Origin of the sequence: Klenkia terrae (assembly GCF_900491935.1) — a bacterium.
Lineage (GTDB): Bacteria > Actinomycetota > Actinomycetes > Mycobacteriales > Geodermatophilaceae > Klenkia > Klenkia terrae.
In genome coordinates this window covers 4,255,929-4,368,258 of the sequence record NZ_UEXK01000004.1, presented here as the reverse complement: position 1 = coordinate 4,368,258, position 112,330 = coordinate 4,255,929, and the positions used below count along the sequence as shown (strand labels likewise).

The window sequence follows — 112,330 nt, the reverse complement described above, 5'->3', positions numbered from 1 at the left end:
CCCGGGTCACCGTTGCGCGGTGAGGCCCTCCCGCAGCTCGGCCAGGGCCGCGTCGAGGCCGACCTGCGGCGTCCATCCCCAGCGTCGGGCCCGGTCGGTGCGCAGCTGCCCGGTCCACACCGGCTCGTCGGTCCACTCCGGCTCGATGCCGGTCGCCTGGCCCACCGCCCCGAGGTACTCGCCCCAGGTGGCCGGCTCACCGGCGACCAGCACCGGGGTGGTGCCGCCGGCGACGGGGCCCTGCTCGGGGTCCTCGCTGGTCGCGACCGCGCCCACGGCGAGATCGGCGAGGAACGCCGCCAGGTCGTCCACGTGCACCCAGGCCCAGCTCTTCGCCGGGTTCACGCTGCGGTCGCCGTCGCGGAAGCTCTGCGGGCGCAGCGTGTTCCAGGTCGACGTCTCGCCGGCCCCCGCGATCGCCGGCGGGCGGACCAGCACCGTCGTCAGGCCACCCACCTGCGCCAGCGCGGTGTCGGCGGCGTTCTTCGTGTCGGGGTAGTCGCCGCTGCCGTCGGGCAGCAGCGCGGCGTCCTCCGCCAGGTCGCCCAGGCCCGCGGAGCGGTCGTAGACCCCCGCGGTCGAGACGTGCACGAGCCGGGCGACGCTGGCGGCGGCCGCCGCCCGGGCCAGGGCCGCGGTGCCCTCGACGCCCACCTCGTGCTGCACCTCCCGGGAGGAGCCCATGGGGTGGACGGTGGTCACGACGGCGTCGGCACCCTCGAGCACGTCCGCGGCGTCCCCGACGTGCTCGGTGACGCCGTCGAGCGACGGCGCCGTGCCGGGACGGCGGACGACGGCGCGCACCGAGGCCGACCGCGCCGCGAGCGCCCGGCACACCGCCGCGCCGACGAGGCCGTTCGCACCGGTGACCACCACGACGGGAGAGGGAGAACTCATGCCCACCACCCTGCGCCGTGCCCGGCCGGTCCGCAGAAGAGGCCGACCGCGCGGCGGCCTGGTTGGCTCACGGCATGACGTCGTCCGCGCGCTGGGACGTCGTCGTCGCGGGGGCCGGGCCGGCCGGGCTCGCCGTCGCGGCCGCCTGCGCGGGCCGGGGACTGTCGGTGGTCGTGGTCGCCCCGGCGCTGCGGCCGTGGACGCAGACCTACGGGCTGTGGGCCGACGAGCTGGCCGAGGCGGAGACCGCGCTCCTCGGCGGCACCCCGGCCGGCACGCGCTACCCGACCACCCTGGTCCGCACCGGCGCCGGCGACCACGACGTCGGCCGGGCCTATGCGCGGCTGGACAACGCCCGGGTGCACGCGACGCTGCTGGACCGGGTGGGCGAGGTCCGCACCGGGACCGTCGAGGAGGTCCGGGCGGGGCGCACCGCCGTCCTCGCCGACGGCACCGAGCTGACCGGCGGGGTCGTCGTGGACGCCCGCGGGAGCGGACCGGGCACCGCCCAGCAGCGCGCCTGGGGGGTGCAGGTCGAGGGACCGGTGCCCGACGTCGTCCCCGGCGACGGCGCGCTGCTCATGGACTGGGCGGCGCTGCGCGACCCGGCCCGCCGACAGGCGCCGGCGTTCCTCTACGGCATGGGCCTGGACGACGGCACCGTGCTGCTGGAAGCCACCTCCCTGGCCGCCCGCCCGCCGGTGCCGCTCCCCCAGCTGCGTGACCGGCTGCACGCCTACCTGGCGCAGCGCGGTCTGCGGACCGTCGGCGACCCCGAGAAGGTGGCCATCGTGCTGGACGCCCCGGCCACCCGCTCCGGCGCGGCACCGGTCGGCGCCGCGGCCGGGCTGGTCCACCCGGCCACCGGCTACAGCGTCGCGACGTCGCTGCGGCTGGGCCCGGTGGTCGCCGACGCCGTCGTCCGCGGTGCGGGTCCGGCCGAGGTGCAGGCCCTGGTGCGCTCCCGTCGCCGCCGGGCCACCCTCGCGCTGCTCGGCCTGGGCCGCGAGGTGCTGCTCGGCCTCGACGAGGCGCAGACCGACGCCTTCTTCGCCGCGTTCTTCACCCTGCCGCAGCGGGCCTGGGCGGCCTACCTGGACGTCGGCAGCTCCCCCACCGCCGTGGCGGCCGCGATGCTCCGGGTCGCCGCCGCGCTGCCGCCGTCGGGCAGGCGCACGCTGCTGGCCGGGGTGGCCCGCTCGCTCCGCCGTCAGACGCCGGGCCGGTAGGGCGGCGCGACGCCCCAGCCCCAGCGGGGCACCGGGGCGTGCTCGACCACGGCGGCGTCCACGGCCGAGTTCTGCACCGCCAGCCGGGTGCCCCACTCGGCGTAGCCCATCAGCGCGGCCCGCAGCTCCGGGTCGTCGGGCAGCTCGGCGTCGGCGGCGCGGGAGAGCAGCGTGACGAACCGCAGCCGCTGCTCCGGGGAGATCTGCAGGCCGCGGTGGTGGGCGAGCATCCGCTCGTACCCGCCCAGGGCGGCGGTGTAGTCGCCCGGTCCGCCCATCACCTCGCACCACCAGGTGGTGACGTCGCGGCGGTGCTGCGCGGAGACCCGCCCGCCGAAGACCGGCGCCAGCAGGTCGTCGTCCTCGACCAGGTCGTAGAAGCGACCGAGCCAGCGCTCGAGGGCGGGACGGCCGCCCGCCCAGTCGTGGATCGTCGGCGGGTCCGTCGCCATGTGCGCACCTCCGGTCGGCGGGGCCGATCGTGGCCCTGCCGACCCCGCCGGTGCAACGGGGTTCAGCGCAGCGCCTGGGCCGCCCCGGTCGCGGTGACCCACAGGTCCGTCGCCACGGCGAGGCAGTCGATGCCGCGGGCGGCGAACCGGGCCGCGGTCGCCGGGTCCCCGCCGTACGCGCCGACGGGGACGCCGGCCGCCCGGCCGGCGGCGGTGATCCGGTCCAGCGCGGAGTCCGCCGTCCGGTCGTCCAGCAGGCCGTCGACCGTGCTGCCCAGGGTCAGCGCGAGGTCGTTGGGGCCGATGAACAGCAGCCCCACGCCCTCGACCGCGGCGATCTCCTCGACCCGGTCCAGGGCGGCGGCGGACTCGATCATCACCGCGCACACGACCTGGTCGTTCGTCGTCCCGAGGTCGGTGGCCGGCTCGCCCCAGGTCGGGGTCAACTGGCCCGCGCTGCGCCGGCCCAGCGGCGGGTAGCTCGCCGCCTCGACGGCCGCGCGGGCCTGCTCGGGGGAGTCGACCTGCGGCACGACGACGGCCGCCGCCCCGGCGTCCAGCGCCAGGCCGATCCCGGTGAACTCCGCCGAGGGCACCCGGACGACGAGGTCGGCCGGCGTCCCGTGCCACAGCCGAGCCACCTCGAGCAGCTCGGCGCGGCCGTAGGTGCCGTGCTGCATGTCCAAGCAGACCCAGTCGAAGCCGGCCTGGCCCAGCCGGCGGACGGTGCCGGGTGAGGCGTCGGAGCACCACACCCCGCGGCCGCCGGGTCCGAAGCCTGCCGGGGTGCTCGTCATGGTCGAACGCTAACGGTCGGAGGTGGGGTCCGGGGTGGCCTGGTTCACTCGCGGTCATGGACGACACCGTGCCCGGACCGCTGCTGGACCCCACCGAGCCCGTCCCCGACGACCCGGGCGAGCTGCTGCCCGACGCCCCGGAGCCGCTGCCCCCGGCGCCGGTCGAGCCGAGCCCCGAGGGCCCGGGCGGGGACCCCGACGGGGTCCCCGAACCCGCCTGACCCGGCGCGTGAGCGCACGCTGACGACCACCTTGCCCTTGGCCCGGCCGGTGGCCAGGTGCGCGTAGGCCTGGTCGGTCTCGGCGAACGGGTAGACCCGGTCGACCACCGGCCGCAGGACGCCGTCGTCCACGAGCGCGGCGATCTGCTCGAGCTGCGCGCCCGAGGAGTGCATGAAGAGAAACGAGTAGCGCACCCCGGCCTTCCTCGCGCGCCGGTTGGTGCGCAGCGAGAGCACGCCCATCACCGTCTGCAGGACCGGGCTGAGGCCGAGGGACTTGGCGAACGCCCGGTCGGGCGGGCCCTTGACGCCGACGACCTGCCCGCCGCGGCGCAGCACGCCGAACGACTTGTCCAGCACCTCCCCGCCCAGGCCGTCCAGGACCAGGTCCTGGTCGTGCACCAGCTCGGCGAAGTCCTGCGTGCGGTGGTCGACGACCTGGTCGGCGCCCAGCGCGCGGACCCACTCGACGTTCGACGTCCCGGTCGTGGTGGCGACGGTCGCGCCCAGGTGCTTGGCGATCTGGACGGCGACGCTGCCCAGCCCCCCGGAACCGGCGTGCACCAGCACCCGCTGGCCCGGCCGGACGTGCGCGCGCTCGACCAGCACCTGCCAGGCGGTGAGCGAGACCAGCGGCAGCGAGGCGGCCTCGACCATCGACAGGCCGGCCGGCGTGCGCGCCAGGTCGGACTCGGCGACGGCGACCCGCTCGGTCATCGTGCCGCCGGGCCGGGCGACGTCCAGGCAGCCGAACACCTCGTCGCCCACGGCGAACCGGGTGACGGCGGGGCCGACGGCGGTCACCACACCGGCCAGGTCCTGGCCGTAGGTCAGCGGCACGGGGGCCGGGAGGAAGGCCTTGAACTCGCCCCGGCCGACCATGAGGTCGGCGACGTTCAGGGCCGCGGCGTGCACCTCGACCAGCACGTCGTGCGGTTCGAGGACGGGCTCGGGGACGTCGGCCAGGTGCAGCGGGCCCCTGTACGCATCGATCTGCCAAGCCTTCACGGGAGTCCTCTCGGTGGCGGCGCCTTGCTCGTTCGCTGAGCGTACTCAACAATGAGTTCACTCAGTAACCGCAATCCTGGAGTGCCCGCATGAGCTCGACCCCGGACGTCGTCACCAGCTACGCCCTCGCCCCGCAGCGCACCGTCACCGCGGACGGCGTGACGTTCGCGTACCGCGAGCTGGGCCCGCGCGGCGGCGTCCCGGTCGTGTTCTTCGTGCACCTGGCCGCCACGCTGGACAACTGGGACCCGCGGATCGTCAATCCCGTCGCCGCCGGCCGGCACGTGATCACCTTCGACAACCGCGGCGTCGGCGGGTCCACCGGCAAGGTGCCCGGCACGGTCGAGGAGATGGCCGCCGACGCGCACACCTTCCTCCGCGCCCTGGGCCACGAGCAGGTCGACGTGTTCGCCTTCTCCCTGGGCGGCATGGTCGCCCAGGACCTCGTCGTCGCCCACCCCGAGCTGGTCCGCCGCCTGGTGCTGACCGGCACCGGCCCACGCGGGGGGAAGGACATGGACAAGGTCGCCCGGACGACGTTCTACGACATCGCCCGGGCCACGCTGACCCGCTCGGACCCCAAGGAGTTCCTCTTCTTCGAGCGCGACGCCGCCGGCAAGGCCGCCGCCAAGGCGTTCGTGCGCCGACTGCAGGAGCGCACCGTCGGCCGGGACGCCAACATCAAGCCACTGGCGTTCCTGACCCAGCTGCAGGCCATCAAGCGCTACGGCCGTTCGGCGCCCTCGAACCTCGCCGCATTCACGCAGCCGACGCTGATCGCCAACGGCGACCACGACCGGATGGTGCCCTCGGTGCTGTCGCAGGACCTGCACCGGCGCATCCCGGGCAGCGAGCTGGTCGTCTACCCCGGCTCCGGCCACGGCGGGATCTTCCAGTTCCACGAGCAGTTCGCGCCCGTCGCCGTCGAGTTCCTGGGCCGGGGCTGAGCCGCACCGGGGGGTGTGCAGACGCGGCACCCCGGGGGGCCACCATGGCCACGGGCGCCGGACCGCACGCGGCGTCCCGAGCAGAGAGGTGCGCGACCCGCCGATGACGACGCCGACAGGCCGCCGCGAGCGCAACAAGCAGGACAAGCTGGCCCGGATCACCGCCGCGGCCCGCGAGCTGTTCGAGGAGCACGGCGCCGACGAGGTCACCACGCAGCAGATCGCCGACCGCGCCGACGTCGCGATCGGCACGCTGTTCTTCCACGCGCGGACCAAGGCCGAGCTGCTGCTGCTGGTGCAGAACTCCCGCTACGTCGAGGCGCTGGAGCGCGGCCGGGCCGCCGCCGAGGCGGCCGCCACCCCGTTGGACGCCGTCATGGCGTTGGTCGGCGAGACGGTCGCCTGCAACCGGAAGCAGGTCGACAACGGCCGCACCTACCTGCGCGAGCTGGTGTTCGGCGACCCGGCGGAGCCACACCACCGGGCCGCGCTGGAGCTTGCCGGGCAGGCCGAGGTCGCGGTGGCCGAGGTGCTCACCCGGGCCGGCGAGGACCCGGACTCCGCTGCGGTCCGGGCCTCGGTCGTCACCGCTGTCCTGTTCCTCGGCATGGCGACGGCCGGCCCGGAGGACAGCACCGCCGACGTCCTCACCGGGATCCGGACCCGGCTGCAGCTGCTGGTCGGCTGACCGCCGCGGCCGGGCCCGACCCGGTCAGCGGGCCGCGCCCTGGGTGGCCGAGACCACCAGGTTCGACCCGGCCAGCGGGGCACCGGACCCCACGGCCTGCACCCAGCCGTCGGTGTCGGTGACCGCGGCCCAGTTCGAGTGCAGCAGCGCCATCAGCGTGGTGTGCAGCGTCCGCGCGTCGACCGAGCCGGCCTCGTTGCTCAGCGCGATCGCGCCGGTGGCGTCGGAGAGCACCTCGACGGCCAGCCCGTGCGTCTCGGCCTCGGCGGCCGAGACGAGCACGCAGTTGTTGGTCATGAAGCCGACCAGCGCGATCGTGTCGACGTCGCGCTCCCGCAGCCAGTCGCGCAGCCCGGTGCCGGCGAAGACGGTGCCGAACTGCTTCTCGGAGCGGAACGCCCCGGCCGGCACCCGCTGCTCGACCTCGGGGTGCAGCTGCCACTCCGGGGTGGTCGGGTCGAACACCGGGGCGCCCTCCCCCGAGGTGTGCTGCAGGACGGCGACCGGGACCCCGGCCGCCGTCGCGGCGTCGATCGCCGCGGCGATGCGCGGCAGCGACTCGGCGTGCGGCGGGTGCTGCACCTCCAGCGGGCCGCCGAAGTACTGCTGCTGGACGTCGATGACGACGAGGGCGCGACGGGGTGCGGGCACGGGGTACCTCCTGGGATCGGGNGATCGTAGGTCTGATGTAGGAATGTGGAGTCGGTGTGTATCGTGTGTGCTGTTTTTTTTGTGATGCGCGCGCCGCCCGGCCAGTACTACGCAAGGATTGTCGGGGGCCGCCTCAGATGTGAAAAGGAGGCGGGGGTGCCCCCGGGCCGGGCGGGGCCACCCAGGAGCGCCGGTCGGCGGTCTCCTGGTAGGCCACGCCGTGCTCGGGAGCATCCGCGCCGGGGACGGCGAAGGCGTGCAGCGCGTCGCTGTAGCTGACCACCTGCCAGTCCGGGGCACCGGCGCCGCGCACCTCGTCCTGGAACTCCGCGACCGCGGAGACCGGCACCATCGGGTCGTCGGCCCCGGTGAGCACCAGCACGGACGCGGTCACGCTCCCCGCCTCGGCGGGCGCGCCGGTGCCCAGGCCGCCGTGGAAGGACACCACCCCGCGGACGTCGGCACCGGCCCGGGCGGCCTCCAATGCACCGCTGCCGCCGAAGCAGTAGCCCATGACGGCGATCCGCGCGGTGTCCACCCGCGGGTCGGCGCGCAGGGCGTCCAGGTTGGCCAGCACCCGGGCGCGGAAGAGCTCGACGTCGCCGTAGTACCGGCCGGCCAGGGCGGCCGACTCCTCGGGCGACGCGGGCTGCTCGTCGACGCCGAAGACGTCCCCGGCCAGCGCGACGTAGCCCAGCCGGGCCAGCATCTGCGCCCGCACCCGGACGTGGTCGGTCATCCCGGCCCAGTCGTGCAGCACCAGGACCGCCGGGCGCGGCCCCGCGGCGTCGGCCGGCGCGGCGAGGTAGCCCTCGAGCTCGGCGTCACCGCAGGAGTACCGGAGGGCGTCGGTCGCGACCGGGACAGCCGGGACCGAGTCCAGGATCCGCTCGAGCTCCGGCGTCAGGGTGGGTGCAGAGGTCATGCCCGGAAAGTACGCGCGAACCCGTCCTGCCCGTCCTCCTCGCCGGGCACACCGGCCGTCACCGTCCTCCGGACCCCGCCGTGGGCCGGCACACCAGCACCGGGCACGGCGCCGAGTGCTGGACGCGTGCGGCCGTCGTCCCCAGCAGGATCGTGGCGGTGAGGCCCCGGCTGCCCGAGGCCAGCGAGATCAGGCCGGCGTCGGTGTCCACGGCCGCGCGGATGATCTCGGCTGCCGGGGAGCCGCTGCGCACCTGCGTGTGGATCGTCGGGCCCCAGCCGTCGAAGACCGCGGCGACGTGGTCGACGGCCGCCGCGGCGTCGTCCTGGAAGCTGAAGTCGGTGGGTTCGGCGTTGCGCCGCTCGGTGAGCTCGTTGGCGAACGGCACGGCCGCGTAGGGGCTGACGACGGCCACCACGGTGACGTGGGTGATCTCCCTGGAGTCGGCTATCCACTGGAACTGCCGGGCCGCGGCCAGGGACGCCTGCGACCCGTCGGTGGCGACGATGACGTGCACGGTCAGTGCTCCTTCGGGGTGGACGGGGTGGTCGAGGACCGCTTCCTCGACGCGCGCTGGGCCAGGAGGAGGACCACGCCGAGCGCGAGCAGCCCGGCCACCCACAGCAGGGCACCCGGGTCGTCGTAGAGCGTGTAGACGAGCACGAGGAGGTTGCCGACGACGCCCAGCACGAGCAGGGGCGTGCTCGCCCGGTAGGTGTCCGCGGTCTCGTCGCTGCCACGCAGCTTGAGGCACGCGACGATGACCAGCGCGTAGATGAAGAGCAGGAAGACCACGGTGATCGTGGCCAACCGGTCGACGACGTCGAGGTCGGAGCCGCTGAGCTGCAGCACGGCGCCGATGACCAGCAGCGCGCCGACCACCGCGGCGCCGAACAGCAGCGCGACGTAGGGGCTGCGGCGGGTGGGGTGCACCTTCTCGAACACCGCCGGGACGACGTCCTCCCGGGCCATCCCGTACAGGATCCGGGACTGGGCCACGACGGTGACCAGTGCGGTGTTGCTGATCGCGACCATGGCGATCAGCCCGAACACCACCAGCATGACGCTCGCCGGGATCGGCAGCAGGTCCGCCCGGATCACCTCCAGCAGCGTGTTGCCGGCCAGCACGTCGACCGGCACCGCGAGGGCCGCGGCGATCGACACCAGGACGTAGACACCACCGGCGGTCACCATGCCGCCGATGAGCGCCCGCGGGAAGGACCGGGACGGGTCGATGGTCTCCTCGGCGACGTTGGCGGCGTTCTCGAACCCGGTCATGGCGAAGAAGGCGAGCGAGACCCCGGCGACCACCGCGATGGCCTTGCTGCCCTCGCCGCTGAACTCCACGAGCACCGCGGGGTCCCCGATGCCCTGGAACACCGCGATCACCCCGATGACCACGATGATCAGCAGCCCGCTGAGCTCGATGAACGTCATGACCACGTTGGCCACCACCGACTCGGTGATGCCGATCAGGTTCACCAGCGTGATCACGGCGACGAAGGCCAGCGCGATGAGCAGCGCCGGCACGACGGTGTCCTCGCTCATCCCGACCACCCCGGCGAAGTACCGGACGAAGCCCGCGGCCAGCGAGCCCACCGCGGCCATGTTGGCCGAGAGCATGCAGATCGTGATGAAGAAGGTCAGGACGGGCTTGCCGAAGGCCTTGTTCACGTAGAGCGATGCGCCCGCGGCCTGCGGGTACTTGGTGACCAGCTCGGCGTAGGCGAGGCCGGTCACGGTGGCCACCGTGACGCCGGCCAGGAACGCCATCCAGAACGCCCCGCCGACAGCCGCCGCGACCAGACCGATGAGCACGTAGATGCCCGAGCCGAGGACGTCGCCGACCACGTAGAAGTACAGCTGCTTGGCGGTGATCGAGCGCTTGAGCTCGCTGCGACCCGGGCTCTCCGCGACGTCGGGTGTGGTCATGGGGCGAAGCTAGGCGCGCACAGGTACCGCACAGGTGTCGGTCAGGTCACGATCCGGATCGGGCCGGTGCGTCCAGCGCGTGCAGCGCCTGGTCCAGCGCGGCCTCCAGCGGCCAGGGGTCGTGCAGCGGCTGGCTGAGCACCAGCCCACCCTGGATGGCCGACAGGATCGAGGCCGCGATCCGCCGGGGGTCGGCGTCGGCAGGGACCGAGCCGCCCTCCTGCATCCGCCGCACCCCCGCGGCCAGCAGGTCCGCCCAGGCGCCGAACGCGCCGGCCACGGTGGCCGCCAGCTCGGGGTCCCGCGCCGCGGCCTCGGTGGCCAGCGAGCCGATCGGGCAGGCCCACCGGCCCTGGCCGATGTAGTAGTCGACCAGCGCCGACCGCCAGGCCTCCCAGGAGGCGCGGGTGGACAGGTCGTGCACGTGCGGCTCCTGGGCGGCCAGCAGCTCGGCGCCCTCCCACTCGGCGACCGCCCGCACCAGCTCGGACTTGCCGCCGGGGAAGTAGTGGAACAGCTGGGACTTGCTGGTCAGCGTGGCGGCGCGGACGTCGTCCAGGCTGGTGCCGCCGATGCCCGCGGCCAGGATCTGCCGGCCGGTCTCCTCGACGATGCGCTGCCGGGTGCGCCGGCCCCGCTCGGTCAACTCCGCCATGCGCCCACCGTACCCCGCTGGACCGTTCGGTCCACTCCCTGCTACAACTGGACCATGCGGTCCAATCATGACGTCCTGTCCACCCTCCCCCGCGACGACCGGCTGGCCGGGCGCACCGCCTGGGTCACCGGCTCCACCAGCGGCATCGGCGAGGCCGTCGCCCACGTCCTCGCCGCCTCCGGCGCCACCGTGCTGGTCAGCGGGCGCGACGCCGCCCGCGCCGACGCCGTCACCGCCGCGATCGCCGCCGCCGGCGGCACCGCCCACACCCTCGTGGCCGACCTGGCCGCCCCGCCCGCGCAGCTGCGGGCCACCGCGGCCCGGGCGGTCGAGCTGGCCGGTGGCCGGCTCGACGTGCTGGTGAACAACGCCGGGGTCTACCCGGTCTCGGCCACCGAGGACCTCGCCGACGACGACCTCGAGTCGATGCTGGCGGTCAACGTCCGTGCCCCGCACGTGCTGGTCGGCGCGCTCGCCCCGGCCATGGCCGACCGCGGGGACGGCGTCGTGGTCGACATCGGCTCCTGGATGGCCCGGGTCGGCAGCCCGTTCGGCGCGATGTACACCGCCACCAAGGCGGCGCTGGAGCAGCTGACCCGGTCGTGGGCGGCCGAGTACGGCCCGCGCGGGGTCCGGGTGAACACCGTCGCCCCCGGCGTCACGGCCACCCCCGGCAACGCCGAGGCCGCCGCCGTGCTCGACCAGATGACCGCGTCCACCGTCGCCGGCCGCCCCGTGCGCCCGGTCGACGTCGCGCTCGCCGTCCGGTGGCTGGTCTCCGACGAGGCCGCGTTCGTGCACGGCACCACCGTGGACGTCGACGGCGGCATCTCCACCACCCGGCTGGGCTGACCCGGTGCGCACCCCGCTCCGCACCCTGGGCCGCTCCGGGCTGCTGGTCAGCCCGTTCACCCTCGGCGCCATGACGATCGGCAACGACGCCTGGGGCTCCGACGAGGCCACCTCCGGTGCGGTCCTGGACCGCTACCTGGACGCCGGCGGCACCGCCGTGGACACCGCCGACGTCTACTCCGGCGGCCGCAGCGAGGAGATCCTGGGCAGGTTGATCGCCGCCCGCGGGATCCGCGACCGGGTCGTGCTGGCCACCAAGTACGGCTTCAACACCGGCGGCGGCCCGCTGACCGGCGGCGCCGGCCGGAAGAACGCCGTCCGGTCGCTCGAGGGGTCGCTGCGCCGGCTGGGGACCGACTCGGTCGACCTGTTCTGGCTGCACGTCTGGGACGACGTCACCCCCGCCGAGGAGGTGCTGTCCACCATGGTCGACCTGGTCCGGGCCGGGAAGGTCGCGCACTGGGGCCTGTCCGACGTCCCCTCCTGGTTCGCCACCCAGGTGGCCACCCTGGCCGCCGCGCACGGCGCGCCCGGACCGGTCGCGCTCCAGCTGGAGTACTCCCTGGTGGCCCGGACGATCGAGGTCGAGCACGTCCGCGCGGCCCGGGAGCTCGGCCTGGGCATCGTGCCGTGGAGCCCGCTGGCCGGCGGGCTCCTGTCGGGCAAGTACCGGTCGGGCGCGGCCGGCGGGCGGCTGTCGGGACCGAACCCGTTCGGCAGCAGCAAGGACACCCCCGCCAACCGCGCCGTCGTCGAGGTGGTCCGCGAGGTCGCCGCCGACCTCGGCGCCGCACCGGCCCAGGTCGCCCTGGCCTGGGTGCTGGGCCGGCCCGGCGTCGACTCGGTGCTGGTCGGCGCCCGGACGCCGGAGCAGGTCACCGCCAACCTGGCGGCCGCCGACCTCGACCTGCCCGCCGACGCCCGCGCCCGCCTGGACCGGGCCGGCGCCCCCGACCTGGGACCGGCCGCGCTGTTCGAGCCCGCGACGATGGCGGCGGTGATCACCGGCGGCACGCCCTACGGTCGACGGGAGCGCTGAACCGGTGCAGGCCCGCCGTCCGCACCCGGGCGGTGGGCCTGCACCATCGACAGCCGACGCCCCCGCCGCACGTCCCGAGAGGACACCGCTCGTGATCACCGAGGACCGGACCGACTCCGGCTGGACCCCAGCCGCCGACCGCTACGCCACGACCGACTATCGCCGGGCCGGCCGCAGCGGACTGCTGCTGCCGCCCGTCTCGCTGGGCCTGTGGCAGAACTTCGGCGCCGACCGGCCGCTGGCCACCCCGCGGGCGATCCTGCGCCGGGCATTCGACCTCGGGGTCACCCACATCGACCTGGCCAACAACTACGGCCCGCCCTACGGCGCCGCCGAGACCACCTTCGGCCAGGTCCTGGCCAGCGACCTGCGCCCGTACCGCGACGAGCTGCTGATCTCCAGCAAGGCCGGCTACGACATGTGGCCGGGCCCCTACGGCGACGGCGGCTCCCGCAAGTACCTGGTCGCCAGCCTCGACCAGTCGCTGCGCCGCACCGGCCTGGACTACGTCGACGTCTTCTACTCCCACCGCCGGGACGTCGACACCCCGCTCGAGGAGACGATGGGCGCGCTGGACGCGATCGTCCGCAGCGGCAAGGCGCTCTACGTCGGCATCTCGAACTACTCCCCCGAGGACACCGCCCGGTCCGCCGAGCTGCTGGCCGACCTGGGCACCCCGCTGACGCTGCACCAGCCCCGGTACTCGATCTTCGACCGCAGCCCGGAGGGCGGTGTGCTGGAGGCGGCCGCGACGGCCGGGGCCGGTGTCGCGGTGTTCTCCCCGCTGGCCCAGGGCCGGCTGACCGACCGGTACCTCAACGGCGTCCCGGAGGGCTCGCGGGCCACCCGCAGCGCCTACCTGTCCGCCGACGACGTCACCGACGACCTGACCGCGCGCGCCCGGGCACTGAACGAGGTGGCGGCCGGCCGCGGGCAGACCCTCGCCCAGCTCGCGCTGCGCTGGGTGCTGCGCGACGAGCGGGTCACCACCGCGATCATCGGCGCGAGCTCGGTGGCGCAGTTGGAGGCCAACCTGCAGGCGCTGGCCGGCCCGGACCTGACCGCCGACGAGATCGCCGCGATCGAGCCGCACGCCGCCGCCGCGGGCAGCAGCCTCTGAGCAGAGGGGGGTTGCCGGTCCCCCCATGAACCGACCCTGCCGCCGGGTCGGTCGGGCGGGTTCCGTGGCCGGTGGGCACGTGGTGTGCCCACCGGCCACGAACCACCGGAGGACCCGTGCGCAGCCCGACCGCAGGACCCGTACCCACCGCCGCCCGACCGGGGGTGGACGCCGACCCGGACCACCTGCCCGTCGCCGCGCTGCTGGTGCTGGCCCTCACCGGCTTCCTGCTCATCGCCACCGAGACGATGCCCGCCGGGCTGCTGCCCCAGATCGCCGCGGGCCTGGACGTCGGCGAGGGCGTCGCCGGCCAGTTCGTCAGCGCCTACGCCGTGGGCACCGTCGTCGCGGCCATCCCCGCGGTCACGCTGACCCGCGGACTGCGCCGCAAGCCGTTGCTCCTCGCCGCCGTCCTGGTGTTCGCCCTGGCCACCGCGGTCACCACCGTGTCCGGCGACGTCGTCGTCTCCCTGGTCGCCCGCTTCGTCGCCGGCGCGGTCTCCGGGCTGGTCTGGGGCATGACGGCCGGCTACGCCCGCCGGATCAGCGGGTCCCGGCGGTCCGGCCGGGCGCTGGCGATCGCCTCGGTCGGCACCCCGGTCGGCCTGGCCCTGGGCACGCCGCTGGGCTCGTGGGTGGGCAGCACGCTGGACTGGCGCTGGTCGTTCGGGGCGCTCACCGCGCTGGCGGTGCTCACCGCGCTGCTGGCCCTGGTGCTCGTCCCGGACGCACCGGGCCAGGCGCCGGAGTCCCGGCTGCCGCTGTCCCGGGTGGTGCGGCTGCCGGGCATCGCGCCGGTGCTGGCCGTGATCGTGACCTGGATGCTGGCGCACAACGTCGTCTACACCTACGTCTCGGCCTACCTCCGCGCCGCCGGCTCCGCGCTGTCGGTGGACGTCGTGCTGGTCGTCTTCGGCGTCGCGGCGATCGGCGGCCTGGTCGTCACCGGCGTCCTGCTGGACCGGTGGTTGCGCCCGCTGGTGCTCGCCGGCACCGGGCTGTTCATCCTCGCCGGGGCCGTGCTGCTGGTCGGCCGGGGTTCCACCGCGGTGGTCCTCGTGGCGGTGGTGGTGTGGGGCGTGGCCTTCGGCGGCGCGGCCGCCCAGCTGCAGACGGCCATCGGGATCGCCGGCGGCGCGAACGCCGACGTGGCCAACACCCTGCTCGGGGTGGCCTTCAACGTCGCCATCGCGGCGGCCGGCGTGCTCGGTGCCGTGGTGGTCGGCGCCGCCGGCGGGCTCGCCCTGCCGGTCGTGATGTCCGGGCTCGCCGCCGCGGCGGTCGCGCTCACCCTCGCGGGACGGCGGACCGCGTTCCCGCTGCGGCCGTGAGCCCCGGCGGCGCGGGCACCGGGCGGACCAGGACGACGGCCACCACGACCCCGACCACGACGAGGACGGCGTACCCGCAGGCGATCTGGAAGAGGCTGAACGTGGTGGTCAGCCGGCCGGCGACCAGGCTGGGGACCGCCGCGCAGCTGTAGTTGAGCAGGAAGACCGTGGACAGCAGGCCGGCCCGCTCCCCCGGCGCCGTCCGGGCCAGCAGGGTCTGCATGCCCCCGGTCTGCGCCACCCCCTGGGTCACCCCGGCGACCAGGCTCACGACCAGGAACGCCGCGGTCGCCCCGGCGTGCAGGGCCCAGAGGACGCCGGCCATGCAGACCGCGTAGGCCAGCATCCCGGCCTGCAGCGCCCGGTGCGCCGGCACCCGCGCGGTCAGCGGGCCGCCCAGGAAGGCGAGCACGGTGAAGGAGGCGAACACCGCGCCGGCCGTCAGCGCCGCCGTCGAGCCCAGCTCCACCTCGGCGATCGAGGGGCCGAACGCCTGGTAGAAGCCGCCCACCGACCAGGTCGCCAGGATCAGCCCGGCCATCGCCAGCAGCGGCCGCCGCGCACCGGCGGGCACCAGCACCCGGGGCCGCAGCGACGCCGCGGCACCCCGGGCCCGGCCCGCCCCCGGCGGCACGGTCTCCGGCCCCAGCGCCAGCAGGACGGCGACCACGGCGAGCAGCACCCCGACCACGACGAACGTGAGCTGCCGGGGAGCCGGGCCGTGGTCGACCAGCGCCCCGGACAGCAGCGCCCCCAGCGGGATGCCCAGCATCGGCGACGCCCCGGTCACCACCGCCGGCAGCCACGGCCGCCGCGGCGGCGCGGTGTCCACCACGTAGGCACCCAGGGCACTGGAGGCCAGCCCGGTGGCCAGCCCCTGGAACGCGCGCCCGGCGGCGAGCTCGCCCACCCCGTCGACGTCCAGCAGGAGCACCAGGCCCACGGCCGAGGACACCAGCGCGGCCAGGCCGACCGCCCGCCGGCCCAGGTGGTCGGACAACCGGCCCAGCACCAGCAGGGACACCGCGGCCATCGACAGGTAGACCGCGGTCACCACCGACAGGTCGGCGTCGGTGAGCCCGTCCTGCGCGCGGTAGGTGTTGTAGAGCGGGATCGGCGACCCGGCCGAGACGAACACCAGCACGAGCGCCGCCGACGCGACGGCGAACCCGGCCGCACGGGGCAGGCGCATCGGCATCGGGCGGGACCTCTCGCAGGGTGGGCAGCGCGGAAGGGGCCCGGCCCCGGGGATCATCCCCCCGGGACCGGGCCCCCGCCGTCCGTGCCGGTGGCTCAGGGCCGGATCAGCACCTTCAGGGCCTGGCGCTGGTCCATCAGCCGGTAGCCCTCGGCGATGTCGGCCAGCGGCAGCTCCCGGTCGAACACCCGGCCCGGGTCGATGGTGCCGTCCAGGACCTGCGGCAGCACCGCCTCCAGGTAGGCGCGCACCGTGGCCGGCCCGCCGGTGAGGGTGGCGTTCTTGCCGAACAGGCTGGCGAAGCCGACCGGGGCGTCCTCGTACTGCGGGACGCCGACCCGGCTGATCGTGCCGCCGGGCCGGACGACGCCGTAGGCCTGCTCGTAGGCCGGCAGGTGGCCCACGGCCTCCAGCACCACGTGCGATCCCTCGCCGCCCGTGATCTCGAGGACCTCGGCGATGCCCTCCTCGCCCCGGGCTGCCACGACGTGGGTGGCGCCGAACTCCCGGCCCAGGTCGGTCCGGTCGGTGTGCCGGCCCATCAGGATGATCGTCTCCGCGCCGAGCTGGGCCGAGGCGAGGACGGCGGACAGGCCCACGGCGCCGTCCCCGATGACGGTGACGGTCTTCCCCGGACCCACCCCGCCCTGGTGCGCGGCGTGGTGGCCGGTCAGGTAGACGTCGGACAGGGTCAGCAGCGAGGGCATGAGCGCCTCGTCGGTGCCGGCCGGGACGACGACCGCGGTGCCGTCGGCCTGCGGCACGAGCAGCTTCTCGGCCTGCGTCGCCGACGGCGCACCGTCGAAGAACCCGCCGTGCACGCAGGAGGTGGTGATCCCGTCGCGGCAGAAGGCACAGGTGCCGTCGGACCAGGCGAACGGCACGATGACCGTGTCGCCGACGGACAGGGTGGTCACGGCGGAGCCGACCTCCTCCACGACGCCGATGGCCTCGTGGCCCATCCGCCGCCCCCCGGGGGTGTCCGGCAGGTCGTGGTACGGGTGCAGGTCGGAGCCGCAGACGCAGGCGTGGGTGACCCGGATGACCGCGTCGGTGGGTGCGGTGAGGACCGGGTCGGGGACCTCCTCGACCCGGACGTCGCCGGCTGCGTACATGACGGTGGCGCGCATGGTGGTCCGCTCTCTCTCGGTGTGGGTGGGTTCCCGGCTCAGGCCGGGTAGCCGTACTCGTCGTCGGTGACCTGGTCGCCCCAGGCCGTCTCGTCGCCCTCCCACAGCGCCTGGTGCGCCATGGCGTGGTCGGGGGCCGCGCCGTGCCAGTGCTCCTCGCCCGGCGGGGTCCAGACCACGTCGCCGGGGCGGACGACGGTCACCTCGCCGCCGCGGGCCTGGACCAGGCCGACGCCGTCGGTGACCACCAGGACCTGGCCGCGGGGGTGGGAGTGCCAGGCGGTGCGGGCGCAGGGCATGAACCGGACGAGGTTCATCCGGACGGCCGACGGCTCGGGGTTGCGCACGACGACGTCCATGTAGACGTCGCCGGTGAACCACTCGGCCGGGCCCTTCGCGGTCGGCTGCGGGCGGGAGATCTCCACGGTGCTGCTCCTCGGGGGTCGCTGGACGGGGGCGGCACGGAGGTGCCGCCCCCGTCCAGCGACCCCNCGGTGACCTCGGTGTCCCGCTCGCCGGTGGCGCACTCGGCGGTGCCGGTGACGGCGGTGCCGGCGGGGGGGGGGGGGCGGGGCCCCCCCCCCCCCCGGGGCCCCCCCGGGGGGGGGGGGGGGGAGGCCCGCCGGTGCGGGACGCGGTCAGGCGGGCGTGCTGCGGTGCTCGGCCGCCGTCCCGTCCCGGGTGGCCGCCCAGCTGGCCAGCACGGCCAGCGAGTCGGCGGTCGGCGAGCCCGGCGGCGCGGTGTAGGCGGTGAGGTTGAGCCCCCACAGGTCGTCGGAGGGCAGGTCGACGGCGTCGAAGGACAGCTCGAGCTCGCCGACGACCGGGTGCACGAAGGTCTTGACCCCGGCGTGGTGCAGCCGGACGTCGTGCCCGGCCCAGCGGGCGCCGAACTCCTCGCTCCGGGTGGCCAGCTCGCCGACCAGGTCGGTGATCGCCCGGTTGCCCGGGTCGCGCCCGGCGGCCGTGCGCATGATCGCGACGGTGGTGTCGGCGGCGGCCGCCCAGTCGGCGTGGAAGTCCCGCGCCCGCGGGTCCAGGAACTGGAAGCGGGCGATGTTCGCCGGGCCGCCGCGGGCGAACTCGTACACCGGTGAGTACAGCGCCCGGCCCAGGGCGTTGACCGCGACCAGGTCCATGCTGCCGCTGCGGACGATGGCCGGCGCCCCGGTCATCGCGTCGAGCATCCACTGCACGCTGGGCCGGACCTGCCGGCTGGCGCGGCGGCGGGGCACGCGGGTGGGCCGGGCGGCGCGGGCGAGGTCGTCCAGGTGGGAGCGCTCGGCGTCGTCCAGGCGCAGCGCCCGGGCGACGGCGGCCAGCACGTCCTCGGACACCTCGGCGATGTGGCCGCGCTCCAGCCGGATGTACCAGTCGGTGCTGACCCCGGCGAGGACGGCGACCTCCTCCCGGCGCAGCCCGGGGACGCGGCGCCGGCCGGAGGTGGGCAGGCCGACCTCCGCCGGGCTCAACCGCGCGCGGCGGGTGGCCAGGAAGTCTCTGATCTCGGCCCGGTTGTCCACGTCCCAGACGCTAGATCGCCCCCGGGCCGGTCGGTAGCCGGGACGGGGGCTGAGCTGCTCCCCCCATCCGCGCCCCCTGCCTGCGGTCCCGGCGTCCGGGGGGTGGGCCCGGGCTGCCCCGGCTGGCAGGCTGGGCCGGTGACCACACCGACCGGCATCGACCCCTCCGTCCCGCCCAGCGGCCCCGGCTGCGTCGAGTGCGAGGCCAGCTCGTCCTGGTGGTTCCACCTGCGCCGCTGCGCGCAGTGCGGCCACGTGGGCTGCTGCGACGACTCGCTCAACAAGCACGCGACCAAGCACGCCGAGGCCACCGGGCACCCGGTCATCCAGAGCTTCGAGCCGGGCGAGGACTGGTTCTACGACTACCGGACCCAGCAGGGGTACGACGGCCCGGAGCTGGCGGCGCCGTCCAGCCACCCGGAGGAGCAGTCCGTGCCCGGGCCCGCCGACCGCCTCCCCGCCGACTGGGTGCGCCAGCTCGGCGGCTGAGCACCCGCGCGGGGAGCGGCCCGCGACGGTAGGTTCGGCCGCAGCGGTCGAGATCGGGACGTCGAGGACCACGGCGTCCCCGGGGACGGTGGGTGCCCCGGCCGCAGGGGCCCTGCCGGGCCCCGGGAGACGAGCCACCATGACGTCCCAGCACACCGACCCCGGTGCGGGGCCCGACCAGGGCCCCGGCTCGCCGGCCATGGACCCCATGCAGACCCTGCTGATGAGCAGGGAGTCGATGCGGTCGGTGCTGACCAAGGTCGCCGGGGCCGCCAAGACGATGCTCGGCGCCGACGTCGAGGCCTCGGTCACCCTCGTCGAGCGGGGCCGGCCCTCGGCGGCCTCGTGGACCGGGCTGCTCGCCTTCGAGCTCGACGAGGTCCAGTTCGGCCTGGACCACGGCCCGTGCCTGGAGTCCGCGGTGTCCGGCGGGATCATCCTGGTCCCCGAGATGCGCTTCCCGACCGCTTCGGCCCGCCCGCCGTCGAGGTGGCGGTCGGGCTGGCCGGTCGCGCAGCCGTGGCGATCAGCAACAAGCACAGCTACGACGGCCTGGCCCGCACCGTCGAGCAGCTGCAGGAGGCCACCGCCCACCGCGCGGTCATCGAGCAGGCAAAGGGGCTGCTCATGGGCCGGCACGGCATCGACGCCGACCAGGCCTTCGCGCTGCTGTCGGCGATGTCCCAGCGGGAGAACAAGAAACTCCGCCTGCTGGCCGCCGAGATCATGGCCAGCGCCCGGCGGACCGACGACGACGCGGGCCGGCCATGACCGGGGCCGGGTCCACCGCGTCGATCGAGGAACGGTTCGCCGCCGCGCTGACCGCGCAGGAGCCGGACGGCGACGGCGGCGCGCAGGACCTGCCGGTCCGGCTGGCCCGCACGGCCGCGGCGGTGCTGGGGACCGCCGCCGCCGGGATCAGCCTGCTCACCGACGAGCCCCTGCGCCGGCTCCCGGTGGGCGCGTCGAACGCCGAGGCCGCGATGGCGGAGCAGCTGCAGTTCACCGCCGGCGAGGGCCCCTGCCTGGCCGTGCACCGCATCGGGCACCCCACCTTCAGCGACGACGTGGACATGGCACGACGCTGGCCGGGGTTCCACGACCTGCTGCGTCGGCGCACCTCCTACACCGCGGTCGCCTCGCTGCCGCTGCGGGACCGGGGTCGAGGCTTCGGCGCCCTGGACCTCTACCTCGCCGACGACGACGGTCTCCGCGGCCTGGACACCTTCACCGCCGTGGTCACGGGCGACCTGGTCGCCCAGCACCTGACCCTCGGCGCGATGCTCCGGCCGGTCGGGTCCGGGCAGGCGGGGAGTCCCTGGTTCCGGGGCGCCGCGGCTCCCCGCCTGGTCACCTGGCAGGCCATCGGCATGCTCATGGCCCGCCACCCCCTGGACGCCGACGAGGCCCTGCAGGTCATCCGCCGGCGCGCGGTGGACCTGGACACCACCACCGACGCCGTCGGCGCTGCGGTGGTCGCCGGCGACGTGGACGCCGCCGACCTCTGAGCTCCGGGCCAGCCGCTACGGGGTCGGGCGGTCCTCGGGGTGCAGGCGGACCGCGAGGACGACGACGTCGTCGTCCCCACCCTGGTCGGCGGTGGCGACCACCTCGTCCAGCAGCTCGTCCAGCGGCAGGTGGTGCAGGCGGCCCAGCTGGGCGGCGAGCGCGGCGATCGCGGCGTCCAGGTCCTCCCGGCGCCGCTCGACCAGCCCGTCGGTGTACAGCACCAGGGTCGAGCCCGGCGGCAGGGCGACGACGTGGTCGTGCCGCGCCGGTTCGGTGCCCAGGCCGAGCAGGGGGTCCGCGGCCCGCCAGAGCACCTCGGTGCGGCCGTCGTCGTGCACCAGCACGGGCGGGGGGTGCCCGGCGCTGGACCAGCGCAGCCGGCGCAGCCCGGCCCGCTCGTCGGAGTCGGTCTGCTCGACCCGGGCCAGCAGCACCGTGGCCAGCGTGTCGATCCGCAGCGCGGTCATGGCCCGGTCCAGCCGGCGCAGGGTCTGCGAGGGCACCTCGTCGCGGTCCACGCCGTAGCCGCGCAGGATCGAGCGGAGCTGGCCCATCGTCGCCGCGGCCACGATGTCGTGCCCGGTCACGTCCCCGATCGCCAGCTCGGTGGCGCCGTCGGGGGTCAGGAACGCGTCGTACCAGTCACCGCCGACCTGGTCGGACCCGCTGGCCGGCACGTACCGGGCGGCGACGTGCAGGTGGTCGGGCTCGGGCAGGTCGGTCATCATCGCCCGCTGCAGGGTGCGGGCCACCGACACCCGGTCGGCCAGCAGCAGCGCCCGGTCCAGGGCCTGCGCGGTGTACCGGGCCAGCGCCAGCTTGGCCGCCTTGTCCTGCGCGGTCCAGCGCCGCACGCGGTCGAAGACCAGGCTCAGCACGCCGATCTGCCGGCCACCGACCGACAGCGGCAGGTGCGCGGTCGCCTCGTAGGCCACCGGCCCGTCCTCGGGCGACCAGGTGCCCGGGTGCCGGGCCAGCAGCGCGGCGGCGTCCTCGAAGAAGATCGGCTCGCCGTGCACGCCGACCCACCCGGCGGGGTCGGCGTCCCCGAGCGGCACCGACTGCCACGCCGGGTCCTCGTCGCCGTCCCGACCGGGGACCGGGACGAAGCGGACGACCGGGGCGCGGCCGTCGAGCAGCCCGACGTAGGACCAGGGCACGCCCAGCGTCTCGGCCGCGGCGACGGAGACCTCGCGGGCGACGTCGGCCACGGTGGCGGTGTCGGCCAGCGCCTCGGACAGCCGCAGCAGCAGCTGGGCGTGGCCGGTGGCGTTCTCGGCCCGCCGCTGGGACACCGCGGACTCCGCACCCCGCTGGCGGGCGGCCAGCTCGGACGAGGCGAGCACGGCGAGCTGGGTCAGGGCGCGCACGTCCGCCGCGGTCCACGACCGCGGGGCGGTCTCCACCGCGCAGAGGACGCCGACCACCTCACCGGCGGCCCCGGTGAGCGGGACGCCGCAGTAGGCGCGGGTGTGCAGGTCGACGAGGGCGTCGCTGGGCACCGCGGCGTCGTCGGCCAGCTCCCGGGTGTCGGGCACCAGCAGCGGGGCGCCGGTGGCCACCACCTGCTGGCAGAAGACTGTGGGCGCCGTCCACACCGCGTGCGCCGGCAGGTCCTGGTCGACCGGTGCCGAGTCCGGGGCGGAGGCCAGCCACTGCGGGGTGTCCGCGCGCACGATGCTCCCCAGCGCCGCGGCCGAGCCCAGCAGCTGGCGGGCCAGCGAGGTCAGCTCGTCCAGGGCCGGCGGGACGCCGTCGGGGGCGACCGCCGCTGGCCCGGGTGTCGGGGGCATCCCGGCCTCAGCCGGTCGGTGCGACCCGACGGGGCCGGGTGCGCGCGGGAGCCGGTGGTCGCATGACCGTCAACCTAGTGAGGCGCGGTGACGGGACCAAGGGGTCTGCAAGTCCCCGCGCGCCCCGCCCCGCCGTGCTCACGAGACCGGCAGCCCGGCGAGCCCGGCGGCCAGCCCCAGCCCGGCACAGATCCCCAGGGTCTTCAGCACGGGGAGCTTCAGCCGGAACAGCAGGACGGCCGCCACCACGGTCAGCACGACGGCGACCCAGCGCAGCGTGCCGACGTCGGGGACCTCCAGCGCGAACGAGCCCCAGGACGCCGCGCTGCTCTCCCGGAACAGGGTGTGCACGGCGAAGTAGACCCCCAGGTTGGCGATCACCCCGACCACGGCGGCGGTGATGCCGGTCAGCGCCGCCGAGAGGCTGCGGTTGCCGCGCAGCCGCTCCATGTACGGGGCGCCGAGCAGGACGAACAGGAAGCTCGGCACGAAGGTCACCCAGGTGACCAGCAGCGAGGCGAGCACCGCGGCCTCCCAGGGGTCCAGGTCGCCGGGCGCCCGGTACGCGCCCAGGAACGCCAGGAACTGCACGACAATGATCAAGGGCCCCGGAGTGGACTCGGCCAGCGCCAAGCCCCGGACCATCTCCCCGGGGCTGAGCCAGCCGTAGACGGCGACGGCTTGCTGCGCGACGTAGGCCAGCACGGCGTAGGCGCCGCCGAAGGTGACCACGGCGGCGCCGGAGAAGAACAGGCCCTGGTCGGTGAGCGTGCTGCCGGCCCACCGCGATCGGCACCCCCCAGGCCACCAGGCCGACCACCAGCACCCTCAGGGTGCGCCGCCACGAGGGCGCCTCGGTGTGCAGCACGTCGTCGGGGATCACCGGCGGGGGTCCGTCGTCGGCCTCGGCGGCCTTCGCCCGCTCGGCGAGCAGGCCCGGCCGGAACCGGCCCATCGCCCACCCGGCCGCCCCGGCCAGCTCCACCACCAGCGGGAACGGCACCTGCAGGAGCGTCAGCGCCAGGAAGGCACCGACCGCGATCGCGACCAGCGCGGGGCTGGTCAGCGCCCGCTTACCGACCCGGGTGACGGCCTGTGCGACGACGGGGAGCACCGCTGGCGCGAGCCCGGCGAAGACCGCGAGGACGGCGACCGTGGTGCCGAAGGCGACGTAGACCGCCGACAACCCCAGGAGGGCGAGCAGCCCCGGCAGCACGAAGAGCCCGCCGGCCACCAGTCCCCCGCGGGTGCCGTGCAGCAACCAGCCCACGTAGGTGGCCAGCTGCTGGGCCTCGGGGCCGGGCAGCAGCATGCAGTAGTTCATCGCGTGCAGGAATCGGCGCTGGCCGATCCACCGCTTCTCCTCGACCAGGCTGCGCTGCATCACCGCGATCTGGCCGGCGGGCCCGCCGAAGGTCTGCAGCGAGATGGCGAACCAGGCGCGCACGGCCGTGCCGAAGGGCACCGTCGACTGCCCGTCGAGGGAGCCGTCGGTCGGCGGCGTGCCCGCGGGGGCGGCGGGGTCCGGGTTCATCGGTCGTCGTCCTCGAGGTCTCGGGGGGGGGCAGGACGGTTGGCGGCCGCGGAGCAGCCGCTGGCGGTGGAACTCGTGCAGGGCGTCGAAGACCGCGTCGGGGACGGCGAGGGTCTACGGGTCGGTGCCGGTCATGGTCAGGCCGCGGACCACCGCGTCCACGCCGGGCGCCTCGGGTGCGTCGAACAGGTCGTCGTCGAGGTCGGCGGCGTGCACGACCTCCGCGATCCGCCACAGCACCGGGTCGGCCAGCTCGTGCAGCCGCAGCAGGGTCTCGAAGGTGCACAGTCCCGGCCGACGTGCCCGATCCCGGTGCCCGGCACGTCGAACAGGACCAGGTCGGCGGGCAGCGAGCCCGGGTCGGACCAGTCGTCGAGGAACACGAACTCCGCGGCCGGGTCGATGTGCCGGCGGATCAGCCAGGCGCACGCAGCCCGGTCGACGTGCACCCCGGCCCGGGTCGCCCACCTCACGACCGGTCGCCCGCCGGGGCGGTGACCTCGGCGGCCGAGGGCACGAGCTCGGCCAGGGCCCGCTCCGCCGCGTCGCGCTCGGGGCGCCCGGTGAAGTCGCGGCGCGCCACCGCGCGCAGCTCCCGGCGCAGGCGGCCCAGCTCCCGCCGCCGGCTGCCGGGATCCGGGCCCGCGGTGGCGGTCGCCGCCGCGGCGGCAACGGCGTCGTACTCGGCCGCACGCGCCGCCCCCATCTCGGCGAGCACCTGATGCTCGTGCTCGACGGTGAGCGCCCGGGCCGTCCAGACCCCGGCCCGCCCGCCGTGGGCGTGGACGTCGGCGGCCAGCCACTCGAACTCCTCGCGGGTACGGGCGTCCGCGGGCAGGCACACCACCCCGTCGCCCAGGGACCCCACGCCCAGCCGCTTCAACCGGCGCCACAACGTCGTCCGCGGACCGGACGGCTCCCGGGGCAGCCGGTAGCTCAGCACGACCCACTCCGCCCCGCTCGGCCCGACCACGGCGGCGAGGCAACCACAGTTGCATCTGCCGTGTCGAGCGAGCGTCCTCTATTGTCTGCATATGGATGCGGACAGCGGAGCACGCCGCGCGGTGCTGCCGGGCGAGCAGGTCGACCTGGCGGTCGAGGTGTTCCGGATGCTCTCCGACGCCACCCGCATCCAGCTGCTGTGGGCGCTGATCGACCGTGAGCTGTCGGTCAACGAGCTCGCCGACCACGTCGGGAAGACCCCGGCCTCGGTGTCCCAGCACCTGGCCAAGCTGCGGATGACCCGCCTGGTGCAGACCCGCCGGGAGGGCACGTCGGTCTACTACCGACTGGAGAACGACCACATCGCCCAGCTGGTCACCGACGCGGTCTACAACGCCGACCACGCCACCGCCGCCGTCCCGGACCACCACCGCCCGGACGCCGGCGTCAGCACCCTCCCGACCTCCCGGGGCGAGGTCTCGTCGTGACCGCGCCCCACGGGCACCACCACGGGGAGCACCCGCACGGGGAGCACGGCCACGACCACTCGACCGGGCTCAAGGGGTTCGTGCTGGGCGTCCTCCGCCCGCACAGCCACGACTCGGCCGACTCCATCGACACCGCCCTGGAGTCCAGCGCCGAGGGCATCCGCGCGCTCAAGATCAGCCTCGTCGTCCTGCTGGTGACGGCGATCGCCCAGTCCGTCGTCGTCTGGTTCACCGGGTCCATCGCCCTGCTCGCCGACACCGTGCACAACTTCTCCGACGCACTGACCGCCGTCCCGCTGTGGATCGCGTTCCGGCTCGGCCGCCGCGCCGCCTCCCGCCGCTACACCTACGGCTACGACCGCGCCGAGGACCTCGCCGGCGTCTTCATCGTCGCGATGATCGCCCTGTCGGCGGTGCTGGCCGGCTACGAATCCATCCACCGACTCCTCGATCCACAGCCCATCACGGACGTCGGGGTCGTCATCGCCGCCGGCCTCGTCGGCGCCGCCGGCAACGAACTCGTCGCCCTCTACCGAATCCGCGTCGGCCGCCGCATCGGCTCCGCAGCACTGGTCGCCGACGGCCTGCACGCCCGCACCGACGGCCTCACGTCCCTCGCCGTCGTCGTCGGCGCGCTCGGGGTGCTCGCCGGCTTCCCGCTCGCCGACCCCTTGGTCGGGCTGGCCATCACCGTGGCCATCCTGCTGGTGCTCAAGAGCGCAGCCCGCGACGTCTACCGGCGCCTCATGGACGCCGTCGAGCCCGAGGTGCTCGACACCGCCGAGGCCACCGTCCGATCCACCCCCGGCGTCCTGGACGTCGAGCGGCTCCGGGTGCGCTGGACCGGGCACCGCATCCGCGCCGAGGTGGCGGTCACGGTCGACCCGGCCCTGGGCGTCGTCGCCGGCCACGACATCGCCGTCGACGTCCACCACCGGCTGCTGCACGACGTCCCGAAGCTCGTCGACGCCACCGTGCACGTCAGCCCGGCCCGCACCGCCGAGGACCCGCACCACGCGCTGGCCCACCACGACCGCGCGCGCCGGGTGGACTCCGCGGCACCGGGCCGCTAGGGGTGGTCCGCGGGGCGGGGCAGCGTCCCCTGCTCGATGATCCGGTCGTAGCCCTGCTCCAGTGCCCCGCTCAGCTCGTCCAGCGCGGCCGGCCCGAGGTCGTCCAGGAACATCGCCCGCACCAGCTCGACGTGCCGCGGGGCGGCGGCCAGCAGCGTGGCCCGGCCCTGGTCGGTCAGCGACCCCTCGGTCACCCGCCGGTCGTCCGCGGCGGCGCCCAGGGACACCAGGCCCCGGGTCGCCATCCGCTTGGCGTGGTGGGAGGTCCGGCTGCGCTCGGTGCCGATCCGGGCGGCGAGGGCGGACATCGCCATCGTGCCGGCGGGGTCGCTGGTCAGCGCCACCAGCAGGTCGTAGTCGGCCAGCGAGATCCCGCTGTCGGCCTGCAGCTGCCGGTTCATCTCGTACCGCAGCCGCAGCTGCACCTTCATGAAGGCGAACCAGGCCCGGCGCTCCGCGGCGGTGAGCAGGGCGAACGGTGACTCGGGCGGCACCTCGACCTCGGCGGACACCGCCCCACGCTCCCACGCCCCCGGCCCGGCCATCGACCACCCATTGGGTGACATCTCATGTAACTTGCGGGAGCCCGTGCCGACCGAGTGGAGAGGGTCCCCCGTGACCGAGTCCGTACCGACCGCCGAGGAACTGCTGGGCCGGATGATCTCCGGCGTGTTCAACGAGCCGGACCCGCAGCGGCGGGGGTCGGTGATCGCCGAGGTGTTCACCGAGGACGTCGTCTTCAGCGACGCCGAGCGCACCGTCACCGGGCAGCGGGCGCTGGCCGACACCGTCTCCGGGCTGCTCGCGCAGGGCCCCGGCTTCGTCTTCGTGCCCGAGGGCCCGTACCGCGGCGTGGCCGACCTGGGCATGCGCGCCTGGCGGCTCGGCCCGCCCGGCGGCGACCCGGTCCTCGGCGGGCTGGACGTCGCGCAGGTGGTCGACGGCCGCATCGCGCACCTGTGGACCGTGCTCGACGGCTGACCGTCTGCCGGGCATCGGCTCCATCCACGGAGCTGATGACCTGCATCACCACTCCGGGCTTCCCTGATGCCCCGGCGGCGACGACAGTGCTCCTGGTCACCGTCGACGCAGGAGGTATCCCCGTGCTGGACCCGCAGGACCCCGAGGCCACGATCGCCGCCGCCGCGGCACGCGTCTCGAACTGGGGGCGGTGGGGCGAGGACGACGTCCTGGGCACCCTGAACCTGCTCACCCCCGAGAAGCGGGTGCAGGCCGCCGCCCTGGTGCGCAGCGGCGTCAGCTTCGACCTGACCCAGCACTTCAACACCGACGGCCCGCAGAAGGGCTGGCTGCGCCGGGTCAACCCCGTGCACGCCATGCTGGGCACCGGCCTGGACGCCGAGGCCGGCATCCCCGCCTTCCCGCACGGCATCGGCGGCGCCGACGACATGATCACCATGCCGCTGCAGGCCTCCACGCAGTGGGACGGCCTGGGCCACATCTTCGACCACGGCAAGGCCTACAACGGCCGCCGGGCCGGTGCGATCGTGACCAGCGAGGGCGACAACACCACCGGCATCGAGACCACCGCCGGCCGCTTCGTCGGCCGCGGCGTGCTGCTCGACGTCGCCCGCCACCTCGAGCCCGAGACCGCCGAGCTGCCCGACGGGTTCGCGATCACCCCCGAGCACCTGGACGCCACCGCGGCCGCCGCCGGCGTCGAGGTCACCAGCGGGGACCTGCTGCTGGTCCGCACCGGCCGGCTGTCCCGCGCCCGCCGCTCCATCGCCGCCGGCACCGGCTGGGGCGACTACGCCGGCGGGGAGTCCCCCGGCCTGTCCTTCACCTCCCTGGACTGGCTGCGCGCGCACGACGTCGCCGCCGTCGCCACCGACACCTGGGGGGTCGAGGTCCGGCCCAGCGAGGTCGCCGTCCCCACCTTCCAGCCCTTCCACCAGGTCGCCATCCCGCACCTGGGCCTGTTCCTCGGCGAGATGTGGGACCTGGAGGAGCTCGCCGCGGACTGCGCGTCCGACGGCGTCCACGAGTTCCTCCTCGCCGCCCCGCCGCTCCCCGTCACCGGAGCGGTCGGTGCCCCCGTGGCCCCGATCGCCGTCAAGTAGGAGATCCCCCCGTGAGCGCAGTGCAGGACGTCCTGGTCATCGGCGGAGGTCTGGCCGGTGCCGCCGTCGCGGTGCACCTGGCCCAGGCCGGGGTCGCGGTGGACCTGGTGGAGATCAAGCCCGACGCGGCCGCCCTCGGGTCCGGCATCACCCTGCAGGGCAACGCCCTGCGGGAGCTGGACCACCTGGGCGTCTGGGAGCAGGCCCGCGAGCGCGGCTACGCCTTCGACGTGACCGGCATCCGGGCGCCCGACCCGGCCGGCACGGTGCTCTTCGAGGTGCCCGACGCCAAGACCGGCGGCCCGGACTACCCGGCCGCGATGGGGATGACCCGCCCCGACCTGGCGGGCCTACTGCACGACCGGGCCCGCGAGGTCGGCGTCCAGCTGCGGTACGCGACCACCACCACCGAGCTGGTCCAGGACGACGACGGCGTCGACGTCACGTTCTCCGACGGCACCTCGCGCCGCTACGACCTGGTCATCGGCGCCGACGGCGTCCGGTCCTGGACCCGCCGGATGCTGGGCATCGGGCTGGAGACCCGGTCGATCGGCATGGGCATCTGGCGCGCGTTCGGCCCCCGGCCGGAGAGCGTCACCCGCACCGACCTCTTCTACGGCGGCCCGGCCTACATCGCCGGCTACTGCCCGACCGGCGAGGACTCGATCTACGCCTACATCGTCGAGGACGCCCAGGACCGCTCCACGCTGACCCCGCAGGAGCAGCTGGACACGATGCGCGGCCTGGCCGGGGCCTACCACGGGCCGTGGGACGAGATCCGCGAGACGCTGACCGACCCCGACCGGGTCAACTACACCTGGTTCGAGACCCACCTGCTGGCCGCGCCGTGGAACCGCGGCCGGGTCGTGGTGATCGGCGACGCCGCGCACACCTGCCCGCCCACCGTGGCCCAGGGCGGCGCGCAGGCCCTGGAGGACGCCGCCGTCCTCGGCGACCTCCTCACCACCCGCGAGGTCCTGGACCAGGACCTGTGGGACGCCTTCCACGACCGGCGGGTCGAGCGCGCCCGCACCGTCGTCGAGGCCTCCAACCAGCTCGCCCAGTGGCAGCTCGACCACGTCCAGGGCGACATCCCGGCGCTGATGCGCAGCGTCGCGATGCTCGTCAGCCAGCCCGCCTGAACCCCCCGCACCACGAGGAGCCACCCATGACCGCACCCGAGAAGACCCGCCTGATCACCCACCTGCGGCACATCGACCTGGCCGTGCCGGACCTGCGCACCCAGACCGACTTCTTCACCAACACCTGGGGCCTGAAGGAGGAGACGACCGACAGCGGCCTGTCCTTCCTGGCCGCCGAGGGCAGCCCGGAGCAGTACGTCGTCCGGCTCCGCGAGGCCGCCGACAAGCGGATCGACCTGATCTCCTTCGGTGCCGCGAACCGCGCCGACGTGGACACCCTGGCCGCCCGGATGGCCACCGCCGGCGTCCAGCTGGTGCACGAGCCGACCGAGCTGCAGACCCCCGGCGGCGGGTACGGCTTCCGGTTCTTCGACAACGAGGGCCGCACCGTCGAGGTCTCCGCCGACGTCGCCGTCCGCGAGCACCGCAAGATCGAGGAGGGCGAGTCGATCCCGGTGCGCCTGTCGCACGTGGTGATCAACTCCAGCGAGCCGGAGAAGACCGTCGCGTTCTACGAGCAGCACTTCGGCTTCGCGCTGTCGGACACCCTCATGCACCCGCGGATGGGCAACATGATGTATTTCCTCCGCACCAATGCCTGGCACCACAGCCTCGCCGTCGCCCGCGGGCCGCACCCCTCGCTGCACCACGCCTCCTTCGAGCTGCGCGGCATCGACGAGTACATGCGCGGCACCGGCCGGGCGCTGCGCGCGGGCGTGGAGAAGATCTGGGGCCCGGGCCGGCACATGGCCGGGAACAACACGTTCTCCTACTTCCTGGACCCGCACGGCAACACCGTGGAGTACACGACCGAGCTGGACCTGGTCGACGAGGACACCTGGCACCCCTCGCTGTACGACTTCTCCAACCCCGAGGTCAGCGACCAGTGGGGCACCGCGAACGCGATGAACGAGTTCGTGGCGCAGAAGTCGTTCAACGACCCGGACAAGGGCCTCTTCGTGGCCCCGCCCGTCTGATGCGGTTCGCCACCTACCTCCACGAGGGCGTGGTCAGCGCCGGCGTCGTCTCCGACGCCGGCGTGCACGCCCTGCCCGGCACCACCGTGCTGGACCTGGTCCGCTCCGGCCTGCCCACGGCGCTGGCCGCGGGCGAGCAGGCCCTCGAGGGCCCGGCGCTGCCGCTGGACGCCGTCCGGCTGCTGCCGCCGCTGCAGCCGCCGACGGTGCGCGACTTCGTCACCTTCGAGGAGCACGTCGAGGGCGTCCGCAAGAGCATCGACGGCGTCGGCGGGGTGCCCGAGCGCTGGTACGCCGCACCCACGTTCTACTTCACCCACCCCTTCGCCCTGGTCGGGGCGCACGACGACGTCGCCGTCCCGCCGGGGTCGCAGCGCTTCGACTTCGAGCTCGAGGTCGCCGCGGTGCTCGGCGCCGACCTCTCCTCCCCCACCCCGGAGCAGGCCCGCGAGGCGCTGTTCGGCTACACCGTGCTCAACGACTGGTCGGCCCGGGACCTGCAGGCCGCCGAGATGCAGGTCAGCCTCGGCCCGGCCAAGGGCAAGGACTCCGCCACGACGCTGGGCCCGTGGCTGGTCACCGCCGACGAGCTCGAGCAGTACCGCGACGCCGAGGGCTTCCTGGCCCTGGACATGCGGGTCACCGTCAACGGGCAGCTGATCGGGCAGGACCTGCTGTCCAACATGGGCTGGCCGTTCGAGGAGCTGGTCGTCTACGCCGGCCGCGGCACCCGGCTGCTGGCCGGGGACGTGCTCGGCTCGGGCACCTGCGGCAACGGCGGCTGCCTGGCCGAGCTGTGGGGCCGCGACGGGGACGCCGCACCGCCCCCGCTGCAGGTCGGCGATGTCGTCGAGATGACCGTCGAGGGCATCGGCACGATCCGCAACCAGGTGGTGGCCGGCCTCGACCTGCCGCCCACCCCGCGCGCGCGGCAGCGGTCCCGCGCCCGCACCCGCACCTGACCCCCACCCCGTCTGCGAGAGGCACCCCTGTGTTCGAGTACTTCCCCGGCAACTACGTGTGGAACCTGGGCGTCGTCGCGACGCTCAACTCCGGCGGCCTGATCGACGAGGTCGACCGGGCCTGCCGCCCCATCAAGGAGGCCGCGCAGCAGGGCGAGGACGCCGGCACGCAGGACTTCCTGCGCGCCTGGACGGCGCTGACCGACCAGCTGGTCGGCCAGGCCGAGGACGCGGAGAAGGCCGGCCACACCCGCACCGCGGGCCAGCTGTACTTCCGCGCCACCAACTACCTCTGCCAGGCCGAGCGGATGCTCTCCCACAAGAGCCCCGACCGGGTGCCCACCTACCGCCGGGTCACCGAGCTGGCCGAGAAGGCGTTCGCACTGCACAGCCCGCGGGTCAGCCGGGTCGAGATCCCCTACGAGGGGACGACCCTGCCGGCCTACTTCAGCGCCGCCCCAGCCACCGAGTCCGGCCCCGCCCCGGTGATCGTGCTGGTCAACGGGCTGGACTCCACCAAGGAGCACATGTACTCCTCGAACCATTGGCTGGAGCTCGCGGAGCGCGGCATCTCCTGCCTGATGCTCGACCAGCCCGGGACGGGTGAGTCCCTGCGCCTGCAGGGCATCACCGCCCGCATCGACACCGAGGTGTGGGCCGGTGCGGCGGTGGACTGGCTGGAGACCCGGGACGACGTCGACACCACGAAGATCGGCATCGTGGGCTGGTCGCTGGGCGGGTACTTCTCGCCCCGCGCCGCTGCCTTCGAGAAGCGCTTCGCGCTCTGCGTGGCCTGGGGCGCCAACCACAACTGGGGCGCCGTGCAGCGCCGCCGGGCCGAGCGCGAGGGCGAGCGCCCGGTGCCGCACTACTGGTCCCACGTGCTGTGGGTGTGGGGCATCGAGGGCGACGAGCACGACCTGGACGCCTTCCTCGACTTCGCCGACGACGTCCACCTGGACGGCGTCGTGGAAAAGATCACCGTGCCGTTCCTGATCGCGCACGGGGAGAAGGACCGGCAGATCCCGCTGGAGTACGCGCACCGCTCCTACGACCAGGCGGTCAACTCCCCCAAGCGCGAGCTGCGGGTCTTCACCCCCGAGGAAGGGGCCACCGAGCACATCGGCCTGGACCACCTCCCCCACGTCAGCGTCTTCGTCGCCGACTGGGTCTCCGACACCTTCGCCGAGCTCGCGGCGGCGCCGGCGTGACCGGTCCGGGCATCGGGATGCTCTTCGTCAACCTGCCGGTGCGGGACCTCGAGGTGTCCCGGGCGTTCTACACCGGCCTGGGCCTGCGGGTGCACGAGCAGTTCTCCGACGCCACGACGCTGGCCGTGGTGGTCAGCGACGAGGTCGCGCTGATGCTGCAGGTGGCCGGGCACTTCGCCGAGCAGTCGCCCGGTCCCGTCGGCGACCCGTCGACCGGGGTGACGTCGGTGCTGTGCCTGACCGTCGACAGCCGAGCCCGGGTCGACGAGCTGGTGGCCGCGGCGGTCTCCTCGGGCGGTCGCGCCGGTCTCGACGTCCGCAGCGACGAACTGCGCTACGTCGGGAGCTTCACCGACCCGGACGGCCACGCCTGGGAAGCCATGGTCATGGAGCAGACGCACGTCGTGAACTGAGCAGGTGCACGACCCGCCCGGGGTTCGGACCCCCCGGGCGGGGGCATCCCCGGGCGGAGCGTGTCGACGAGGCGCGGAACCCACCTGGAGGACCACCCGTGCCCGAGCGCCCCTGGCAGCAGGCTCCCCCACCCACCGGCGACCACTGCTGGTCCTGGGCGCCGGACGGTCTCGAGGACCTGCCCCGGGTGCGCCGGGAGTTCCAGGCGCACCTGACCGGGCCGGAGCTGGGCGAGCTGGACACCGACCGGGTGCGGGAGTGCGTGCTCGCGCTGGACGAGCTGATGTCCAACGGGCTGCGCCACGGGCGGGCACCGGTCGAGGTCGAGGTGTGCAGCGTGCGCGGCGGGCTGCTGCTGATGGTCAGCGACCGCGCCGCCGACGAGCCACCCCGCCCGACGTCCACCCGGGACCCCGGCCAGGGCGGCATGGGCCTGGGCATGATCGCGTCGGCCTCGGTGGCCTGCGGCTGGGAGCCGACGACCGACCTGAAGACCGTCTGGGCGGTCATGCCCACCGACGAGGTCAGTGCAGCGTGACCCCGATGCAGGCGATGTCGTCCAGGCGGTTGTCCACCAGGTCCATCGCCGTCCGGCACAGCGGCTCGGGGTGCGCCACCGGGCCGACCGCGGCCAGCGCGGCGAGCAGTGCCCCGGTGCCGGCGTCGAGGTCCGCGCCGCGGTGCTCGACCAGCCCGTCGGTGTAGGCCACGACCGTGCTGCCGGCGGGCAGGTCGTAGCTGACGGTGGCCCGGGGCCGGCCGGCGTCGACGCCGATCATCAGCCCGCGCGGCTCGTCGAGCTGCACGACGGTGCCGTCGGGTCGGTGCCAGACCAGCGGTGGGTGCCCGGCGGTGGCCACGTGCAGCCGCCAGGACCCCGGCTCCCCGACGACCGGGACCGCGCAGGCGTAGGTCACGGTGGCCAGCGTGCCCAGGCCGAGGCCGATGACCAGCCGGTCCAGGCGGTCCAGCACACTGCCCGGGTCGGCGCTGCCGCCCTCGTACGCGCAGGCGCGCAGCAGCCCGCGCAGCTGCCCCATCTGGGCCGCGGCGTCGATGTCGTGCCCGGCGACGTCGCCGATGGCGATGGCCACCGCGCCGTCGGGCAGCGCGATGAGGTCGTAGAAGTCGCCGCCGACCGCGGCCGCGGCGGAGGCCGACTCGTAGTGGGCCACCGCGGTCACCCCGGCGATCTCGGGCAGCGCCGGGAGCAGCGAGCGCTGCAGGGCCACCGCGACGCTGAGCTCCTGCTGGTAGAGCCGGGCGTTGTCCACCGCCATCGCCGCGCGGCGGCCCAGGTCGGTGGCCACCTCGACGTCCCCGTCGGCGAAGTCGTCCTCACTCCGGGCCAGGGTGAGCACGCCGAGCGTGCGGCCGCGGGCGGTCAACGGGATGGTCAGCATCGAGCGGATGCCCAGGTCGGTCACCAGCCGCAGCCCGTCCGCCGTCCGGAAGAACGGCGCGAGCCGCTCCGGGGTCAGGTCCCGGTGCAGGGTGGCGACCCCGTCGGCGACGGCCGTCGCGGCCGGTGAGCCGGCGTGCGGGGCCCGGCCGAGGACCAGCTCGGTCAGCAGGTCCAGCTCCGACCGGCTGCCCCCGGAGTGCGCGGCGGCGGCCTGCGCGACCTGGCCGTGGTCGTCCAGGCCGACGACGAAGGACCACTCGGCCAGCTCGGGCACGCAGATGTGCGCCAGGCTGCGCAGCAGCTCGGCGGCGTCCAGGGTGGCCGACAGCAGGCCGGTGCCCTCGGCCATGAGCAGCAGCCGGCGCTGGGCCTGCTCGGCAGCCTCGCGGGCGGTGGTCTCGGCGCGGAACGCCCGGTCCCGCTCCGCGTCGGCGACCACCCGCTGGGAGACGTCGGACTGCACGCCGACGAAGCTGACCAGCTCGCCGCGGCCGTCGAAGACCGGGCTCACCGACAGCTGGTTCCAGAAGGCCGTGCCGTCCTTGCGGTGGTTGAGCAGCACGACGGTCACCGGACGGCGCTGCGCCATGCCCTCCCGCAGCTCCTGCAGTGCAGCCTGGTCGGTGGCCGGGCCCTGCAGGAACCGGCAGTTGCGACCGACAACCTCGTCGAAGGCGTACCCGGTGACCCGGGTGAACGCGGGGTTGACCCACACCAGCGGGTCGTCGTCCTGCCGGGGGTCGCTGATGGTGAAGCAGATGTCGGTGGCCAGCACGGCGCCCTCGCGCAGCCGCTGCAGGACGGCGTCGGCCCCGTCCGAGCTGACGTCGGCCACCGGCAGGAAGACCACCAGGGACAGCCCGGCGTCGACCTGGCCCTCGGCCGCGGTCATCGGGAACCCGGTCACCCACAGCAGCCGGTCGTCGGCGCTGTCGTGGCCGGCCGCGCGGTCCGGGTCGTCGCTGCGCCGCGGGGCCAGCCGCACCGGCTCGCCGGCCAGCGGGTTGCCGTCGGCGACCCGGGACAGCGGGGCCTCGGTGCCGGCCAGCGGGTGGCCGTCCAGGTCGGTGAGGCCGGCGGCCGCACCCCAGGCGTCGGTGCCGACCGGGAGCGCGATCTTCCCGGCCAGGTCCAGGGCGGCACCGTTGGCGAAGGTGACCTCGCCGGTGCCGCGGTCGATCAGCAGCACGGCCACCGGGACGTCGCCGAGGATGGCCGGCAGCGCACTGCTGGGCACCTGCGAGCCGGGGTCGGCGGCGACGGTCGCCGCGGCGACCACCTCGGCCTGGGCGTTCGCGGACATCGCCGAGGGCTGGGACGGCCCACCGGCCCTGGGGTCGCTCACGTCGCGCGCCGCGGGGCTGCCGGCCACGGGGAGACGACGGGGTCGACTCCCCCGGGACCACGGACCACCGAGGAGCGCGGCCCGTCGTCTCGAGGTCGCACGGGAGCACCGTAACAGCGACTTACGCCGTACCGCGGCGGTGGTCGCCCGGCCGCCGGGTCAGCCCAGCTCGTCGTCCACCCAGCACCAGCGCCAGGCCTCGTCCGGCTCGGCGCTGACCACCACCGGGTGGGCGCTGGTGCCGAAGTGCACCCGGGCGTGCCGGCGGGGTGAGGAGTCGCAGCAGGCCACGTGGCCACAGGCCATGCAGGTGCGCAGGTGCACCCAGGTGCTTCCCTCGGCCAGGCAGTCGACGCAGGCCGACTCCGGGTGCGACACCCCGGGCGGGGCCGCCGCCAGGTGCGCGCAGGCCGCGGCCCGCGGCCGGGGGGCCAGCGCCTGGTCCCGGCTGCCGCCCTCGAGCTCCTCGTGCCGGTCCAGCAGCGACTCCTCGACGTCGATCGCCGAGAGCGCGGCCTCCAGCACCTCCCCCGGTGCGGTGCCCCCGTCCCGGGCCCGGACGACGACCTCGCGCTCGGCGTCCAGCATCTGCATCCGCAGCCGGGCGTAGACGCTGGACGGCGTGTCCTGGTCGGCCAGCGGGCGGCCCAGCCGCTCCCAGGCCGCGTGCGAGCGGGCGGTGGACCGGTCCCGGAGCCGGTGGACGACGCCCTCGGGCTCGTCGCCGGTGGTCAGCTCGGCCAGCCGCGCCAGCCCGGCGGCGTTCGCGGCGTCGCCCAGCTCGGCGGCCTGCAGGGCGTCCTCGGCGGGGTCCGGGGCGGGCATGCCCACCCGGCGGACCAGCCACGGCAACGTCGAGCCCTGCACCAGCAGGCTGCCCACCACCACGGTGAACGCCGCCAGCAGCAGCACCTCGCGGTCGGGGACGTCGGCGGGCAGCACCTGCGCGGCGGCCAGGGTCACCACGCCCCGCATGCCGGCCCACGACACCAGCCCGGCGACCGCGGGGCTCCAGGCCAGCCGCCGCATGCCCGGCGTCCCGACGGTCAGGAGGCCGGCCAGCCCGAACACGAAGACGAACCGGGCCACGACGGTGGCCACCAACACCCCGCCGCAGACCAGCGCGACCCGGCCCCAGCCCAGCCCGCTCTCCCCGGCGCCGGTGAGCAGACCGGGCAGCTGCAGCCCGATGAGCAGGAAGACGCCGTTCTCCAGCACGAAGGCGACGGTCCGCCAGGTGATCGCCTCGGTGACCCGGGCGGTGGCGGTCTGGATCCGCGGCGAGAGCTGGGCCAGCGCCAGGCCGGTGACGACGGTGGCCAGCACCCCGGAGGCGTGCACCTCCTCGGCGGCCAGGAACGCCAGGTAGGGCGCGACGAAGGAGACCAGGGCGTCCAGCACCGGGTCGCGCAGCCTGGCCCGCAGCAGCGCGAGCACCGCGGCGACCACCCCGCCGACCAGCACCGCGCCGACGACGGCCCAGACGAACTCCAGGGCGACCTCGGGCGCCGACGGCGAGGAGGTCAGCGCGGAGACCGCGACGCTCAGCGCGATCAGCGCCGCGGCGTCGTTGACCAGGCTCTCGTGCTCCAGCAGGGTGCCGACCCGGCGCGGCAGGCCCAGCCGGCGGCCGACCGCCGAGGCCGCGATGGCGTCCGGCGGGGCGACCACCGCGCCCAGCGCCAGCGCCGCCGCGACGGCCACGCCGGGCAGCAGGAACCAGGTGACCGCGCCGACGACCAGCGTGGAGAACACGACCAGCACCACCGACATCGCCACGATGCTGGCCTTGTTGTGCCGGAAGTCGAACAGCGACGTCCGGGCGGTGGTGGCGTACAGCAGCGGCGGCAGGACGGCGAACAGGACGACGTCGGGGTCCAGCTGCACCTCGGGCACGGCCGGCAGGAAGGACGCCGCCGCCCCGACGACGACCAGCACCAGCGGGGTGGGCAGGCCGAACCGGTCGCACAGCCCGGCGACCAGCCCGACCGCGATCACCAGGGCCACCAGCTCGGCGGTCAGCTCCACGTGGGCGTCTCCCGGTTGCGCACGGCACCGATCTTGTCAGGTCCGGGCGGGTGCGACGGTCCTCAGCTCGGTCGCAGGTCGAACAGGTCGGCCACCCCGGTGACCGCCATCGGGCGCAGCACGGCCCGCCCGCCGGCCCACAGCGGGACGACGCCTGCCCGGCCGTGCGCCACGCCGAACAGCAGCCCGAGACCGGCACAGCTGAGGAAGGTGACCCGGCGGGCGTCGACCGCCAGCACCTCCAGGTCGGCCGGGCGGGAGGTGGTCCAGTGCGCGCAGAGGTCGGCGTCGATCTCGCCGACCAGGCGCAGAGCACGCCGTCCTCGACGGTGATCGACCCCAGGGGCGACGCGGCGCCGTGCACCGGGTCGGGGCCCGGCGTCCTCAGCCCACCAGGTGCTTGGCCCGGTACATCCGCTGGTCGGCGGCGTGCAGCAGGCCGGCGAAGTCCACGCCGTCCACCGGGCCGGTCGCGCAGCCGATGCTGGCGCCCACGTGGACGGTCTCCCCGCACAGCTGCAGCGGGGCCCGCACCAGCTCGGCCAGCTGGGCCGCGACCGCGGCGGCCTCCTCCGGCGCCGAGCGCGGGTCCAGGCCGGGGAGCGCGACGAGGAACTCGTCCCCGCCGAGGCGGGCCAGCAGGTCGGTGCGCCGCAGGCCGCCGCGCAGCCGGCGGCTGACGGCGACCAGCAGCTGGTCGCCGGCCGCGTGGCCGAACCGGTCGTTGACCGCCTTGAACCCGTCCAGGTCGACGAACAGCAGCCCGGTGGCGGTCCCGGTCGTGGCCGCCTCGCCCAGGGCGAGCTCGACCTCCTCCTGCAGGCGCCGCCGGTTGGGCAGCTCGGTCAGCGGGTCGGTGTAGGCCAGCTGCTCGATCCGGGCCAGGTACTGCCGGGTGCGGTCCTGCTCGCGGGCCAGCCGCCGGCCGGCCTCGACCCGCACGGTGACGTCGTTCTGCACGCCGATGTACTGCACCACCCGCCCGGCGGGGTCGGTGACCGGGGCCAGGTGCAGCTCGTTCCACCACGGCGTCCGGTCGGGCCCGCGGTGGTTGAGCAGGGTCTCCCGGCACTCCAGGCCGGCGTCCACCGCCTCCCGGATCCGGGCGACCGCGGCCAGGTCGGAGTCCGGGCTCTGGAGGAACCGGCAGTTGCGGCCCAGCACCTCCTCCCGCGGGAACCCGGCCAGCTCCTCGAAGGCGTGGTTGACGTAGACCAGCGGCTGGTCCGGCGCGAGCAGATCGACGATGACCACCCCGCTGGCCGTGGCGGCCAGGGCGCGGTGCAGCAGGCCCTCCACGGCGGACCCGGGTGCGGCGCGGGCCGGCGTCCGCGGGGCCGTGGTCACCGGCCGCTGGGCGACCTCCGGCCGGGCGGGACTGTCGGCCCGGGGGGCGACCCGGGACACCAGCGCCCGCGCCGCGCGGACGACGGTCTCCCGGTCGTAGGTGACGGCGAACTCGAAGGTGCGCTCGAGGTCGGGGCCGTGGTCGCCGAGGTCCCGGGCCAGCAGCGCCGCGCTGAAGTGCGGGCTGAGCACCACGACGTCCCACTCGCCGCGGACGCCGTCGGTCGCGGCCAGGGTGGCGCCGCGGACGCCGGCCAGCGGCTCCGGAGGGAGCCCCGCGCCCAGCGCGCAGACGAACCCGGTGCGGTCGGCGAGCTCCCGGTAGCGCTCCACGGTGGCCGGGGTGAGGTGCCGGGCGTCCTGGAAGGTGGCCGCGACGACGGCGGTCTCCCCCAGCCGCATGGCCTGCCGCTCCAGCTGCTTGGACAGCTCGATCAGCAGCAGCTTGGGCGAGCGCCGGAGCACGGTCCCGACCGGCAGGCAGGCGAACGGCGACTCCTCCGCGCCGGGCGGCTCGACCGGGGCCGCGGGCAGCACCAGCTCGGCGGTCGGCAGGTGCTCGGCAGGCCCCGCCTGCGGCCGGCCGAACAGCCAGCCCTGCCCCAGGACGGCGCCCAGCGCCAGCGCCTGGACGACGTGCGCCTGCGTCTCGATGCCCTCGGCGAGCACCCGTGCGCCGGTGCGCTCGGCGTAGGCGTTGACCGCGTTCATGATCTCGGCGGCCTGCGGGCCCGGCCGGCCCTGCACCAGGCGCAGGTCGAGCTTGACCACGTCGGGCTGCAGCAGCGGCATGAACGCCAGCGACATCGCGTCCGCGCCGACGTCGTCCAGGGCCAGGCCCCAGCCGATCTCGCGGATGCGCTGCACGGTGCGCAGCAGCTCGGCGGGGCGGGCGGCGATCGCCCGCTCGGTGATCTCCACGACCACGCGCAGCTCGGCCGGGGCCTGCTCGGCGATGGCGAGCAGCTGGTCCAGCGGCGCGCTGTCGAGCACCTCGGGCTCGACGTTGACGAAGACCGTCAGCGGCGCCAGCAGGCCCTGGGTGACCGCGCCCCGGAACGCCGCGGCGCGGCAGGCCGCGTCGAGCTCGGCCAGCCGGCCGGCCGCGCGGGCCGCGGCGAACAGCGCGTCCGGGGTGTGCAGCGGTCCGACCGGGCCGCGGGCCAGCGCCTCGTAGGCGACGACCGCGCCGGTGTCGAGGTCGATGATGGGTTGGAACACGCTGTGCACCTGGTCGGCGCCCAGCACGTCGTCGATGCTGCGGTGGGTCGCTGCGGGCATGGTTCCCCGTCCGGCGTGCCACGTCGGGTCCCCAGCTCTTCGAGGATGCGGTGGCGGTCCCCGGAGGTCTCGGCAGATCGCGACGGGCCCTCCAGGCGGACAGGATCCTGCCACCCCTCCGGGGGGTGCCCGGCGTGTCGGCCGGGCCGGGGTTCAGCCGCCCGCGCGCCGGCGGTAGCGGTCTGCCCGCTTGGCCGCCGCGGCCCGCTTGCGCTCGCTCTCGCGCCGCTGGGCGGCCATCCCGGCCTGCTCGCGCAGGTGCACGGCCGTGCCGGGCCGGTAGCCGGCCTTGATCACCCGGTGCTCGGTGGTCTCGGCCATGTAGGCCAGGGAGAAGATCAGCCCCAGGAAGACGCCGCCGCCGACGACCGCCAGCCGCAGCGCCCACCCCGAGGGCACGAAGGCGAGCACCAGGGCGCTGGGGATGGCCATCTGCACCAGGCTGCGGGCCACGTGCCGCATGCCCCAGGTCCGGGTGGTGGTGTCGTGCAGCACCCAGCTGCGGTGCCGGGCGGGCAGGCCGCCGCCCAGGGCGTACCAGAGCCAGCGGTGCACCGGCGGCCGGACGCGGGACTCGGCGTCGACGTCCGCGTCGGTCGGGCTGGTCACCGGCCCAGCCTACGAGCCGGGGCGGTCGGCCGTGGTGGGATCCGCGGGTGGGCGCAGCGGCCCAGGAGGTCAACCGGGCGATGCTGCGGGCCGAGGACCTGATGGACCGGCACTTCGCCGAGCCCCTGGACGTCGCCGCGGTCGCCCGGGTGGCGCACGTGTCCACCGCGCACTTCGCCCGCACCTTCCGCCAGGTCTTCGGCGAGAGCCCGCACCGGTACCTGCAGCGCCGCCGGGTCGAGCGGGCGATGGTGCTGCTCCGGACGACCGACCGCAGCGTCACCGACATCTGCCTGGCGGTCGGATTCAGCAGCCTGGGCACCTTCAGCCGCACCATCTCCGCCGTCGTCGGCGAGTCGCCCACGCGGCACCGGGCGCGGGGTCCGCTCGGGGCCGTGCCGAGCTGCCCGCTCCCCCGTCCATGAGCGAGGCCACCGCCGAGACGGTCCGCGAGCTGGTCAGCAAGGGCTCGGCCGGCGGCCACCTGTTCTTCACCACCGACGACGCCGTCGCCGAGCACGCGCGGCTGAAGGCGGCCGGGGTGGACGTCGACCCGGAGCCCGTCGTCCAGCCCTACGGCACGGACTTCGGCCTGCGCGACCCGTTCGGCAACCACGTCCGGATCGCCCAGCCCGCCGGGGCCCCGGCGTGACGGTCTTCCGCACCGTGCTGGCGGCCACCGGCGGCAACAACGTGGGCATCGTGGTGCCGGAGGACGTCGTCCTGGCGTTCGGGCGGGGCAAGCGGGTGCCGGTGGTCGTCACCGTCGACGGCGGCTACACCTACCCGACCACGATCGGCGTGATGGGCGGCCGCTACCTGGTCTCGTTCAACGCCGAGACGCGGAAGCGGACCGGCCGCGGTGCCGGCGAGGAGGTCGAGGTGGAGCTGGTGGTCGACCCCGACCGCTGACGGGGCCTAGAGCACTGCCTTGACCGCGTCGCGGAGGGCCTGGTCCAGGATCGCCAGGCCCTCGTCGACCTCCTCTCCACTCGCGGTCAGCGGCGGGGCGATCCGGAAGACCCCGGCCATGCCCGGCAGCTGGACGACGTTCATGTGCAGCCCCAGCTCCAGGCAGCGCCGGGTCACCGCGGCGCCGAGGACGTCGGAGCCCTCCTTGGTCACCCGGTCGACGACCAGCTCGAGGCCGACCAGCAGCCCGCGGCCGCGGACGTCGCCGATCACCTCGTGCTGCTCCGCCAGCCGGTGCAGCCCGTCCCGCAGGCGACCGCCGAGCTCGGTCGCCCGGACGTCGAGGGCATCGCGCTCCAGCACGTCGAGCACCGTCGTCCCGACGGCGGCGACCAGCGGGTCGGAGGTGTGCGTGGTGAGGAACAGGAAGCCCCGGTCGTGCGCGGCGGCCTCGATCTCCGCGCTGGTGACCACCGCCGCCAGCGGCAGCCCGGCGCCGAGGGTCTTGGACAGCGTCAGGATGTCCGGCACGACGCCGTCGCGCTCGAAGGCGTACCAGGTGCCGGTGCGGCACAGCCCGGTCTGCGCCTCGTCCAGGACCAGCAGCATGCCGCGCTCCCGGCACTTGCGCTGCAGCGCGGCCAGGTAGCCCGGCGGGGGCTCGATGATCCCGCCGGAGCTGAGGATCGGCTCCACCAGGCAGGCGGCCAGGTTGCCGGTGGACTGCGCGTCCACCATCGCGAACGCCAGGTCCAGCTGCCGGGGCCAGTCCAGCTCGCCGTCGGCGGTGACCACGTCGGGGCGGTAGGCGTTCGGGGTCGGGATGGCGAAGTTGCCCGGCGCCACCGGGCCGTAGCCCTTGCGCCCGGCGCTGTAGGTGGCGCCCGCCGCGGCGCCGGTCATCCCGTGCCAGGAGCCGGCGAACGAGACCACCTCGTGCCCGCCGGTGACCAGCTTGGCCAGCCGCAGCGCGGCCTCGTTGGACTCCGCGCCGGTGGTCAGCAGCTGCACCTTCTCCAGCGGGTCGGGCAGCGAGGCGGCCAGCCGCTCCGCCAGCTCCAGGACCGGGCGGCTGAGCATGCCGCTGAACAGGTGGTCCAGCCGGCCGACCTGGTCGCGGACCGTGGCGACGACGTCGGGGTGGGAGTGGCCGAGGATGGCGCTCATCTGGCCGGAGGTGAAGTCCAGCACCCGCCGGCCGGACTCGGTGACCACGTAGCTGCCAGCGGCCGAGGCGATCAGCTCCGGGGTGAAGGCGCCCGTGCCGAGGTAGCGGATGAGGTTGCGCTCGATGTCCACCCGGCCAGCCTGGCGACGGGGACTGCGCAGGTCCAGCACCGATTCCCACCGCTGCTGTGCAGCTCTGCTTCACTGCCGGGGTGCTCAACCCGTGGCGGCTGCAGCTGCTGGTCGACCTGCAGGAGCACGGCACGGTCCGGGCGGTGGCCCAGCGGGCGGTCCTGAGCCCGTCGGCGGTGTCCCAGCAGCTCGCGGTTCTGGAGCGGGAGACCGGCACCGACCTGGTCGAGCGGTCCGGGCGGCGGGTGCGGCTGACCGCGGCCGGCGAGCTGCTGGCCGACCGGGCCCGCGACGTGCTGGCCCGGATGCACCAGGTGGAGGCCGAGCTGCGCGGGCTGGGCGACCGGCCCAGCGGCACCGTACGGCTGGCGGTGTTCCAGAGCGCGGTGCACGCCCTCGCCGTCCCCGCGGCGGAGGCGGTGGCCGCGAGGCACCCCGGGGTCGAGGTCGTCGTCCTGGAGCTGGAGCCGCACGAGAGCATGCCGGCGCTGCGCCGCGGCGAGGTCGAGGTCATCGTGACCACCACCGACCTGGCCGGCACCGAGCTGGGGCCGGCGGTCGACCTGCTGCCGCTGGGCACCGACGAGGTGGTGGCGGTGCTGCCGGTCGGGCACCCGGCCGCCGCGGCGCAGCGGCTGGACCTGGCGGCGTGCGCGCAGGAGCGCTGGACGCTGGACCTGCCCGGCTCCTACATGTCCGACCTGACCACCCGCCGGTGCCGGGACGCCGGGTTCGAGCCGCACGTGGTCTGCCGGCTGTCGAACTACCTGATCGCGCTGCAGCACGTGGAGGCCGGCCGGTCGGTGGCCCTGCTGCCCTCGCTGGCGGTGGACGCCCGGTTCGACGTCGTCACCCGGCCGCTGGACCCGCCGTCGGTGCGGCGCATCGTGGCGGCGGTGCGCCGGCCCGCGGCGACCCAGCCGGCGGTCCGGGCGGTGCTGGACGAGCTGCGGGCCGCCGCGCTGGGGTGATGGCGCGCTGGTGATGGCGCTGTGTCGGTGGGGTGTGCTGCGATGTCCCGCGAGACCCAGGAGGCAGGCATGGCACGCACCGCGGCACCCGAGGTGACGCTGGACGAGGTGGTGGCCGAGCTGGCCACCCTGGTCGACCCCCGGATGCGGGAGGTGAACCGCCGGCACGGCGACGACCACGGGGTGAACCTCACCGCGCTGCGGGCGCTGGCCAAGCGGCTGCGCACCCAGCCCGAGCTGGCCCGCGAGCTGTGGGCCACCGGCGACGCCGACGCGCGGCTGCTGGCGGTGCTGGTGTGCCGGCCGAAGCAGTTCGAGGTCGACGAGCTCGACGCGATGCTGCGAGCGGCCCGGCTGCCCAAGGTGCACGGCTGGCTGGTCGACCAGGTGGTGGCGAAGAGCGCGCACACCGAGGAGCTGCGGGTGCACTGGCTGGCCGATCCCGACCCGGTCGTGGCCAGCGCGGGCTGGTCGCTCACCACGACCCGGGTGGCCACGGCGCCCGAGGGCCTGGACCTGCCCGGCCTGCTGGACACGATCGAGGCGCAGATGGCGGCCGCGCCCGACCGGCTGCAGTGGGCGATGAACCACTGCCTGGCCCAGATCGGCATCGAGCACCCCGAGCTGCGCGCCCGGGCGCTCGACATCGGCGAGCGGCTGCAGGTGCTGGCGGACTACCCGACCTCGCCGGGCTGCACCTCGCCGTTCGCGCCGATCTGGATCGCCGAGATCGTCCGCCGCCGGGAGACGGCGTGACCGACCGCGTCCCGGTGACCTTCGACCGGTGCGACCACGTGCCCGGCCCGTTCCTGCACGGCACGAAGGCGGAGCTGGCGGTCGGCGACGAGCTGGTGGCCGGGCGGGAGTCCAACTTCCGGGCCGGCCGGGTGATGAACCACGTCTACCTGACCACCGAGGTGCCCACCGCGGCCTGGGGCGCCCAGCTCGCGGCGGCGCTGGCCGGCCTCGACGGGCCGGGGCACGTCTACGTCGTGGAGCCCACCGGCCCGTTCGAGGACGACCCGAACGTCACCGACAAGAAGTTCCCCGGCAACCCCACCGGCTCCTACCGGACCCGACACCCGCTCCGCGTGGTCGCCGAGCTCGCCGACTGGACGCCGCACCCGCCCGAGGCGGTGCAGGGCATGCTCGCCGGCCTGGCCCAGCTCCGCGAGCAGGGGCGGGACGTCATCGAGGACTGACCGGACCCGTCGGTAGCGTGCGGCCGGTGGGTGCGGACCGGCTCGAGGACCTGGTGGACGTCGAGACCGGAGCCGGTGTGTTCACCGCGCGCCGCGAGGGCGACCTGGTGCGCGCGACGGGCATCCGGTACGCCCGTGCCGAGCGCTTCCGCCTGCCGGTGGCCGAGCCGACCGCCAGCGAGCCGGTACCGGCGACCAGCCTGTCCCCCGCCTGCCCGCAGAACCCGACCCCGCTGCTGGACGACCTGCTCGTCGACGCGATGGGCGAGCTCACCGTCGACGAGGACTGCCTGCGGCTGTCGGTCACCGCGCCGGCCGACGCCGACGGGCTCCCGGTGATGGTGTTCCTGCACGGCGGCTCCTACCGCGCCGGCGCCGGGGACTCCCCCGTCTTCGACCCCGGCGCCCTGGTGCGCGAGCAACGCGTCGTCGTGGTGGCGGTGACCTATCGGCTGGGGCTGCTCGGCTACCTGGGCGGCACCGCCCGGACGGCGAACCTGGGCCTGCTGGACCAGATCGAGGCGCTGCGCTGGGTGCAGCGGGCGATCGCCGGCTTCGGCGGCGACCCGGGCTGCGTCACCGTGTTCGGCCACTCCGCCGGCGGCGACGCGGTCGCCCACCTGATGATCGCCGACGGCGCCCGCGGACTGTTCTCCAGAGCGATCGTGCAGAGCGCCCCGCTGGGCATCAGCCGCGGCCGGGCCCGGATGTCCGCGGCGATGGACGCCGCGGCCGGTGACCTGGACGCCCGGACGCCGCTGCCCGAGCTGCTCGCCGCCGAGGCCCGCGTCGAGGCCGCGGCCGCCCCGTTCGGTCTGGTCGCCGCGATGCCGTTCGGCACCCGGTACGGCGTCGCCCCGCTCCCGGCCGAGGACGACCTGGACGCCGCCTGGGCCGACGCCGCCCCGCACGTCGACCTGCTGATCGGCAGCACGCCGCGGGAGGTGGCGCTGTTCCTGCCCGGGCTGGCCGCCACCCCGGCCGCCCCGCTCGCCCGGGTGCTGGCGCTGCCCGTCGTCGGACCGCTGCTCAGCCGCGGCGCGGTGGCCGTCGCCAGCTGGAAGGTCTACGGCGGCGCCGTCCGGTCCTTCGCCCGCCGGCACGCCGCCGCCGGTGGCCGGGCCTCGACCTACCGGCTGGACTGGGGCGCGCCGGGCAGCCCGTACCGGGCCGCGCACTGCGTGGACCTCCCGCTGCTGTTCACCGACGAGGCCGCCTGGCGTGGTGCCCCGCTGATCGCCGGCGCCGACTGGTCCGACGTCGAGCGGCGGGGTCGGCAGCTCCGCCAGGTGTGGGCGGACTTCGCCAGGACGGGCGAGGTCACGCCGCGGGACGTCCCCGGCTTCCTCCGCACCCACCGCGTATCCGCTCGCCGCTGATCTCTGTGGGTGGCCGGCCATGGTGTCGGCTTTCCCCCGGTCTCGGTGCCGGCCGGCTCGCCACCGGTGCGCGCGGACAGGAGGACACCGCCCCGCNGCCCCCCTCCGCGCTGGGGAGGACGCCGTGGTCACTCCGGCCTGGAGACCACGGGTGCGGTGCGCGCACGACCCGAGAGGAACCAGCGATGAAGGCAGTGACCTGGCACGGCAAGGGCGACATCCGGTTCGCGACGGCGGCTGCGTGTTCACCGGCTGCCATGCCCCCGCCTGGTGGTGCGACGCCCACCACCTCGTCCACTGGATCGACGGCGGCGACACCTCGCTCGACAACACAGCCCTGCTCTGCGAACGCCACCACACCCAGGTCCACCACGGGTTCACCATCGGGTGGGATGCCGGCGAGGGCCGGTGGCGCACCTTCCGCCCGGACCAGACCGAGATCCTCACCGGCACGCTGACCGACACCCGTGGCGACCCGCTCCCCGACCTGCACACCGCCGACCCACCCCTGTTCCCGGCGAGCCCGAGCGGCTGAGCCGGCGCGCGGTGGTGGCCCTCAGGCAGCCAGCGCGTCGACCAGCAGGGAGACCAGGGCCTCCAGCTGGACGTCGCCGGTGGCGACGACCTCCTCGTCGGAGCCGTCCAGCGCCCGGGCCGCCAGGCCCGCCTTGCTGCCGATCAGCTCCGCGATCCGGGAGTCGATGGTCTGCGCGGCGATGATCCGCCACGCGGTGACCGGCTCGGTCTGCCCGATGCGGTGGCTGCGGTCGATGGCCTGGGTCTGCTCGGCGTCGGTCCACGACAGCTCGGCCAGCACCACGTTGGAGGCCACCTGCAGGTTCAGGCCCACCCCCGCCGCGGTCAGCGAGCAGACCGCGACCGACACCTCGGGGTCGTTGACGAACGCGTCGACCTGCTTCTGCCGGGCCGACGGCGTCTGGTCGCCCCGGATCGAGGAGAACCGCACCCCGGTCTTCTCGAACGAGGCCTCGGCGATGTCCATCACCGCGATGTGCTTGGCGAAGAAGACGACCTTGCCGGCGCTGCGGGCCAGCTGCGCGGCGTAGTCCGCGGCCAACTCGGCCTTGGCCTCGCCGATCCGCCGCATCATCGAGAAGACGTTCTCCCCGTTCTGCTTGGTCATCGCGTCCTTGAGCTCGGACTTGGCCACCCGGCGCACCAGATCCATGTCCAGCTCGTCGTCGGTGACGTCCCGGTAGGCCATCGCCTGCCGGTACTGCGCCACCATCCGCGCCGCCAGCTCGCGCTCGGCGGCCCGGATCGACCGGCCGGCCGCGCCGTCCAGCTCCACCGGCAGGTCGGCGATGCGCCGGGCCGGGATGTCGGCGGCGACGTCGACCTTGCGGCGGCGCACGATGCCCATGTCGATCACGCATCGCCGCGCGGAGTCGTAGAACTCCCGGTCGGCCGGCACCAGCCCGGTGCCCTCCAGGCACTCGGTCAGCTCCGCCAGCGGCTTGCTGTCGTCGACCCACCCCAGGAAGCGCCAGATGGCCCGGAAGTCGTCCACGTCGTTGATCAGCGGCGTCCCGGTCAGCGCCATGAGCAGCGGCTTCGCCGTCCGCAGCCGGAGGCCCTCGGACAGCCCGAGCACGTGCTGCGAGCGCTGGGACGACGTGTTCTTGATGAAGTGCGCCTCGTCGACGACCATCCCGCGGAACCCGAAGTCGCCGAGCCAGCCGCGGTGCCGGTCGAGCACCTCGTAGTTGACGATCACGATGTCGGCGAACCCGTCGACGTTGTCCCCGTCGCCCTGCACCACCGTCGCCGGGCGGTGCGGCGTCCACACCGCGGCCTCGCGGGCCCAGTTGGTCTTGACCACGTTGGGCACGACCACCAGCAGCGGGTAGGCCATCGCGGCCTCGGCGGCCAGCAGCGCCTGCGCGGTCTTGCCCAGGCCCGGCTCGTCGGCGAGCAGGAAGCTGCGGTGCCCCTCGGCGACCGAGGCGACCAGCTGGCCCTGGTGCGGCATGAGCTCCAGCCCCGCCGGGGTGAACCGCTGGGTCGGGAACGGCAGCGGCATGCACGCCGGCGCTCCCCCGCTGGCCCGCTCGAAGGAGGCCAGCAGCGGCCCCATCAGCTCCCAGCCCGCCAGCCGACCGGCCCGCGGGCCGCGCTGGGTGGCCGCGGCGTCGTAGTCCGGCGCCAGGAAGGGGTTGGCCAGCTGCCGGGACACCACCGACTGCGGCACGACCCGTCGCGGCGCCTCCACCGGTGCGGTGGCCACCGGCTCCGGCTCCTCCTCCGGCTCGGGCTCCACGCCCAGCGCGGCCTTGATCTCCCGGGCCGTCCGACGGGCGGCGTCGGACACCACGGCGTCCTCGCCCAGCAGCGCCAGCAGCCCGGAGTCGCGGACGGCGGTGGTCGCCAGGATCGTCGCGATGCCCTCCAGCCGCTTGAGCTGGTCGCCGCGCTGGCTGTCGCTCATCGCCGCCGCCCGGACGCGGGCCCGCTCCTCACGCAGCAGCAGCGCCACCGCCTGGAACGTCGCCCGCACGGACGGCGTGACCCGGCCGCGCTTGGCCGCTGCCTCGACGTCGCGCACCGCGCGGGCGAGCTCGCCGACGAGGTCGGTGGTGCGGGCACGCTGCCCGTGCCGCCCGGCGGTGCGCCGTGCACCGTCCCGGCGCTGGCCTGTTCGAGCCACGTGCTCCTCCTCCGACGTACGGGTCGCTGCCCGCGGTGCGCCGCGCTCGTGCGCGGTCCCGGCGGCCCGGCGTGCTGCGCACGTCGGCCGCCCGTGGTCCCCGGCGGGCGGCGTCGCACCGCTGACCCGCCGTCGCGGCGGGGAACGGTGGAGCGCCACCGGTGACCGGCAGTTCCGTCCACTGGGCGGACCGTCCACCGGGCGGACCACTGCCGCCGGTCCCGTCCGGGCCCAGGTGCACAAGACTACCGACCCGCGCACAGGTCGGCTCCGGGGCACGTCCGCGCGCGGGCCACGGCGCGAACGCAGGGCGTGCTGACCCTCGGACGACGCGCCCTGCTGCACCTCGCCGCCTGGGGCACACTCGGCGCGGTGACCGCCGGCTGCTCCTCGCCCCCGGGGGCACCACCCGCGTCCGCTACGGCGACGATCCCAGCCAGTGGGCCGACCTGCACCGGCCCGAGGGCACCCCGCGCGGGGTCGTCGTGGTGGTGCACGGCGGTTTCTGGCGGTCGCAGTACGACGCCACCCTGGGCACGCCGCTGGCGGACTCGCTGGCCGCCGAGGGCTGGGCCGCCTGGAACCTGGAGTACCGCCGGGTGGGCAACGGGGGCGGGGTGCCCGCCACCCTGGACGACGTCGCGGCCGGCATCGACGCCCTCGCCGGCACCGGCCTGGACCTGACCACCGTGCTCGGCCTGGGCCACTCGGCGGGCGGCCACCTGGCCGTCTGGGCGGCCGGCCGGCAGGGCGCCGGCGTCCCGCTGACCGGGGTGGTGTCCCAGGCCGGCGTGCTGGACCTGCGGACGGCGGCGGCCGACCGGCTCGGCGCCGGCGCGGTGCAGGACTTCGTGGGCGGCCCGCCGGACGCGTCGGTCGACCCGCTGCAGCAGATCCCGCTCGCCGTCCCGGTGCGGTGCGTGCACGGCCGGGACGACGGCAACGTGCCGCTGTCCCAGTCCGTGGCCTACGTCGACGCGGCCCAGGCAGCCGGTGCGGACGCCACCCTGACCGAGGTCGAGGGCGACCACTTCGTGCTCATCGACCCGTCGTCCCCGGTCTGGCAGACCCAGCTCGACATCCTGGCCGACCTCGCGACGCGCTAGCGGCGCAGCTCCAGACCGAGCCAGCCGGCGAGCGCGGCCAGCTCGGCGTCCACGGCGTCGGCGACGTCGGGGGTGAACGGCACGTCCTCGTGGACGGCGGCCACCGTGAACGTCCCGGCCTTGCGGTCGGCGGCCGCGTCGACCTTGCCGACCAACCGGTCCCCGTGCAGCACCGGCAGCGCGAAGTAGCCCCACCGTCGCTTCGCCGCGGGCTTGTACATCTCCAGCGTGTACTCGAAGCCGAACAGCTCCAGGGCCCGGCGGCGGTCGTGCACCAGCCGGTCGAACGGCGACAGCACCGCCGTCCGGCCGGTCCAGGGCCGGTCGAGATGCGCGGGGTCGACCCGCCACTCCCCCGGCACGCCGTCGACCACCGCCGGCTCCCCGGCCTCGCCCACGTCGTTGGCCTCGACCGAGGACTGGTCGGTCTTCGCCCGCGCGATGCCCAGCGCCCGCAGCCGTCGCCGGTCCCGCTCGCGCTCGGCCTCGTCGAACGGCAGCACCTCCACGTCCGCCGGGTACACCCGCTCGGCCAGGTCCCACAGCCGCTGCTTGCCGCGCCGGCCGCTGATCGCGACCTCGCCGCGACCGCACAGCACCTCGAGCATCTGGGTCACGTTGCGGTTCCCGGTCCACCCGGACGACGCCCAGGGCACCACGGCGGTGTCGGCGATCTCCTTGGACAGCAGCGGACCGTCGTCCCGCAGCCGGGCCAGCACGTCGGCGGCGAAGGACTGGTTGGCGGCCAGCCACTCCCGGGGCTGCCGGTAGGCCGGCGCCCGCTCCATCCGGGCACGGAACAGCCGCAGGTCGGCCATCGGCCGCACGGTGGCGTGCATCTCGAACAGGGTGCGGTCGACGTCCAGCGCCTGCCGCAGGTCCGCCGGGTCGTAGGCCGCGCCGAGCCGGGTCCACAGCACCAGGTCGGCGCTCGGTGCCACCGCGGCGGTCGGGTCGAGCTGCAGGAGGGCCAGCCGGTCGACGACGTCCAGCAGCCCGGGCGGGCGGTCGGCGTCCAGCAGCTGGGCTCGGACGGCGACCTGCCGGGCCTCCTCGACCGTCAACCGGTGCACGGACGGGACGCTAGCGCGCCGGGGACTGTCGGTGCACCCCGTCAGACTGCCGTCGTGCCCGCCTTCTTCCTGCCCCGCGCCGCCGACCCCGACCAGGCCGAGCGGCTCTACGAGGCGCTCGCCGAGTTCGCCGCGGTCGAGCCGGCCCCGCCCGGCCGACGGGTCGCCGCCGTGACCTTCGAGCTGGACGGCGCCCGCTGGGTGGCCGCGGTCGGCGAGGAGCTGACCGGCACCCGGACGACGAGCCGCATGCGCCGCGGCGAACTGCTCGAGCTCACCGAGGAGCTCACGTCGCCGACCCGGGTGCTGGCGATCTACCCGGGCCCGCCCTGCACCGTCGTCACCGACGCCGCACCGATCACCGGCGCGACCTCGGACTGGGCGAACCCGTTCACCGTGCCCCCGGACGAGGTCACGCCCTTCCCCGCCTAGACCGAGAGCAGCACGGACCGCAGGACGACGACGCCCAGGAAGACGACGGTGAAGGCCAGGTCGATGCCCACCCCGCCGATCCGCAGCGGCGGGAGCACCCGGCGGACCGGGGCGATCACCGGCTCGGTCACCCGGTGCACCAGCCGGCGGGCACCGCCGAGCCGGGCGCCGCTGGCGGGGGCGGGCACGCCCCCCCAGTCCACGACGACGCGGGCGATCAGCACGAGCTGGAACAGCAGCAGCACGAAGGCGAGCAGGGCGAGCATCAGGTCTCCTCGGGTCAGGGCACCACCGTCCCCGGCCTGGCCCAGCGTGGGCTGTGCGCGACCTGGGAGTTGCCCGCATGCGCACGGGACCGTTTCGGCCCCCCTCCGCGCTGGGGAGGACGCCGTGGTCACTCCGGCCTGGAGACCACGGGTGCGGTGCGCGCACGACCCGAGAGGAACCAGCGATGAAGGCAGTGACCTGGCACGGCAAGGGCGACATCCGGGTGGACGAGGTCCCCGACCCCACCATCCAGCAGCCCACGGACGCGGTCATCCGCGTGACGACGACGAACATCTGCGGCTCGGACCTGCACCTGGTCGAGCCCCTCGCCGCGTTCATGAACGTGGGCGACGTGATGGGGCACGAGACCATGGGCGAGGTGGTCGAGGTCGGCGGCGAGACCGGCGACCTGCGGGTCGGCGACCGGGTCTCCGTCCCGTTCCAGATCTCCTGCGGGCACTGCTGGATGTGCAACCAGGGGCTGTACACCCAGTGCGAGACCACCCAGGTGCGCGACCAGGGCTCGGGCGCCGCGCTGTTCGGCTACTCGTCGATGTACGGCTCCGTCCCCGGCGGGCAGGCCGAGTTCCTGCGGGTGCCGCAGGCGCAGTTCACCCACATCAAGCTGCCCGAGGGCCCGTCCGACGACCGGTTCGCCTACCTGTCGGACATCCTGCCCACCGCGTGGCAGGCCGTGGAGTACGCGAAGGTGCCCGACGGCGGCACCCTGGTCGTGCTGGGCCTGGGCCCGGTGGGCGACTTCGCGGCCCGGATCGGCAAGCACAAGGGCTACCGGGTGATCGGCGTCGACCTGGTGCCCGACCGGCTGGCCCGGGTGCGGGCCCGCGGCATCGAGGTGGTCGACCTGCGCGAGCACGAGGACGACCTGGGCGACGCCATCCGGGACATGACCGACGGCCGCGGCCCGGACTCCGTCGTGGACGCCGTCGGCATGGAGGCGCACGGCTCCCCGGCGACCACCTTCGTGCAGAAGGCGGTCGGGCTGCTGCCCTCCGCGCTGGCCGCCCCGATCCAGAGGGCCGCCGGCGTCGACCGGCTCGCCGCGCTGTACTCGGCGATCGACATCTGCCGCCGCGGCGGCACCATCTCGCTGTCGGGCGTCTACGGCGGTGCGGCCGACCCGATCCCGATGCTCACCCTCTTCGACAAGCAGCTCGGCCTGCACATGGGCCAGTGCAACGTGAAGCGGTGGGTGCCCGAGATCATGCCGCTGCTCACCGACGACGACCCGCTGGGCGTGGACACCTTCGCCTCCCACCGCCTGCCCATCAGCCAGGCGCCGGAGGCCTACGCCAAGTTCCGGGCCAAGGAGGAGGGCTGGCAGAAGGTGCAGCTGAAGCCGGGCCTCGTACCGTCGGAGGGGTGAGCAGCACGCAGACCACCGTCCAGCTCGGCCACCGGTTCGCCGACGCCCTCCCGGAGCTGTCCGTCCCCTGGCAGGCCGACGAGGCGCCGGACCCGCGGTTGCTGGCCCTCGACGAGGGCGTCGCCGCGGGCCTGGGGCTGGACCCGGCGTGGCTGCGGTCGCCGTCCGGCCTCGCGTTCCTCACCGGGACGCAGGTGCCGGACGGCGCCCGGCCGGTCGCGCAGGGGTACGCCGGCCACCAGTTCGGCAACTACAGCCCGCGGCTGGGCGACGGCCGGGCGCTGCTGCTCGGCGACCTCGCCGGGCTGGACCTGCACCTCAAGGGGTCCGGGCGCACCCCGTGGTCGCGGGGCGGTGACGGGCTCGCGGTGGTCGGCCCGATGCTGCGCGAGTTCGTGGTCAGCACCGCCATGCACGCGCTGGGCATCCCCACCACCCGCTCGCTGGCCGTGGTGGCCACCGGGCGGACGGTGCAGCGGGAGACGCCGCAGCCCGGCGCCGTGCTGGCCCGCACCGCCTCGAGCCACCTGCGGGTGGGGTCCTTCCAGCTGGTGCGGGCCACCGAGGACGTCGATCTGCTGCGCCGGCTGGCCGACCACGCGATCGCCGCGCACGTGCCGGCCGCCGCCGACGCCGACAACCCGGCGCTGGCGCTCTACGAGCACGTCGTCGCCGTCCAGGCCGACCTGCTCGCCCGGTGGATGCTGGTCGGGTTCGTGCACGGGGTGATGAACACCGACAACATGACGATCTCCGGCGAGACGATCGACTACGGCCCGTGCGCCTTCCTGGACGCCCACGACGCCGACACCGTGTTCAGCTCGATCGACTCCGGTGGCCGGTACCGCTACGGCAACCAGCCGCTGGCCGCGCAGTGGAACCTGGCCCGGCTGGCCGAGGCCCTGCTGCCGTTGATCCACGAGGACCCGGAGCAGGCCATCCCGACCGCGGTGGCGGTGCTGGAGACGTTCCTGCCCCGCTACGAGGTGGCGTGGGCCGCCGGGATGCGGGCCAAGCTCGGGCTCCGGGAGGACGCCGACCCGGCGCTGGTGACCGACCTGCAGGCGCTGCTGGACGCGAACCACCCCGACCACACCGGGTTCTTCCGGGCGCTGGGCGCGGCGGCCCGCGGGGACGCCGAGCCGGCCCGCCGGCTGGTGCTGGACCTGGCCGGGTTCGACGCGTGGGCGGCGCGGTGGCTGGCCGCCGGTCCCGACGCGGACGCCATGGACCGGGTCAACCCGGTGTACGTGCCGCGCAACCACCTGGTCGAGGAGGCGCTGGACGCCGCCACCGCCGGCGACCTCGGCCCGGTCGAGCGGCTGGTCGAGGTGCTCCGCCGTCCCTTCGACGAGCGCCCCGACCTCGCCCGCTACGCCGAGCCGGGCCCGGCGGGCACGTACGTCACCTACTGCGGGACGTGAGTCAGCGGTAGTTCACGTGCACGTGGTCCTCGTGGTTGGCGGTGACCCCGCCCCGGTCCTCCATCGCCACCCAGGACCCACCGGGTGAGGACAGGATCCGACGCTGGTAGATGAGGTACTCGACCCCGAGTTCCGACCAGTTGGCGATCTGGTAGTCGATGAGGGCGTTCCCCAGGTCCTCGTCGCCGAGCACCATGTAGTCCAGCGCGAGACCGGACGGGTGACCTCCCGGGTCGGTGGCGCTGGCCCGGGTACCGCCGATGGTGATGGCCCCGGCACCCGGGACGTTGCTCACCACGGCGTCGGCCGCGGCCTGGGTCACCGGGCGGACCGGGCCCGCGGAGTTCGTGATCTGCGCAACGCCGGCGACGGCGGCCGTCGACACCGATGCTTCGGCCGCCGACTCCGCTGCCTGGGCTGCGGCTGCGGCCGTGGCGGCCTCGGCGGCAGCGGCCTCCGCGGCGGCGGCCTCGGCCGCGGCGGCGGCCTGCTGGTCGAGCACGGCCTGGTCGGTGGCGGCCTGCGCGGCGGCGGCGGCGACCTGCTGGTCCTCACGCGTGCTGCGGCTGGCGGCCAGGTCGGCCAGCTGGCCGAGGTCCGGGGAGGTCTGGGCGGTCAGGCCCAGCTCCGCGGCGACGCTGGCCAGCTCGGCCACGGCGACGGGGGCCGCGGGGGCAGCACCGACCAGCACGTTGGCCAGGACGGCGCCGGCGGCGGTGACGCCGAGGTACATCGCCGGGCGGTGCCGACGGGAGGGGGCGCGGTGGTGCCGCGCACGGGGGGAGGCCATCCGGCGGAACTCCGATGTCTTCCAGTGGCCGCCTACCGAGTTAGCTGACGGGTTCGGGCGGGAAGTCGCCCTACCCCCTGCCGGTCACGTTCGACCAGCAGCGGGATGCACCCCAGAACTGCGATGGGTCCCCGGCTCGCCCTCGCGGGCGACTCGACGGCGTCACCCCTGCGGGGCGACGGCACCACGGTAACCACCTGCACAGCTCCGACCAAGGAATCACGGGCGATTCGTCACGTGATGTCGCCCGCGCGTGACAGCATCCCGCGCGTGAGCGAGCACCCCGCCGTCCGAGCGCTGCAGGACCTCGTCCGCCAGCCCACCGTCGCCGAGCGCGACCCGGCCCGCACCGACCCCGCGCCGTTCGTCGCGCTGCGGGCGGCGCTGGCCGAGCACTTCCCGCGGTTGCACGAGCTGGAGCGGGTCGAGATCGAGCCGCACGCGGTGCTGGTCCGCTGGCCCGGCCGGACCGACGCCGGCCCCGTCGTCCTGATGGCGCACCTGGACGTCGTCCCGGTCGAGGGCAGCTGGACGCACCCCGCCTTCGGCGCGGAGATCCACGACGGCATGGTGTGGGGCCGCGGCACGCTGGACGACAAGGGCGCCGTGGTGGGCATCTGCGCCGCTGTCGAGCAGCTCCTGGAGCGCGGCTTCGTCCCTGCCCGCGACGTGTGGCTGTCCTTCGGGTCGACCGAGGAGGTGTCGGGCAGCACCGCCACCGACGCGGTCGACGAGCTGCGCCGGCGCGGCGTCCGCCCGTGGTTGGTGCTCGACGAGGGCGGGGCGGTCGCCGCCGACGCCTTCCCCCTGGTGCGGGCGCCGCTGGCCGTCGTCGGGGTGACCGAGAAGGGCGTGACGTCGGTCGAGCTGGTCGCCGAGGGCGCCGGGGGCCACGCCTCCACCCCGGCCCGCGGCGGGCCGACCGCCCGGCTGGCCGCGGCGATCACCGCGCTGGAGCGGGCGCCGCTGCCGCTGCGCGCCCCCGCCCCGACGCTGGAGCTGCTCCGCCGGCTGGCCCCGCACCTGCCCGCGCCGCTGCGCCCGGTGCTCGGCCGGGCCGACCGGCTGGCCCCCGTGCTCACCCGGGTGCTGCGGGCCGCCGGCGCCGAGGCCGCCGCCATGGTCCGGACGACGGTCGCGGTCACCACGCTGTCCGGCTCCCCCGCCCTCAACGTGATCGCCTCCACCGCCCGCGCCGGGGTGAACATGCGGGTGATGGTCGGCGACACCGTGGACGGCGTGCTGGACCACGTGCGCCGCACCGTGGGGCCCGGCATCCGCGTCGAGGTCGTGGAGCGCAACGAGCCCAGCCCGGTCTCGCCCTGGGACGACGGCGCGTTCGCGCTGCTGGAGCGGATCACCGGCGAGCTCTTCCCGGACGCCGTCCCCACGCCCTACGTGATGATGGCCGCCACCGACGCCCGCTTCTTCACCGGCCTGTGCGACCGGGTCTACCGGTTCACACCGTTCCGGATGACGAAGGACCAGCGGGCGACCATCCACGCCGCCGACGAGCGGATCGGCGTCGCCGACCTGCTGGCCGGCGTCGACTGGTACCGCCGCCTGGTCGAGGAGCTGCCGGCATGAGCACCGTGGCCCGCCCGGGCGCGCAGACCCTGGTCGCGATCGTCGGCGCCCTGTCGGTGGTCGAGGTGGCCAGCGGCGTGCTGCAGGGCTTCTACACGCCGGTCTTCACCGACGTCGCCCGCGCGCTGGGCATCGGCGACGGCGACGTGAACTGGTTCGAGGCCGCCCAACTGGTGGCCTCGGCGCTGCTGGTCCCGGTGCTGGCTCGGCTGGCCGACCTGCACGGCCACCGGCGGGTGCTGCTGGTGTCCACCGCGGTCACCGCCCTCGGCACGTGGGTGATGGCGCTGGCCCCGACCACCGGCGCGGCCGGGTTCGGCGTGTTCGTCGTGGGCTCGGCGCTGCAGGGCGCCTACGTGGTCTGGCTGCCGCTGGAGGTGGCGGTCGTGCACCGCCGCGCGGCCGCCGACGACCGGCGCACCCGTCGGGCGGCGGGCACGCTGGTCGCCTTCCTGCAGGTGGGTGTGCTGGTCGGCGCGCTGAGCAGCGGGGCGCTGGTGACCGTGCTGCCGGTCCCGGTGCTGCTGGCCCTGCCGGCCGTCGTCGTCACCCTGTGCCTGGCCGTGGTGCGGTTCGGCATCGAACCGGACAGGGCCCGGGCACCGGGTCGCCTGGACCTACCCGGCCTGGCCCTGCTGACGACCGCGCTGCTGCTGGTGATGGCCGGGCTGGTCGCCGTCCGGCTGCTCGGGCCCGGCGCCGTGCTGCCCTGGCTCCTGGTCGCCGCGGGGCTGGCCACCCTGGTGCTGCTGGTCCGGGTGGAGGCCCTGCAGGCCGAGCCGCTGGTCGACGTGCCGGTGCTGGCCGCGCCGGGGCAGTGGCCGATCCAGCTCACCGCGTTCCTGTTCGGCATGTCCGTGCTGGGCGCCCAGGTGCCGCTGTCCACGTTCGCCCGGGCCGACCCCGCGGTGACCGGGTACGGCCTGGGTGCAGCCGCGTCGTTCGTCTCGGTGCTGATCGGGCTCTACGTGCTCACCCTGCTCGCCGGCGCGCTGCTGCTGCCGCTGGTCGCCCGCGCGCTGGGCACCCGGGGCGCGATGGCCGCGGGCTGCGCCACGGTCGCCGTCGGGTACGCCCTGTGGCTGCCGTTCCACGACACCGCGGCGCAGGCGCTGACCAACATGGGCGTGGCCGGCGTGGGCTCGGGCCTGCTGGTGGCCGCGCTGCCGACGGCCGCGGTGGCCGCCGCCCCGGCCGACCGGACCGGGTTCGCCGCCGGGATGACCAACACCACCAAGACCATCGGCGGCGCGATCGCCTCGGCGGTCTTCGCGGTCGCCCTGGCCGCCACCGGCGGCATCGACGACCCCACGGCCGGCGCGGCCCCGCTGTCGGGCTACCTCACCGTGTGGGCGGTCTGCGCGGCGACGGCCGCCGTCGCCGGGGTCGTCCTGGTCTCCGTACGCCAGCGGCCCGGGACCGAGTCGGTTCCGGGCCGCTGAGGTACGTCGCTCAGTCCAGGTAGTCCCGGAGGACCTGCGACCGGGACGGGTGGCGCAGCTTGGACATCGTCTTGGACTCGATCTGGCGGATCCGCTCGCGGGTCACGCCGTAGACCTGGCCGATCTCGTCCAGCGTCCGCGGGGTGCCGTCGGACAGGCCGAAGCGCAGCCGGACGACGCCGGCCTCGCGCTCGGACAGCGTCTGCAGCACCGAGGTCAGCTGCTCCTGCATGAAGCCGTAGGACACGGCCTCGACGGCCACGACGGCCTCGGAGTCCTCGATGAAGTCACCGAGCTGGCTGTCGCCCTCGTCGCCGATGGTCTGGTCCAGCGAGATGGGCTCCCGGGCGTACTGCTGGATCTCCAGCACCTTGTCCGGGGTGATGTCCATCTCCTTGGCCAGCTCCTCGGGGGTGGCCTCACGGCCCAGCTCCTGGAGCAGCTCACGCTGTATGCGGCCGAGCTTGTTGATGACCTCGACCATGTGCACCGGGATGCGGATGGTGCGCGCCTGGTCGGCCATCGCGCGGGTGATCGCCTGGCGGATCCACCACGTCGCGTAGGTCGAGAACTTGAAGCCCTTGGTGTAGTCGAACTTCTCGACCGCACGGATCAGGCCCAGGTTGCCCTCCTGGATCAGGTCCAGGAACGCCATGCCGCGGCCGGTGTAGCGCTTGGCCAGCGAGACCACCAGGCGGAGGTTGGCCTCCAGCAGGTGGGTCTTGGCGCGCTCGCCGTCGCGGACGACCCAGTTGAGGTCGCGGCGCATGGTGGGCGTGAACTTGGCGTCGCTCTCGGCGAGCTTGTGCGCGGCGTAGAGCCCGGCCTCGACGCGGCGGGCGAGGTCGACCTCCTGCTCGGCGGTCAGCAGCGCGACGCGGCCGATCAGCTTGAGGTAGGCGCGGACGGCGTCGGTCGAGGTGGCCAGCTCGGCGTCCTTGCGGGCCTTCTGCAGGGCGAGCGACTCCTCCTCGTCCCACTCGAAGGACGTCGAGGCGGCGGCCGGGACGGCCGGCTCGTCCGCGACGTCGGTGTCGTCGTCGAGCTCGGCGTCGGCGTCGGGCGCGGGGGCGATCTGCACCGACTCGCCGTCGGTGGACCGGGCCTTGCGGGCGCCCGCGGCGGCCTTCTTGCGGGGGGTCTTGGCGGTGGTGCTGTCGGCGACTGTCGTGCTCATCTCGCCTCTCCTGAGGATGTCGTGCGGCGTCGCGAGGACACATCGGTCCTGGCGGAGAGGCCGCCCACGGATGGGCGGCACAGGCCGCCCACGTGAGGGACGGGTGGTCGGAGGCCGGGCGGCTGAAGCATCGGCCTCCGACATTCTAGTCCGGATGGTGCACGAGGGGGGCGCCGGTGGGTACCCGGGTGGGGGAAAGACGACACCTCGGGTACCCACCGGACCTGCTCAGCGGTCGATGGAGGACATGTCGCCGTACCGGTCGCCGGCCACCGCGTCGCGGGGCACGGCCTCGGAGAGCCTGGTCAGCGCCGCGTCGTCGAGCCGGACGCCGGCCGCCGCCACGTTCTCCTCCAGGTAGCGGACCCGCTTGGTGCCCGGGATCGGGGCGACGTCCTGCCCCTGCGCGAGCACCCAGGCCAGGGCCAGCTGACCCGGGGTGCAGCCCACCTCGGCGGCCAGCTCGCGGACCCGGTCGACGAGCACCAGGTTGGCCGCCAGCGCCTCGCCCTCGAAGCGCGGGAAGTAGCCGCTGGCCCGGCTGTCGCCCTGGGCCGGGGTCTGGGTGACCGCGCCGGTGAGCAGCCCGCGGCCCAGGGGCGAGTAGGGCACCAGGCCGATCCCCAGCTCGCGGAGCACCGGCAGGACGTCGTCCTCCAGGTCGCGGGTGAACAGCGAGTACTCGGTCTGCACCGCGGTGACCGGGTGCACCGCGTGCGCCCGGCGGATGGTCTCCGCGGAGGCCTCCGAGAGCCCGAGGAAGCGCACCTTGCCCGCGGTGACCAGCTCGGCCATCGCGCCCACGGTGTCCTCGATCGGCACGCTGGGGTCGACCCGGTGCTGGTAGTAGAGGTCGATGGTGTCCACGCCCAGGCGCTGCAGCGAGGCGTCGCAGGCCGACCGGACGTACTGCGGGGAGCCGTCGATGCCCAGCCGGGAGCCGTCCTCGCCGCGCTTGTTGCCGAACTTGGTGGCCAGCTGCACCTCGTCGCGGCGACCGGCGATCGCCCGGCCGACCAGCCGCTCGTTGGTGAAGGGGCCGTACATGTCGGCGGTGTCCAGGAACGTGACGCCGAGGTCCAGGGCGCGGGCGATGGTGTCCAGCCCGGCCTGCTCGTCGGGGGCGCCGTAGAACTCGCTCATGCCCATGCAGCCCAGGCCGAGGGTGGAGACCGTGAGGGCGGCGGGGCCGGTGCCGAGGGTGCGGGAGCCGAGAGGGGTGGGGGTCGAGGTCATGGCTCCCAGCCAACTCCTTCGAGCGCGCTCGAAGTCAACTCGACAGCTGGGCCCGGTACCGGTCGACCTTCGCGTCGATGGCGTCCAGGTGCCGGGCGGTCTCGGCCAGCTGGGCCTGCACCCGGTCGCGGTGGTCCTGCAGCAGGGTCAGCCGCTCGGCCTCCGACCCGGCCCCGCCGCGGACGAGGGCGGCGTAGCGGCGGACGTCGCGGATCGGCATGCCGGTGGCCCTCAGCGCCGCGAGCATGGCCAGCCACTCCAGGTCCCGCTCGGTGTAGCGCCGGCGGCCCCCGGCGTCCCGGTCCACGGCGGCCAGCAGCAACCCGTCGCGCTCGTAGTAGCGCAGCGTGTGGGGGGTCAGGCCCGAGCGCTGCGCCGCCTCGGCGATGCCCAGGGCGGGGATGGTGGTCACGGCCCCCAGTGTGGCGCCGGGCAGGATCGGACGACGTGGCGTACTTCCAGCGGCTGAGCACCGCACCCGACGGCGGCGGCCGGTTCCGCGCGACCGAGCACACCGGCGGCGGCTGGAACCCCGCCGAGCAGCACATCGCCCCGACGATCGGGCTGGTCACGCACTGCCTGGTGACCGCCGGCGGCGGGGCGCCGGTGCAGCGGCTGGCCGTGGACATCCTCGGCGTGATCGGCATCGACGAGGTCGAGGTGACCGTGGCGACGGTGCGGCCGGGCCGGACGATCGAGCTGGTCGAGGCGACGGTCACCTGGGCCGGCCGGGACGTCGTCCGGGCGCGGGCCTGGCGGCTGGCCGGGGCGGGCACCGCCGAGGTGGCGTCGTCGGCCGAGCCGGCCCTGCCCGCCCGGGACGAGCTGCCGGCGTGGGACATGAGCGTGGGCTGGCCCGGGGGCTACATCGCCTCGCTGGAGCTGCGGCACCGCGACGTCGCGCCGGGTCGGGCCCAGGCGTGGCTGCGGTCGCGGCAGGACCTCGTCGAGGACGAGGAGGTCGGCGGGCTGGCCCGGTTCCTCACGCTGGCCGACACCGCCAACGGCCTGGTGCAGGGCCCGGAGCGGCGCGGGTGGTTCTACCCGAACGTCGACCTGACCGCGCACCTGTTCCGGGAGCCGACCGGTCCGTGGGTGGGCATGGACACCACGGTCAGCTGGGGGCCGGGCGGGCACGGGCTGACCGCGACCGTGCTGCACGACGACGCCGGTCCGGTCGGCCGGGTCGCCCAGTTGTGCACCCTGCGCCGCCCCGCCGGGTAGCTGCCAGCATGTGCCGGTGCCCGTCACCCCGCTGACCCGGATCGCCGACGCCCTCCTCGACCGGGCGGTGGTCCCCGGCTACAGCAAGCTCGGGCCGGCGCTGCGCCGCCGCTGGTGGCCGGCAGACCCGGCGCCGGGCTCGATGGCCGGGAAGCGGGTGCTGGTCACCGGGGCGACCTCGGGCATCGGGACGGCGATCGCCGAGGGCCTGCTCGACCTCGGCGCCACCGTGCACGTGCTGGGCCGCGACCGCGCGAAGACCGACGACCTGGTGGCCCGGTTGACCGCGGAGCACCCGGGCGCGGACGTGGTGGCCGAGGTCTGCGACGTGGGCGACCTGGCGGCCGTCCGGGCCTGGGCGGAGGACTTCACCGGCCGCGTGGACGCGCTGCACGGCCTGGTGCACAACGCCGGCGCGCTGCCGCCGGAGCGCTCGGAGACCGCGCAGGGCCACGAGCTCACCCTCGCCGTCCACGTGCTGGGCCCGCACCTGATGACCGCCCTGCTGGCCGACACCCTGGTGGACGGGGCGTCCGCGGTGGTCTGGATGTCCTCGGGCGGCATGTACGGCGCCGGCCTGCGCGACGACGACCTGGAGTTCACGCAGGGCGAGTACAGCGGGGTGCGCGCCTACGCCCGCACCAAGCGCATGCAGGTCGTGCTGGCCGCGGACTGGGCGCAGCGGCTGGCCGGCCGCCGGGTCGGCGTCTACTCGACACACCCGGGCTGGGTGGCCACCGACGGGGTGGCGGCGTCCATCCCGGGCTTCGGCAAGGTGATGGCCCCGCTGCTGCGCACCCCCGAGGACGGCGCGGACACCACCGTCTGGCTGGTCGCCACCCGGCCGTCGTCCCGGGCGCCGCACTTCTGGCACGACCGGGCGCAGCGGCCCTCCACGCTGGGCTGGGAGCGCGGCCAGGACCCGGCGGCGGTCGGCCGGTTCCTGGCTCAGGTGGCGACGGACACCGACGTCGCGCGCTGAACCGTGCTGTGCGGGCGGCGCTGCCAGGCCGCCCACTCGCCGCTGATCTCCCCCGCCGTGCGCAGCAGCAGCGGCAGGTGCTCCTCCAGCAGGGTCTCCCGGCCGGTCTCCGCGGCGTGCACGGTGACGTTGGCCGCCGCCCGCACCGTCCCGGTGCCGTCCCGCACCGGGACGGCCACCGACCGGACGCCGGGCGCCAGCTCCTCGTCGGCCAGCGCCCACCCCCGCGCCCGGACCTCGGCCAGCTCGTCGTGCAGCTGCTCCGCCGTCCGGCCGATGTAGCGCGGCAGGCCCGAGCGGGAGGGCTCGGTGAGCGCGGCGGCGAGGTCGTCGCCGTCCAGCGCGGCGAGCAGCACCTTGCCCTGGGAGGTCTGCACCGCCGGGAACCGCGTGCCGATCTCCACCCGGAGGGTGATCAGCTTCGGCACGGCGACCCGGGCGACGTAGACGATGTCGGACCCGTCGAGCTGGGCCATCGACGAGGACTCCCCCGTGCGCGCCACCAACGCCTCCAGGTGCGGCCGGGCGATGTCCCACAGGCCCAGCGACCCGATGTAGGCCATCCCGAGCGACAGCACCTTGGGCGTCAGCCGGTAGCCGCCGTCCGCCGCGGCCACGTACCCCAGCTCCTCCAGGGTCAGCAGCAGCCGGCGGGCGGTCGGCCGGGCCAGCTCGGCCGCGCCGGCCACCTCGGACAGCGACAGCACCGGCCGGTCGGCGGAGAACACCCGGAGGACGTCGAGCCCCCGGGCCAGCGCCTCGACGAAGTCCGGGCCGTGCCCACGGCCGGCCATCAGTCGCCGAACAGCGAGCCCCGGGCGCCGTGGGTGTCCTCGCTCTTGTAGTCGGTGTAGGTGTACGGGTTGTCCAGGACGTCGTCGCCGTCCTCGGGCATCGCCGGGTTCATGCCGGCCTGCCACGTCTCCTCGCCCATGGCGCCGCGCAGGTGCTCCACGGTGCTCTCCACGGCCGAGCGGACGGCGGCCCCGTCGTAGCCGACCAGCCGGCCATCGCTCTTCACGACCCGGCCGCCCACCAGCACGGTGTGCACGTCGCCGCGCTGGGCCTGGAAGGCCACGTGGCCGTAGGGGTTGAGCAGCGGGAACGAGACCGGCGAGGCGTCGTTCTTGATCAGCACGACGTCGGCGGTCTTGCCCGGCTCCAGCGAGCCCAGGTCGTCCCGGCCCAGCGCGCGGGCGCCGCCGCGGGTGGCCCACTCGACGACCTGCTCGGCCCGCAGGTGCACCTGGGTGACGGTGTTGCCCTCGACGTGGGCCTCCAGGTGCTCGCGCGACCGGTCGGCGCCCAGCGTGGTGCGCATGGCGGAGAACAGGTCCGCCGACCACCAGACGCTGGTGTCCATCGACAGCGAGACCGGGATGCCGTGCTTGCGGACCTGCCAGGTGGGCGGGTAGCCCTGGCCGGCGCTCTGCTCGCTCTCGGTGGACACCGACACCGAGCCGCCGGACGCGGCGATCCGGTGGTAGCTGTCGGTGCTCAGCGAGGCGGCGTGCACGTAGACGGTCTCCGGCGTCATGAACCCGGCGTCGTGCATGAGCTGGATCGAGGCGTCGGAGGTCGCACCCCAGACGCCGGCGTGCGTGGTGACCGGCAGGCCCAGCTCGCGGGCCACCTCGAAGGCGGCCTTCTCCGGGAACGCCGGGTCGCCGGTGACGTCGAAGGCCAGCTGCAGCCCGAGCTTGCCCTCGTCGGCCCGGCGCTTCAGGAAGGCCTGCACGGCCGGGTCGGCGGTCCACTCCCAGGGGCCGGCCTGGATGTTGCCGTAGGCCAGCACGAACCGGCCGGGGACGGCGAGCAGCGCGTCGGCGGCGGCCTCGGCGTGGTCCACGCTCTGCAGGCCGTGGCTCCAGTCCACCGTCGTGGTGACCCCGGCCTCCAGGCCCTCCCAGGCGCTGAGCAGGTTGCCGGCGTGCACGTCCTCGGGGCGGAAGGTCTTGCCGTGCTCGAGGTAGTACCAGACGAAGTACTGGGTGAGGGTCCAGTCGGCGCCGTAGCCGCGCATCGCGGTCTGCCACATGTGCCGGTGGGTGTCGACCATGCCGGGCATGACGACTCCGCCGGTGGCGTCGACCTCCTGCGTGCCCTCGGGGACGTCGAGCCGCTCGCCCACCGCCGCGATCTTGCCGTCGACGACGAGGACGTCGCCCCGCGGGAGGACGGTGTGCGCGTCGTCCATGGTCAGCACGGTGCCGCCGCGGAGCACCAACGGGCGGGCGTCGGGGGTGGACATCGTCGTCTCCTCGGGATAGCAGCGGACAGGTGTCCGCAGAACGGTCAGCGTCACCCTGGACGTGACGGGCACCACCTGTCAAGAGGGCTCGTTCCCGGTTGACACGCCGGCCCCACGGTGGTGAGACTGCGGTGCCGGTCACACCGGACAGCTGTCCGCCGACGTCGAGGAGTGCTCCGACCCGATGACCGACCCCGCACCGACCGGCCCGCTGGCCGGGCTCCTGGTCGCCGACTTCTCCCGCATCCTGGCCGGCCCCTACGCCACCATGCTGCTGGCCGACCTGGGCGCCGAGGTGGTCAAGGTCGAGGGCCCGGCCGGCGACGACACCCGCACCTGGGCGCCCCCGGTCCGCGACGACGTGGCCACGTACTACCTGGGCGTCAACCGCAACAAGCGCTCGGTCGCCCTGGACCTCAAGGACCCGACCGACGTCGCCGCGGCCCAGGAGCTGGCCCGCCGCGCCGACGTGGTGGTGGAGAACTTCAAGCCCGGCGGCCTGGCCCGCTTCGGCCTGGACTACGACACCGTCGCCGCCACCAACCCCCGCGTCGTCTACGCCTCGATCTCCGGCTTCGGCAGCGGCCCGGGCGGGGCCGCGCTGCCCGGCTACGACCTCATCGTGCAGGCCATCTCCGGGCTGATGTCGCTCACCGGGCCCACCGACGGCGAGCCCTACCGGGCCGGCGTCGCCGTGTTCGACGTGATGGCCGGGCTGCACGCCACCATCGGCGTGCTGTCCGCGCTCAACCTGCGGCACGAGACCGGGGTCGGCCAGCACGTCGAGGTCAACCTGCTGTCCTCCGCGCTGTCCGGGATGGTCAACCAGACCTCGGCCGCCGTCGCCGGGGGCACCGTGCCCTTCCGGATGGGCAACAGCCACCCCTCGCTGTTCCCCTACGAGCCGCTGCAGTGCGCCGACGGCGAGCTGATCATCACCGCCGGCAACAACGGCCAGTTCCGCAAGCTGGTCGAGGTGCTCGGCGTCCCCGAGCTCGCCGACGACCCGCGCTTCGCCCGCAACGAGGACCGGACGGCGAACCGCGACGAGCTGCGGCCGCTGCTGGTCGAGCAGCTGTCCCGCAAGGGCAAGCAGGAGTGGTTCCGCGAGATCATCGCCGCCGGGGTGCCGTGCGGGCCGATCAACACCGTGGACGCCGGGGTCGCCTTCGCCGAGGAGGTCGGGCTGGACCCGGTGGTCGAGGTCGGCGGCATCCCGTCGATCCGCAACCCGATCACCTTCTCCGCCTCCGCCGCCTCCTACCGGCTGCCGCCGCCCGGCCTGGACGAGCACGGCGCCGAGATCCGCGCGTGGCTGGCTTCCGACGACCGGGCTTCCGATGACGGGGCCTCCGATGACTGAGCCGCGGCGGTACGAGACCGCGCTGGGTGCCTCCACCCGGGAGACGATCACGCTGCTGGGCACCGACCTGGCCCGCGACGTCATGGGCACCGTCGGCTTCGGCGAGCTGGCCTTCTGGCTGGCCACGCAGCGCCGTCCCACCCCGGGCGAGACCCGGGTGTTCGAGTCGGTGCTGGCCGCCCTGGCCGACCACGGGTTCACCCCGACCGCGATCGTCACCCGGCTGACCTACCTGTCCGCGCCGGACTCGGTGCAGGGCGCGCTGGCCGCCGGCCTGCTCGGCGGTGGCTCGCGGTTCCTCGGCGTCACCGAGGACTGCGGCCGGTTCCTGGACGACGTCCTCGTCGCCCAGGACACCCTGCCCACCGACGACGCCGGCTGGGACGCCCTGGCCCTCACCGTCGTGCAGCGCGAGCGGGAGGCCAAGCGCTTCGTGCCTGGCCTGGGCCACCACGTGCACAAGGACGGCGACCCGCGCACCCCCCGGCTGTTCGAGATCGCCACCGAGGAGGGCCTGGTCGGCCCGCACCTGTCGCTGTTCGCCGCGATCGGCCGGGTGCACCCGCAGGTGCTGGGCAAGACGCTGCCGCTCAACGGCGCCGGCGTCTGCGGCGCAGCGCTCGCCGACCTCGGCCTGCCGCTGGAGCTGCTGCGCGGGTTCGCCCTGCTGGCCCGCACCGCCGGGCTGATCGGCCAGCTGGCCGAGGAGCTTCGGCACCCCGTCGCCAACGACGTCTTCCTGTCCGTCGACCTGAACAACCGCTCGGTCGACCCCGACCCGTACGAGAGGGGCCCCCGTGGCTGAGGTCTGCGCCGTCGTCGCGTCCACCCACCACCCGTTCTACTACAAGACCTCGACCATGCCCGAGGCCGAGCGGCCGCCGTTCGCGGCGGAGTGGATCGCGAAGATCGAGTCCTTCCGGGAGACGCTCACCGCGGCCCGGCCCGACGTCCTGGTGATGGTCGGCAGCGACCACTTCCACCAGCTGTGGCTGGACAACATGCCGCAGTTCCTGGTGGGCAAGGCCCCGTTCTTCGACGCCAACTGGCACAACGAGGAGCGCGAGTTCGGGCTGCCGAAGATGCGGCTGCCCGGGCAGGAGGAGCTCGCCGCGCACCTGCTGCGCGACGGGCTGGACCGGGACTTCGACCTGGCGTTCTCCAACGAGCTGCGGATCGACCACAGCATCACCTGCCCGATCATCACGCTGCGGCCCGAGGCCGACCTGCCGATCGTGCCGGTCTACACCAACATCTTCGCCCCGCCGCTCCCCCAGCCCCGCCGGTTCGTGGCGCTGGGCAAGGCGATCCGGGAGATGGTCGAGTCCTGGGAGTCCGACCTGCGGGTGGCCATCATCGGCACCGGCCACCTGTCCCTCGAGCTCGGCGGCCCCCGCCAGTTCGGGCCCACCGGCCCGGACCCGGTGTTCGACCGCAAGGCCGTGGACTGGATCGCCTCGGGCGACATCGAGGGCTGCCTGGCCGAGGTGAGCCTGGACAGCCTGCACGCCCCGGGCAACGCCACCCACGGGTTCATGGACTTCATGCTGATGATGGGCGCGGCCGGCGAGGGCGTGGCGGCCGACTTCGTGGAGACCGTGGACCTGTTCCACACCATGGAGGCCTACTTCACCTGGTACCCGGGAGGCGACCCGCGATGAGCAAGTACCTGGTCGACAAGTTCCTCTACTCGGTGGACCGCGACCCCGAGCTCACCGAGCGGTACCGCACCGAGCCGGCCGAGCTGGTCACCTGGTGGGAGGCCAACCTGGCCGGCTCGCTGCTGAACTGCATCCCGGCGGAGCAGACCACCTGGCTGGCGTTCACCGACGAGGAGCGCCGGGCGCTGGCCGCCCACGACCACGTCGCGCTGTTCGAGCTGGGCGCGCACCCGTTCCTGACGCTCACCCTGTTCATCGCCCTCTTCGAGCGCGACCACGGGCCGATGGAGTACCAGCTCGCCTACGCCCGGGCCCTGGACCACGTCACCCAGCCCTACCCGGACATCGCGACCTAGCCGGTCGGGCGCCCACCACCGGGGCCACCACCACCCGGGCCGCCGGCCACCGCGCCGCCGCCGGCCTGGGTGGTGGTGTCCACGCCCACGGTCATCGCGACCGTGTAGCCGGCCGACGCCGAGCCGGTGACCGTCGGCGTCTCCAGCTCCGCGCCGTCGGAGAAGACCCCGTCGGTGTCGAGGCTGACCGCCGACAGGTTGGCCACCGAGGCGTCGTAGCCCTCCGTGGCGTAGACGGCCTCGCAGGCCTCCTGCGGCATGGCGATCTGCGAGGTGGCGACCGCGTTCGCGGAGTCGGTGATCGAGCCCTCGTCGGGGTAGACCTCGACGTGGATGTGCGGCCACCGGCCGTCGTAGCAGGCCGGCCAGATGCTGGTGAAGGTCACGACCCCGTCGGCGTCGGCGACCTGAACCCCGCGCAGGTAGTTCTGGTCGGTGATGCCGTCGGAGTAGAGCGAGTACCCGCCCTCCCGGGTGCAGTGCCAGACGTAGACCGCGGCGCCCTCGTAGGCCCCGCCGGCGGCCAGGTCCTGGACGGTCAGGGTCAGCGTCATGGGCACGCCCCCGGCGATGCCGGTCATCCCGCCGAAACTGGTGGTGAGGTCGCTGCGCACGATGCCGTCCAGCTCGAGCACGTCCGGGCCGTTGGACCCGTCGCCGGGGTAGGGACCAGCCGTCTCCTCGGGGATCTCCCCGGCCGAGGTCGTCGTCGTCCCGCTGGTGGCGGTTGCGGTCGTGGCGGAGCCGCCGCAGGCTGCCAGCCCCACGGTGGCCGCCCCGATCCCGAGGAAGCCCAGCATCCGGCGCCGGGTGACCAGCGTGCCGAGGTCGAACTGCAGGCCCTGGTCCACCACCTCCTCGGCGGGTCGGGCCAGTGGGCGGCCCTCGTAGGTCGGCGTGCGGTCGGTGCTCATGGATCTCCCTCGGCTGGTGCGGCGTCGGGGACGACCGTGCCGGGCCGGACCAGGTGCGCGGGCAGCGACACCTGTGCGCCTCCTGTGGTCACGGCGCTGTCGGACCCCTCGGCGACACTGGGCGGGTGCTGCGGTCCGTCGTCCTCCTGCGCCGGGGCGACGGGGTCTTGGCCCACGAGGACGGCGGCGCTGTCACGTGCCTGGCGCGGGAGGACCTGGCGGGCTTCGTCGCCGCCCGCGAGCCCGACCGCCCCCGGTGGGTGTGGGACGACGCCACCCGCTGGTACCCGGGCCTGCTGGCCGCCGGGGTGCGGGTGGAGCGCTGCACCGACCTGCGGCTGTGCCACGCGGTGCTGCGCCGGTCGGCGCACGTCGACCAGGAGCTGCTGGTCGGTCCGGACACTGAAGGCTGGGACGCCCTGGCCCCGACGACGGCCGACGAGCCGGCGCTGTTCGCCCTCGACGACCCGGCCGACCGGCTCGACCCGCTGGCCGAGCTGGCCCGTCAGCAGGCGGCGCTCGCTGCGAGCCCGGAGCGGGGCCGACTGGGGCTGCTGCTGGCCGCGGAGTCCGCCGGTGCGCTGGTCGCCGGGGAGCTGCAGCACGCCGGGATGCCGTGGCGGGCCGACGTGCACGACCGGTTGCTCAGCAACCTGCCCGGCCCCCGGCCGGTGACCGGCCAGCGGCCGGCGGAGCTGGAGCGGCTGCTGCCGGAGATCCGCGCGGCGTTCGGCCAGCCGGCGATGAACCCGGACTCCCCCACCGGGCTGCTGGCCTCGCTGCAGGCCGCGGGGCTGGCGGTGACCGACACCCGGCAGTGGACGCTGGCCGAGCTCGAGCACCCCGGCATCGAGCCGTTGCTGCGCTACAAGAAGCTGCTGCGGCTGATGCAGGCCAACGGCTGGGCGTGGCTGGACACCTGGGTGCGCGACGGCCGGTTCCGCCCGGTGTTCCTGCCCGGCGGGGTGGTCACCGGCCGGTGGGCCTCCCAGGGCGGCGGGGCGCTCAGCGCGCCGGTGCAGCTGCGGCCGGCCGCGGTGGCCGACGAGGGCTGGCGGCTGGTGGTCGCCGACGTCGCGCAGCTGGAGCCCCGGGTGCTGGCCGGGATGAGCCGGGACACCGCGATGGCCGAGGCCGCCCGGGCCCGCGACCTGTACCAGGGCATGGTCGACAGCGGCGCCGTGGAGACCCGCACGCAGGCCAAGCTCGGCATCCTCGGCGCGATGTACGGCGGCACCCGGGGCGAGAGCGGCGCCATGCTGCCCCGGCTCACCCGCCGCTACCCGGCCGCCGTCGGCCTGGTCGAGCAGGCGGCCCGGGCCGGCGAGCGCGGCGAGGTGGTGAGCACCCTGCTCGGCCGGGGGTCGCCGCGTCCGGGGCCCTTCGGCGGCGGGTCCGACGACGACGCGGCGACCCCCGGCCGAGCNGGCGGGCGTGGGGGCGGTTCACCCGCAACTTCGTCGTGCAGGGCACCGGCGCGGAGTGGGCCTCGTGCTGGCTGGCCGACCTGCGCAACCGGCTGTGGCGGCTGGGCGACGGCCGGCTCACCGACCGGCCGCACCTGGCCTTCTTCCTGCACGACGAGGTGGTGGTGCACACCCCGGCCGAGCTGGCCGACGAGGTGGTCACCGCGGTCCGCGCGGCCGCGGCCGAGGCCGGCCGGTTGCTGTTCGGCGACTTCCCGGTCGACTTCCCGCTGGACGTGGCCGTGGTCGCGTCGTGGGCCGACGCGGACGCCCCGGCCGACGCGGTCCTCGAGGACGAGGGCCCGCTCTAGGATCCGCGGATGCCCTCCGACCGGCTCCAGCAGCTGGTGGACTCCCTGGCCGAGCAGCTGCAGCGCTCCGTCGTGATCGACGACCCCCAGGTGCGGCTGCTGGCGACCAGCCGGCACTTCGGCGACGAGGACGACGTCCGGGTGCGGGCGGTGCTGCAGCGCGACGCGGGCAGCGCCGCGGTGGCGCACGTGCTGGGCAGCGGGGTGTCGGCCTGGTCGCGCGCCGGCTGGATCCCGGCGCAGCCCGCGATCGGCATGCACCCGCGCTGGTGCGTGCCGGTGCGCTGGCGCGGGGAGCTGCTGGGCCTGCTCATGGTCATCGACGCCGGGCAGGCGCTGACCGCGGAGGAGGCGGCGGTGATCGGCACCGCGGGCGAGGAGCTGGCCGCCGTCCTGGTCGCCGACCGGCACGCCGCCGACGCCGCGACCGCTGCCCGCGAGCCGCTGGTCGCCGGGCTGCTGTCCCGGGACCCGGCCGAGCGGGCGCGCGCGCTGGCCGGGCTCGCCGGGGCGGTGCCGGCCGCCGGTCAGGTGCGCGCCGTCGTCCTGGCCCTGCACGGCGTCGGTGCGGAGGACGAGGAGCAGGCCCGGGCCGCCGTCCGCCGCGGGCTGGCCACCCTGGGGTCCCGCGCCGGCACCGCCGTCCTCACCACCGCCGGGCCCGACGGCGGCGCCGGCCTGCTGCTCACCCCCGGCCCGGTGGACGACGCCGAGCTGGCCGAGCTGGCCGCCCGGGTGGTGGCCGAGGCCACCGCGGTCGCCGCCGGCCGGTTCACCTGCGTCGCCGGCACCGGTCCCCCGGTGGCCGGCCTGGCCGAGGCCTGGACGTCGCACCGGACCGCCGAGCTCGCCACCCGGGCGGTGCCCCGGCTGGCGCCGGGTCCGGTGGTCGACGGCTCCGCGCTGGGCGTGCACGCCGTCCTGCTGCGGGTCCCCGCCGAGGAGTGGGACGCGACCGCGCTGCCGCCCGAGCTGGTGGCGCTGCGGGCCGCCGACCCGCAGGGCCGGCTGACCGGCACGCTCGCCGCCTGGCTGGACGCCGGCGGCAACGCACCCGCCGCGGCCGAGGCGCTGCACGTGCACCGGACGACGCTGCACTACCGGCTGGACCGGATCCGCGAGCTGACCGGCGCCGACCTGGACGACGGCGGCACCCGACTGCGGCTGCACCTGGGCCTGGCAGTCGCCCGGCTGCTGGGCTGACTCCGACGCAGCGAGCAACCGGGGCGTCCGCTCTGCTCGCCGGGTCCGTGGTGGTGCCGGTCACACGGCGTAAATGATCACCGGGTGGGTCCACGGCGACCCGGCAGGAGGCCCCGATGAGCACGTTCACCACCGGCGACGGCACCGACCTGGACTACCGGGACACCGGGCCCACCGCCAGCGGCCGCACCCTGATCCTGCTGCACGGCTGGTCGCAGACCCGGGCCACCTGGGACCGGGTCGTACCGGCCCTGGCCGAGCAGCACCGGGTGGTCAGCTACGACCAGCGGGGGCACGGCCTGTCCGGCAAGCCCGACCACGGCGCGCGGGTCGCCCGGCTGGCCGCCGACCTGGCCGAGCTCGTCGCCCACCTCGAGCTGACGTCGTTCGACCTGGTCGGGCACTCGATGGGCGCCTCGGTCGGCTGGAGCCACATCGACACCCACGGCACCGGCGCGCTGGACTCGCTGGTGGTCATCGACCAGCCCAGCGCGTGCGTCGTGCTGCCGTGGATGACCGCGGAGGAGGGCGCCGCGGCCGGGGCGATCCTGGACTTCCCGAGCACCGAGGGCTTCGTCGGCGCCGTGGGGGCGGCCGACGCCACCGAGACCCGGCGGGCGTTCCTCACGTCGATGCTGTCCGACGTGCTGCCCGAGGACGACCTGGCGTTCCTGTTCGGGGAGAACCTGCAGATGCCCGGGCCGTGGGGCGCCCGGCTGCTGCTGGACCACGCGATGCAGGACTGGCGGGACGTGCTGCCGCGGATCGACGTCCCGACGCTGGTGGTGGCCGGCGAGGTCAGCCACGTGGCGCCGGCGTCGCAGGAGTGGACCGCCGCGCACATCCCGGGGGCACAGCTGCGCACGTTCGCCGCCGACGAGGGTGGGTCGCACTTCCCGTTCTACGAGGGTCCCGAGCACTTCGCCCGGGTGCTGCTGGACTTCCTCGCCGGGACGCCCGGGCCCCGTGGCTGACGGCCGGCTGGCCGGGAAGGCGGCGATCGTCTTCGGCGGCGGGCTGAACACCGGTGGCCCGCCCGGGGTGAGCTCGATCGGCGCGGCGACGGCCCGGACGTTCGCCCGGCACGGCGCGCAGGTCGTCGTGGTGGACGTCGACCCGGCGGCGGCCGGCCGCACGGTCGACGCGATCACCGCGGACGGCGGGACGGCGGTGGCCCTGGTCGCCGACGTCACCGACCCGGAGCAGGTGCAGCGGGTGGTGGGCGAGGCGGTGGACCACTGCGGCCGGTTGGACGTCGTGCAGAACACCGTCGGGGCGACCCGGCTGGGCGGGGTGGACGAGCTGACGCTGGCCGACTGGCACCGGACGCTGGCGCTGAACCTGGACAGCGTGTTCCTGTCGGCGCAGGCGACGTTGCCGCACCTGCTGGAGCGGGGCGGGTCGATGGTGAACGTGTCGTCGACGGCGTCGATCCGGTGGACCGGCTACCCCTACCCCGGCTACGCCGCGGCGAAGGCGGGGGTGAACCAGCTGACCCGGAGCCTGGCGCTGCAGTACGCCGACCGGGGGGTGCGGGTCAACGCGGTGCTGGCCGGGCTGATCGACACCCCGCTGGTCTACCAGCAGCTCGCCGGGGACGCGTCGACCGACGAGGTGCGGGCCGCGCGGGACGCACACAGCCCGACCGGCCGGATGGGCACCGCGCAGGACGTCGCCGATGCGGCGCTGTTCCTGGCGTCCGACGAGTCCCGGTACGTCACCGGGGTGCTGCTGCCGGTGGACGGCGGGCTGTCGGTGCGGGCGGCGTGACCCGGCGCGGGACGCCGGGGATGCTGTCGGGGTGATCGACCCCGAGCTCCTGGCCGCCGCGTCCTGGACCACCCGCCCCGTCGCGGTGGAGGACACGGACGGGCTGCGGGTGACGGCGGCCGAGGGCAGCGACGCGTGGCGGCACACGTCGTACGGCTTCGTGCACGACGACGCGCACGGGTTGCTGGCGCCGTTCGGGGTGCGGGACGCCGTGGAGGTGGAGTTCCGACTGGACTACACCGAGCAGTTCGACCAGGCGGGGGTGCTGCTCCGGGCGTCGGCCGAGGAGTGGGTGAAGGCCGGCGTGGAGGTGTCCGACGGCGTGCCGCAGATCGGTGCCGTCGTCACGCACGGCACGTCGGACTGGTCGGTCGCCCCCGTCCCGGACTGGGTGGGCCGCCGGGTGACGGTGCGGGCCAGCCGCGACGGCGACGCGGTCACCGTGCGCGCCCGCGCCGACGACGACCCGTTCCGCCTGGTGCGGGTCGCCCACGTCGACCCCGCCCTCGAGCTACGCGCCGGCCCCTACTGCTGCGCCCCCACCCGCGCCGGCCTGACCGTGCAGTTCACCCGCTGGGAGCGAGTGGCCCCGGACGCCGCCCTGCACTGAGCCGCACCCCACCCGCGCCGGCCTGCCGGTGCAGTCGAACCGCCGGCCGCGAGTTGCCCCCGCCGCCACCGTGCAGGGAGCCGCGCCCCACCTCTCGGCCGTCCCGCCGCTCCGGGGTCTGCCCCGGGCAGCCCCTTCAGCCGGTCCTCCTCCCTCACTGCCACCGGACCCTCACCGCCATCAGAAGGGCGGCGGGTCGTCGTCGCTGCCTCCGTCCGGGACCCGATCCCCGGGGTGGTCTGCGGCATCGGTCGCTACGCCGTCGCTCGATCCGGCACCGCCGGCCGCGGCCAGGTCACCGGGCCGGGTCTCATCACGCCGGGTCTCACTGTTCTGGCGGGCGAGTGCGGCGTCGAGCTCGGCCTCGATCTCGGCGGCCAGGCGCGTGCGGTCGGCGGCTGCTGCCCGGCGAGCTGCTCGTTGCTCGGGGGTGAGGCTGCGGAACCGCTTCGGGGTGGGTCCGAGGAGGTCGGTGAGGGTGTCGGGGTGNCCCAGGCCGTCGAGGTCGGCCAGCTCCACCCGCATGGCGAGTTGCCAGCGGGCGCGGGCGACGTCGTCGGGGAGTGCCTCCCAGGGGCGGAGGACCAGCTGCCGGTGCGCATCGACCCGCAGCTGGCCGATGGGGCGGCGGTCACCGGCCTTGCGCATCGTGGCGGCCATCGCATCGACCACTGCCTGCATCTGTGCGGCGTCTGCTGCGTCGAGCAGGTCTGCCCGGAACCCGGCGAGGCCGTCGCCGCAGCCGACGGTGGTGACGTTCTGCTTCTTCTTGCGCCGCTCGGCCCGGCGGTCGGCCTCTGCGGGGTCCGCGGCGATCAGTGCGCCACCGATCCGGTCGGCGAGCGGGGTGGGGCCGATGCCTTCACCGATCCACCGCAGTCCTTGCCGGGCGATGTCGTCGACCACGTCGTCGGCCAGACCGCCGCCGAAGGATTGCTTGCGGTGGGCGAGGGCGTCGACGAGCACCTGGCAGCGGCGGACGTCGATGACCCCGTCGGCCAGCGCCTCCCACACCTGCGGCAGCTGCTCCACCAGCACCCGCTGCTTGTCGACCAGCGACACAGCCGAGCTAACCCCGATGCCCAGCACGACGGCGACCTCGTCGGCGACCCAGTCGTCGGGCCGGTCGGCGTCGGCCGGGTCATTGCGGCGGCTGCCGGGCAGCGGTTCTTGCGCCGGTTGCAGCTCGGCCAGGCGGGCAATCGCTGCAGCCTGCAAGGCGTGCAGCTGCGCCTGGGCGTCGGCGACGTCGCGCAGCACCGCGTGCACCCTGGCCCGGCCGGTGTCGGGGGTGACCAGCAGCTCGGACAACCGGGTCGGTCGCAAGGTGGCACCCGCGGGCGCCAGGCCGGCCGCGATGCGGGTCGCCTGCTCGGCCTCCAGCACCGCTGCGTGGGCGGCGGCGGAGGCGAAGACCTCGACCTGGGCGATGCCCACCGAGAGCCCCATCCGGGTCCCGACCTCTTGCTGGTGCACCGCTGTCACCGCCTCGCATCATTCGAATGTGTGTTCGAAGTCTAGCCGACCCGGCGACCTCCGGCAAGGCGAATCCCCAGCTCAGCGCCTCGTCCACAGGGTGGTGCAGAAATTGTCGGAGGGTCCCGCCAACATCGCCGGCCATGTCGGGAAGTCGGTGGGAACGGTCGGAGGCACCCCTGTGCGAGGGCCCAGCGCCCGCACCGGTCGGGAGCGGAGAGCACCACCGCGAACCGAGCCGTCCGCCGCGGTCAGACCTCCCGCATCACCTGCGCCAACGGCACCCGTCGACGGGACCGCGCCTCCCCCACCACCGACCCGACCACCGCCAGAACTGGGGGCAGGAGCAGCCCGACCACCCACCACGGGACGACGAGGACGGGATCGGTGTCCTGGCCGGTGAGCAGGGCCAACCCCAGCGGCCCGGCCACCAGCGCGGTGACCAGCGCACCGAGCGCGATGCCGGGCAGCACGGTGGTCAGCACCCCGGGCAGCAGCTCGAGCAGGGTGACTGTGCGCGCCTGCCGCTCCCCCAGCCCCAGCGTCCGCAGCACGCCCGACGTCCCCCGCCGGCGCCGCACGCCCGCGTTGCCGGCCAGCACGACCGCCAGCACGCCGAGCACCACCAGCAGCACCGCGGTCACGGCGACCAGACCGGCCAGCCCACGGGTCAGCGGGGCCTCCTGCACCAGAGCCAGCCGGTCGGCCCGCAGCTCCACCGTCCCGCCGGGCACTGCGGCCGCCGCTGCGGCGGCGCCGGGGCCGGTCAGCCACAGCGTGTCGGGCACGGCCAGGTCGGCGGGAACCGCGTCGACAGGCAGCAGCACCGTCGTCGGGCCGGCCGGCAGCGTCCCGACCACTGCGATCGGCACGGACTCGCCGTCCAGCAGCACCGACCCGATGGCGGCGGTGATGTCCGGGGTGACCAGCGCCTGCACCCGGTCGCCGGACGTGCCGAGCCCGGCCAGGCCCTCGACGTCGGGCAGCGGCGTGCTGCCCACCAGTCGGGCGTAGTCGGCCGGGTCCACGACCACCACCCGGGCACGGGCACCGCCGGCAGGGGTGGACAGCTGCACCCCGTCGGTGACCCGGGCCCGCACGGCGAGGTCCACGCCGTCGACCGCGGTGTCCGGCAGCGGGTCGACGGTGACGGTGGCGTCGGCACCGACCGCGGTCCACGAGGCCGCCACCTGGCCGGACGTGGTCGTGGCACCGAGCGCGACGGCCACGGTGGCCAGCGCGGTGATCGCGGTCAGCGCCACCGGGCCGAGCACCGCGGTGGACCGAGCACCGGCCGCGGCCAGCAGCGGCACCGCCCCCCGTGCGCGGGCGGCCGGGCGCAGCAGCGCGGCCGACAGCGCCGGCTGGACCCGGGCGACCAGCACCGCACCGGCGAGCACCGCCACCGTCGGGGCGGCCACCCCCAGTGCGTCGCCGGACAGTCCCCGGGCCCGCACCGCCAGCACTGCGCCGACCGCCAGCAGCACCAGCGCGCCGTCCACCGACCAGCGCCGCAGCACGACCTCGCGGCGGGCCCGGGTGCGCGCCCGCTCGTCCAGCGGCACCCGGCGTCCCCCCGTGGCCCGGTCGGCCGCCCGCACGCCGAGCACCGGGAGCGCGACCAGCCCGGCGGCGGCCCCCGGCAGGACACCGCCGACCGCGGCCCCCACCGGCACGGGTCCCGGGGCGAGCGCCACGCCGACCGCCAGCCCGACGGCGACCCCCATCACGGTCAGGACGGCGGACTCGACCAGCAGATCGGCACCCACCCCTGGCAGCGAACCCCCGCGCGCCCGCGCCGCGGCCAACGGCGCACCCCGGCGGGCGACGAGCACGGTGGCGCCGAGCAGCAGCACCAGCGCGGTGGCCGCGCCGACCGCGGTGACCAGCACGGCCGCCTGCGCCCGGGCCGCGGTCAGCCGGTCCTCTGCACGCAGCAGCACCGCGTCCAGCCGGCTGTCCACCCGCGGCAGCGGCGCGATGCGCAGGGTGATCGGCGACGCGCGCAGTGCGGTCACCGCCCGGGTGACCGCGGCGGCCGTGTCGGCGGACAGCTGCCCGGGCCGCGCGGCCAGGGTGAAGATCCGGGTGGTGTTCTCGTCGCCGACTGCCAGCCGGGCATCGGGCAGCGAGTCATCGGAGAGCAGCACGGCCACGTCGGTCTGCCGCGCCGCGCCGGCACCCCGGGTGCTGGGCGCCAGCAGCGCCGGGGTCGTCGCCCAGGCGGGGTCGGCCGGGTCGTCGACCTCGAACAGCCCGCTGACGACCACCTGCACCAGCGCACCGTTCGGACCGCGGCCCTCGACCACGTCGCCGGCGGCCACCCCGAGCGCGGCGGCGACCGGGGCGGACAGCCCGGCCTGCACCTGCCCCTCCGGGGACGCCCCCGGGACCGTCCCGGTCGACCAGGTCACCGCGGCGCCGCCGGGCCGGGCCACCCAGTCCAGCCGCAGCGTCGTCGGGCCCAGCGCGACCGCGCGGTCGGCGGGCAGCTCGAGCAGCACCTCCCGGGTGCTGGCGGTGGCCACCGGTGCCGCCAGCACGCCGGACAGCTCCGGGGGCAGGCCGGCGGTCAGGGTGTCGGCCGTCGCGCGGGTCTCGGCCGCCGCGTCGTCCTGCCGGGCGCTCGGGGTGTCGAGGTCGGGCACGAACGGCGCCGAGACCACGGTGTCGGCACCGTGGCCGGCGTCGGCGACGGCGGCCCGCACCGTGTCGTCGGCCGTGGCGGCGACCGCGCTGGGCACCACCACCGCCAGCACCGTGGCCAGCGCGACCACCACCAGGCACAGCACCCAGGCGGCCGGGGCAGCGGCGACCCGGGCCCGGGTGCCGACCAGCGGCACGCCCCAGCGGGTCACGCCGCCCCCTCGCGCAGCACGACCGGGACGTCGACCCGCACCAGCGCCCGGACGACGGGCAGCACCAGCACGGTCCCGACCAGCGCCGAGCCCACCACCGCCACGGCCCACACCCCCCACGGCAGCTGGACCGTCGCGGCCGGCACCGGCGAGCCGGTCAGCGCCGGGCCGACCAGCGCGGTGCCCGCCACCCCGACGACCGCGCCCAGCAGCACGGCCAGCACGGTGCTCACCCCGTGCTGCAGCACCAGCACCTGGCGGACGACCCGGCGCGGCACGCCGGTGCCCAGCAGCCGGGCCACCTCGGTCCGCCGGCCGCTGCGCACCGCGGCCACCTGCAGCGCGGACGCCGCGACCAGCAGCACCAGCGCACCGACGGCCAGCACGCCGAGCGCCACGGGCAGGCCGACCTGCAGCGGACCGCTGCGCAGCTCGTCGGTGACGCCCGACCGGGTGCGCGCGCCGTCCAGCCCGGCCGCGGCCAACGCGGCCGGCGCGCCGGCCCTCGGCCCACCGACCCACCACGCCGCTCCCGCGACGTCGGCGTCCCCGGCAGCCAGCAGCGCGCGGGCCAGCGTCTCGCCGTCGGCCAGGACCGCGGGGCCGCCGGGCACCGACGGCACGGCGGGCACGACCCCGGCCACCGCGACGTCGACGGCGGTCTCGCCGACCGTCATGGTCAGCCGGTCGCCCGTGGTCGCGCCGAGCGCGTCGGCGAGGGAACCGGACAGCAGCACGGGCACCCGGGCCGGCGTGGGGGCCGCGGCCAGCACCACCCGCGACGGGGCCAGCGAGAGGCCGAGCGGGAACGCGCGGCCGGTGAAGCGGAGCGCGTCCTCGGCCAGCTCCGGCTCGGTGACCCCACCGCGGTCGTCGGGTGCCGACGCGGACCACCCGACGGCGGCACCGGGCAGGGTGACCTCCAGGGACATCGGCACGGTGACGTCGTCGTCCGGGTCGCCGTCGACCAGCGAGACGTCCAGCAGCACCGCGACGACGGTGCGGTCCGCGGGCACGGTGACCCCGGCGTCGTGCGGGACGCCGTCGAGCGGGACCGCCGCGCCGGGCACCGTCGTCCGGGCTCCGGTGGGGTCGGCGAGCACGACCGTGGGGACGGCGACGGCGCCGAACCCGCGCACCGTCCCGGCGACCGTCACCGCGCCGGGACCGGACACGCCCGGGGCCGCGGCGGGCACCAGGTCGGCGGTGACCGTCGCCCAGTCGCTGCCCGCCGGCAGCCGGCCGCGCAGGACGGCGCCGGCGTGCGCGGTGTCCACGGCGACCAGCTGGGTCGCGGCCCCGTCGCCACCGGCCCGCAGCAGCGTGCCCAGTGACACCGGCGAGGTGCTCACCGGCGAGACGGTGCCCCCGGTCGCGGCGCGGACGGCGGCCCCGTCGACCCCGGCCACGGCGGGGACCGCGAGGGCGGTGCCGGCCTGGAGGGCGGCCCGGTCGGCCTGGGACACCCGCCAGGTGGCGTCCACCCCCAGCGCGGCGACGGTGGCCGCCGTGGTGAGCACCAGCAGCCCGGCCGCGCCGGCCGCCAGGGAGCGTCGGGCCAGGTCGCCGGCCACCAGCACCGGCATCAGCGAGCGGCTGCGCGCGGCGCGGCGGTCGGCGAGCCCGGCCAGCAGCGGCGGGACCCGGAGCAGCAGGGCGGCGCCGCCGAGCAGCACCAGGGCCGGGGCCGCGACGAGGACCGGGTCGGTGCCGGCGGTGGCCGCCCCGAGGCCCAGCACGGCCGCCGCCGCGAGGCCGACCAGCAGCACGCCGCCCCCGGAGCGGGCCAGCGCGCCGCGGCCGCCGCGCCGACCGCCGGCCGGCAGCCGGGTGGCCGCGACCGCCAGGCCGAGACCCAGCAGCACCGCGGCACCCAGCACCGGGACCAGCAGGCCGGCGGTCAGCGCCGGGCCGGGGGCGGACCCGGGCAGCGCGCCGCCCAGCACGACCCGGGTCACCAGCCTGGTCGACAGCACCGCGAGCACCGCGGCGACCGCCACCAGGGCGGCGGCCTCCGGGAGCGCGCGACCGACCAGCTGCCGGCGGGTCGCGCCGCGGGCGCGCAGCAGCGCGGGCTCCACCAGCCGGCGGGCGCCCCGCACCCGGGCCGCCGGCCCCAGGGCCGCCACGGTCAGCAGCCCGCCCAGCACGCCGACGGCGAGCACGGCCGACCGGGTGGCGGCCTGCCGGTCGGCGATGCCGGCCAGGGTGGCGGCCAGCGGGGCCCGGACCCGCACGGTGCCCTCGGTGGCCGAGCGGGCGTCGGCGGTCAGACCGGCGAGCCCGGCGGTGGCCGTGTCCAGCGCGGCGGGAGCCGCCGCGGCGACGTCCGGCGCGGCGCGGACGCTCGCCCGCTCCACCCCGGCCCCGGCGGCCAGCGGGGTGCCCGGGTCGACCAGGACCGGGCCCGCCGCGGGGAACCGCAGACGGCTGAACACGCCGAACTCCTGGTCGGGCACCGTGCCCGCGCCGGCCGACCGGTCGCGGTCCCAGCTGCCGTCGGTGCGCGGCTGCACCAGCCCGACGAGCACCACGGTCACCGGTGCGGTCTCGCCGGCGTCGTCCAGCCCGGTGCTCGGCGCCAGCAGCAGGGTGTCGCCGAGCCCGAGGCCCATCGCGTCGGCCGCGGCCACCGGCAGGACCGCCGGCCACGGCGCCCCCGGCGCGGGGGCGGTCGGCCACTCCCCCGCGACCAGGTCGCCCCGCGCCGTCAGGTCGTCCACCCCGGCCAGCCAGCTCAGCCGCCGGGCCTGCCCCGCGCCCGGGGGCACGTCGCGCAGCGTGGAGGTGACCCAGGTCGAGGACCGCGGCGGCACCGGGGCGAGCGCGGCGGCCACCACGCGCGCGGCGGCCGCGACGTCGGGACCGGCGTCGGCCGGCAGGTCGGTGAGCTCCACCTCGACGGCCAGGTCCGCCGACGAGGTCGCCGCCAGCGCCGACTGCTGCGCCCGCTCGGCGCCGGAGGTGAGCAGGACCGCGCAGCTGCCGAGCACGGTCAGGCCGGTCACCAGGACGACGACCACCACGACCAGCAGCCGCGCCTGCACCCGGCTGCGGGCGATCACCCGTCGACCAGTCGGCCGTCGACCACCTGCACCGCCCGGTCGGCCAGCGCGATCATCACCGGGTCGTGGGTGGACACCAGGGCGGTGACCCCCTCGGCCTCCACGATGCCGCGGATCAGCGCCATGACCGCCAGTCCGGTCTCCCGGTCCAGCTGGCCGGTCGGCTCGTCGGCCACCAGCAGCCGCGGCGACCCGGCCAGCGCGCGGGCCAGCGCGACCCGTTGCTGCTGCCCACCCGAGAGCTCGTCGGGCCGCTGGGTGGCGTGCGGGGTCAGCCCGACCAGGTCCAGCAGCCGGGCCACCCGCGACTCCCGCTCGTCGGCGGGCAGCCGGCGCAGCCGCAGCGGGACGCCGACGTTCTCCGCGGCGCTGAGCACCGGCACCAGCCCGAAGGTCTGGAAGACCGACGACACCACGTCCCGGCGCATCGTCACCAGCCCGTCGTCGTCCAGGGCGCCGACGTCGGTGCCGGCCACGTGCACGGTGCCCGAGTCGGGCCGGTCCAGCCCGCCGACCAGGTTGAGCAGCGTGGTCTTGCCCGACCCGGACCGGCCGACCAGCGCCACCAGCTCGCCGGGCTCGATGTCCAGGGACACCCCGCGCAGCGCGTGCACCGCGGTCGCGCCGGACCCGAACGTGCGGTGCACGTCGCGCACCTGCACCAGCGTCACGAGCCGGCGTCCCGGTGGACGGCGACGTGGTCGGCCTCCAGGGTCAGCCGCACCCGGCGGGTGAGGTCCAACGCGGTCCGGTACTCCACGGGCAGCTGCAGCCGCCCGGACCGGTCGAGCACGGCGAACTCCTCGGCCACCACCGGGGCGCCGTCGGCCGTCGCCCGCCGCAGCACCTCGCTGGCGGTGCGGCCGTCCCGGATGGCCACGGTCCGCTCCACCTGGTCGGAGACGGTGGGGTCGTGGGTGACCACCAGCACCGTCGTCCCCAGGTCGCGGTTGACCGCGCGCAACGCCTGGTAGACCTGCTGGGAGCTGGCGGTGTCGAGCTCCCCGGTCGGCTCGTCGGCCAGCAGGACGGCGGGGGCGTTGGCCAGCCCGACGGCGATGGCCACCCGCTGCTGCTCCCCGCCCGAGCACGCCGCCGGCCGCCGGTCGGCCACGTGCGGCACGCCGACCAGCTCGAGCAGCTCGGCGGCGCGCGCGGCCCGGGTGCGCCGCGGCGTGCCGGCCAGGGCCAGCGGCAGGACGACGTTCTCCGCGGCGGTCAGGTAGGGCACCAGGTTGCGGGCGGTCTGCTGCCAGACGAACCCGACGGTCGAGCGCCGGTAGGCCACCCGGTCGGCGCGGGACAGCGCGGTGAGGTCCCACGGGCCGACCGTGACCCGGCCGGCGGTGGGGGCGTCCATGCCGGCCAGGACGGCAAGCAGCGTGGACTTGCCCGACCCCGACGCACCGACCACCGCCAGCACCTCGCCGGCGTCGACGACCAGGTCCAGCCCCTGCAGCGCCTGCACCTCGACCGCGCCGGTCCGGTGGATCCGCACCAGGGACTCGCACACCACGAGCGGCTCGGACCCGGCCATCCCACCCCCGCCCACTGGTTGCACCTTGCACCGGGCGCGGATGTTAGCGCTCTCACACCTGGTTGGTCGATCAGGCGGCCAGGCCGCGCCGCAGCACCTCGACGGTCTGCGCGACCAGGGCCTCGTCGGCCGGCACCCCGGCGGGCGCGACCACCTGCATGCCGATCCCCCGCAGCAGGCCCAGCAGCAGCACGGCCACCGCTGCGGGATCGGCGTCGGCGCGGACCGACCCGTCGGCCACGCCGTCGCGCACCAGGTCGGCCAGCGTCGCCCGGAAGTCGGCGTCGCGCTCGGCGAACAGCGGCGCCAGCACCGGCTCGCCGGCCACGGCCTCGGCCCACAGCAGCAGGAACGCCCCGGTGCTGGGCTGCCGGTCGCGCACGTTGCCCAGGTAGGCCCGGACCACCGCGCCCAGCCGGTCCAGCCCGTTGCCGTCCACCGGCGGGACGGCGAACCGCTGCGCGTCCCGGACGACGGCCTCCAGCAGCTCGGCCCGGCTGCCGAAGGAGGCGTGCACGATCCCCCTGCTGTAGCCCGCCTCCCGGCCGACCTCGGCCAGCGTCACCGCCCGGGACCCGCGCTGGGCGATCAGCGCGGTGGCGGCGTCCAGCACCCGGCGCTCCGTCTCGGCCCGGCGCTGCTCCTGGGTCCGACGGGTCACCTGGCTGGGCACCGGGCCACTGTGCCACCGACGGCCCGGCTGCGGGGACGTTGACCAGGCACCCGGGCAGGGCCAGGCTGACCGACGGGGCCGGGTCGACGGAGTGCCCGGTCACCGGCCAGGGAGTGCCCGTGCCCGATCCGACCACCGCCTTCACCGGATCCCTCCCCGTCGTCTACGACGAGCAGCTGGTCCCGGTCGTCTTCGCGCCCTACGCCGTGGAGCTCGCCGCCCGGGTGGCCGCCTGGGCACCGGATCGGGTGCTGGAGGTGGCCTCGGGCACGGGCGCCCTGACCCGGGAGCTCGCCGACCGGCTGCCCGACGCCGACATCACCGCGACCGACCTCGCCCCGCCCATGGTCGAGCGCGGGGCGGCCCGGTCGGGATCGGCCCGGGTGCGATGGCAGCAGGCCGACGCGCAGGACCTCCCGGTCGCCGACGCCTCGGTGGACGTCTGGGTGTGCCAGTTCGGCGTCATGTTCGTGCCGGACCGGGCGCGGGCCTACCGCGAGGCGCATCGGGTGCTGCGACCCGGCGGCCACCTGCTGCTGTCGACGTGGGGGCCGCTGGCCGGCAACGGGTTCGCCCAGGTGCTCGCCGAGGCCCTGGCCGCCTGGCGCCCCGCGGACCCGCCGACCTTCGTCCGCGACGTGCCGCACGGCTACCCCGACCCCGACCGGGTGCGGGCCGACCTCACCGCCGCGGGGTTCGCCGACGTCCGGGTCGACGTCGTCGACCTGGAGAGCCGGGCCGCCTCCGCCCGTGACGTCGCCACCGCGTTCCTCACCGGGACCCCCGCCGGGGACCCGGCGCGCCGGGAGGGGCCGGGGGCACTGGCCGAGGCCGTCGCCGCCGTGACCGCCGCGGTGGAGCAGCGCTACGGGTCGGGCGAGGTGTCGGCGCCGATGAGCGCCCTCCTCGCGGACGGGGTTCGACCGGACGCATGATCGCACTTGGTTGCTCGCCGACAAACAAGTGAGTACGGTCGGACCCAGCCCACCCCGAGGAGACGTCGTGACCGACCACCACCCCACCCACCCGCGCACGCCCGGCCCGACCGAGGACCGGGGTACCCCGCCGTTCCGCTGGCCGCACCGGCGCCGGACCGTCCCCCGCCGGTCCGGCCCGGCGCTCTAGCCGACGCCCTGCACCACCCCGACCACCTGCTNTCGCGGCGGCGCGGCATGTTTCTAAAAGAGAGCGGGCCCCCCCCGCCGCCCCGCGGCCCGCCCCGGCGCCGCCCCCCCCCCCGCCGGTCCGGCCCGGCGCTCTAGCCGACGCCCTGCACCACCCCGACCACCTGCTCGACGGCGGTGCCGTGACCGGGCTCGTCACCGCTGTCGGGGTCGTTGGGCGCGCACTGGCTGACCCCCAGCATCACCGCGAAGATGATCACGACCACCCCGACGATGGCACCGAGGACGGCCGCCCGGCCACGGCCCCGGTGCCGGCGGTCGGCGCTCACGAGCCCGGTTCGAAGACGGTCCGGACGCAGCCGTCCGCCTTCTCCTTGAAGATCCGGTAGCCCTCGGCGGCCTGGGTCAGCGGCATCGTGTGGGTGGCCAGGTGCTCGGTGGTGAGCACCCCGCTCTCCATGTGCCGCAGGATCTCGGGCACGTACCGCTGCCCGTGCTGCTGGGCGCCCCGCACGGTCAGGCCCTTGTTCATCATCGCGCCGAGCGGGAACTTGTCGACCATGCCGGCGAAGACGCCGAGCACGAAGACGCTGCCGCCCTTGCGGCAGGCCCGGATCGCCTCCCGCACCGCTGACGGCCGGTCGGTCTGCAGCCGCAGCTGCTGCTTGACCTGGTCGAACGCGCCCTGCACCCCGGTGCTGTGCGCCTCCATGCCGACGGCCTCGATGCAGACGTCGGGCCCACGGCCGCCGGTCCGCTCGCGCAGCTCGGCGACCACGTCGGTCGTCGAGTAGTCCACCGCCTCGGCCCCGATGTGCCGGCGCACCTGGGCCAGCCGCTCGGGCAGCCGGTCGATGACCACCACCTGCTCGGCGCCCAGCAGCATGGCCGCGCGGGCGGCCATCTGGCCCACCGCGCCGGCCCCCCACACCGCCACGACGTCCCCGGGCTTCGTCCCGCCCAGGTGCGCCCCGGTCCACCCAGTGGTCACCGAGTCCGAGGCGAACAGCGCCCGGGTGTCGGACACCCCGTCGGGGACGAGGAAGCAGCCGACGTCGGCGTAGGGCACCCGCATGTACTCCGCGTGGCTGCCGGCGTCGCCGCCCATCGCGTGGGAGTAGCCGAAGCAGCCGCCGGGGCTCTGCCCCCACAGGCCCTCGGTGATCCCCGGGTCGGGGTTGCCGTTGTCGCACAGCGAGTAGAGCTCCTGCGCGCAGTACCAGCACTTCCCGCAGGCCACGAAGGACGGGACGACGACCCGGTCGCCCACCTTGACCTTCTGCACGCCCGAGCCGACCTCGACGACCTCGCCGGTGAACTCGTGGCCCAGCACGTCGCCGGCCCGCATGGCGGGGATGTACCCGCCGATCAGGTGCAGGTCCGACCCGCAGGTGACCGTCTTGCTGATCTTGAGGATGACGTCGTGGGAGTTGAGCAGCTGGGGTTCGGGGACGTCCTCGACGGCGACCTCGTTGACCCCCGCCCAGATCGCGGCCTTCACAGCACGCCCTCCTTCGGTGCCCGGGCCGCCGCACCCTCGAGGGCGGCGCCCTGGGGGGTGGCCTTGCGGGTGCCGTGCGGCTGGGGGTCCACCCGCAGCACCTCCCCCACCTCCGCGAGCTGCTTGGTCCGGCGCAGCGCGGCCCGCAGCTCCCCGATCTGGTCGGTGGTCGGCGAGCCGTGGAACCGGGCGGCCAGCTCGGTGCCCCGCCCGCCCGGTGCGGCTTGCATGCGCACCTCCAGGTCGGACCCCAGGGCGTCGAGCTCCGGGAACGGCCCGGCCAGGTCGTCGGTGTAGACCGTGACCGCCCGCCAGCGCGCGGCGGACACCTCGGCCGGCTCGGTGGTCGAGGCCTGCCCGACGCCGGGGATGCGGGTGTGCTGCAGCTTGCCCAGTGCCGCACCGCCGAGGCTGGCCGCCCGGGACAGCACCTGCTGCAGGGGGCCGCTCACCGGGCGTCCTGCACGGTGTCCTTGGCCTGCTGCGCCTGGCCCTGCACGTCACCGGCCGCCGACTGCCCCTCCTCCTTGACCGTCTGCACGGCCTCCTGCGCGGTGCCCTTGACCGACTCCACGGCCTCCTGGGCAGCCGGCTGCAGCGCCTGGCCGGCCTCCTGCGCCACCTGCTTGGCCGACTCCTTCGCCGACTCCAGCAGCGGCTGCGCGGCGTCCTCGGCCTGGGCGGCGAGCTGCTTCTCCTTCTCGCTGGTGGGCAGCAGGGAGGAGACCAACCAGCCGACGCCGAAGGCGATCAGACCGGCGGCCATCGGGTTGCCGCGGGTCTGGGACACCACGGCGTCCGGTGCCTGGGCCACCCCGTGGGCGGCGTCGTGCGCGGCGCCCTTCACCGGGCCGGCCATGCCGCCGGAGGAGGAGTCGCGCCCCATCACCCGTCCGCGCAGGTCGTCGACGGCCCGCTTGGTGCGGGTCACCCGCCGGTCGACCACCCGGGCCGGGTTGACCTTCTCGTTGAGCGCGTCCACGTCGTAGCTGAGGTTCGCGCGGGTGTCCTCGATCTGCTGGCGGATGACGTCGGGGTCGCTGCTGCTGGTCATGGCGGGTCCTCTCGGGTCAGGAGTTGGGGGTGACGGCGCCGGGGACCCGCTGCAGGGTCTCCACGGTGCGCTCGGGCTTGGGGTTGACGGTCTTGAGCTGCTTGCGGCCGAGCACGAACAGGACGCCCGCGACGACGGCCCAGACGACGGCGACGATGAGCGCCGCCCACCCGGCCGGCATCGCGCTGGCCAGCGCGGCCCACAGGGCCAGGCTCAGGAACAGCACGGTCAGGTGCCCGGCGTACCCGGCCCCACCGAGCATCCCGGCGCCCTTGCCCGCCTTGGCGGCCTCGGCCTTCACCTCGGCCTTGGCCAGCTCGAGCTCCTGCCGCATCAGCGTCGACAGGTCCCGGCTGACCTCGCCGAGCAGCTGCCCGACCGAGGTGCCCTCGACGTCGGGGTGGCCGTCGTCGGTCGCGGGCTGCCCGCCGGTGTAGGGCGTGCTCATGCCTGGCCACCCCCGGCGGTCCCGTACGGCGCGGGCGGCACCGGGGGCGCTGCGGGCGCGGACGGCGCGGGCGGGACCGGGCTGTAGCCGGTGACCGGGTCGTAGCCGGGCCCGTCGGCGACCGGCGGGACGGCGGCGTACCCGGCCGCCGCGCCGGGCGCACCGGGCAGCGGTCCGGTCCCGGTGGTGACGTCGTGCGGCGCGGGCGTCGGGGTGGTCGGCGTCGGGGTCGAGGAGGTGCCCGGGCCGTCGTCCTTGTGCGCGGCGACGACACCGCCGGTGAGCCGGCCGGCCAGCACCCCGGCGACGGCCGCGCCGAGGAGGAACGCGCCGGGCCGGCGGCGAGCGAAGCTGCGCACGTCCTCCAGCAGGTCGGCGGGCTCGCGGTCGCGCAGGTGGTCGGCGAAGGACTCCACCCGGCCGGTGGCCTGGCGCAGCAGGTCGGTGGCCGGACCGGAGGCACCCTCGCCGTCGGTCAGCGTGCGCAGCTCCTCGGCCAGCGCGGACAGGCTGCCGGCGGCCTTCTGCTGACCACCGCGGGCCTGCTCGGTGGCGTGCTCCCGGCCCTGGGAGAGCAGGTCGGAGGCCTGCCGGCGGGCCTCGCCGGCCACCTCCTTGGCCTGGTCGGCGGCGGTGCCGGCGACCTGCTTGCCGGCCTCCGCGCCGGACTGGCCCACCGCGCGGGCCTGGTCCTTGGCCACGTCGGTCGTGGACGGGTCGCCCGAACCGGTCGGGGTGTCGAGGGAGTGGGACATCGTTCCTCCTGGGGGTGCGGGGTGGGTCAGGNAAAGAGGGGGGTGCGTCGGGCGGGGCCGGGTGTGTAAAGGGGACGGTCGGGGGGGGGGCGGGGGCGGGGGCCGCGGCGGGGGGCGGGGCTGCGCCGTGCTGCCGGGGGTGGGGCGGGCGGGCGGGCCGGTGCACGGCACCGGCGGCGACGACGACGCCGGCCAGGGGCGGCGCCCCGGGCACGAGGACGGCGACCAGCACCGCCAGCAGCAGCGTCAGGAGCAGGGGCAGGGAGCGGGGGCTGAGCAGCACGGGGCACCTCTTCCGTCGACGTTCCGGGCAGGGGTCGAGCAGGTCACCGGGGCCCGCGGGTGCGGGCCCCGGTGGAGCGGCTACTTGAGGGCGTCCTTGGCCTTCTGCAGCAGGGACTCCCCCGGCACCGGCGGGGTGCCGAACAGCCGCGGGTCGCCCGGCGGCAGGATCGGGGCGTCGGCGTGCGCGGCGATCGGGGCGGCCGACAGCGTGTTGTCGGTGCCGTCCAGGGCCGGGCCGTTGGCCCAGCGGCCGGCCGCGGCGTCCGGGCCGTCCGAGGCGTCGATGAACGTGTAGGCGAACTCCGGGAGCTCCTCGTCCAGCGGGAACGCCTCGGGCACCGGGATGCCGTCCAGCCCGTCGGCCTTGAGCTCCTCCATGGCGGCCAGCCACTGCTGCTGGTGCATGTGGTCGCGGGTGAGCAGGAAGCGGAGCAGGTCCTTGACCCCGTGGTCGTCGGTCATGTTCCACAGCCGGGCGACCTGCAGGCGGCCCTGCATCTCGGCGGTGGCGTTGTAGGAGAAGTCGGCGAACAGGTTGCCGCTGGCGGTGACGTACGCGCCGGTCCAGGGGTTGCCCATGCTGTCCATGTAGGAGGCGCCGGAGCCGTTGGCGATGAGGTGCTGCGGGTTGTGCTGGCCGTAGCCGGCCGCCGCCTCCTTGGTCCGGTCCGCGGCGTCGGGCTTGAGCGGCGCGTGGTCCAGCAGCCGGTCGATCATCGTCACGATCATCTCGACGTGGGCGAGCTCCTCGGTGCCGATCGCCAGCAGCATGTCCTTGTACTTGCCGGGCAGGCGGCAGTTCCAGCCCTGCAGCAGGTACTGGGTGGCGACGGTCATCTCGCCCCACTGGCCGCCGAGGACCTCCTGCATCTTGCGGGCGAAGTCCGGGTCGGGACCGTCGGGCTTGGCCTCGAACTGCAGGGCGTGGGTGTGGGTGAACACGGCGTCTCCTCATCGGTGGTGGGTCGAGCGCCGCGTCGCGGCCTCAGACCCTCACTCCCCATCCCGGGTGGCCCACCGGGGCCCGTCCGTGGCCCCCGCGGGCCCGGTTCAGCGGTCGGGCAGGTCGACCACCACACCGAGCCCGGCCGGCCCGCGCCGGCAGGTCACCCGACCGCCCAGCTCACGGGCCTGCCGCTGCACCGACCACAGCCCGAGCCCGGTGAGGTCCCCGGGCGGCCGGCGGGCCTGCAGGTGCTCCACGACGCGGTCCGGGACGCCGGGCTGGGTCACCACCAGCTGCACCCACCCCTCGCGCACGTCGGCGGCCACCTCGACCGGGCGGCCCGCCCCGTGCCGGTGCGCGTTCTCCAGCAGGTTGGTCAGGATCCGCTGCACCCGGGCGTCGCCCACCGGGACCTCCGCGGCGGCGGGCTCGACGTCCAGCCGCACCTGGCCCGCGGGCAGCCCGGAGGCCTGCAGGCTCGCCCGGACGACGTCGACCAGGGCCCGCGGCCAGCCGCCGGCCGGCAGGGCTCCCCCGGTCGCGGACGCCGTCCGCAGCATCGACACCAGGCTGTCCGCCTGGGCCAGGGCCAGCTCGGCCACCGGGTCGGCGTCCGCGCCCTCGCGGGCCAGGTGGCCCAGCAGGGCGTGCAGGCTGGCCAGCGGCGTGCCCAGGTCGTGGCACAGCGCGCGGACCAGCGCCTCCTCCTCGGTGACGACCACCGGGTCCACGGGCCGGCGGCGCAGCCGGCGCAGGAATCCGGTCCGGGAACGGCCGGTCGTGGTGTCGCCGGTGATGGTCACGGGCACACCCCCTGACGACCCAGCGGCCAGAACCGTCGCCGGCAGTCCCCCACCCCGGGCGAGTGATGACCGAACTGCGTGCGACCCCTCCCCCCACCGTCGACGTCGTGCTCGTCGACGACCACCCGCTGTTCAGCCGTGGGCTGGCGATGCTGCTGCCGCCGGCCAGCGGTGGCCGGCTGCGGGTGGTCGGCTGCACCGACGACGCCTCCGCCGCGGCCGCCCTGGTCCGCCGGGAGCAGGCCGACCTGGCCCTGGTCGACCTGGCCATGCCGCCCCCGGGCGGGCTGCGGGCGATCGCGGCGATCCGCCGCACCGCCCCCGCCGTCCGGGTGGTGGCCCTGTCGGGCACCGCCGACGAGGAGGAGCAGCTGGAGTCGCTGCGGGCCGGGGCGGAGGCGTTCCTGCCCAAGGCCGCCGACCCCGACAGCCTGGCCCCGCCGCTGCTGGCGCTGGTGCAGGGCTGGTCCGTCGTCCCCGCCGAGCTGCTGCGCCGGCTGCTGGCCGACGCCGCGCCGCGGGAGGACCGCGGCGTGCTGGGCCGGCTGTCGGCCGACGACCGGCGGCTGTGGCGGCTGGTGGCCGCGGGCACTCCCACGCTGGACATCGCGCTGGCGCTGCACGTGTCCGAGCGGACGGCCAAGCGCCTGGTGGCCGGTCTGCTGCGGCAGCTGCGGGTGTCCAGCCGGACGGAGGCCGCGGCGCTGGCCGGCCGGGTGGGCCTGACCGCGGCGGAGTGAGGCGGCAGAGGTGTGAGGCATCGGGATCCCTGGGGGCGGGGTGATCGCGGTGCGGAGGGCCCCCTGCTGGACCTCCGGTCGGTCCCCCCGAGTCGACGGGATCCGGCCCGGGCGCGCCACCCGGGACGCGAGGCTGGCCCCCGGGGGCCACGACCGGCCCGCGCGGGCCGGTGGCCCGGGCACCGCAGGAGGGACCGTCCGTCGTCCGCCCTGGGGGTCCCGTGTTCCTGTCCCGCACCGAGGCCGCCGCGCTGCCGCGCACACCGACCCCGCCGCCGCCCACCCGCCGACGGACCCGGCTGTGGCCGATGCTCGGCCCCGCCTTCGTGGCCGCCATCGCCTACGTCGACCCCGGGAACGTGGCCACCAACGCCACCGCCGGCGCCTCGTTCGGGTACAGCCTGCTGTGGGTGGTCGTCGCGGCCAACGTGCTGGCCGTGCTCGTGCAGACGCTCACCGCCAAGCTCGGGCTGGCCACCGGCCGGGACCTGGCCACGCTCTGCCGGCAGACGCTGCCCCGGCCGGTCACCCGCGGCCTGTGGGTGCAGGCCGAGGTGGTGGCCATCGCCACCGACCTGGCCGAGATCGTCGGCGGGGCCGTGGCGCTGAACCTGCTGTTCGGGGTGCCGCTGCCGATCGGCGGCGTGCTGACCGCGGTCGTCGCGTTCGCCCTGCTGGGGCTGCAGCGGTTCGGCCACCGACCCTTCGAGCGGGCCGTCACCGGGTGCCTGCTGGTGATCGCGGCCGGCTTCGGCTACACGATGCTGGACGCCGGGGTGGACCCGGCCGGGGTCGTGGCCGGGCTGGCCCCCACGCCGCTGAGCGGGGACGCCGGGGTGCTCGCGGTCGGGATCCTGGGTGCCACGGTCATGCCGCACGTGGTCTACGTGCACTCCGCGCTCACCCCCGGCCGCTACGGCGACGCGGTGACCGCCGCGCGCACCCGGTCCGGGAGGGGGCGGCTGCTGCGGGCCCAGCGGCTCGACGTCCTGCTGGCCATGCTGCTGGCCGGCGTGGTGAACGCCGTCCTGCTGGTGGTCGCCGCGGGGCTGTTCTCCGGGGAGGGCGAGCAGAGCCTGGAGAGCGTGCACGCCGGGCTCGCCGAGCGCAGCGGGCAGGGCGCCTCGATCGCGTTCGCGCTGGCGCTGCTGGCGTCGGGGTTCGCGGCGTCCTCGGTCGGCACGCACGCCGGCCAGGTGGTGATGGCCGGGTTCCTGCAGCGCAGCATCCCGGTCCTGCTGCGCCGCACCATCACCGTGGCGCCGGCGGTCGGCCTGCTGGTCTGGGGCGCGGACCCGACGACGGCGCTGGTGTGGTCGCAGGTGGTGCTGAGCTTCGGCATCCCGTTCGCCCTGGTCCCGCTGGTCTGGCTCACCGCCCGCCGGTCGGTGATGGGCGCCTGGGTGAACCGCCGGGTGACCACGGCCGCCGCGGTGCTGGTCGCCCTCGCGGTCACCGCCCTGAACGCCTGGCTCGTGGTCGACGTCCTGACCTGAGGTCAGCCCAGGGGCCGGGCGTAGACCAGCAGGTCCGTCCCCGGCATCGGCGACCAGTCGCGCTCGGGCAGCCGGGTGAACCCGAGCCGGGCGTACAGCCGGTGCGCGGCGTGCATCCGCGGGTCGGTGGACAGCACCATCGTCGTGGCGCCGGCCGCGGCGGCGCGCTGCAGGCAGGCGGTCACCAGCGCCTCGCCGATCCCCTGACCGCGCACCGCGGGGTCCACCACCAGCATCCGGAACGCGGCCTCCTCCGGCCCGGCGGTCACCTCGCCGAAGTCGCCGTCCAGCACCAGGGCGACGCTGCCGACCAGCCGGCCCTCCAGCCGGGCCACCAGCAGCTGCGCCCGGGCGGCGCGGCCGGCGACGTCGGCCAGCTGCTGCTGGTACCCGGGCCCCGCCCAGCCCTGGGAGACGTAGGTCTGCACCGTGAGGTCGGCGATCGCCGGGAAGTCGGCGGGGTCGGCGGGCTCGACGAGGACGGTCACCGGCGGACGGTAGCCCGGGCTCCCCACCCGTCACACCCGCCCCAGTTCGGGCCCGTCGCCGGTGTGGCGGCTCTGGGCCCGGCACTGCTCTCCCTAGGTTCAGCAGCACGCCCCGCAGGACCGGCCGCCGACGCCCGGAACCGCACCACCCGCGCCCCGCCTCCCCCGGAGTACACCGTGATCCGTCTCAAGAAGAACCCCGCCGACGTCGCCGTCACCTTCGCCCTCGACGAGCAGGCCGCCCCCGGCCCGGTCTCCGTCGTCGGTGACTTCAACGGCTGGACCCCCGGCACCCACACCCTCAAGAAGCGCAGCAACGGCACCCGCAGCGTCGTGGTGAAGCTGCCCGTCGGCGAGGCCGTCCGCTTCCGCTACCTCGCCGACGGCGGCGTGTGGCTGGACGACCCGACCGCCCACGCGCACGACGAGCAGGGCTCGCTGCTCCACCTCTGAACCCCGCAGGACCCGGAGCCCCCGTCGCAGCACCGGCGGGGGCTCCGCTGCGTCCGGGGCCTGTCGCCCGGGCCCGCACACGGTTAGCGTCCCTCAGGACCGGTCCACAGCGGACCCCCAGGGAGGGACCCCGATGCACCTGCCCCGCGCCGCAGCACCCGGTACCGCACTCGTCCTCGCCGCCGCCCTCGTCCTCGGCGGCGGCGCCGCCCAGGCCGCGCCCGGCAGCCCCGGCCCCCGCTACGCCGACGGCAGCACCACCTCGACGGACCCGTACTTCCCGAACGCCGGCAACGGCGGCTACGACGTCGCCGACTACGGACTGCAGCTGGCCTACGACCCGGCGACCGGTCGGCTGGACGGCACCGCGACGATCACCCTCACCGCCACCCAGGACCTGCGTAGCCTGAGCCTGGACCTGCGCGGGCTGACCGCCACCGCGGTGTCCGTGGACGGCAAGCCCTCCCGGTTCGCCCAGACTCCCCCGCCCGCCGACGGCCGCGGCGGCGAGCTCGTCGTCCAGGTGGCGCCCAAGCTGCGCGCCGGCACCCAGCACACGGTCACCGTCGTCTACGGCGGCGTGCCCGGCCAGCCGACCGACATCGAGGACGCCAACTACGGCTGGACGTCGACCCCGGACGGCGCCCTGGTCGCCAACGAGCCCGAGGGCGCCTCGACCTGGTACCCGGTGAACGACTCCATCCTCGACAAGGCCACCTACACCTTCGCCATCACCGTGCCCGAGGACCTGACCGCGGTCGCCAACGGCGAGCCGGTCGGTGCCCCGGTCACCGTCGACGGCCGGACGACGTACACCTGGCGGGCCTCGGACCCGATGGCCAGCTACCTGTCCACCGCGTCGATCGGCGACTTCGTCGCGACGGAGTCGGTGGGCCCGGACGGGCTGCCGATCCTCGACTACGTCGACGCCGACGTCACCGGCAGGGCGCTCGAGGTGACCCAGGAGGCGCTGGCCCTGCAGCCGGACATGATCGCGTTCTTCGAGGGCATCTACGGGCCCTACCCGTTCACCTCGTTCGGCTCCATCGTCGACGACGACTCGGTCGGGTACGCGCTGGAGACCCAGACCCGGCCGGTCTACTCCGGGTACGCCGACGAGGACACCGTCGCCCACGAGCTGGCGCACCAGTGGGTCGGGGACAGCGTGACGCCGACGACCTGGCGCGACATCTGGCTCAACGAGGGCTTCGCGACCTACTCGCAGTGGCTGTGGTCGGAGTCGCGCGGCGGCCCGTCCGTGGAGGACCTCTACGCCGACATCTACTCGATCCCGGCCGACGACGAGTTCTGGGACACCCCGCCCGGTGACCCGAGCCCGGAGACGCTGTTCGACGCGGCCACCTACGACCGCGGTGCCGCGGCGCTGCAGGCGCTGCGCACGCAGATCGGGGACGGCGCGTTCTTCCAGCTGCTCCGCGACTGGACGACGACGAACGCCGGCGGCTCGGTGTCGACCGACGACCTCCAGGACCTCGCCGAGGAGATCAGCGGTGAGGACCTCGGCCAGTTCTTCATCGACTGGATCGACACCCCGGCCAGGCCCGAGGGCTACTGACCCGATCTCAGCTCGGACGCGCAGGAGCCCCCGTCGACCGTGGTCGGCGGGGGCTCCTGGTGCGTGGATCAGGCGGCGCGCTGCGCCCGGTCGTAGGCGCGGCGGACCTTGGGACCACCGGTGGTCAGCTTGTAGAGCTGGGCCACCTGCTGGGGCGCGTTCGCCGGCGTGGTCGCGGCCATCCAGCCGTTGGGCAGGGAGAGCCGGAAGACCTTGTGCCAGGCGCTGCCGACCTGCCGGGGCAGCGACGCGGTGTGGTACCGCAGGCCGTACTCGTCGAAGATCGCGCGGACCTTCGGGGCGATCTCGGCGTACCGGTTGCTCGGCAGGTCCGGGAACAGGTGGTGCTCGACCTGGTGGGACAGGTTGCCGGTCATGATGTGCATGGCCTTGGACCCGGAGATGTTGGCCGAGCCGAGCATCTGGCGCAGGTACCACTCACCGCGGGTCTCGCCCTCGATGGAGGTCTTCTCGTAGGTCTCGACGCCCTCGGGGAAGTGCCCGCACATGATCACCGAGTGCGACCACAGGTTGCGGACGACGTTGGCCACGAAGTTGGCGGCCAGGGTCGGCACGAAGCTGGGGCCCGACAGCGCCGGGTGCACCAGGTAGTCCTTGGTGGCCTGCTTGCGGATCTTGCCCAGCACCTGCTTGGCGGCTGCCTTGAACTTGGGGTCCTTGCGCCGCTCCGGGGTGGCCAGGTTCTTGCCCAGCTCCAGGTCGTAGGCGGCGATGCCGTACTCGAAGAAGCACGCGTTGACGAAGTTCCACAGCGGCTGCGCCAGGTACAGCGGGATCCACTTCTGGTCCTCGTCGACCCGCATGATCCCGTAGCCGAGGTCGTTGTCCTTGCCGATCACGTTGGTGTACGTGTGGTGCAGCTCGTTGTGCGAGTGCTTCCACTGCGCCGACGGGCTGGCCATGTCCCACTCCCACGTCGTGGAGTGGATCTTGGGGTCGCGCATCCAGTCCCACTGGCCGTGCAGGATGTTGTGCCCGATCTCCATGTTCTCGAGGATCTTGGCGACCGAGAGGCCCGCCGTCCCGAGGATCCAGGCCGGGGGGAACTTCGACAGCAGCAGCACCGCGCGGCTGGCCAGCTCGAGCTTCCGCTGGACGTCGATCACCTTGCGGATGTAGGCGGCGTCGTCGGCACCGCGGCTGTCGGCGATCTCCTTGCGGATGGCGTCCAGCCGGCGGCCGATCTCCTCGACGTCCTCGGCGGACAGGTGCGCCACGGGGTTGTCGGACTTCTTCTGCAGTGCGGTCACGGTGGTTCTCCTCAGCCTGGGGGAACGGGTGTCGTGGATCGGGTGGATCAGTGGTCGATGTCGCAGTCGCCGGCCGCGGCGCTGACGCAGGTCTGCACCAGCACGCCGTCGCCGGGGGCGGCCACGGTGAGCTCGCCGTTGCGCAGGTCGCGGACGGCGCCCTCGCGCAGCGGGAGCACGCAGCCGTAGCAGATGCCCATCCGGCAGCCGCTGGGCATGATCAGCCCCGCCTCCTCGGCGGCGTCCAGGATCGGGGTGGCGCCGTCCGACGGCACCGTCGTCCCGGTCTGGTTGTAGGTGACCGAGCCGCCCTCGCCGGTGACCAGCACCCGCGGGCGGAACTGCTCGATCAGCAGCCGGTCGGCGATGTCCTCGGCGGCCCAGTGCTCCTCGAGGGCCTCGAGCAGACCGGCCGGGCCGCAGGCCCAGGTGGTGCGCTCGGCCAGGTCGGGCACCAGCTCGGCCAGCTCGGCGGGCTTGAGGAAGCCGTCGGTCTCGGTGTGCCGCTCGACCAGCCGGAGCCCGCCGGTGGCGGCCATCGCGCGCAGCTCGGCACCGAACACGACGTCGTCCGCGGTCGGCGCGGAGTGCACCAGGACGGCGTCGGGCAGCTCGTCGAGGTGGTTGCGCAGCATGCCCATCACCGGGGTGATGCCGGAACCGGCGGTGACGAACAGCGCCTTGGCCGGCCGCTGCTCCGGGAGGGTGAACTCACCGGTCGCCTGGTCGAGCTGGATGACGGTGCCCGGGCGCAGCTCGCGGACGACGTGGTTGCTGACCTTCCCGCCGGGGATGGCCTTCACGCAGATGCTGATCGTGCCGTCGGTGGCCGCCCGGTCGGAGGTGACCGAGTAGGCGCGCCACTGCCGGACGCCCTCGACGTCCACACCGATGCGGACGTACTGGCCGGGGACGTGCTCGCGCCAGCCGCGGCCGGGCCGGATGACGACGGTGGCGGCGTCGGCGGTCTCGGGACGGACGTCGACGACCTTGCCGCGCAGGTCGGCGCCGCTGCGCAGCGGGGCGAAGATGTCCAGGTAGTCGCGGGGCAGCAACGGCGTGGTGGCCGCCTCGACGAAGCGCGCCACGCGCTCGCGGAGGTTGGGTCCGGTCGTCGGCATGGTCTGATCATGTCCCACCTGAGGGATGAATACCTGTGCCCTGCATGTGAATCCGGGTGTAGTTTTCACCCCCTGCGAACAACGGTTCGGGGAACCATCTGGTCAGCGAGGAGTTGCGGTGTCCGAGCCCAGCACGTTGTCCGTCGAGGTGGCCCGGACCATCCGGCGGGAGCTGCCCGGGGTCGCCGAGGCGACCGTGGCCACCATCGTCGCCGAGGTGCCGGCCTACGCCGGTGCCTACGCCGACGGCATGAGCGCGACCATCGAGAACGCCGTCCAGCTGGCCCTGGGCGGGTTCCTCGAGCTGGCCACCACCCGCGGCGCCGACGCCGCGGACACCCCGATCCAGCCGGCCCTGGACGCCAGCTACAAGCTCGGCCGGGGCGAGGCCCGCGGCGGGCGGTCGATGGACGCGCTGCTGGGTGCCTTCCGGGTCGGTGCCCGGGTGGCCTTCCGCGGGCTGGCCGACCAGGCGGTGGCCGCCGGGCTCACCGCCGCGCAGCTGGCCCGGTTCGCCGAGCTGGTGTTCGCCTACATCGACGCGCTATCGGCCGCCGCGGTGGCCGGGCACACCGACGAGCGGCAGGCCACCGGGCGGGTCCGGGCCCGGCTGCTGGAGAAGCTCGGCCAGCGGCTGCTCGCCGGGGCGCCGCAGGACGAGCTGGTCGCGGACGCCGAGCGAGCCGACTGGCCGCTGCCGCGGACGCTGACCGCCGTGCTGCTGCCGGCGGCCCGGGTGCGCGGCGCGCTGGCGCTGCTGGACGGCGGCACCCTGCAGCCCGGCGACGACGAGGTGTCGGTGCTGCTGGTGCCCGACGCGGAGGGGCCGGCCCGCGCCGCGCTGCTGCGGGCGCTGGAGGGCAAGGAGGCCGTCGTCGGTCCGCCCCGGCCCTGGTGGGACGCCGCGGCCTCCCACCGCCGGGCGCTGCGGGTGGTGGAGCTGGGCGCGGTCCCGGACGGGTCGGCGCCGGTGGACACCCAGCAGCGGTTGTGCGAGCTGGTGCTGCGGGCCGACGAGGACGCCCTGGCCGACCTGCGGGCGGCGGTGCTGGCGCCGCTGGACGAGCTGTCGGAGGGGGCGCGGGAGAAGCTGACCGAGACGCTGCGGGCCTGGTTGCTGCACCACGGCCGCCGCGAGCAGGTGGCCGCCGCGCTCTTCGTGCACCCGCAGACCGTCCGCTACCGCATGGGCCAGCTGCGCGAGCTGTACGGCGACCGGCTGGAGGACCCGCGCACCGTCCTGGAGCTGACCCTGGCGCTGGCCTGAGCCCTGGCCTGAGCTCGGGCCTGACCTCAGGTGAGCGGCAGGCCGGTGACCACGCGGGCGGCGACCCGGCCGGCGCGGCGCCCGTCCGCGGCGTCCCCCTCCAGCGCGGGGTGGTCGGCGGGCAGCTGGGCGTGGTGCACGGCCAGCGTGCCGTCGGCGGACACCCCGACGCCGACCGACAGCCGCGAGTCCCGGGCCGCCGCGTGCGCCAGCTCCACCGCCTCCCCCTCGCCGGTCTGCCGGCGCAGCGGGACACCTTCCTCCTCCGCGCCCGCGGACACCTCGCGCAGCACCCCCGCCGGAGCGCCCGGGGCGTGGTTCAGCACGATCGCCGGCGGCTCGACCCGCTCCTCCCGCCGCGGGCTCACCCGATGCCCTGGGCGAACGCGGCCACCAGGCCCGAGGCCACCGCGTTGCGCGGGCCCTGGTCGCCCAGCACGTTGCCGGTGCCGCAGACCACGCCGTGCGCGGCCAGCGCGTCGGCGATCAGGTCGGGGATCTCGAAGTCCAGCGCCGAGCCGCCCAGCAGCACCACGAAGTCCAGCCGGCGCAGGTCGCCGTCGGGGGCGACCTGGCGCAGCGCCCGCAGCGTGTTCACCACGAACACCCGGCGCTTGGCCTCCCGGCGGACCCGGCGGACGGCGTCCAGGCCGTGCCGGGTGCCGATCGGCACCGGGCCCTCCGGGCTCAGCACGACGACCCGGGCGAAGACGTGGGCGGGCAGCGGCTGGTCGAAGAACTGCACGGTGCCGTCCTCGTGCCGGACGTGGAAGAAGCTCTCCACCTTGGCCAGCGGCGACCGCTTGACCAGCTCGGCGACCTCGCGGTCGTCCAGCGCGAGCTCGGCGTCGACCAGCTTGGTGACCAGCTCCCCCGCCCCGGCGACGTGGACGGCGGTGCAGACGCCCTCGGCGGTCAGCGAGGCGGCATCGGTGGACCCGCCGCCCAGGTCGACCACGACCACCGGCGCCCGGGTGCCCGGCGTGGTCAGCGCGCCGAGCACCGCCATCTCGCCCTCGACCCCGCCGATGGTGGCCTCGGCACCCAGCTCGGCGGAGACCCGGGCGGCGACGGCGGCCATCCGGCTGCGGCTGGTGCGCACCATCGCGGCCAGCCCGACCGCGTTCTCCAGCGTGATCTCCCCGGCCAGCCCACCGCGCACCTCGGCCGGCACGAAGGTGTCCACCGCCAGCACGTCCCGGATCGCGATGTCCCCCGGCGCTCCCCCGGACCCGTCGTCCATGGTGTCGGCCATCGTGTCGCGCACCGCGGCGAGCATGCCGCCGACGTGGGTGCCGGGCTCGCCGTGCGCGTCGCGCAGCGGCTGCACCCGGGCCAGCGCGTCCATGATCGCCTCGGCGCCGGCGTCCACGTCGACCTTCACGGTGCGGACCTCGCCGCGCAGCTCCAGCACGCCGACCGGGATCCGCCGGTCGGTGACGTCCCCCGACGGCGTCCGGACGACGACGGCCGACCGGTTGCCGGTGAGCGCGCGGGCCACCGGGGACACCTGCCGGGTCTGGTCGGGGTCCAGGTCGAACACCGTCGCGATGCCGTAGGTGTTCGACAGCGTGCGGATGGTCCGGCCCGGGGCCGCCACCTCGACCGCGGCCCGCATGCCCAGGGGCACCTTCTCCACCGCGGAGACCTCGTCGACGACCGGGATCGGCTGCCGGAGGCGGTTGGTGACCAGCACGGCGTCGTCCCCGGCGAGGACGGCGGCCACCACCGGCACCCCGCGGGCGACGGCGGTGTTCAGCGCGGCGGCCACGTCGTCGAAGTCCCAGCCGTGCGGCACCACGACCACCGCGGGCTCGTCGCCCGGGTGGCCGGCGAGGTCGAGCACCGAGACGGTGGTGCCCACGCCCAGGCCCTCGCCGCCGGGGGTGGCCGGGTTGTGCCCGATCATCGTGGACTCGGTGATCACGGTCTCGGTGATGGTCTCCATCGCCAGCCCGCTGATCACCGGGGTCGCCTCGTTGAGCAGCACCCGGTCCAGCTCCCCGGGGCGCCGGCCGGCGTCGGTGAGCACCCGGCGGACGGCGGTCAGCGCGCCCTCGGTGGAGGCCGGGGTGCCCTTGACCCCGGTGGTCCGGGTCAGCGCGGTGCCCAGGTGGGTCACCTCGCCGCCCGGGCCGACCAGGGCCAGGCACGCCTCGGTGGTGCTGTTGCCGATGTCGACGCCGACGACGAGCCGGCCGCTCACCCCGCGGCGCGCTCGATGGTCACCTCGAGCTCGACCGGGCCGGCGTCCGCCCGGATGCACTCGAACTCCTTGAGGTGCAGCAGCGCGGCCTTGGCCTGCCAGCGCGGCCGGGCCATCTGGTCGTTGCGGGTGGGCACCGGCTGCGGCGACTGGCCCTTGGCGTACTGCGCGGCGTTGGACCCGATGGCCCGGAAGACCGGGGCGTCCAGCAGCGGGGACTGCGGGAAGAGCTCCAGGTTGGACAGCCGGGGCAGGTCCTTCTGGTGGATCATCGTCGTCCCGCGGGACAGCATGCCCACCGAGACGCCGGACCCGGACAGCCGGGCGGCGATGTGCGAGACCGCGGCCAGGTCGGCGGTGTTCCAGACCCGCACGACCCGCACGCCGACGCCCTGCTCCTCGATGCCGGCCATCAGCTGGCGGAGCACCTCGGCGTGCGGCACCCCGACGATGGTCTGGGTGAACGGGTCGCCGAACGCCGGGGAGACCGCGATCACCACCTCGTCGGGGCGGGTGCCCCGGGTGGCCGGGCCGGTCTCGCGCAGGGTGAGCGTGCGCTCGACCGGTGCGTCCAGGGTCGTCATCTCAGTCCACCTCGGTCTCGGGGTTGGTGGCGGAGGTGACGTGCCGGAGCTTCTTGAGCTCCTCCCACCGCTCGCCCTGCAGCCGGTAGCCGGTGCCCGGGCCGGCGTAGTCGTTCGCGTCGTTGATCGCCGACAGCGGGGTGAAGTCGGCGGTGAGGATCGCCGCGGTCTGCAGCAGGTCCCCCGAGACCCGCTGCCGGAGCACGGTGAGCAGGTTCTCCGCCACGTCGTGGAAGCCGGTGGCCTCCAGCCCGCGGACCAGGTCCAGCCCGGTGACCCCGCGGTCCATCACCTGCTGGGCGCCGGTGAGGTCGGCCAGCACGTCGCGGAACGGGTAGTCGTTGGAGCTGTTGGCGTAGGTGGCCGCCTCGACCTCCTCGTCGGTGATCCGGGGCAGCTCGAGGTAGTCGAACAGCGCCTGCAGCACCCGGGCCGCCTTCGCCCGGACCGCGACGATCTCGGCCTCCCGGACGTGCCGCAGGCCGCCGTCCACCTGCAGGTCGCGCTGGATGGTGTTCCAGTCGTCGTAGTCGTCGGTGTCGAAGTTCGACCCGGCGAACATGTTGTCCGAGTTCGGCACCGCCGAGTACCCGGAGCAGACGAAGTCGGTGCCGGGCAGCAGCTGCGGCAGCATCCGCGCGGTCCGGCGCATCGCCGAGTGCGAGAACGACTGGTCGTTCCCCGACGCGCACTCCAGGTCCATCATCGAGGCGACCAGGTTCTCCGCGGCCACGGCCCGGATGCCGCCGGGCACCGCACCCGGGACGCCGATGCAGCTGATCGAGCCGTTCTGCAGGCCCTGCACCCCGGCGCCCTTGGCCATGAGGATGCAGCGGATCTCCAGGTAGAGCATCGAGCGGCCCTCGGCGTTGCCCATCTGCACCTCCGACCCGGTGCCCGAGGTGAAGCGCATCTTGATGCCGCGGGAGGCGTAGGCCGAGGCCAGGAACGTCTTGGACCACGGGGTGTCGTCGCCGTCCACGAAGACGGACTCGGTGCCGTAGATGGAGATCGTCTCGGCGTAGGCAGTGATGCCGCGCATGCCGAGCTCCAGCTCGGTGGCCTCCTCCAGCGCGCACTGGGTGAGCACTCCCCCGCGGCCGACCTGGCCGCCGACCTGCAGCGCGATGGCCACCAGCGGGGCGTACCGGACGACGCCGAGGGTGGTCTCCAGCTCGGCGAACCCGCGCAGCGCGCCCTCGGCGGCGTCCACCGCGACCTGCAGCGGGTTGTCCCGGGCGCTGGTGGAGTGCGCCTGGTTGGCCGGGGTGCGGCGGGCCCGCATCTTCTGCATCCCCTGCATGATCTCCACGACGTTCATCAGCTTGACGACGTCGAGCACCTTGGCCGGGGTGAGCCCGCGGGTCACCGCGATGACCTCGGAGCGGGAGACGCCGGGGTCGATGAGCATCCGGGCGATCTGCACCGAGGGCAGCGCCATGGACGCCTCCGTCGTCGCCACGTCGATCGCGTGGTCGGCGATGAAGCTGTCCATGAAGTCGAAGTCGGCGCGCTCCCGGCCGTCGAGCTCCACGATCCGGCCGTCCTCGACCCGGACGGAGGGCTGCGGGTCGAAGTCGCTCTCCATCGCGACCAGGCCCTTCTCGGGCCACTCCTCGACGAACCCGTCCAGGTTGACCGGGCGGGCCTCGAGCACCTCGGTGCGCAGCGAGTGCCGGGGCTCCTCGGCGCGCAGCGGCTGGACGGCGGTCATGCGGGGCTCCCGGTGGTCTCGTCGGCGGCTGTCTCGTCGGCGGCTGTCTCGTCGGCCGCGACGGCAGGGGTGACGGCGTCCGGGCTGGTGGCGGCGGTCGCCGCGTCCTCGGGCTCGTCGTCGGCCAGCAGCCGGCGGCGGCCGTAGACCTCCGCGGCCTCGCGGACCAGCGCCGCGGACACCGGGGCGCCGTAGGTCTGCTCGAGCTTGTCGGCCATCGCGGTGAGCTTGGCCGCGGTGGAGGCCCGCGGGCGCAGCGCGTTGTACATCGACAGCACCTCGGCGTCGGGGATCGCGGTCATCTCCGCGGCCCGGCGGAAGTTCGCGGCCAGCTGCGGCCGGCCGCTGGCGTCGGCGAGCTGGGCCTGCAACTCGAGGGTCTCCGGGGCGATCCGCAGGTCCTCGGCGGTCAGCTCGCCGGAGACGACGGCGTCCATGGTCAGGGCGGTCACGGGCTTGCCGGTGGGGGTGCGCAGCAGCTCGGGCCGGTTGACCGACAGCGGGTAGTCCGCGACGGTCAGGGTGGGTGCGGTGGGACTGCTCATGCGGGGGTGCTCCTGGGGTCGACGACGTCCTGGGCGCGGGTCTTCGGGGGCACTGTGACAGCCGACACGTTGCGCGTTCGTTGCGCGGGCGCGGGGTCTGGTCTGCGGGGCGCGGAGGGGTTCTGATGGGCGCCATGAGCGCATCCCTGAGCCACGCCGACGCCCGCGCCGTCCTCGACGCCGGACTCGCCCACGCCGCCGAGATCGGCCAGCCGATGAACGTCGCGGTCGTCGACGACGGCGGCCACCTGGTCGCCTTCGCCCGGATGGACGGGGCCATCAAGGCCAGCATCGACATCTCCACCCGCAAGGCCGTGACCTCGGTGCTGATGGCCGCCCCGACCGCGGCGCTGACCCCGCTCGTGCAGCCCGGCGCCGAGCTGTACGGCCTGGAGCAGACCGCCGGCGGCATGGTGGCCTTCGGCGGCGGCATCCCGCTGGTCCGCGACGGAGTGCTGGTCGGCGCCGTCGGGGTCAGCGCCGGGTCGGTGGAGCAGGACGTCTCGGTGGCCGAGGCCGCCGTCGCGGCGCTGCCGGGCTGAGTACCTCGGGCTGAGCACCCCGGGCACCCCCGGCGCTTGCCCGGGCACCCCGCGCCCCCGATGATCTGGGGGGCGTCGAGGTGACCGGCGCCACGTCGAGGGCAGGGGGCGACCGTGGCCGGACGACGGGTGGGGCGACCCGCGAGGGACCCCGGCACCGACCCGGCGGCGCACGCCCGGGTGCTGACCGGCGTGTTCGACGCCGTCCTGTCCGGCGACGAGCACGGCCCCGCGCCCCGGCCGGTGGTGTCGGCGTCCTGGCAGCGCAGCCTGGCCGCGCACGTCGACCCCGAGCACCGCACGCCCCCGGTGGTCTACGCCGAGGACGAGCTGGCCGCGGTGCGGGACGCGCACCCGCTGGCCGAGGTGCTGCCGCTGCTGCGCGGCACCCTGGCCAGCATCGCCGACGAGGCGATGCACGTGATGCTGGTGACCGACGCCGCGGGCAACGTGCTGTGGCGGGACGGCGCGGCCAAGCTGCTGGTCCGGGCCGACGGCGTGGGCCTGTTCCCGGGCACCAACTGGAGCGAGGCCGCGATCGGCACCAACGCCATGGGGACGACGCTGGCGGTGGACGCACCGGTGCAGATCCACTCCGCCGAGCACCTGGTGCGCACCTACCACTCGTGGACCTGCGTGGCCGCGCCCGTGCACGACCCGGACACCGGCGCGATCCTCGGCGCGGTCGACGTCAGCGGCCCGCTGCACACCGTGCACCCGGCGCTGGTGCAGCTGGTGGCGGCCACGGCGCAGCTCGCCGAGCACCACCTGCGGGTCAAGCTGGCGATCGCCGACGAGCGGCTGCGGATGGAGAACATGGGCCACCTGACCCGGCTGGGCCCGGCCGCCGGCGCGCTGGTCACCCGGTCGGGCCGGTTGCTGGCCGGGCAGCCCTACGGCTGGTGGCCCGAGCGGGTCGCGCTCCCCCCGGCGCAGGACCGGCTGGTGCTGGACAACGGCGCCGAGGTGGTCGTCGAGCCGCTGGCCGACGGCTGGCTGCTGCGCTCCCCCGCCCGCCCGGTCCGGTTGGCGCCGGCCCCGCCCACGCTGACCCTGCGGTTCCTGGGCGACGGGCTGCCCCGGGCGCGGCTGGACGACCGGCCGCTGCCGCTGACCCTGCGCCCGGCCGAGGTGCTCACTGCGCTGGCCGTGCACCCCGACGGGCTGACCGGTGAACAGCTGGCGCTGCTGCTGTACGGCGACCGCGGCAACCAGACCACCGTCCGCGGCGAGGTGCACCGGCTGCGGCAGCTGATCGGCGCCGACCTGCTGATGACCCGGCCCTACCGGCTGGCGGCCACCGTGGACAGCGACGTCCTCGCCGTCCGGCGGGCGCTGACCGACGGCCGGGTCGCCGACGCGCTGGCGGCGTCCCCCGGCCTGCTGCTGCCCCGGTCGGAGGCACCCCTGGTGCGCGGGCTGCGCGAGGAGCTGGCCGGCGGGCTGCGCCGGGCCGTGCTGGACACCGGGGACGTCGACCTGCTGCACCGGCTCGCCGGCAGCGGCGTGGGCGCCGACGACCTGGCCGTGCACGACCGGCTGCTGGAGCTGCTGCCGGCCGGGGATGCCCGCCGCGGTGCGGTGCTGGCCCACCGGGACCGGCTGCTGGCGGGCTGACCCGGGCTGCGACCATCCGCGGGTGGTGCGAGCGGGCCGGGGGGACCTCCCCCGGGAGGTGTGGGTGCTGGCCGTCGTGGCCTTCGTGGTCGCGCTCGGGTTCGGCATCGTGGCGCCGGCGATCCCGCTGTTCGCCCGGTCCTTCGGGGTGGGGACGACGGCCGTCGGGCTGGCGGTCAGCGCGTTCTCGGCGGCCCGGTTCGCCTCCGCGTTCGGCGGCGGGGCGCTGGTGGAGCGGCTCGGCGAGCGGCTGGTGCTCAGCGCCGGGCTGGTGGTCGTCGCGGCCGCCACCGGTGCGGCCGGCCTGGCGACCAGCTTCCCGGTCTTCCTGACCCTGCGGGCCCTGGGCGGGGTGGGCAGCGCGATGTTCACCGTGGCCGCCCTGTCGCTGCTGCTGCGGGTGGCGCCCCCGACCCACCGCGGCCGGGCGGCGGCCACCTACCAGGGCGGGTTCATCCTCGGCGGCATCGCCGGCCCGGCCTTCGGCGGCGTGCTGGCCGAGCTGTCCCCGCGGTTGCCGTTCTTCCTCTACGCCGGGTTCCTGCTGGCCGCCGGCGCGGTCGGTCTCGCCCAGCTGCGGGTGCCCCCGGGCCCGGTGGACGCGGACCTGGTCGCCGCGCCCGAGGTGCCCACCGCGCGACCGCTGCCTGTGCGCGCGGCGCTGGCGCACCCGGCCTACGTGGCGGCGCTGGCCGCCAACTTCGGCGTCGGCTGGATGCTCTTCGGTGTCCGCAACTCCCTGGTCCCGCTGTACGTGACGGAGGAGCTGGGCCGGACGGTCGCCTGGGCCGGCGCCGGCCTGCTGGTCGGGTCGCTGGCCCAGGCGCTGGGGCTGCTGCGGTCGGGCCGGCTGGTCGACGGGTGGGGACGCCGTCCGTCGCTGCTGCTGGGCGCCGGGCTGGCCACCGCGTCGGTCGGCGTGCTGGCCGGCCCGGCGTCCACCCCGGCGTTCCTGGTGTCGATGGCGGTGTTCGGCCTGTCGGCGTCCCTGCTGGCCAGCACCCCGGCCGCCCTGGTCGCCGATGTCAGCCCGGTCCGCGGCGGGCGAGTGGTGGCGGTGTTCCAGATGGCCGCCGACCTCGGCGGGATCATCGGCCCGCTGGCCGCCGGTGCGCTCACCGACGCGGCGTCCTTCCAGGTGGCGTTCGCCGTCACCACCGGGGTGCTGGCGCTCGGCCTGGTCGCCGGCCTGCGGATCCCGCGGGCTCAGGGGTAGAGCAGCCGGTTCACCCGCACGATGAAGTCCGGCCCGCGGTCCGCGGACGGGTCGCCCATCAGCTCCCCGAGCACCGCCATCGCCAGGTCGCGGCGCTTCGGCGAGCGGGCCGGGTCGGCCGCGGCGAGGGCTGCGGGCAGCTCGGCGAGGGTGAGGTCGGTGCAGTAGGCCGGGGCGCCGGGCTGCTGGCGCCAGGAGTCGGCGAGCGGACCGGCGTCGTGGGCGTCGAAACCGGTCTGCTCGACCAGCAGCCGGCCCAGCGCGCGGTCGGCGTCGTCGTCGGCGGACACCGGGAGCGCGATCCTGTCCGGGGCGCCGGCGGGCCGGGCCAGGCCGGCGAAGGACCCGGCGACGATCGAGTTCCAGGCCTTGACCACCGGGCGGCCCAGCTGCTCGCTGACCCACAGGCTCTCGACCTGGCCGTCGTCCAGGGCGGAGATCTGGCCGTCCCGCATCGGGTAGTAGTTCGAGGTGTCGAGCAGGACGGCGTCGGGGGCCAGCCGGTCGACGACGGGCCGGATCCCGGGGATCGCGGACAGCGGGATGGAGACGACCAGCGCCTCGACGTCGGTGGCGACGTCGTCGGCGTGCACCGGGCGGCCACCGGCGTCGGTGACCTCGGCCGGGATGGTCTCCGGGCCGCGGGAGTTGGCGACGCGGACATCGTGCCCGGCGGCGGTCAGGCGGGCGGTGAGCGTGGCGCCGATGTTGCCGACGCCCAGGATGCCGATCTGCATGGTGGTCCTCCGTGGGTGGTGGTGGGTGGTCAGGCGGTGAGTCGGGGGTCGAGCCCGTACTGGTCGGGGACGCCGAGGTTCTCCCGCAGCGTGGGGCCCTCGTAGTCGAGGTGGAACAGCCCGCGCCGCTGCAGGATCGGGACGACCTGGTCGACGAACGCGTCGATGCCGTCGGCGTACACGTCGATCGCCAGGGAGAACCCGTCGCAGGCACCGGCCTCGAACCAGGCCTGCATGTGGTCGGCGACGTCCTCGGCGGTGCCGGGCACGACCGGGTGGTAGTCGATGACGCCGTGCGCGAGCACGTCGCGCAGCGTCCAGCCCTCGCGGGCGACCTGCAGCGCATGCGGGGCGCGCGGGTCACCGGGCGAGGGCCGCGCGGCGGCGAGCTGGTCGGCGGTGAGCGGCTCGTCGAGCTGGGCCGGCTCCAGGCGCAGGCCCAGCATCGAGCCCAGGTAGCCCACCCGCTGGTCGAGGTCGACGACCTCGTCCAGCCGGCGGCGGCGGTCCAGGGCCTCGCGCCGGGAGCCGGCGATGCTGGGCATGAAGCCGGCGAACAGCTTGACCTCGTCGGGGTCCCGGCCGACGGCGACGGCCGCGGCCCGCAGCGCGTCCCGGTGCGCCCTGCCCTCGGCGATGCTGAACGGGTTGGCGTAGACCCCGTCGGCGTACCGGGCGGCGACCTCCAGCCCGTTGCCGCCCCCACCGGCCTGGAAGACGACCGGCTGGCCCTGCTCCGACGGCGGGATGGGCAGCGGGCCGCGGGCGGCCACGTGCTCCCCCTGCAGGCCGACCGGCCGAATCTTGTCCGTGTCGGCGAACTGGCGGCGCTCGGCGTCCAGCACCCAGGCGTCGCGCTCCCAGCTGCCCCACAGCGCCTGGACCACCTGCACGACCTCGTGCACCCGCTGGTACTTCTGCGCCCGCGGCGGCAGCGCGATGCCGTAGTTGGCGGCCGCGGCCGGCAGCGAGGTGGGGACGGCGTTCCAACCGGCCCGGCCGTGGCTGGCCACGTCGAGGGCCTTGAACTGCCGGGCGATCGTGTACGGCTCGTTCAGCGTCGTGGACGCGGTGGCCACCAGCCCGATCCGCTGCGTGGCCCGGGCCATCGTGGTCAGCACCACCAGCGGGTCGATCGAGTGGTTCGGCACCGCCCGGGAGATGTCGTTCTCCAGCGCGGGGGTGTCGGCGAGGAAGACCAGCTGGATCTTCCCCCGCTCGGCGGCCTGGGCGTACCGGGCGAACACGTCCATGTCGGTGTAGCTGCGCGGGTCGACCCCGGGCATCCGCCAGGAGCCCGGCTGGGGGCCGTAGCCGTTGGCGATCTGGATGGCCAGGAGCAGCTGGTCGGGCACGGGACGTCCTGTCGGGGAGGCGGTAACCTGATTCGGAGATGGTCTCCGTTCGGGTGCCACCGACCATACGGAGACGTTCTCCGAATTGTCCACCGGGGAGGCCGGACGTGACCGGGACGACAGCCGGACGACGGCCGCGCACCGATGCCGCCCGCAACCGGACGCACATCCTGGACGTCGCCGAGCGGTACTTCACAGAGCACGGCGTGACCGGGTCGCTGGACGCGTTGGCCAAGCAGGCCGGCGTCGGCCCGGGCACCCTCTACCGGCACTTCCCCACCCGGGACGCACTGCTGGCGGCCCTGCTGGCGGCCCGGGACGAGGAGCTGATCACCCGCCGCGACGCCATCCGGACCGGCGGGACCGACCCGGCCGTCGCCCTGGACGGCTGGCTCGCGGCGCTCGGCACCTGGGCCACCGCGTTCGACGGGCTGCCCGACCCGCTGCGCGCCGCCGTCACCGAGCAGAGCTCGCCGCTGGCCCTGACCTGCCAGGGCTACGTGACGACGACCGAGGAGTTCCTGACCGCGGCCCAGGACGCCGGCCGGGCCCGGTCCGACGTCCGTGGGCGCGACCTGTTCCTGGCGGTGCTGGCGATCAGCTGGGTGCGCGGGGCGGCGATGGCCGACGCGTCGTCCCCCGCCGGGCTGGGTTCGCTGCTGCGCACCGGCTGGTCCACGACTGCCTGAGCTCTACCCCAGCCCGGGCAGCTCGGGCTTGCGGGCCACCAGCAGCACGTGGGTGTCGGGCCACTCCAGCGGCTCCCCGGTCGCGGCGTCCAGCAGATGGGCGATCGGGGCGAACACGTGCTCGACCAGCCAGTCGTTGCGCCAGGCGCCCGAGCGCGGGTCGACCTCGAAGCCGGCGCGCTGCACCAGCTGCGCCCAGGCGTCGCCGTCCAGGGCGCAGAACTGCTCGTGCACCTCGCTGAGCCAGTTGTCGGTGTAGCTGACCTTGGACAGGAACTCCATGGCGTCGGCCAGCCGCAGGACGACGTCGTCCCCGTCGGTGTCGACCCCGAACGGCACCCCGGCCGCGCGCCGGAAGTCCTGCGCGAACTGGTCGAACCGGGCGCGGGTGCTCAGGCCCTCCAGGTACGGGGCGACGTCGGCGGCGGGCAGCGCCGCCAGGTCAACCGGTGCCGCGGGCCGGTCGCCGTCGTCGGTGCGCAGCCGCAGGCGGACCC

General features: G+C 75.4%; 115 protein-coding genes, 2 pseudogenes and 1 riboswitch (1 of these 118 running past the window's edge). Of the genes and pseudogenes, 56 read left to right on the top strand and 61 right to left on the bottom strand.

All coding sequences use genetic code 11. The annotated features are described in order from the left end of the window. Positions 1-6: 6 nt before the first annotated feature. Positions 7-897, bottom strand: a complete 891-nt coding sequence (locus LFA75_RS21670; RefSeq protein ID WP_225235652.1) for an NAD-dependent epimerase/dehydratase family protein — start codon at positions 895-897, stop codon at positions 7-9. Positions 898-971: 74 nt separating this feature from the next. Here LFA75_RS21670 and LFA75_RS21665 point away from each other — a divergent pair, with 74 nt between their 5' ends. Next, a complete protein-coding gene (locus tag LFA75_RS21665) occupies positions 972-2,126 on the top strand; it encodes a lycopene cyclase family protein (protein WP_225235651.1) in 1,155 nt (384 codons plus the stop codon). Here the strand turns inward: LFA75_RS21665 and LFA75_RS21660 are convergent. The 3 genes from LFA75_RS21660 to LFA75_RS21650 form a co-directional block, all read right to left on the bottom strand. Further along, entirely contained in the window at positions 2,108-2,578 is a 471-nt protein-coding gene (locus tag LFA75_RS21660; protein ID WP_225235650.1) for a group II truncated hemoglobin, read from the bottom strand. The two genes, LFA75_RS21665 and LFA75_RS21660, sit on opposite strands and share 19 nt — an antisense overlap. 62 nt (positions 2,579-2,640) lie before the next feature. Beyond that, on the bottom strand, positions 2,641-3,375 hold the full coding sequence (locus LFA75_RS21655; protein WP_225235649.1) for an HpcH/HpaI aldolase family protein: 735 nt from the start codon (positions 3,373-3,375) through the stop codon (positions 2,641-2,643). A gap of 44 nt (positions 3,376-3,419) precedes the next feature. After that, positions 3,420-4,604, bottom strand: a complete 1,185-nt coding sequence (locus LFA75_RS21650) for an NADP-dependent oxidoreductase (RefSeq protein ID WP_225235648.1) — start codon at positions 4,602-4,604, stop codon at positions 3,420-3,422. Between the two features lie 89 nt (positions 4,605-4,693). Here LFA75_RS21650 and LFA75_RS21645 point away from each other — a divergent pair, with 89 nt between their 5' ends. Both LFA75_RS21645 and LFA75_RS21640 read left to right on the top strand, forming a co-directional pair. Next, positions 4,694-5,551, top strand: coding sequence for an alpha/beta fold hydrolase (locus LFA75_RS21645; protein WP_225235647.1), 858 nt, complete (start codon positions 4,694-4,696; stop codon positions 5,549-5,551). 103 nt (positions 5,552-5,654) lie between these two features. After that, on the top strand, positions 5,655-6,239 hold the full coding sequence (locus LFA75_RS21640) for a TetR/AcrR family transcriptional regulator (RefSeq protein WP_225235646.1): 585 nt from the start codon (positions 5,655-5,657) through the stop codon (positions 6,237-6,239). 24 nt (positions 6,240-6,263) lie between these two features. Here LFA75_RS21640 and LFA75_RS21635 read toward each other — a convergent pair whose 3' ends face one another. From LFA75_RS21635 to LFA75_RS21615, 5 genes are all read right to left on the bottom strand, one after another. Beyond that, positions 6,264-6,890 carry an isochorismatase family protein gene (locus LFA75_RS21635; RefSeq protein ID WP_225235645.1) on the bottom strand — a complete coding sequence of 209 codons (627 nt, stop codon included), beginning with the start codon at positions 6,888-6,890 and terminating at the stop codon, positions 6,264-6,266. A gap of 133 nt (positions 6,891-7,023) precedes the next feature. Next, positions 7,024-7,815, bottom strand: a complete 792-nt coding sequence (locus LFA75_RS21630; protein ID WP_225235644.1) for a dienelactone hydrolase family protein — start codon at positions 7,813-7,815, stop codon at positions 7,024-7,026. 58 nt (positions 7,816-7,873) lie between these two features. Continuing rightward, entirely contained in the window at positions 7,874-8,332 is a 459-nt protein-coding gene (locus LFA75_RS21625) for a universal stress protein (RefSeq protein WP_225235643.1), read from the bottom strand. A gap of 2 nt (positions 8,333-8,334) precedes the next feature. Then, the gene (locus LFA75_RS21620) at positions 8,335-9,747 is read right to left on the bottom strand and encodes an APC family permease (RefSeq protein ID WP_225235642.1); all 1,413 of its coding nucleotides are present in this window, start codon (positions 9,745-9,747) and stop codon (positions 8,335-8,337) included. 46 nt (positions 9,748-9,793) lie between these two features. Continuing rightward, positions 9,794-10,402 (bottom strand): TetR/AcrR family transcriptional regulator, encoded by a 609-nt coding sequence (locus LFA75_RS21615; RefSeq protein ID WP_225235641.1) that lies wholly within the window; start codon positions 10,400-10,402, stop codon positions 9,794-9,796. Between the two features lie 54 nt (positions 10,403-10,456). Here LFA75_RS21615 and LFA75_RS21610 point away from each other — a divergent pair, with 54 nt between their 5' ends. From LFA75_RS21610 to LFA75_RS21595, 4 genes are all read left to right on the top strand, one after another. Further along, on the top strand, positions 10,457-11,254 hold the full coding sequence (locus LFA75_RS21610; protein WP_225235640.1) for an SDR family NAD(P)-dependent oxidoreductase: 798 nt from the start codon (positions 10,457-10,459) through the stop codon (positions 11,252-11,254). Positions 11,255-11,258: 4 nt separating this feature from the next. Continuing rightward, a complete protein-coding gene (locus LFA75_RS21605) occupies positions 11,259-12,293 on the top strand; it encodes an aldo/keto reductase (protein ID WP_225235639.1) in 1,035 nt (344 codons plus the stop codon). Between the two features lie 91 nt (positions 12,294-12,384). Continuing rightward, on the top strand, positions 12,385-13,413 hold the full coding sequence (locus LFA75_RS21600) for an aldo/keto reductase (protein WP_318250048.1): 1,029 nt from the start codon (positions 12,385-12,387) through the stop codon (positions 13,411-13,413). 116 nt (positions 13,414-13,529) lie between these two features. Then, positions 13,530-14,744 carry an MFS transporter gene (locus tag LFA75_RS21595; RefSeq protein ID WP_225235638.1) on the top strand — a complete coding sequence of 405 codons (1,215 nt, stop codon included), beginning with the start codon at positions 13,530-13,532 and terminating at the stop codon, positions 14,742-14,744. Here LFA75_RS21595 and LFA75_RS21590 read toward each other — a convergent pair. The 4 genes from LFA75_RS21590 to LFA75_RS21575 form a co-directional block, all read right to left on the bottom strand. Next, on the bottom strand, positions 14,701-15,942 hold the full coding sequence (locus LFA75_RS21590; protein ID WP_225235637.1) for an MFS transporter: 1,242 nt from the start codon (positions 15,940-15,942) through the stop codon (positions 14,701-14,703). The genes LFA75_RS21595 and LFA75_RS21590 overlap by 44 nt on opposite strands. Before the next feature lie 95 nt (positions 15,943-16,037). Beyond that, the gene (locus LFA75_RS21585; protein WP_225235636.1) at positions 16,038-17,072 is read right to left on the bottom strand and encodes a zinc-binding dehydrogenase; all 1,035 of its coding nucleotides are present in this window, start codon (positions 17,070-17,072) and stop codon (positions 16,038-16,040) included. Positions 17,073-17,110: 38 nt separating this feature from the next. Next, a complete protein-coding gene (locus LFA75_RS21580) occupies positions 17,111-17,497 on the bottom strand; it encodes a (R)-mandelonitrile lyase (protein ID WP_225235635.1) in 387 nt (128 codons plus the stop codon). Between the two features lie 213 nt (positions 17,498-17,710). Beyond that, complete coding sequence (locus LFA75_RS21575; protein ID WP_225235634.1) at positions 17,711-18,595, bottom strand: helix-turn-helix transcriptional regulator; 885 nt, start codon at positions 18,593-18,595, stop codon at positions 17,711-17,713. A 138-nt stretch (positions 18,596-18,733) separates the two neighbouring features. On the opposite strand from LFA75_RS21575, the gene LFA75_RS21570 reads away from it, so the two are divergent. From LFA75_RS21570 to LFA75_RS21560, 3 genes are all read left to right on the top strand, one after another. Then, positions 18,734-19,084: a UBP-type zinc finger domain-containing protein gene (locus LFA75_RS21570; protein ID WP_225235633.1), complete on the top strand. Its 351-nt coding sequence runs from the start codon at positions 18,734-18,736 to the stop codon at positions 19,082-19,084. Positions 19,085-19,603: 519 nt separating this feature from the next. Then, positions 19,604-19,855, top strand: a complete 252-nt coding sequence (locus LFA75_RS21565) for an ANTAR domain-containing response regulator (protein ID WP_225235632.1) — start codon at positions 19,604-19,606, stop codon at positions 19,853-19,855. After that, the gene (locus LFA75_RS21560; protein WP_225235631.1) at positions 19,852-20,592 is read left to right on the top strand and encodes an ANTAR domain-containing protein; all 741 of its coding nucleotides are present in this window, start codon (positions 19,852-19,854) and stop codon (positions 20,590-20,592) included. The genes LFA75_RS21565 and LFA75_RS21560 overlap by 4 nt, the downstream gene beginning before the upstream one ends. Before the next feature lie 15 nt (positions 20,593-20,607). On the opposite strand, the gene LFA75_RS21555 is transcribed toward LFA75_RS21560, so the two are convergent. From LFA75_RS21555 to LFA75_RS21535, 6 genes and pseudogenes are all read right to left on the bottom strand, one after another. After that, complete coding sequence (locus tag LFA75_RS21555) at positions 20,608-22,386, bottom strand: GAF domain-containing SpoIIE family protein phosphatase (RefSeq protein WP_225235630.1); 1,779 nt, start codon at positions 22,384-22,386, stop codon at positions 20,608-20,610. A gap of 138 nt (positions 22,387-22,524) precedes the next feature. Beyond that, entirely contained in the window at positions 22,525-23,118 is a 594-nt protein-coding gene (locus LFA75_RS21550; RefSeq protein ID WP_263639406.1) for a chromate transporter, read from the bottom strand. A 286-nt stretch (positions 23,119-23,404) separates the two neighbouring features. Further along, positions 23,405-23,920: pseudogene (locus LFA75_RS23940) on the bottom strand (chromate transporter); the annotation flags it as partial. 114 nt (positions 23,921-24,034) lie between these two features. Next, positions 24,035-24,208 carry a chromate resistance protein ChrB domain-containing protein gene (locus LFA75_RS24195; protein ID WP_404820980.1) on the bottom strand — a complete coding sequence of 58 codons (174 nt, stop codon included), beginning with the start codon at positions 24,206-24,208 and terminating at the stop codon, positions 24,035-24,037. Between the two features lie 20 nt (positions 24,209-24,228). Next, positions 24,229-24,393 (bottom strand): annotated as a pseudogene (locus LFA75_RS24190) (chromate resistance protein ChrB domain-containing protein); the annotation flags it as partial. Next, complete coding sequence (locus LFA75_RS21535) at positions 24,390-24,893, bottom strand: Chromate resistance protein ChrB (protein ID WP_225235629.1); 504 nt, start codon at positions 24,891-24,893, stop codon at positions 24,390-24,392. The gene LFA75_RS21535 and the pseudogene LFA75_RS24190, both read right to left, overlap by 4 nt. 61 nt (positions 24,894-24,954) lie before the next feature. On the opposite strand from LFA75_RS21535, the gene LFA75_RS21530 reads away from it, so the two are divergent. Continuing rightward, positions 24,955-25,350, top strand: coding sequence for an ArsR/SmtB family transcription factor (locus tag LFA75_RS21530; RefSeq protein ID WP_225235628.1), 396 nt, complete (start codon positions 24,955-24,957; stop codon positions 25,348-25,350). Then, a complete protein-coding gene (locus LFA75_RS21525; RefSeq protein WP_225235627.1) occupies positions 25,347-26,423 on the top strand; it encodes a cation diffusion facilitator family transporter in 1,077 nt (358 codons plus the stop codon). Before LFA75_RS21530 ends, LFA75_RS21525 begins: the two co-directional genes overlap by 4 nt. Here LFA75_RS21525 and LFA75_RS21520 read toward each other — a convergent pair. After that, positions 26,420-26,935 carry a MarR family winged helix-turn-helix transcriptional regulator gene (locus LFA75_RS21520; protein ID WP_225235626.1) on the bottom strand — a complete coding sequence of 172 codons (516 nt, stop codon included), beginning with the start codon at positions 26,933-26,935 and terminating at the stop codon, positions 26,420-26,422. The two genes, LFA75_RS21525 and LFA75_RS21520, sit on opposite strands and share 4 nt — an antisense overlap. A gap of 103 nt (positions 26,936-27,038) precedes the next feature. Between LFA75_RS21520 and LFA75_RS21515 the strand changes: the two genes are divergently transcribed. From LFA75_RS21515 to LFA75_RS21480, 8 genes are all read left to right on the top strand, one after another. Beyond that, complete coding sequence (locus LFA75_RS21515) at positions 27,039-27,404, top strand: nuclear transport factor 2 family protein (RefSeq protein WP_225235625.1); 366 nt, start codon at positions 27,039-27,041, stop codon at positions 27,402-27,404. Positions 27,405-27,526: 122 nt separating this feature from the next. Then, positions 27,527-28,507, top strand: a complete 981-nt coding sequence (locus tag LFA75_RS21510; protein WP_225235624.1) for a cyclase family protein — start codon at positions 27,527-27,529, stop codon at positions 28,505-28,507. Between the two features lie 11 nt (positions 28,508-28,518). Then, positions 28,519-29,649: an FAD-dependent monooxygenase gene (locus LFA75_RS21505; RefSeq protein ID WP_225235623.1), complete on the top strand. Its 1,131-nt coding sequence runs from the start codon at positions 28,519-28,521 to the stop codon at positions 29,647-29,649. A 26-nt stretch (positions 29,650-29,675) separates the two neighbouring features. After that, positions 29,676-30,626 carry a VOC family protein gene (locus tag LFA75_RS21500; RefSeq protein ID WP_225235622.1) on the top strand — a complete coding sequence of 317 codons (951 nt, stop codon included), beginning with the start codon at positions 29,676-29,678 and terminating at the stop codon, positions 30,624-30,626. Beyond that, complete coding sequence (locus LFA75_RS21495; RefSeq protein WP_225235621.1) at positions 30,626-31,588, top strand: fumarylacetoacetate hydrolase family protein; 963 nt, start codon at positions 30,626-30,628, stop codon at positions 31,586-31,588. The genes LFA75_RS21500 and LFA75_RS21495 overlap by 1 nt, the downstream gene beginning before the upstream one ends. Positions 31,589-31,617: 29 nt before the next feature. Further along, positions 31,618-32,799, top strand: a complete 1,182-nt coding sequence (locus tag LFA75_RS21490; protein WP_225235620.1) for an alpha/beta hydrolase family protein — start codon at positions 31,618-31,620, stop codon at positions 32,797-32,799. Beyond that, on the top strand, positions 32,796-33,212 hold the full coding sequence (locus LFA75_RS21485; protein ID WP_225235619.1) for a VOC family protein: 417 nt from the start codon (positions 32,796-32,798) through the stop codon (positions 33,210-33,212). Before LFA75_RS21490 ends, LFA75_RS21485 begins: the two co-directional genes overlap by 4 nt. A gap of 98 nt (positions 33,213-33,310) precedes the next feature. After that, positions 33,311-33,751, top strand: a complete 441-nt coding sequence (locus tag LFA75_RS21480) for an ATP-binding protein (protein WP_225235618.1) — start codon at positions 33,311-33,313, stop codon at positions 33,749-33,751. Here LFA75_RS21480 and LFA75_RS21475 read toward each other — a convergent pair. The 5 genes from LFA75_RS21475 to LFA75_RS21455 all read right to left on the bottom strand — a co-directional run bounded on the left by LFA75_RS21475 (position 33,738) and on the right by LFA75_RS21455 (position 41,228). Then, a complete protein-coding gene (locus LFA75_RS21475) occupies positions 33,738-35,921 on the bottom strand; it encodes a SpoIIE family protein phosphatase (RefSeq protein WP_225235617.1) in 2,184 nt (727 codons plus the stop codon). The two genes, LFA75_RS21480 and LFA75_RS21475, sit on opposite strands and share 14 nt — an antisense overlap. Before the next feature lie 201 nt (positions 35,922-36,122). Beyond that, the gene (locus LFA75_RS21470; protein WP_225235616.1) at positions 36,123-37,991 is read right to left on the bottom strand and encodes a cation:proton antiporter domain-containing protein; all 1,869 of its coding nucleotides are present in this window, start codon (positions 37,989-37,991) and stop codon (positions 36,123-36,125) included. A gap of 62 nt (positions 37,992-38,053) precedes the next feature. Beyond that, the gene (locus tag LFA75_RS21465; protein WP_225235615.1) at positions 38,054-38,230 is read right to left on the bottom strand and encodes an STAS domain-containing protein; all 177 of its coding nucleotides are present in this window, start codon (positions 38,228-38,230) and stop codon (positions 38,054-38,056) included. Positions 38,231-38,375: 145 nt separating this feature from the next. After that, entirely contained in the window at positions 38,376-40,619 is a 2,244-nt protein-coding gene (locus LFA75_RS21460) for a diguanylate cyclase domain-containing protein (RefSeq protein ID WP_225235614.1), read from the bottom strand. 153 nt (positions 40,620-40,772) lie between these two features. After that, a complete protein-coding gene (locus LFA75_RS21455) occupies positions 40,773-41,228 on the bottom strand; it encodes a DUF5313 family protein (RefSeq protein ID WP_225235613.1) in 456 nt (151 codons plus the stop codon). Between the two features lie 47 nt (positions 41,229-41,275). On the opposite strand from LFA75_RS21455, the gene LFA75_RS21450 reads away from it, so the two are divergent. From LFA75_RS21450 to LFA75_RS21440, 3 genes are read left to right on the top strand one after another with little or no spacing between them, the layout of a single operon-like run. Further along, the gene (locus tag LFA75_RS21450; RefSeq protein ID WP_225235612.1) at positions 41,276-41,653 is read left to right on the top strand and encodes a helix-turn-helix domain-containing protein; all 378 of its coding nucleotides are present in this window, start codon (positions 41,276-41,278) and stop codon (positions 41,651-41,653) included. Next, entirely contained in the window at positions 41,650-41,880 is a 231-nt protein-coding gene (locus LFA75_RS21445; RefSeq protein WP_263639404.1) for a VOC family protein, read from the top strand. Before LFA75_RS21450 ends, LFA75_RS21445 begins: the two co-directional genes overlap by 4 nt. Further along, positions 41,877-42,140, top strand: coding sequence for a DUF1905 domain-containing protein (locus LFA75_RS21440; RefSeq protein WP_225235611.1), 264 nt, complete (start codon positions 41,877-41,879; stop codon positions 42,138-42,140). The genes LFA75_RS21445 and LFA75_RS21440 overlap by 4 nt, the downstream gene beginning before the upstream one ends. 6 nt (positions 42,141-42,146) lie before the next feature. Here the strand turns inward: LFA75_RS21440 and LFA75_RS21435 are convergent, their stop codons facing one another. Then, the gene (locus LFA75_RS21435) at positions 42,147-43,439 is read right to left on the bottom strand and encodes an aspartate aminotransferase family protein (RefSeq protein ID WP_225235610.1); all 1,293 of its coding nucleotides are present in this window, start codon (positions 43,437-43,439) and stop codon (positions 42,147-42,149) included. 80 nt (positions 43,440-43,519) lie between these two features. On the opposite strand from LFA75_RS21435, the gene LFA75_RS21430 reads away from it, so the two are divergent. The 5 genes from LFA75_RS21430 (at position 43,520) to LFA75_RS21410 (ending at position 47,526) form a co-directional block, all read left to right on the top strand. Next, on the top strand, positions 43,520-44,410 hold the full coding sequence (locus tag LFA75_RS21430) for a LysR family transcriptional regulator (protein WP_225235609.1): 891 nt from the start codon (positions 43,520-43,522) through the stop codon (positions 44,408-44,410). A gap of 69 nt (positions 44,411-44,479) precedes the next feature. Next, positions 44,480-45,166 (top strand): DNA alkylation repair protein, encoded by a 687-nt coding sequence (locus LFA75_RS21425; protein WP_225235608.1) that lies wholly within the window; start codon positions 44,480-44,482, stop codon positions 45,164-45,166. Then, entirely contained in the window at positions 45,163-45,612 is a 450-nt protein-coding gene (gene arr / locus LFA75_RS21420; RefSeq protein ID WP_225235607.1) for an NAD(+)--rifampin ADP-ribosyltransferase, read from the top strand. The genes LFA75_RS21425 and arr overlap by 4 nt, the downstream gene beginning before the upstream one ends. Positions 45,613-45,638: 26 nt before the next feature. Further along, positions 45,639-46,991 carry a carboxylesterase family protein gene (locus LFA75_RS21415; protein ID WP_225235606.1) on the top strand — a complete coding sequence of 451 codons (1,353 nt, stop codon included), beginning with the start codon at positions 45,639-45,641 and terminating at the stop codon, positions 46,989-46,991. Positions 46,992-47,115: 124 nt separating this feature from the next. Beyond that, entirely contained in the window at positions 47,116-47,526 is a 411-nt protein-coding gene (locus LFA75_RS21410; protein ID WP_318250045.1) for an HNH endonuclease signature motif containing protein, read from the top strand. 21 nt (positions 47,527-47,547) lie between these two features. On the opposite strand, the gene LFA75_RS21405 is transcribed toward LFA75_RS21410, so the two are convergent. Further along, the gene (locus LFA75_RS21405) at positions 47,548-49,659 is read right to left on the bottom strand and encodes a DEAD/DEAH box helicase (RefSeq protein WP_225235605.1); all 2,112 of its coding nucleotides are present in this window, start codon (positions 49,657-49,659) and stop codon (positions 47,548-47,550) included. A gap of 353 nt (positions 49,660-50,012) precedes the next feature. Between LFA75_RS21405 and LFA75_RS21400 the strand changes: the two genes are divergently transcribed. Then, on the top strand, positions 50,013-50,765 hold the full coding sequence (locus LFA75_RS21400) for an alpha/beta hydrolase family protein (protein WP_404820979.1): 753 nt from the start codon (positions 50,013-50,015) through the stop codon (positions 50,763-50,765). Here the strand turns inward: LFA75_RS21400 and LFA75_RS21395 are convergent. Next, complete coding sequence (locus tag LFA75_RS21395; RefSeq protein ID WP_225235603.1) at positions 50,762-51,838, bottom strand: DNA glycosylase AlkZ-like family protein; 1,077 nt, start codon at positions 51,836-51,838, stop codon at positions 50,762-50,764. The genes LFA75_RS21400 and LFA75_RS21395 overlap by 4 nt on opposite strands. A gap of 54 nt (positions 51,839-51,892) precedes the next feature. On the opposite strand from LFA75_RS21395, the gene LFA75_RS21390 reads away from it, so the two are divergent. Then, positions 51,893-52,270, top strand: coding sequence for a hypothetical protein (locus LFA75_RS21390; protein ID WP_225235602.1), 378 nt, complete (start codon positions 51,893-51,895; stop codon positions 52,268-52,270). Here the strand turns inward: LFA75_RS21390 and LFA75_RS21385 are convergent. After that, on the bottom strand, positions 52,267-52,536 hold the full coding sequence (locus tag LFA75_RS21385; protein WP_225235601.1) for a YggT family protein: 270 nt from the start codon (positions 52,534-52,536) through the stop codon (positions 52,267-52,269). The genes LFA75_RS21390 and LFA75_RS21385 overlap by 4 nt on opposite strands. Before the next feature lie 185 nt (positions 52,537-52,721). Between LFA75_RS21385 and LFA75_RS21380 the strand changes: the two genes are divergently transcribed. Both LFA75_RS21380 and LFA75_RS21375 read left to right on the top strand, forming a co-directional pair. Continuing rightward, on the top strand, positions 52,722-53,924 hold the full coding sequence (locus LFA75_RS21380; protein ID WP_225235600.1) for a zinc-dependent alcohol dehydrogenase: 1,203 nt from the start codon (positions 52,722-52,724) through the stop codon (positions 53,922-53,924). Next, on the top strand, positions 53,921-55,348 hold the full coding sequence (locus LFA75_RS21375; protein ID WP_225235599.1) for a protein adenylyltransferase SelO: 1,428 nt from the start codon (positions 53,921-53,923) through the stop codon (positions 55,346-55,348). The genes LFA75_RS21380 and LFA75_RS21375 overlap by 4 nt, the downstream gene beginning before the upstream one ends. Before the next feature lies 1 nt (position 55,349). On the opposite strand, the gene LFA75_RS21370 is transcribed toward LFA75_RS21375, so the two are convergent. Further along, positions 55,350-56,138: a hypothetical protein gene (locus LFA75_RS21370; protein ID WP_225235598.1), complete on the bottom strand. Its 789-nt coding sequence runs from the start codon at positions 56,136-56,138 to the stop codon at positions 55,350-55,352. Between the two features lie 14 nt (positions 56,139-56,152). Continuing rightward, positions 56,153-56,307: riboswitch (cyclic di-AMP (ydaO/yuaA leader) on the bottom strand. 101 nt (positions 56,308-56,408) lie between these two features. On the opposite strand from LFA75_RS21370, the gene LFA75_RS21365 reads away from it, so the two are divergent. Beyond that, entirely contained in the window at positions 56,409-57,725 is a 1,317-nt protein-coding gene (locus tag LFA75_RS21365; RefSeq protein ID WP_225235597.1) for a M20/M25/M40 family metallo-hydrolase, read from the top strand. Further along, positions 57,722-59,167 carry an MFS transporter gene (locus tag LFA75_RS21360; protein ID WP_225235596.1) on the top strand — a complete coding sequence of 482 codons (1,446 nt, stop codon included), beginning with the start codon at positions 57,722-57,724 and terminating at the stop codon, positions 59,165-59,167. Before LFA75_RS21365 ends, LFA75_RS21360 begins: the two co-directional genes overlap by 4 nt. 10 nt (positions 59,168-59,177) lie before the next feature. On the opposite strand, the gene LFA75_RS21355 is transcribed toward LFA75_RS21360, so the two are convergent. The 3 genes from LFA75_RS21355 to LFA75_RS21345 form a co-directional block, all read right to left on the bottom strand. Next, complete coding sequence (locus tag LFA75_RS21355) at positions 59,178-60,344, bottom strand: RNA polymerase sigma factor (protein ID WP_225235595.1); 1,167 nt, start codon at positions 60,342-60,344, stop codon at positions 59,178-59,180. 228 nt (positions 60,345-60,572) lie between these two features. Next, complete coding sequence (locus tag LFA75_RS21350) at positions 60,573-61,580, bottom strand: aldo/keto reductase (protein ID WP_225235594.1); 1,008 nt, start codon at positions 61,578-61,580, stop codon at positions 60,573-60,575. Between the two features lie 34 nt (positions 61,581-61,614). Continuing rightward, a complete protein-coding gene (locus LFA75_RS21345; protein ID WP_225235593.1) occupies positions 61,615-61,992 on the bottom strand; it encodes a MerR family transcriptional regulator in 378 nt (125 codons plus the stop codon). Between the two features lie 35 nt (positions 61,993-62,027). On the opposite strand from LFA75_RS21345, the gene LFA75_RS21340 reads away from it, so the two are divergent. Both LFA75_RS21340 and LFA75_RS21335 read left to right on the top strand, forming a co-directional pair. Further along, the gene (locus LFA75_RS21340; RefSeq protein ID WP_225235592.1) at positions 62,028-62,804 is read left to right on the top strand and encodes a thioesterase family protein; all 777 of its coding nucleotides are present in this window, start codon (positions 62,028-62,030) and stop codon (positions 62,802-62,804) included. Positions 62,805-62,820: 16 nt separating this feature from the next. Continuing rightward, on the top strand, positions 62,821-63,786 hold the full coding sequence (locus tag LFA75_RS21335; RefSeq protein WP_225235591.1) for an SDR family NAD(P)-dependent oxidoreductase: 966 nt from the start codon (positions 62,821-62,823) through the stop codon (positions 63,784-63,786). Here the strand turns inward: LFA75_RS21335 and LFA75_RS21330 are convergent. Both LFA75_RS21330 and LFA75_RS21325 read right to left on the bottom strand, forming a co-directional pair. After that, positions 63,753-64,580 carry an IclR family transcriptional regulator domain-containing protein gene (locus tag LFA75_RS21330; protein WP_225235590.1) on the bottom strand — a complete coding sequence of 276 codons (828 nt, stop codon included), beginning with the start codon at positions 64,578-64,580 and terminating at the stop codon, positions 63,753-63,755. The genes LFA75_RS21335 and LFA75_RS21330 overlap by 34 nt on opposite strands. After that, positions 64,580-66,037, bottom strand: coding sequence for an amidohydrolase family protein (locus tag LFA75_RS21325; RefSeq protein WP_225235589.1), 1,458 nt, complete (start codon positions 66,035-66,037; stop codon positions 64,580-64,582). Before LFA75_RS21325 ends, LFA75_RS21330 begins: the two co-directional genes overlap by 1 nt. Positions 66,038-66,221: 184 nt before the next feature. On the opposite strand from LFA75_RS21325, the gene LFA75_RS21320 reads away from it, so the two are divergent. The 4 genes from LFA75_RS21320 to LFA75_RS21305 are packed head-to-tail and all read left to right on the top strand — an operon-like array spanning position 66,222 to position 69,417. Then, positions 66,222-67,400: a CaiB/BaiF CoA transferase family protein gene (locus LFA75_RS21320; protein ID WP_225235588.1), complete on the top strand. Its 1,179-nt coding sequence runs from the start codon at positions 66,222-66,224 to the stop codon at positions 67,398-67,400. Beyond that, complete coding sequence (locus tag LFA75_RS21315; RefSeq protein ID WP_225235587.1) at positions 67,393-68,205, top strand: citryl-CoA lyase; 813 nt, start codon at positions 67,393-67,395, stop codon at positions 68,203-68,205. Before LFA75_RS21320 ends, LFA75_RS21315 begins: the two co-directional genes overlap by 8 nt. Further along, positions 68,198-69,061, top strand: coding sequence for a DODA-type extradiol aromatic ring-opening family dioxygenase (locus LFA75_RS21310; protein ID WP_225235586.1), 864 nt, complete (start codon positions 68,198-68,200; stop codon positions 69,059-69,061). Before LFA75_RS21315 ends, LFA75_RS21310 begins: the two co-directional genes overlap by 8 nt. After that, a complete protein-coding gene (locus LFA75_RS21305) occupies positions 69,058-69,417 on the top strand; it encodes a hypothetical protein (RefSeq protein WP_225235585.1) in 360 nt (119 codons plus the stop codon). The genes LFA75_RS21310 and LFA75_RS21305 overlap by 4 nt, the downstream gene beginning before the upstream one ends. On the opposite strand, the gene LFA75_RS21300 is transcribed toward LFA75_RS21305, so the two are convergent. Continuing rightward, complete coding sequence (locus LFA75_RS21300) at positions 69,414-70,331, bottom strand: dioxygenase family protein (protein WP_225235584.1); 918 nt, start codon at positions 70,329-70,331, stop codon at positions 69,414-69,416. The two genes, LFA75_RS21305 and LFA75_RS21300, sit on opposite strands and share 4 nt — an antisense overlap. Here LFA75_RS21300 and LFA75_RS21295 point away from each other — a divergent pair. The 5 genes from LFA75_RS21295 to LFA75_RS21275 all read left to right on the top strand — a co-directional run bounded on the left by LFA75_RS21295 (position 70,292) and on the right by LFA75_RS21275 (position 75,691). After that, a complete protein-coding gene (locus LFA75_RS21295) occupies positions 70,292-72,184 on the top strand; it encodes a bifunctional 3'-5' exonuclease/DNA polymerase (RefSeq protein ID WP_455428467.1) in 1,893 nt (630 codons plus the stop codon). The genes LFA75_RS21300 and LFA75_RS21295 overlap by 40 nt on opposite strands. Next, complete coding sequence (locus tag LFA75_RS21290) at positions 72,118-73,311, top strand: PucR family transcriptional regulator (protein WP_225235582.1); 1,194 nt, start codon at positions 72,118-72,120, stop codon at positions 73,309-73,311. The genes LFA75_RS21295 and LFA75_RS21290 overlap by 67 nt, the downstream gene beginning before the upstream one ends. A 116-nt stretch (positions 73,312-73,427) precedes the next feature. Next, positions 73,428-74,285 carry an alpha/beta fold hydrolase gene (locus LFA75_RS21285; RefSeq protein WP_225235581.1) on the top strand — a complete coding sequence of 286 codons (858 nt, stop codon included), beginning with the start codon at positions 73,428-73,430 and terminating at the stop codon, positions 74,283-74,285. Then, entirely contained in the window at positions 74,278-75,081 is an 804-nt protein-coding gene (locus tag LFA75_RS21280) for an SDR family NAD(P)-dependent oxidoreductase (protein ID WP_225235580.1), read from the top strand. The genes LFA75_RS21285 and LFA75_RS21280 overlap by 8 nt, the downstream gene beginning before the upstream one ends. Positions 75,082-75,112: 31 nt before the next feature. Beyond that, positions 75,113-75,691, top strand: a complete 579-nt coding sequence (locus LFA75_RS21275; RefSeq protein ID WP_225235579.1) for a DUF1349 domain-containing protein — start codon at positions 75,113-75,115, stop codon at positions 75,689-75,691. 180 nt (positions 75,692-75,871) lie between these two features. Here the strand turns inward: LFA75_RS21275 and LFA75_RS21270 are convergent, their stop codons facing one another. The 6 genes from LFA75_RS21270 to LFA75_RS21245 all read right to left on the bottom strand — a co-directional run bounded on the left by LFA75_RS21270 (position 75,872) and on the right by LFA75_RS21245 (position 85,300). Further along, positions 75,872-77,140: a DUF222 domain-containing protein gene (locus LFA75_RS21270; RefSeq protein WP_455428484.1), complete on the bottom strand. Its 1,269-nt coding sequence runs from the start codon at positions 77,138-77,140 to the stop codon at positions 75,872-75,874. A 278-nt stretch (positions 77,141-77,418) separates the two neighbouring features. After that, positions 77,419-80,025: an FtsX-like permease family protein gene (locus tag LFA75_RS23935; RefSeq protein ID WP_263639403.1), complete on the bottom strand. Its 2,607-nt coding sequence runs from the start codon at positions 80,023-80,025 to the stop codon at positions 77,419-77,421. Next, the gene (locus tag LFA75_RS21260; protein WP_225235577.1) at positions 80,022-83,090 is read right to left on the bottom strand and encodes an ABC transporter permease family protein; all 3,069 of its coding nucleotides are present in this window, start codon (positions 83,088-83,090) and stop codon (positions 80,022-80,024) included. Before LFA75_RS21260 ends, LFA75_RS23935 begins: the two co-directional genes overlap by 4 nt. Next, positions 83,087-83,761: an ABC transporter ATP-binding protein gene (locus LFA75_RS21255; RefSeq protein ID WP_225235576.1), complete on the bottom strand. Its 675-nt coding sequence runs from the start codon at positions 83,759-83,761 to the stop codon at positions 83,087-83,089. Before LFA75_RS21255 ends, LFA75_RS21260 begins: the two co-directional genes overlap by 4 nt. Continuing rightward, positions 83,758-84,627 (bottom strand): ABC transporter ATP-binding protein, encoded by an 870-nt coding sequence (locus LFA75_RS21250; RefSeq protein ID WP_225235575.1) that lies wholly within the window; start codon positions 84,625-84,627, stop codon positions 83,758-83,760. The genes LFA75_RS21255 and LFA75_RS21250 overlap by 4 nt, the downstream gene beginning before the upstream one ends. A 70-nt stretch (positions 84,628-84,697) precedes the next feature. Beyond that, the gene (locus tag LFA75_RS21245; protein ID WP_225235574.1) at positions 84,698-85,300 is read right to left on the bottom strand and encodes a TetR/AcrR family transcriptional regulator; all 603 of its coding nucleotides are present in this window, start codon (positions 85,298-85,300) and stop codon (positions 84,698-84,700) included. Between the two features lie 119 nt (positions 85,301-85,419). Here LFA75_RS21245 and LFA75_RS21240 point away from each other — a divergent pair, with 119 nt between their 5' ends. Beyond that, a complete protein-coding gene (locus LFA75_RS21240) occupies positions 85,420-86,235 on the top strand; it encodes a class I SAM-dependent methyltransferase (RefSeq protein WP_225235573.1) in 816 nt (271 codons plus the stop codon). Between the two features lie 67 nt (positions 86,236-86,302). Beyond that, positions 86,303-86,425 (top strand): hypothetical protein, encoded by a 123-nt coding sequence (locus tag LFA75_RS23930; RefSeq protein WP_263639402.1) that lies wholly within the window; start codon positions 86,303-86,305, stop codon positions 86,423-86,425. A gap of 133 nt (positions 86,426-86,558) precedes the next feature. Here the strand turns inward: LFA75_RS23930 and LFA75_RS21235 are convergent, their stop codons facing one another. From LFA75_RS21235 to LFA75_RS21200, 8 genes are all read right to left on the bottom strand, one after another. Further along, complete coding sequence (locus LFA75_RS21235) at positions 86,559-86,753, bottom strand: hypothetical protein (protein WP_225235572.1); 195 nt, start codon at positions 86,751-86,753, stop codon at positions 86,559-86,561. After that, positions 86,750-87,925 carry a zinc-dependent alcohol dehydrogenase gene (locus LFA75_RS21230; protein ID WP_225235571.1) on the bottom strand — a complete coding sequence of 392 codons (1,176 nt, stop codon included), beginning with the start codon at positions 87,923-87,925 and terminating at the stop codon, positions 86,750-86,752. The genes LFA75_RS21235 and LFA75_RS21230 overlap by 4 nt, the downstream gene beginning before the upstream one ends. Then, on the bottom strand, positions 87,922-88,377 hold the full coding sequence (locus LFA75_RS21225) for a hypothetical protein (protein WP_225235570.1): 456 nt from the start codon (positions 88,375-88,377) through the stop codon (positions 87,922-87,924). The genes LFA75_RS21230 and LFA75_RS21225 overlap by 4 nt, the downstream gene beginning before the upstream one ends. Then, positions 88,374-88,979: a DUF3618 domain-containing protein gene (locus tag LFA75_RS21220; RefSeq protein WP_225235569.1), complete on the bottom strand. Its 606-nt coding sequence runs from the start codon at positions 88,977-88,979 to the stop codon at positions 88,374-88,376. Before LFA75_RS21220 ends, LFA75_RS21225 begins: the two co-directional genes overlap by 4 nt. 16 nt (positions 88,980-88,995) lie before the next feature. Then, positions 88,996-89,427 (bottom strand): phage holin family protein, encoded by a 432-nt coding sequence (locus LFA75_RS21215; protein ID WP_225235568.1) that lies wholly within the window; start codon positions 89,425-89,427, stop codon positions 88,996-88,998. After that, positions 89,424-90,182, bottom strand: coding sequence for a hypothetical protein (locus LFA75_RS21210; RefSeq protein WP_225235567.1), 759 nt, complete (start codon positions 90,180-90,182; stop codon positions 89,424-89,426). Before LFA75_RS21210 ends, LFA75_RS21215 begins: the two co-directional genes overlap by 4 nt. Before the next feature lie 363 nt (positions 90,183-90,545). Continuing rightward, positions 90,546-91,409 (bottom strand): manganese catalase family protein, encoded by an 864-nt coding sequence (locus tag LFA75_RS21205; protein ID WP_225235566.1) that lies wholly within the window; start codon positions 91,407-91,409, stop codon positions 90,546-90,548. Between the two features lie 108 nt (positions 91,410-91,517). Next, the gene (locus LFA75_RS21200; protein WP_225235565.1) at positions 91,518-92,216 is read right to left on the bottom strand and encodes a sensor histidine kinase; all 699 of its coding nucleotides are present in this window, start codon (positions 92,214-92,216) and stop codon (positions 91,518-91,520) included. Between the two features lie 65 nt (positions 92,217-92,281). Between LFA75_RS21200 and LFA75_RS21195 the strand changes: the two genes are divergently transcribed. Both LFA75_RS21195 and LFA75_RS21190 read left to right on the top strand, forming a co-directional pair. Next, positions 92,282-92,956, top strand: coding sequence for a response regulator (locus LFA75_RS21195; protein WP_225235564.1), 675 nt, complete (start codon positions 92,282-92,284; stop codon positions 92,954-92,956). A 221-nt stretch (positions 92,957-93,177) separates the two neighbouring features. Beyond that, a complete protein-coding gene (locus tag LFA75_RS21190; RefSeq protein ID WP_225235563.1) occupies positions 93,178-94,452 on the top strand; it encodes an Nramp family divalent metal transporter in 1,275 nt (424 codons plus the stop codon). Positions 94,453-94,454: 2 nt separating this feature from the next. Here the strand turns inward: LFA75_RS21190 and LFA75_RS21185 are convergent, their stop codons facing one another. After that, entirely contained in the window at positions 94,455-94,940 is a 486-nt protein-coding gene (locus LFA75_RS21185) for a GNAT family N-acetyltransferase (RefSeq protein WP_225235562.1), read from the bottom strand. Between the two features lie 177 nt (positions 94,941-95,117). Between LFA75_RS21185 and LFA75_RS21180 the strand changes: the two genes are divergently transcribed. After that, complete coding sequence (locus LFA75_RS21180) at positions 95,118-95,393, top strand: isoamylase early set domain-containing protein (RefSeq protein ID WP_225235561.1); 276 nt, start codon at positions 95,118-95,120, stop codon at positions 95,391-95,393. A gap of 133 nt (positions 95,394-95,526) precedes the next feature. After that, positions 95,527-96,969: a M1 family metallopeptidase gene (locus LFA75_RS21175; protein ID WP_225235560.1), complete on the top strand. Its 1,443-nt coding sequence runs from the start codon at positions 95,527-95,529 to the stop codon at positions 96,967-96,969. Between the two features lie 68 nt (positions 96,970-97,037). On the opposite strand, the gene LFA75_RS21170 is transcribed toward LFA75_RS21175, so the two are convergent. Further along, complete coding sequence (locus LFA75_RS21170; RefSeq protein WP_225235559.1) at positions 97,038-98,240, bottom strand: fatty acid desaturase family protein; 1,203 nt, start codon at positions 98,238-98,240, stop codon at positions 97,038-97,040. Between the two features lie 47 nt (positions 98,241-98,287). Continuing rightward, the gene (locus LFA75_RS21165; protein ID WP_225235558.1) at positions 98,288-99,361 is read right to left on the bottom strand and encodes a ferredoxin reductase; all 1,074 of its coding nucleotides are present in this window, start codon (positions 99,359-99,361) and stop codon (positions 98,288-98,290) included. A gap of 118 nt (positions 99,362-99,479) precedes the next feature. Here LFA75_RS21165 and LFA75_RS21160 point away from each other — a divergent pair, with 118 nt between their 5' ends. After that, a complete protein-coding gene (locus tag LFA75_RS21160; protein WP_225235557.1) occupies positions 99,480-100,628 on the top strand; it encodes a PucR family transcriptional regulator in 1,149 nt (382 codons plus the stop codon). A 26-nt stretch (positions 100,629-100,654) separates the two neighbouring features. Here the strand turns inward: LFA75_RS21160 and LFA75_RS21155 are convergent, their stop codons facing one another. Genes LFA75_RS21155 through LFA75_RS21135 form a run of 5 tightly spaced genes read right to left on the bottom strand, consistent with a single transcriptional unit; the run spans position 100,655 to position 105,677 of the window. Continuing rightward, a complete protein-coding gene (locus LFA75_RS21155; RefSeq protein ID WP_225235556.1) occupies positions 100,655-100,996 on the bottom strand; it encodes a glycerol dehydratase reactivase beta/small subunit family protein in 342 nt (113 codons plus the stop codon). Continuing rightward, positions 100,993-102,834, bottom strand: a complete 1,842-nt coding sequence (locus LFA75_RS21150) for a diol dehydratase reactivase subunit alpha (protein WP_225235555.1) — start codon at positions 102,832-102,834, stop codon at positions 100,993-100,995. The genes LFA75_RS21155 and LFA75_RS21150 overlap by 4 nt, the downstream gene beginning before the upstream one ends. Then, positions 102,831-103,418, bottom strand: coding sequence for a propanediol/glycerol family dehydratase medium subunit (locus LFA75_RS21145; RefSeq protein WP_225235554.1), 588 nt, complete (start codon positions 103,416-103,418; stop codon positions 102,831-102,833). The genes LFA75_RS21150 and LFA75_RS21145 overlap by 4 nt, the downstream gene beginning before the upstream one ends. A 1-nt stretch (position 103,419) precedes the next feature. After that, positions 103,420-105,132, bottom strand: a complete 1,713-nt coding sequence (locus tag LFA75_RS21140) for a propanediol/glycerol family dehydratase large subunit (RefSeq protein WP_225235553.1) — start codon at positions 105,130-105,132, stop codon at positions 103,420-103,422. After that, positions 105,129-105,677: a diol dehydratase small subunit gene (locus tag LFA75_RS21135; protein WP_225235552.1), complete on the bottom strand. Its 549-nt coding sequence runs from the start codon at positions 105,675-105,677 to the stop codon at positions 105,129-105,131. Before LFA75_RS21135 ends, LFA75_RS21140 begins: the two co-directional genes overlap by 4 nt. A gap of 134 nt (positions 105,678-105,811) precedes the next feature. Between LFA75_RS21135 and LFA75_RS21130 the strand changes: the two genes are divergently transcribed. The 3 genes from LFA75_RS21130 to LFA75_RS21120 all read left to right on the top strand — a co-directional run bounded on the left by LFA75_RS21130 (position 105,812) and on the right by LFA75_RS21120 (position 109,052). Further along, positions 105,812-106,219 carry a GlcG/HbpS family heme-binding protein gene (locus tag LFA75_RS21130; protein WP_225235551.1) on the top strand — a complete coding sequence of 136 codons (408 nt, stop codon included), beginning with the start codon at positions 105,812-105,814 and terminating at the stop codon, positions 106,217-106,219. A 129-nt stretch (positions 106,220-106,348) separates the two neighbouring features. Beyond that, positions 106,349-107,836 carry a helix-turn-helix domain-containing protein gene (locus tag LFA75_RS21125; protein ID WP_225235550.1) on the top strand — a complete coding sequence of 496 codons (1,488 nt, stop codon included), beginning with the start codon at positions 106,349-106,351 and terminating at the stop codon, positions 107,834-107,836. Between the two features lie 22 nt (positions 107,837-107,858). Then, entirely contained in the window at positions 107,859-109,052 is a 1,194-nt protein-coding gene (locus tag LFA75_RS21120) for an MFS transporter (protein WP_225235549.1), read from the top strand. Here the strand turns inward: LFA75_RS21120 and LFA75_RS21115 are convergent. Both LFA75_RS21115 and LFA75_RS21110 read right to left on the bottom strand, forming a co-directional pair. Continuing rightward, a complete protein-coding gene (locus LFA75_RS21115; RefSeq protein ID WP_225235548.1) occupies positions 109,043-109,789 on the bottom strand; it encodes an NADPH-dependent F420 reductase in 747 nt (248 codons plus the stop codon). The genes LFA75_RS21120 and LFA75_RS21115 overlap by 10 nt on opposite strands. Positions 109,790-109,818: 29 nt before the next feature. After that, the gene (locus LFA75_RS21110; RefSeq protein ID WP_225235547.1) at positions 109,819-111,144 is read right to left on the bottom strand and encodes an NtaA/DmoA family FMN-dependent monooxygenase; all 1,326 of its coding nucleotides are present in this window, start codon (positions 111,142-111,144) and stop codon (positions 109,819-109,821) included. Between the two features lie 107 nt (positions 111,145-111,251). Here LFA75_RS21110 and LFA75_RS21105 point away from each other — a divergent pair, with 107 nt between their 5' ends. Further along, positions 111,252-111,833, top strand: coding sequence for a TetR/AcrR family transcriptional regulator (locus tag LFA75_RS21105; RefSeq protein ID WP_225235546.1), 582 nt, complete (start codon positions 111,252-111,254; stop codon positions 111,831-111,833). Positions 111,834-111,836: 3 nt separating this feature from the next. Here the strand turns inward: LFA75_RS21105 and LFA75_RS21100 are convergent, their stop codons facing one another. Continuing rightward, positions 111,837-112,330, bottom strand: the final stretch of a protein-coding gene (locus LFA75_RS21100) for a class I SAM-dependent methyltransferase (RefSeq protein ID WP_225235545.1). 1,096 nt of this gene lie beyond the right edge of the window; 494 of the gene's 1,590 nt are visible here — the last part of the coding sequence; the start codon falls outside the window, past its right edge — the gene reads right to left on this strand; the stop codon is at positions 111,837-111,839.

Bases quoted from the DNA above. Each gene is read 5' to 3' on its own strand.
- LFA75_RS21165 (WP_225235558.1), bottom strand. From the start codon at position 99,361: ATGCCGACGACCGGACCCAACCTCCGCGAGCGCGTGGCGCGCTTCGTC.
- LFA75_RS21645 (WP_225235647.1), top strand. From the start codon at position 4,694: ATGAGCTCGACCCCGGACGTCGTCACCAGCTACGCCCTCGCCCCGCAG.
- LFA75_RS21620 (WP_225235642.1), bottom strand. From the start codon at position 9,747: ATGACCACACCCGACGTCGCGGAGAGCCCGGGTCGCAGCGAGCTCAAG.
- LFA75_RS21355 (WP_225235595.1), bottom strand. From the start codon at position 60,344: ATGAGCACGACAGTCGCCGACAGCACCACCGCCAAGACCCCCCGCAAG.
- LFA75_RS21670 (WP_225235652.1), bottom strand. From the start codon at position 897: ATGAGTTCTCCCTCTCCCGTCGTGGTGGTCACCGGTGCGAACGGCCTC.
- LFA75_RS21175 (WP_225235560.1), top strand. From the start codon at position 95,527: ATGCACCTGCCCCGCGCCGCAGCACCCGGTACCGCACTCGTCCTCGCC.
- LFA75_RS21300 (WP_225235584.1), bottom strand. From the start codon at position 70,331: ATGAGCACCGACCGCACGCCGACCTACGAGGGCCGCCCACTGGCCCGA.
- LFA75_RS21665 (WP_225235651.1), top strand. From the start codon at position 972: ATGACGTCGTCCGCGCGCTGGGACGTCGTCGTCGCGGGGGCCGGGCCG.
- LFA75_RS21285 (WP_225235581.1), top strand. From the start codon at position 73,428: ATGAGCACGTTCACCACCGGCGACGGCACCGACCTGGACTACCGGGAC.
- LFA75_RS21325 (WP_225235589.1), bottom strand. From the start codon at position 66,037: ATGTCCACCCCCGACGCCCGCCCGTTGGTGCTCCGCGGCGGCACCGTG.
- LFA75_RS21475 (WP_225235617.1), bottom strand. From the start codon at position 35,921: ATGTCCGCGAACGCCCAGGCCGAGGTGGTCGCCGCGGCGACCGTCGCC.
- LFA75_RS21360 (WP_225235596.1), top strand. From the start codon at position 57,722: ATGAGCACCGTGGCCCGCCCGGGCGCGCAGACCCTGGTCGCGATCGTC.
- LFA75_RS21660 (WP_225235650.1), bottom strand. From the start codon at position 2,578: ATGGCGACGGACCCGCCGACGATCCACGACTGGGCGGGCGGCCGTCCC.
- LFA75_RS21370 (WP_225235598.1), bottom strand. From the start codon at position 56,138: ATGGCCTCCCCCCGTGCGCGGCACCACCGCGCCCCCTCCCGTCGGCAC.
- LFA75_RS21610 (WP_225235640.1), top strand. From the start codon at position 10,457: ATGCGGTCCAATCATGACGTCCTGTCCACCCTCCCCCGCGACGACCGG.
- LFA75_RS21140 (WP_225235553.1), bottom strand. From the start codon at position 105,132: ATGACCGCCGTCCAGCCGCTGCGCGCCGAGGAGCCCCGGCACTCGCTG.
- LFA75_RS21425 (WP_225235608.1), top strand. From the start codon at position 44,480: ATGGCACGCACCGCGGCACCCGAGGTGACGCTGGACGAGGTGGTGGCC.
- LFA75_RS21590 (WP_225235637.1), bottom strand. From the start codon at position 15,942: ATGCCGATGCGCCTGCCCCGTGCGGCCGGGTTCGCCGTCGCGTCGGCG.
- LFA75_RS21305 (WP_225235585.1), top strand. From the start codon at position 69,058: ATGAGCAAGTACCTGGTCGACAAGTTCCTCTACTCGGTGGACCGCGAC.
- LFA75_RS21555 (WP_225235630.1), bottom strand. From the start codon at position 22,386: ATGCCCCCGACACCCGGGCCAGCGGCGGTCGCCCCCGACGGCGTCCCG.
- LFA75_RS21630 (WP_225235644.1), bottom strand. From the start codon at position 7,815: ATGACCTCTGCACCCACCCTGACGCCGGAGCTCGAGCGGATCCTGGAC.
- LFA75_RS21130 (WP_225235551.1), top strand. From the start codon at position 105,812: ATGAGCGCATCCCTGAGCCACGCCGACGCCCGCGCCGTCCTCGACGCC.
- LFA75_RS21210 (WP_225235567.1), bottom strand. From the start codon at position 90,182: ATGTCCCACTCCCTCGACACCCCGACCGGTTCGGGCGACCCGTCCACG.
- LFA75_RS21145 (WP_225235554.1), bottom strand. From the start codon at position 103,418: ATGACGACCCTGGACGCACCGGTCGAGCGCACGCTCACCCTGCGCGAG.
- LFA75_RS21195 (WP_225235564.1), top strand. From the start codon at position 92,282: ATGACCGAACTGCGTGCGACCCCTCCCCCCACCGTCGACGTCGTGCTC.
- LFA75_RS21460 (WP_225235614.1), bottom strand. From the start codon at position 40,619: ATGCCCGCAGCGACCCACCGCAGCATCGACGACGTGCTGGGCGCCGAC.
- LFA75_RS21500 (WP_225235622.1), top strand. From the start codon at position 29,676: ATGACCGCACCCGAGAAGACCCGCCTGATCACCCACCTGCGGCACATC.
- LFA75_RS21445 (WP_263639404.1), top strand. From the start codon at position 41,650: ATGAGCGAGGCCACCGCCGAGACGGTCCGCGAGCTGGTCAGCAAGGGC.
- LFA75_RS21330 (WP_225235590.1), bottom strand. From the start codon at position 64,580: ATGGCCGGCCGTGGGCACGGCCCGGACTTCGTCGAGGCGCTGGCCCGG.
- LFA75_RS21640 (WP_225235646.1), top strand. From the start codon at position 5,655: ATGACGACGCCGACAGGCCGCCGCGAGCGCAACAAGCAGGACAAGCTG.
- LFA75_RS21215 (WP_225235568.1), bottom strand. From the start codon at position 89,427: ATGAGCACGCCCTACACCGGCGGGCAGCCCGCGACCGACGACGGCCAC.
- LFA75_RS21115 (WP_225235548.1), bottom strand. From the start codon at position 109,789: ATGCAGATCGGCATCCTGGGCGTCGGCAACATCGGCGCCACGCTCACC.
- LFA75_RS21315 (WP_225235587.1), top strand. From the start codon at position 67,393: ATGACTGAGCCGCGGCGGTACGAGACCGCGCTGGGTGCCTCCACCCGG.
- LFA75_RS21320 (WP_225235588.1), top strand. From the start codon at position 66,222: ATGACCGACCCCGCACCGACCGGCCCGCTGGCCGGGCTCCTGGTCGCC.
- LFA75_RS21655 (WP_225235649.1), bottom strand. From the start codon at position 3,375: ATGACGAGCACCCCGGCAGGCTTCGGACCCGGCGGCCGCGGGGTGTGG.
- LFA75_RS21350 (WP_225235594.1), bottom strand. From the start codon at position 61,580: ATGACCTCGACCCCCACCCCTCTCGGCTCCCGCACCCTCGGCACCGGC.
- LFA75_RS21380 (WP_225235600.1), top strand. From the start codon at position 52,722: ATGAAGGCAGTGACCTGGCACGGCAAGGGCGACATCCGGGTGGACGAG.
- LFA75_RS21290 (WP_225235582.1), top strand. From the start codon at position 72,118: ATGCCCTCCGACCGGCTCCAGCAGCTGGTGGACTCCCTGGCCGAGCAG.
- LFA75_RS21220 (WP_225235569.1), bottom strand. From the start codon at position 88,979: ATGACCAGCAGCAGCGACCCCGACGTCATCCGCCAGCAGATCGAGGAC.
- LFA75_RS21615 (WP_225235641.1), bottom strand. From the start codon at position 10,402: ATGGCGGAGTTGACCGAGCGGGGCCGGCGCACCCGGCAGCGCATCGTC.
- LFA75_RS21495 (WP_225235621.1), top strand. From the start codon at position 30,626: ATGCGGTTCGCCACCTACCTCCACGAGGGCGTGGTCAGCGCCGGCGTC.
- LFA75_RS21585 (WP_225235636.1), bottom strand. From the start codon at position 17,072: ATGCGCGCCACCGTCATGTACGCAGCCGGCGACGTCCGGGTCGAGGAG.
- LFA75_RS21135 (WP_225235552.1), bottom strand. From the start codon at position 105,677: ATGAGCAGTCCCACCGCACCCACCCTGACCGTCGCGGACTACCCGCTG.
- LFA75_RS21530 (WP_225235628.1), top strand. From the start codon at position 24,955: ATGGATGCGGACAGCGGAGCACGCCGCGCGGTGCTGCCGGGCGAGCAG.
- LFA75_RS21385 (WP_225235601.1), bottom strand. From the start codon at position 52,536: ATGCTCGCCCTGCTCGCCTTCGTGCTGCTGCTGTTCCAGCTCGTGCTG.
- LFA75_RS21250 (WP_225235575.1), bottom strand. From the start codon at position 84,627: ATGGCCGGGTCCGAGCCGCTCGTGGTGTGCGAGTCCCTGGTGCGGATC.
- LFA75_RS21560 (WP_225235631.1), top strand. From the start codon at position 19,852: ATGACCGGGGCCGGGTCCACCGCGTCGATCGAGGAACGGTTCGCCGCC.